General features: G+C 71.8%; 99 protein-coding genes, 1 rRNA gene and 3 pseudogenes. 30 read left to right on the top strand and 73 right to left on the bottom strand.

Annotated features, from left to right (window positions below):
- Positions 1-166 precede the first annotated feature (166 nt).
- Positions 167-1144, top strand: a complete 978-nt coding sequence (locus ABZ267_RS23120) for a DMT family transporter (RefSeq protein ID WP_356754712.1) — start codon at positions 167-169, stop codon at positions 1142-1144.
- Positions 1145-1201: 57 nt separating this feature from the next.
- On the opposite strand, the gene ABZ267_RS23115 is transcribed toward ABZ267_RS23120, so the two are convergent.
- The 7 genes and pseudogenes from ABZ267_RS23115 to ABZ267_RS23085 all read right to left on the bottom strand — a co-directional run bounded on the left by ABZ267_RS23115 (position 1202) and on the right by ABZ267_RS23085 (position 10721).
- Positions 1202-2281 carry a Zn-dependent alcohol dehydrogenase gene (locus ABZ267_RS23115; RefSeq protein ID WP_128849464.1) on the bottom strand — a complete coding sequence of 360 codons (1080 nt, stop codon included), beginning with the start codon at positions 2279-2281 and terminating at the stop codon, positions 1202-1204.
- 34 nt (positions 2282-2315) lie between these two features.
- Positions 2316-3710, bottom strand: coding sequence for an aldehyde dehydrogenase family protein (locus ABZ267_RS23110; RefSeq protein WP_356754710.1), 1395 nt, complete (start codon positions 3708-3710; stop codon positions 2316-2318).
- 186 nt (positions 3711-3896) lie between these two features.
- Positions 3897-4630 (bottom strand): annotated as a pseudogene (locus tag ABZ267_RS23105) (ATP-binding cassette domain-containing protein).
- A 148-nt stretch (positions 4631-4778) separates the two neighbouring features.
- Positions 4779-6116 carry an MFS transporter gene (locus ABZ267_RS23100; RefSeq protein WP_356754708.1) on the bottom strand — a complete coding sequence of 446 codons (1338 nt, stop codon included), beginning with the start codon at positions 6114-6116 and terminating at the stop codon, positions 4779-4781.
- Positions 6116-7546, bottom strand: a complete 1431-nt coding sequence (locus tag ABZ267_RS23095) for a citrate:proton symporter (RefSeq protein ID WP_356754707.1) — start codon at positions 7544-7546, stop codon at positions 6116-6118. The genes ABZ267_RS23100 and ABZ267_RS23095 overlap by 1 nt, the downstream gene beginning before the upstream one ends.
- A gap of 151 nt (positions 7547-7697) precedes the next feature.
- Positions 7698-9887, bottom strand: coding sequence for a molybdopterin-dependent oxidoreductase (locus ABZ267_RS23090; protein ID WP_356754705.1), 2190 nt, complete (start codon positions 9885-9887; stop codon positions 7698-7700).
- Between the two features lie 222 nt (positions 9888-10109).
- A complete protein-coding gene (locus tag ABZ267_RS23085) occupies positions 10110-10721 on the bottom strand; it encodes a TetR/AcrR family transcriptional regulator (protein ID WP_356754703.1) in 612 nt (203 codons plus the stop codon).
- 173 nt (positions 10722-10894) lie between these two features.
- Here ABZ267_RS23085 and hmgA point away from each other — a divergent pair, with 173 nt between their 5' ends.
- From hmgA to ABZ267_RS23065, 4 genes are all read left to right on the top strand, one after another.
- The gene (gene hmgA / locus ABZ267_RS23080; protein ID WP_356754701.1) at positions 10895-12214 is read left to right on the top strand and encodes a homogentisate 1,2-dioxygenase; all 1320 of its coding nucleotides are present in this window, start codon (positions 10895-10897) and stop codon (positions 12212-12214) included.
- A gap of 159 nt (positions 12215-12373) precedes the next feature.
- Positions 12374-13147, top strand: a complete 774-nt coding sequence (locus ABZ267_RS23075; protein ID WP_356754753.1) for a GntR family transcriptional regulator — start codon at positions 12374-12376, stop codon at positions 13145-13147.
- A gap of 84 nt (positions 13148-13231) precedes the next feature.
- Positions 13232-14533 carry a type ISP restriction/modification enzyme gene (locus ABZ267_RS23070; protein ID WP_356754699.1) on the top strand — a complete coding sequence of 434 codons (1302 nt, stop codon included), beginning with the start codon at positions 13232-13234 and terminating at the stop codon, positions 14531-14533.
- 57 nt (positions 14534-14590) lie between these two features.
- Positions 14591-15787, top strand: coding sequence for a CaiB/BaiF CoA-transferase family protein (locus tag ABZ267_RS23065; RefSeq protein WP_356754697.1), 1197 nt, complete (start codon positions 14591-14593; stop codon positions 15785-15787).
- A 79-nt stretch (positions 15788-15866) separates the two neighbouring features.
- Here the strand turns inward: ABZ267_RS23065 and ABZ267_RS23060 are convergent, their stop codons facing one another.
- Entirely contained in the window at positions 15867-16130 is a 264-nt protein-coding gene (locus ABZ267_RS23060) for a hypothetical protein (protein WP_026242095.1), read from the bottom strand.
- Positions 16131-16371: 241 nt separating this feature from the next.
- Positions 16372-17181 carry an SGNH/GDSL hydrolase family protein gene (locus ABZ267_RS23055; protein WP_356754694.1) on the bottom strand — a complete coding sequence of 270 codons (810 nt, stop codon included), beginning with the start codon at positions 17179-17181 and terminating at the stop codon, positions 16372-16374.
- A gap of 265 nt (positions 17182-17446) precedes the next feature.
- Here ABZ267_RS23055 and ABZ267_RS23050 point away from each other — a divergent pair, with 265 nt between their 5' ends.
- Positions 17447-18541 carry a DUF5925 domain-containing protein gene (locus ABZ267_RS23050; RefSeq protein ID WP_356754693.1) on the top strand — a complete coding sequence of 365 codons (1095 nt, stop codon included), beginning with the start codon at positions 17447-17449 and terminating at the stop codon, positions 18539-18541.
- Positions 18542-18627: 86 nt separating this feature from the next.
- Here the strand turns inward: ABZ267_RS23050 and ABZ267_RS23045 are convergent, their stop codons facing one another.
- Positions 18628-19002 (bottom strand): GntR family transcriptional regulator, encoded by a 375-nt coding sequence (locus ABZ267_RS23045; protein WP_356754691.1) that lies wholly within the window; start codon positions 19000-19002, stop codon positions 18628-18630.
- A gap of 83 nt (positions 19003-19085) precedes the next feature.
- Between ABZ267_RS23045 and ABZ267_RS23040 the strand changes: the two genes are divergently transcribed.
- Together ABZ267_RS23040 and ABZ267_RS23035 are read left to right on the top strand one after the other, a co-directional pair.
- Positions 19086-20006, top strand: a complete 921-nt coding sequence (locus tag ABZ267_RS23040; RefSeq protein ID WP_356754689.1) for a GNAT family N-acetyltransferase — start codon at positions 19086-19088, stop codon at positions 20004-20006.
- Entirely contained in the window at positions 19987-20499 is a 513-nt protein-coding gene (locus ABZ267_RS23035) for a DUF402 domain-containing protein (protein WP_356754687.1), read from the top strand. The genes ABZ267_RS23040 and ABZ267_RS23035 overlap by 20 nt, the downstream gene beginning before the upstream one ends.
- 50 nt (positions 20500-20549) lie before the next feature.
- Here ABZ267_RS23035 and ABZ267_RS23030 read toward each other — a convergent pair whose 3' ends face one another.
- From ABZ267_RS23030 to ABZ267_RS23015, 4 genes are read right to left on the bottom strand one after another with little or no spacing between them, the layout of a single operon-like run.
- Positions 20550-22043, bottom strand: a complete 1494-nt coding sequence (locus ABZ267_RS23030; RefSeq protein WP_356754685.1) for a trifunctional class I SAM-dependent methyltransferase/NUDIX hydrolase/VOC family protein — start codon at positions 22041-22043, stop codon at positions 20550-20552.
- Between the two features lie 13 nt (positions 22044-22056).
- Positions 22057-23589, bottom strand: coding sequence for a tripartite tricarboxylate transporter permease (locus ABZ267_RS23025; RefSeq protein ID WP_356754683.1), 1533 nt, complete (start codon positions 23587-23589; stop codon positions 22057-22059).
- Positions 23590-23592: 3 nt separating this feature from the next.
- Entirely contained in the window at positions 23593-24180 is a 588-nt protein-coding gene (locus tag ABZ267_RS23020; RefSeq protein WP_356363656.1) for a tripartite tricarboxylate transporter TctB family protein, read from the bottom strand.
- Entirely contained in the window at positions 24177-25160 is a 984-nt protein-coding gene (locus tag ABZ267_RS23015) for a tripartite tricarboxylate transporter substrate binding protein (protein ID WP_356754681.1), read from the bottom strand. The genes ABZ267_RS23020 and ABZ267_RS23015 overlap by 4 nt, the downstream gene beginning before the upstream one ends.
- Positions 25161-25308: 148 nt before the next feature.
- On the opposite strand from ABZ267_RS23015, the gene ABZ267_RS23010 reads away from it, so the two are divergent.
- Entirely contained in the window at positions 25309-25962 is a 654-nt protein-coding gene (locus tag ABZ267_RS23010; protein ID WP_356754751.1) for a response regulator, read from the top strand.
- A 63-nt stretch (positions 25963-26025) separates the two neighbouring features.
- Here the strand turns inward: ABZ267_RS23010 and ABZ267_RS23005 are convergent, their stop codons facing one another.
- The gene (locus tag ABZ267_RS23005) at positions 26026-26205 is read right to left on the bottom strand and encodes a hypothetical protein (protein WP_356754679.1); all 180 of its coding nucleotides are present in this window, start codon (positions 26203-26205) and stop codon (positions 26026-26028) included.
- 433 nt (positions 26206-26638) lie between these two features.
- Between ABZ267_RS23005 and ABZ267_RS23000 the strand changes: the two genes are divergently transcribed.
- The 4 genes from ABZ267_RS23000 to ABZ267_RS22985 all read left to right on the top strand — a co-directional run bounded on the left by ABZ267_RS23000 (position 26639) and on the right by ABZ267_RS22985 (position 31898).
- The gene (locus ABZ267_RS23000) at positions 26639-27904 is read left to right on the top strand and encodes a peptide synthetase (protein WP_356754677.1); all 1266 of its coding nucleotides are present in this window, start codon (positions 26639-26641) and stop codon (positions 27902-27904) included.
- Positions 27905-28007: 103 nt separating this feature from the next.
- The gene (locus ABZ267_RS22995) at positions 28008-29582 is read left to right on the top strand and encodes an alpha/beta hydrolase (RefSeq protein ID WP_356754675.1); all 1575 of its coding nucleotides are present in this window, start codon (positions 28008-28010) and stop codon (positions 29580-29582) included.
- 230 nt (positions 29583-29812) lie between these two features.
- The gene (locus ABZ267_RS22990) at positions 29813-30553 is read left to right on the top strand and encodes a MerR family transcriptional regulator (RefSeq protein WP_356754673.1); all 741 of its coding nucleotides are present in this window, start codon (positions 29813-29815) and stop codon (positions 30551-30553) included.
- 268 nt (positions 30554-30821) lie between these two features.
- A complete protein-coding gene (locus tag ABZ267_RS22985) occupies positions 30822-31898 on the top strand; it encodes a lytic polysaccharide monooxygenase (RefSeq protein ID WP_356754671.1) in 1077 nt (358 codons plus the stop codon).
- Between the two features lie 106 nt (positions 31899-32004).
- On the opposite strand, the gene ABZ267_RS22980 is transcribed toward ABZ267_RS22985, so the two are convergent.
- From ABZ267_RS22980 to dnaE, 3 genes are all read right to left on the bottom strand, one after another.
- On the bottom strand, positions 32005-32898 hold the full coding sequence (locus tag ABZ267_RS22980; RefSeq protein ID WP_356364139.1) for an alpha/beta fold hydrolase: 894 nt from the start codon (positions 32896-32898) through the stop codon (positions 32005-32007).
- Positions 32899-33108: 210 nt separating this feature from the next.
- A complete protein-coding gene (locus ABZ267_RS22975) occupies positions 33109-34149 on the bottom strand; it encodes a hypothetical protein (protein WP_356754668.1) in 1041 nt (346 codons plus the stop codon).
- Entirely contained in the window at positions 34146-37667 is a 3522-nt protein-coding gene (gene dnaE / locus ABZ267_RS22970; protein WP_356754666.1) for a DNA polymerase III subunit alpha, read from the bottom strand. The genes ABZ267_RS22975 and dnaE overlap by 4 nt, the downstream gene beginning before the upstream one ends.
- Before the next feature lie 182 nt (positions 37668-37849).
- Between dnaE and ABZ267_RS22965 the strand changes: the two genes are divergently transcribed.
- Together ABZ267_RS22965 and ABZ267_RS22960 are read left to right on the top strand one after the other, a co-directional pair.
- A complete protein-coding gene (locus tag ABZ267_RS22965; protein ID WP_356754664.1) occupies positions 37850-38908 on the top strand; it encodes a DUF3533 domain-containing protein in 1059 nt (352 codons plus the stop codon).
- A 187-nt stretch (positions 38909-39095) separates the two neighbouring features.
- The gene (locus ABZ267_RS22960; protein ID WP_356754662.1) at positions 39096-39587 is read left to right on the top strand and encodes a phospholipase; all 492 of its coding nucleotides are present in this window, start codon (positions 39096-39098) and stop codon (positions 39585-39587) included.
- A gap of 61 nt (positions 39588-39648) precedes the next feature.
- On the opposite strand, the gene ABZ267_RS22955 is transcribed toward ABZ267_RS22960, so the two are convergent.
- Positions 39649-40734, bottom strand: coding sequence for a S1 family peptidase (locus ABZ267_RS22955; RefSeq protein WP_356754661.1), 1086 nt, complete (start codon positions 40732-40734; stop codon positions 39649-39651).
- Positions 40735-41105: 371 nt separating this feature from the next.
- Between ABZ267_RS22955 and ABZ267_RS22950 the strand changes: the two genes are divergently transcribed.
- Positions 41106-42014 carry an alpha/beta hydrolase gene (locus ABZ267_RS22950; protein WP_356754659.1) on the top strand — a complete coding sequence of 303 codons (909 nt, stop codon included), beginning with the start codon at positions 41106-41108 and terminating at the stop codon, positions 42012-42014.
- Positions 42015-42041: 27 nt separating this feature from the next.
- Here the strand turns inward: ABZ267_RS22950 and fxsT are convergent, their stop codons facing one another.
- From fxsT to ABZ267_RS22930, 4 genes are all read right to left on the bottom strand, one after another.
- Positions 42042-45974 (bottom strand): FxSxx-COOH system tetratricopeptide repeat protein, encoded by a 3933-nt coding sequence (gene fxsT / locus ABZ267_RS22945; protein WP_356754657.1) that lies wholly within the window; start codon positions 45972-45974, stop codon positions 42042-42044.
- The gene (gene fsxC, locus ABZ267_RS22940) at positions 45971-47287 is read right to left on the bottom strand and encodes an FxsC protein (RefSeq protein ID WP_356754655.1); all 1317 of its coding nucleotides are present in this window, start codon (positions 47285-47287) and stop codon (positions 45971-45973) included. The genes fxsT and fsxC overlap by 4 nt, the downstream gene beginning before the upstream one ends.
- A 114-nt stretch (positions 47288-47401) precedes the next feature.
- Positions 47402-49720, bottom strand: coding sequence for a radical SAM/SPASM protein FxsB, inactivated metallohydrolase extension form (gene fxsB / locus ABZ267_RS22935; RefSeq protein WP_356754653.1), 2319 nt, complete (start codon positions 49718-49720; stop codon positions 47402-47404).
- Positions 49721-49791: 71 nt separating this feature from the next.
- Positions 49792-49908, bottom strand: a complete 117-nt coding sequence (locus ABZ267_RS22930; protein WP_356754749.1) for an FXSXX-COOH protein — start codon at positions 49906-49908, stop codon at positions 49792-49794.
- A 262-nt stretch (positions 49909-50170) separates the two neighbouring features.
- Here ABZ267_RS22930 and ABZ267_RS22925 point away from each other — a divergent pair, with 262 nt between their 5' ends.
- Positions 50171-51100: a DUF4231 domain-containing protein gene (locus ABZ267_RS22925; RefSeq protein WP_356754651.1), complete on the top strand. Its 930-nt coding sequence runs from the start codon at positions 50171-50173 to the stop codon at positions 51098-51100.
- Between the two features lie 7 nt (positions 51101-51107).
- Here the strand turns inward: ABZ267_RS22925 and ABZ267_RS22920 are convergent, their stop codons facing one another.
- The 10 genes from ABZ267_RS22920 to ABZ267_RS22875 form a co-directional block, all read right to left on the bottom strand.
- On the bottom strand, positions 51108-51587 hold the full coding sequence (locus ABZ267_RS22920; RefSeq protein ID WP_356754649.1) for a hypothetical protein: 480 nt from the start codon (positions 51585-51587) through the stop codon (positions 51108-51110).
- Positions 51588-51772: 185 nt separating this feature from the next.
- Positions 51773-52672 (bottom strand): S1 family peptidase, encoded by a 900-nt coding sequence (locus tag ABZ267_RS22915; protein WP_356754647.1) that lies wholly within the window; start codon positions 52670-52672, stop codon positions 51773-51775.
- Positions 52673-52923: 251 nt separating this feature from the next.
- Entirely contained in the window at positions 52924-53745 is an 822-nt protein-coding gene (locus ABZ267_RS22910) for a DUF1684 domain-containing protein (protein ID WP_356754645.1), read from the bottom strand.
- Between the two features lie 4 nt (positions 53746-53749).
- The gene (locus tag ABZ267_RS22905) at positions 53750-55042 is read right to left on the bottom strand and encodes an NtaA/DmoA family FMN-dependent monooxygenase (RefSeq protein ID WP_356754644.1); all 1293 of its coding nucleotides are present in this window, start codon (positions 55040-55042) and stop codon (positions 53750-53752) included.
- Positions 55043-55044: 2 nt separating this feature from the next.
- Positions 55045-56148 carry an LLM class flavin-dependent oxidoreductase gene (locus ABZ267_RS22900; RefSeq protein WP_356754642.1) on the bottom strand — a complete coding sequence of 368 codons (1104 nt, stop codon included), beginning with the start codon at positions 56146-56148 and terminating at the stop codon, positions 55045-55047.
- Positions 56149-56433: 285 nt separating this feature from the next.
- Positions 56434-57408 carry an ABC transporter substrate-binding protein gene (locus ABZ267_RS22895; protein WP_356754640.1) on the bottom strand — a complete coding sequence of 325 codons (975 nt, stop codon included), beginning with the start codon at positions 57406-57408 and terminating at the stop codon, positions 56434-56436.
- A 48-nt stretch (positions 57409-57456) separates the two neighbouring features.
- The gene (locus ABZ267_RS22890) at positions 57457-58209 is read right to left on the bottom strand and encodes an amino acid ABC transporter ATP-binding protein (protein WP_356754748.1); all 753 of its coding nucleotides are present in this window, start codon (positions 58207-58209) and stop codon (positions 57457-57459) included.
- A 17-nt stretch (positions 58210-58226) separates the two neighbouring features.
- Positions 58227-59144: an amino acid ABC transporter permease gene (locus ABZ267_RS22885; RefSeq protein WP_356754638.1), complete on the bottom strand. Its 918-nt coding sequence runs from the start codon at positions 59142-59144 to the stop codon at positions 58227-58229.
- A gap of 47 nt (positions 59145-59191) precedes the next feature.
- Complete coding sequence (locus tag ABZ267_RS22880) at positions 59192-61033, bottom strand: FAD/NAD(P)-binding protein (RefSeq protein ID WP_356754636.1); 1842 nt, start codon at positions 61031-61033, stop codon at positions 59192-59194.
- The gene (locus ABZ267_RS22875; protein ID WP_356754634.1) at positions 61030-61899 is read right to left on the bottom strand and encodes an amino acid ABC transporter permease; all 870 of its coding nucleotides are present in this window, start codon (positions 61897-61899) and stop codon (positions 61030-61032) included. Before ABZ267_RS22875 ends, ABZ267_RS22880 begins: the two co-directional genes overlap by 4 nt.
- Positions 61900-62412: 513 nt before the next feature.
- Here ABZ267_RS22875 and ABZ267_RS22870 point away from each other — a divergent pair.
- Positions 62413-63363, top strand: a complete 951-nt coding sequence (locus ABZ267_RS22870) for an ABC transporter substrate-binding protein (protein WP_356754632.1) — start codon at positions 62413-62415, stop codon at positions 63361-63363.
- A gap of 25 nt (positions 63364-63388) precedes the next feature.
- Here the strand turns inward: ABZ267_RS22870 and ABZ267_RS22865 are convergent, their stop codons facing one another.
- Positions 63389-64615 carry a DUF5685 family protein gene (locus ABZ267_RS22865; RefSeq protein ID WP_356754630.1) on the bottom strand — a complete coding sequence of 409 codons (1227 nt, stop codon included), beginning with the start codon at positions 64613-64615 and terminating at the stop codon, positions 63389-63391.
- 311 nt (positions 64616-64926) lie between these two features.
- On the opposite strand from ABZ267_RS22865, the gene sepF reads away from it, so the two are divergent.
- Complete coding sequence (gene sepF, locus ABZ267_RS22860) at positions 64927-65370, top strand: cell division protein SepF (RefSeq protein WP_356754628.1); 444 nt, start codon at positions 64927-64929, stop codon at positions 65368-65370.
- Between the two features lie 67 nt (positions 65371-65437).
- Here sepF and ABZ267_RS22855 read toward each other — a convergent pair whose 3' ends face one another.
- Both ABZ267_RS22855 and ABZ267_RS22850 read right to left on the bottom strand, forming a co-directional pair.
- Positions 65438-66658: an acyl-CoA dehydrogenase family protein gene (locus ABZ267_RS22855; RefSeq protein WP_356754626.1), complete on the bottom strand. Its 1221-nt coding sequence runs from the start codon at positions 66656-66658 to the stop codon at positions 65438-65440.
- 103 nt (positions 66659-66761) lie between these two features.
- Positions 66762-68492: an MFS transporter gene (locus ABZ267_RS22850; protein WP_356754624.1), complete on the bottom strand. Its 1731-nt coding sequence runs from the start codon at positions 68490-68492 to the stop codon at positions 66762-66764.
- A 452-nt stretch (positions 68493-68944) separates the two neighbouring features.
- Here ABZ267_RS22850 and ABZ267_RS22845 point away from each other — a divergent pair, with 452 nt between their 5' ends.
- Positions 68945-69955, top strand: a complete 1011-nt coding sequence (locus ABZ267_RS22845; protein ID WP_356754622.1) for a phosphatase PAP2 family protein — start codon at positions 68945-68947, stop codon at positions 69953-69955.
- Between the two features lie 74 nt (positions 69956-70029).
- On the opposite strand, the gene ABZ267_RS22840 is transcribed toward ABZ267_RS22845, so the two are convergent.
- The 4 genes from ABZ267_RS22840 to ABZ267_RS22825 all read right to left on the bottom strand — a co-directional run bounded on the left by ABZ267_RS22840 (position 70030) and on the right by ABZ267_RS22825 (position 73700).
- Complete coding sequence (locus tag ABZ267_RS22840; protein ID WP_356754620.1) at positions 70030-70245, bottom strand: I78 family peptidase inhibitor; 216 nt, start codon at positions 70243-70245, stop codon at positions 70030-70032.
- A 318-nt stretch (positions 70246-70563) separates the two neighbouring features.
- Positions 70564-71559 carry a YafY family protein gene (locus ABZ267_RS22835; RefSeq protein WP_356754618.1) on the bottom strand — a complete coding sequence of 332 codons (996 nt, stop codon included), beginning with the start codon at positions 71557-71559 and terminating at the stop codon, positions 70564-70566.
- A gap of 48 nt (positions 71560-71607) precedes the next feature.
- Positions 71608-72420 carry a transferase gene (locus tag ABZ267_RS22830; RefSeq protein ID WP_356754616.1) on the bottom strand — a complete coding sequence of 271 codons (813 nt, stop codon included), beginning with the start codon at positions 72418-72420 and terminating at the stop codon, positions 71608-71610.
- Positions 72417-73700 carry a glycosyltransferase family 4 protein gene (locus ABZ267_RS22825; protein ID WP_356754614.1) on the bottom strand — a complete coding sequence of 428 codons (1284 nt, stop codon included), beginning with the start codon at positions 73698-73700 and terminating at the stop codon, positions 72417-72419. Before ABZ267_RS22825 ends, ABZ267_RS22830 begins: the two co-directional genes overlap by 4 nt.
- 555 nt (positions 73701-74255) lie before the next feature.
- Here ABZ267_RS22825 and ABZ267_RS22820 point away from each other — a divergent pair.
- On the top strand, positions 74256-75038 hold the full coding sequence (locus tag ABZ267_RS22820) for a hypothetical protein (protein WP_026242105.1): 783 nt from the start codon (positions 74256-74258) through the stop codon (positions 75036-75038).
- Positions 75039-75175: 137 nt separating this feature from the next.
- The gene (locus ABZ267_RS22815) at positions 75176-75502 is read left to right on the top strand and encodes a hypothetical protein (protein ID WP_356754612.1); all 327 of its coding nucleotides are present in this window, start codon (positions 75176-75178) and stop codon (positions 75500-75502) included.
- Positions 75503-75574: 72 nt separating this feature from the next.
- On the opposite strand, the gene der is transcribed toward ABZ267_RS22815, so the two are convergent.
- The 7 genes from der to ABZ267_RS22780 all read right to left on the bottom strand — a co-directional run bounded on the left by der (position 75575) and on the right by ABZ267_RS22780 (position 81092).
- Positions 75575-77044, bottom strand: coding sequence for a ribosome biogenesis GTPase Der (gene der / locus ABZ267_RS22810; protein ID WP_356754610.1), 1470 nt, complete (start codon positions 77042-77044; stop codon positions 75575-75577).
- Positions 77045-77112: 68 nt separating this feature from the next.
- Positions 77113-77769: a lysophospholipid acyltransferase family protein gene (locus tag ABZ267_RS22805; RefSeq protein WP_356754608.1), complete on the bottom strand. Its 657-nt coding sequence runs from the start codon at positions 77767-77769 to the stop codon at positions 77113-77115.
- On the bottom strand, positions 77766-78461 hold the full coding sequence (gene cmk / locus ABZ267_RS22800) for a (d)CMP kinase (RefSeq protein ID WP_356754606.1): 696 nt from the start codon (positions 78459-78461) through the stop codon (positions 77766-77768). The genes ABZ267_RS22805 and cmk overlap by 4 nt, the downstream gene beginning before the upstream one ends.
- 145 nt (positions 78462-78606) lie before the next feature.
- On the bottom strand, positions 78607-79692 hold the full coding sequence (locus ABZ267_RS22795) for a prephenate dehydrogenase (RefSeq protein ID WP_356754604.1): 1086 nt from the start codon (positions 79690-79692) through the stop codon (positions 78607-78609).
- Positions 79689-80051 carry a chorismate mutase gene (aroH, locus tag ABZ267_RS22790; RefSeq protein WP_018515490.1) on the bottom strand — a complete coding sequence of 121 codons (363 nt, stop codon included), beginning with the start codon at positions 80049-80051 and terminating at the stop codon, positions 79689-79691. Before aroH ends, ABZ267_RS22795 begins: the two co-directional genes overlap by 4 nt.
- A 68-nt stretch (positions 80052-80119) precedes the next feature.
- Entirely contained in the window at positions 80120-80722 is a 603-nt protein-coding gene (locus tag ABZ267_RS22785; protein WP_356754602.1) for a TetR/AcrR family transcriptional regulator, read from the bottom strand.
- A 7-nt stretch (positions 80723-80729) separates the two neighbouring features.
- The gene (locus ABZ267_RS22780) at positions 80730-81092 is read right to left on the bottom strand and encodes a DUF1304 domain-containing protein (protein WP_356754600.1); all 363 of its coding nucleotides are present in this window, start codon (positions 81090-81092) and stop codon (positions 80730-80732) included.
- A 141-nt stretch (positions 81093-81233) separates the two neighbouring features.
- Between ABZ267_RS22780 and ABZ267_RS22775 the strand changes: the two genes are divergently transcribed.
- Complete coding sequence (locus ABZ267_RS22775) at positions 81234-81692, top strand: Rieske (2Fe-2S) protein (RefSeq protein WP_356754598.1); 459 nt, start codon at positions 81234-81236, stop codon at positions 81690-81692.
- Between the two features lie 58 nt (positions 81693-81750).
- A complete protein-coding gene (locus ABZ267_RS22770; protein ID WP_356754596.1) occupies positions 81751-82437 on the top strand; it encodes a nucleotidyltransferase domain-containing protein in 687 nt (228 codons plus the stop codon).
- A 7-nt stretch (positions 82438-82444) separates the two neighbouring features.
- Here ABZ267_RS22770 and ABZ267_RS22765 read toward each other — a convergent pair whose 3' ends face one another.
- The 13 genes from ABZ267_RS22765 to ABZ267_RS22705 form a co-directional block, all read right to left on the bottom strand.
- Entirely contained in the window at positions 82445-83470 is a 1026-nt protein-coding gene (locus tag ABZ267_RS22765) for an ADP-ribosylglycohydrolase family protein (protein WP_356754595.1), read from the bottom strand.
- On the bottom strand, positions 83467-84231 hold the full coding sequence (locus ABZ267_RS22760) for an NUDIX domain-containing protein (protein ID WP_356754593.1): 765 nt from the start codon (positions 84229-84231) through the stop codon (positions 83467-83469). Before ABZ267_RS22760 ends, ABZ267_RS22765 begins: the two co-directional genes overlap by 4 nt.
- Complete coding sequence (locus ABZ267_RS22755) at positions 84228-85307, bottom strand: AAA family ATPase (protein WP_356754591.1); 1080 nt, start codon at positions 85305-85307, stop codon at positions 84228-84230. The genes ABZ267_RS22760 and ABZ267_RS22755 overlap by 4 nt, the downstream gene beginning before the upstream one ends.
- On the bottom strand, positions 85304-85960 hold the full coding sequence (gene pnuC, locus ABZ267_RS22750; protein WP_356754589.1) for a nicotinamide riboside transporter PnuC: 657 nt from the start codon (positions 85958-85960) through the stop codon (positions 85304-85306). Before pnuC ends, ABZ267_RS22755 begins: the two co-directional genes overlap by 4 nt.
- Before the next feature lie 123 nt (positions 85961-86083).
- Complete coding sequence (locus ABZ267_RS22745; protein ID WP_356754587.1) at positions 86084-87418, bottom strand: pseudouridine synthase; 1335 nt, start codon at positions 87416-87418, stop codon at positions 86084-86086.
- Complete coding sequence (gene scpB / locus ABZ267_RS22740) at positions 87418-88074, bottom strand: SMC-Scp complex subunit ScpB (RefSeq protein ID WP_356754585.1); 657 nt, start codon at positions 88072-88074, stop codon at positions 87418-87420. The genes ABZ267_RS22745 and scpB overlap by 1 nt, the downstream gene beginning before the upstream one ends.
- Positions 88067-89113, bottom strand: a complete 1047-nt coding sequence (locus tag ABZ267_RS22735; RefSeq protein WP_356754584.1) for a segregation/condensation protein A — start codon at positions 89111-89113, stop codon at positions 88067-88069. Before ABZ267_RS22735 ends, scpB begins: the two co-directional genes overlap by 8 nt.
- Positions 89114-89196: 83 nt before the next feature.
- Complete coding sequence (locus ABZ267_RS22730) at positions 89197-89760, bottom strand: hypothetical protein (protein ID WP_356754746.1); 564 nt, start codon at positions 89758-89760, stop codon at positions 89197-89199.
- Positions 89757-90875 (bottom strand): ParA family protein, encoded by a 1119-nt coding sequence (locus tag ABZ267_RS22725; RefSeq protein WP_018488026.1) that lies wholly within the window; start codon positions 90873-90875, stop codon positions 89757-89759. Before ABZ267_RS22725 ends, ABZ267_RS22730 begins: the two co-directional genes overlap by 4 nt.
- A 368-nt stretch (positions 90876-91243) precedes the next feature.
- Positions 91244-92359, bottom strand: a complete 1116-nt coding sequence (gene ald, locus ABZ267_RS22720; protein WP_356754744.1) for an alanine dehydrogenase — start codon at positions 92357-92359, stop codon at positions 91244-91246.
- Positions 92360-92502: 143 nt separating this feature from the next.
- Positions 92503-94647 carry a tetratricopeptide repeat protein gene (locus tag ABZ267_RS22715; RefSeq protein WP_356754582.1) on the bottom strand — a complete coding sequence of 715 codons (2145 nt, stop codon included), beginning with the start codon at positions 94645-94647 and terminating at the stop codon, positions 92503-92505.
- A gap of 186 nt (positions 94648-94833) precedes the next feature.
- Complete coding sequence (locus ABZ267_RS22710) at positions 94834-95460, bottom strand: NUDIX hydrolase (protein ID WP_356754580.1); 627 nt, start codon at positions 95458-95460, stop codon at positions 94834-94836.
- A 90-nt stretch (positions 95461-95550) separates the two neighbouring features.
- Entirely contained in the window at positions 95551-97206 is a 1656-nt protein-coding gene (locus tag ABZ267_RS22705; RefSeq protein ID WP_356754578.1) for a CTP synthase, read from the bottom strand.
- Between the two features lie 435 nt (positions 97207-97641).
- Here ABZ267_RS22705 and ABZ267_RS22700 point away from each other — a divergent pair, with 435 nt between their 5' ends.
- Positions 97642-99444, top strand: coding sequence for a glycoside hydrolase family 15 protein (locus ABZ267_RS22700; RefSeq protein WP_356754742.1), 1803 nt, complete (start codon positions 97642-97644; stop codon positions 99442-99444).
- 62 nt (positions 99445-99506) lie between these two features.
- On the opposite strand, the gene ABZ267_RS22695 is transcribed toward ABZ267_RS22700, so the two are convergent.
- Positions 99507-100316: an aminotransferase class IV family protein gene (locus tag ABZ267_RS22695; RefSeq protein ID WP_356754576.1), complete on the bottom strand. Its 810-nt coding sequence runs from the start codon at positions 100314-100316 to the stop codon at positions 99507-99509.
- Between the two features lie 68 nt (positions 100317-100384).
- On the opposite strand from ABZ267_RS22695, the gene ABZ267_RS22690 reads away from it, so the two are divergent.
- A complete protein-coding gene (locus ABZ267_RS22690) occupies positions 100385-100732 on the top strand; it encodes a MerR family transcriptional regulator (protein ID WP_356754575.1) in 348 nt (115 codons plus the stop codon).
- A gap of 46 nt (positions 100733-100778) precedes the next feature.
- Here ABZ267_RS22690 and ABZ267_RS22685 read toward each other — a convergent pair.
- Positions 100779-101165, bottom strand: a pseudogene (locus ABZ267_RS22685) (arylsulfatase); the annotation flags it as partial.
- Positions 101166-101167: 2 nt separating this feature from the next.
- Between ABZ267_RS22685 and ABZ267_RS22680 the strand changes: the two are divergent.
- Positions 101168-101290: pseudogene (locus ABZ267_RS22680) on the top strand (TauD/TfdA family dioxygenase); the annotation flags it as partial.
- Positions 101291-101407: 117 nt separating this feature from the next.
- Positions 101408-103033, top strand: coding sequence for a PucR family transcriptional regulator (locus ABZ267_RS22675; protein ID WP_356754573.1), 1626 nt, complete (start codon positions 101408-101410; stop codon positions 103031-103033).
- Here ABZ267_RS22675 and ABZ267_RS22670 read toward each other — a convergent pair.
- The 6 genes from ABZ267_RS22670 to ABZ267_RS22645 all read right to left on the bottom strand — a co-directional run bounded on the left by ABZ267_RS22670 (position 103030) and on the right by ABZ267_RS22645 (position 109090).
- On the bottom strand, positions 103030-104121 hold the full coding sequence (locus tag ABZ267_RS22670) for a glycosyltransferase family 4 protein (RefSeq protein WP_356754571.1): 1092 nt from the start codon (positions 104119-104121) through the stop codon (positions 103030-103032). The two genes, ABZ267_RS22675 and ABZ267_RS22670, sit on opposite strands and share 4 nt — an antisense overlap.
- Positions 104122-104317: 196 nt before the next feature.
- Positions 104318-104965, bottom strand: a complete 648-nt coding sequence (locus ABZ267_RS22665; RefSeq protein ID WP_356754569.1) for a hypothetical protein — start codon at positions 104963-104965, stop codon at positions 104318-104320.
- 181 nt (positions 104966-105146) lie between these two features.
- Positions 105147-106892, bottom strand: coding sequence for a DNA repair protein RecN (gene recN, locus ABZ267_RS22660; protein WP_356754567.1), 1746 nt, complete (start codon positions 106890-106892; stop codon positions 105147-105149).
- A gap of 104 nt (positions 106893-106996) precedes the next feature.
- Positions 106997-107902 (bottom strand): NAD kinase, encoded by a 906-nt coding sequence (locus ABZ267_RS22655; RefSeq protein ID WP_356754565.1) that lies wholly within the window; start codon positions 107900-107902, stop codon positions 106997-106999.
- The gene (locus ABZ267_RS22650) at positions 107899-108714 is read right to left on the bottom strand and encodes a TlyA family RNA methyltransferase (protein ID WP_356754563.1); all 816 of its coding nucleotides are present in this window, start codon (positions 108712-108714) and stop codon (positions 107899-107901) included. Before ABZ267_RS22650 ends, ABZ267_RS22655 begins: the two co-directional genes overlap by 4 nt.
- A gap of 7 nt (positions 108715-108721) precedes the next feature.
- Positions 108722-109090, bottom strand: a complete 369-nt coding sequence (locus ABZ267_RS22645; protein ID WP_356754561.1) for a hypothetical protein — start codon at positions 109088-109090, stop codon at positions 108722-108724.
- Positions 109091-109132: 42 nt separating this feature from the next.
- Here ABZ267_RS22645 and ABZ267_RS22640 point away from each other — a divergent pair, with 42 nt between their 5' ends.
- A complete protein-coding gene (locus ABZ267_RS22640) occupies positions 109133-109480 on the top strand; it encodes an SCP2 sterol-binding domain-containing protein (RefSeq protein ID WP_356754559.1) in 348 nt (115 codons plus the stop codon).
- A gap of 66 nt (positions 109481-109546) precedes the next feature.
- On the opposite strand, the gene ABZ267_RS22635 is transcribed toward ABZ267_RS22640, so the two are convergent.
- Positions 109547-110347: an ABC transporter ATP-binding protein gene (locus ABZ267_RS22635; RefSeq protein WP_356754557.1), complete on the bottom strand. Its 801-nt coding sequence runs from the start codon at positions 110345-110347 to the stop codon at positions 109547-109549.
- Positions 110348-110471: 124 nt separating this feature from the next.
- On the bottom strand, positions 110472-111512 hold the full coding sequence (locus ABZ267_RS22630) for an HAD-IIA family hydrolase (RefSeq protein ID WP_356754555.1): 1041 nt from the start codon (positions 111510-111512) through the stop codon (positions 110472-110474).
- A gap of 71 nt (positions 111513-111583) precedes the next feature.
- On the opposite strand from ABZ267_RS22630, the gene ABZ267_RS22625 reads away from it, so the two are divergent.
- A complete protein-coding gene (locus ABZ267_RS22625; protein ID WP_356754553.1) occupies positions 111584-112861 on the top strand; it encodes a DUF1015 domain-containing protein in 1278 nt (425 codons plus the stop codon).
- A 73-nt stretch (positions 112862-112934) separates the two neighbouring features.
- On the opposite strand, the gene ABZ267_RS22620 is transcribed toward ABZ267_RS22625, so the two are convergent.
- From ABZ267_RS22620 to rrf, 3 genes are all read right to left on the bottom strand, one after another.
- Positions 112935-113681 carry a tetratricopeptide repeat protein gene (locus tag ABZ267_RS22620; protein ID WP_356754552.1) on the bottom strand — a complete coding sequence of 249 codons (747 nt, stop codon included), beginning with the start codon at positions 113679-113681 and terminating at the stop codon, positions 112935-112937.
- A complete protein-coding gene (locus ABZ267_RS22615) occupies positions 113678-114916 on the bottom strand; it encodes a hypothetical protein (RefSeq protein WP_356899723.1) in 1239 nt (412 codons plus the stop codon). Before ABZ267_RS22615 ends, ABZ267_RS22620 begins: the two co-directional genes overlap by 4 nt.
- Positions 114917-115251: 335 nt before the next feature.
- A 5S ribosomal RNA gene (rrf, locus tag ABZ267_RS22610) occupies positions 115252-115343 on the bottom strand; the annotation flags it as partial.

Here is a 115343-nt window from a genome sequence, read left to right as displayed (position 1 = left end):
CCGAGGCACCGGTTCCAACCTCAAACGCCGGATGGGCTTGGTGTGAGCGGGCGGGCCGGGTTGGTGCGGCCTCGTCGAAGGGACGAGCCAGAAGCGGCGGTCCGCCAATTGACGGGACCCCGCAATTCGGTGGGAGCCCAAGCGTTTCCGCTCTACGGTCGTGGCCATGACGACGACCCCCGCTCCCCCGGCCACCCCCGCTCCCGCCCGGTCCTGGCGGGCCACCGCCGCCGCCTGCACCACCGTGGTCCTGTGGGCCTCCGCCTTCGTCTCCATCCGCAGTGCGGGCGAGGCCTACTCACCCGGTGCGCTCGCCCTCGGACGGCTCCTCTCCGGCGTGCTGGTGCTCGGCGCGATCCTCCTCGTACGGCGGGAAGGGCTTCCGGGTCGCGGGGCCTGGCGCGGAATCGTCACGTCCGGGGTGCTGTGGTTCGGGCTGTACATGGTGGCGCTCAACTGGGGTGAGCAGGAGGTCGACGCCGGTACGGCCGCGATGCTCGTGAACATCGGGCCGATCCTGATGGCGCTGATGGGCGCCCGCATGCTCGGCGAGGGGCTGCCGCGCCGGCTGCTGCTGGGCATGGGCATCTCGTTCTCCGGCGCGGTCGTCGTCGGCCTGGCGATGTCCGGGCACGGCAGCTCGTCCGTACTGGGCGTGGCGCTCTGCCTGCTGGCGGCCGTGGTGTACGCGCTCGGCGTGGTGAGCCAGAAGCCGGCGCTCGCGTACGGTTCCTCGCTCCAGATCAACACCTTCGGCTGCCTGATCGGCGCCGTCGCCTGCCTGCCGTTCACCGGCGTGCTGATCTCCGAGGCGGCCGACGCGCCGATGTCCGCCACGCTGAACATGATCTACCTCGGCGTCTTCCCGACCGCGCTGGCCTTCACCACCTGGGGCTACGCACTGGCGCGGACCACGGCGGGCCGGATGGGCGCCACCACGTACGCGGTTCCGGCGATCGTGGTGCTCATGGCGTGGGTGCTGCTGGACGAGGTGCCGACGCCGCTCGGCGTTCTCGGCGGGCTGCTCTGTCTGGCCGGGGTGGCGGTCTCCCGGAGCCGTCAGCGGCCTGCTCCAGCGCATCCGGCCCCGCCGGTGGTGGAAGACCGTCCCGACGCGGAGCACCGGAGCGCGCGGCGACCGTGACGCCGCCTTCCCGGTGGCCCGGTGACCTCCACGTCGCCGGGCCACCGGGGCGAGCGTCTAGAACACCACCAGCGCCCGGCCGCCCTTGCCCGCGATCATGTTGTCGAACGCGGCCGGAATGGAGTCCAGCGCGATGCGTTCGGTGACCATCATCGACAGGTCGAAGCGGCCCGCGCGGATGTGGTCGGCCAGGGCCGGCAGATCGCGGGCCGGGTCGCTGTTGCCGTAGACGCAGCCCGTCAGGGACCGGCCCCAGTGGAAGATCTCCAGGGCGTTGAAGGTGACCTCCTGGTCCTTGCCGCCGATCCCGACGACCGTCGTACGGCCGCCGCGCCGGGTGGACTCCCAGGCGGCCCGGATGGTCGCGGGCCGGCCGACGCACTCCACGGCGACGTCCGTGCCCTGGCCGCCGGTGAGTTTGCGGATCTCGCGCGGGGTGGTGGCGGAAGCGATGACGTAGTCGGTGGCTCCGGCCTGCCGGGCTAGTTCCTCCTTGGCCGGTGAGACGTCGACCGCGATGATCCTGGAGGCGCCGGCGATCCGGGCCGCCTGGAGGACGGCGAGGCCGACGCCGCCGATGCCGAAGACCACCACGCTCTCGCCTTCGCGGACCCGCGCGCTGTGGTGGATGGCCCCGTAGCCGGTGAGAACCGCGCAGCCGAGGAGCGCCGCGTCGGTGAGCGGGATGCCGTCGGGGGCCGGGAGCACGCAGTTCGCGGCGACGACGGTCTCCTCCGCGAAGGCCGCCACGTTGAGTCCCGGGTGGAGGTCGGTGCCGTCCGCCGTACGGGCGTGGAGGTTGGCGGTCCCCTTCAACGCGTCGGCGCAGAGCCAGACCTCGCCGATCCCGCAGTGGAAGCAGGCACCGCAGGACGGCGCCCAGTTGAGGACCACGCCGTCGCCGGGCGCGACGTGCGTGACGCCTTCGCCGACCGCCAGGACCGTACCGGCTCCCTCGTGGCCGAGGACGGCCGGCACCGGGACCCGCATGGTGCCGTTGGACAGGGACAGGTCGGAGTGGCAGACGCCCGCCGCGGCGAGCGCGATGCGCACCTGGCCGGGACCGGGCTCGGGCAGGACGATGTCGGTGATCTCCAGCGGAGCTCCGACGGCGGGCAGTACGGCGGCGCGGACCACGAGCAGACTCCTTGACGGGAAAGGGTTACGGAGGTCAGAACTGGAGCGACTTGGTCTGGAGGTACTCCGCCAGACCGTGCGGACCCAGCTCGCGGCCGACCCCGGACTGCTTGTAACCGCCGAACGGGGCCAGCGGGTTGAACCGGCCGCCGTTGATGTCGACCTGTCCGGTGTCCATCCGGCGGGCGAAGGCCACCGCCTGCTCGTCGTCGGCCGCCCACACGGCTCCCGCGAGCCCGTACACCGTGTCGTTGGCGATACGGAGGGCGTCGTCCACGTCCTCGTAGCGGAGGATCGAGACCACCGGGCCGAAGATCTCCTCCTGGGCGATGGTCATGTCCGGGGTGACGTCGGCGAAGACGGTGGGGCTGACGTAGTAGCCGGTCGGCAGGGGCGCGGCGGGGCCTCCGGCGATCAGCCGGGCGCCCTCGTCCATCCCCTTCTGGATGTAACCGCTCACCCGCGCCTGCTGCTTGGCGTTGACCAGCGGGCCGACCCGCTCGCCGGGCGCGTACTTGAGTACGGCCTGCGCCGCGAGCTCCACGGCCTCGTCGTACCGCTCGGCGTCGACCAGCATCCGGGTCCAGGCGCTGCACGTCTGGCCGGAGTTGGTCATCACGTTGGCGATGCCCACGTTGACCGCCTTGGCGAGGTCGGCGCCGGGCAGGATCACGTTGGCGGACTTGCCGCCGAGTTCGAGGGCGACGCGCTTGATCGCGCCTCCGGCGGTGGCGCCGATCTGCCTGCCGACGGCGGTCGAGCCGGTGAAGGAGACCAGGTCGACGCCTTCGTGCTCGGCGAGCGCCTGTCCGGCGACCGGGCCGAGGCCGGTGACGAGGTTGAAGACCCCGGGCGGCAGACCGGCGGCCTCGGTGGCCTCGGCGAAGAGCTGGGCGGTGAGCGGAGTGTCCTCGGCCGGCTTGAGGACGACCGTGCAGCCGGCGGCGAGGGCCGGTGCGACCTTGGCGACGATCTGGTGGAGCGGGTAGTTCCACGGAGTGATCGCGCCGACGACTCCGACCGGCTCCATGAGGACGGTGGAGTTGCCGATCTTCTCCTCGAAGGAGTACGAGGCGGCGAGTTCGGCGTACGAGGCGGCGACCAGGACCGGCACGGCTGCGTGGACCATCTGCGAGAGCGGCAGCGGCGAGCCCAGCTCGGCGGTGATCGTCTCGGCCATGTCGTCCTTACGGGCCGCCAGCGCGTCGCTCAGCGCCGAGAGGCGGGCGGCACGCTCGGCGGGCGGAGTGGCGGCCCACGCGGGGAACGCGGCGCGCGCGGCCTTCACCGCCGCGTCCACGTCCTCGGCCGTGCCCGCCGGTACGCGGGCGATGAGCTGCTCGTCGGCCGGGTTCACGACCGCGATCGTGTCCTGGCCGGCGGCGGGCCGCCACGCGCCGCCGATGTACATCTGGTCATGGGCCTTCATGGCTGTTTCCTCCCGGTCGGGTTGTGCACGACGCCGACGTACTGTCGTCTGCCCCGACCGCCCAAACTAGCGCCGTTAGTTTTCCGGCGCCAGGGAGCTTCCGGAGACGCCCGTCACGCCCGGCACGCCCCCGTCGTGCCGGTCACGCCGGGAGCGTGCGCCTCCTCCGGCTCCGCGGCGGAAGCCTCAGCCGTCCAGCCCCGGCACATCTTGCGGCAGCGGGCAGATGCGGCGGCCGTAGTGGTCGAAGACGTACAGGTGGGCCAGGTCCACCAGCAGCGGCACCTGGCCGCCGGTCCGCAGGCGCATGTCGGGTCCGGTGCGCACCACCAGGTCGCCGGAGATGACGGAGGGCCGGTCCGGAGTGCGGACAGCCGCCGGGTCCGGCGCGGGTTCGTCGAGCGTGACGACCGGGCCGCTGATCCGTGTTGCGGCCCGGCCTTTGAGCCGGTCCAGAACGCCGAGTGCGCCTTGCGCGCTGCCTCCGGTACGGCCCACTGCGGCTCTCCGGCGGCGGGCCATGGGCCGGGGCTGGGCCGATTCCAGGTCCGGGACGACGGCGGGCCGCGAACCGGTGTCGAGGTGGACCAGCGCCTCGTGGCCCTGGTACTCGACGTGCTCCACGATCCCGCTGAGCGCCACCTCACCGGGACGCGCGTGACTCGGCGGTGCGACACCATCACCATTCCGCGCTCGCGCGGCGGGATGTGGTTGGCGAACTCGCCGTCCAGCAGCAGCTCGCCTTCGCCGATCTCCTCCAGGCCCGCGATCATGCGCAGCACGGTCGACTTGCCGCAGCCGGACGGGCCGAGCAGCACGACGAACTCGCCGGGTTCGATGGAGAGCGAGAACCGGTCGACGGCACGCCGGTCCCGTCCGTAGCTCTTGCTGACGTGGTGCAGGGAGATGGCGCGCGTCATGAGGTGTCCCCGGGATGAAGGCGTACGAGGTGTACGTCGCGGTGGGGAGCGGCTCTGGAGGGAAGCTAGCCCACCGGGCGGGGCGTGGGAATGACTCGCGCGAAGGTTGGGACGCGTGGGGCGTACGGGGTTGGGTGCGGCGGGTGTGTCAGGAGGGCTTGCGGTCGGCCACGGGCGCGCTGTCGTCCTGCTCCCGTTCGCGTACGGACACGGGCTCCGGCGGTCCTACGGAGGTCGGTTCCGGCGGTACGGACGTCGGTTCCGGTGGTACGGAGGTCCGGGCCGTTCGTCCGCTGCGCAGGCCCAGGCCCGCCGCGGCCAGCAGCAGGGCGCCGAGCAGCGCGAACGGGGCCGCCGCACCCGCCGTACCCGCGATCAGGCCGGCAGCGGCGGGAGCGGCGGCCTGGCCGAGCCGGTTGCCGGTGAGGCGCAGGGCCAAGGCGGTGGACCGGGCCTCGGCGGGCGCGGCCTGGACCACCGTGGTCATCGAGAGCGGCTGGCCGGCGCCGAGGCAGAAGCCGAGTGCGGCCAGCATGACGGCGAGCGCCGGTACGGGGACCGGGAGGACCATGCCCGCGCAGAGCAGGCCGGCCAGCAGGCAGCTGGTGGTCAGCAGGGCCGTCCGGCCGAGCAGCCGCAGCATCGGGGTCATCACCAGACGGCAGGCGATGGTGGCGGCGGCACGCAGGCTGAGCAGCAGCCCGACCGTGGCCGGCGCGATGCCCCGGTGTTCGCCGACGACCGGCAGGTAGGCGGTGAGGATGTCGGTGGCGGACAGGACGGCCATGCTGATGAAGATCCCGGCCGGCACGCCCCGCGCACCGAGGATCCTGGTGACCGGAACCTTATCCGCGGCCTTGTGCACACCAGGCCCGGCGCCCGGCGTACGCCGGTGCTCGATGCGCCACAGCGAGGTGAGCGCCACCGCGCAGACCCCTGCCGAGACGAGGAGCGCGAGTGCGCTCGTACGACCAAGAGCACCGCTCTCTCCGGAGATCAGCGCTCCCGCCGCGATCGGGCCGCCGAGCTGGCCGAGCGAGGCACCGATGGTGAAGTGGCCGAAGTCGCGGTCCTGTTCGGCTGGTGCGGACTGCCGCGCCACGATCGACTGCGCGCCGATCACGAAGCAGAGGTGGCCGAGGCCCATCACTCCGCTCCAGGCGGCCATCGCGGGCAGCGAGGAGACGACACCGCTGAGCGCGCAGCCGCCGGAGATCAGCACCACGCCGATCGGCAGCAGCGGCGCGCACCGGCCGTGGTCGGTGCGGCGGCCGAGCGGGACGGCGGCGAACAGCGGCAGCAGGGCGTAGACGCCGGCGATGACGCCGACCGCCGTCTCGTCCGCACCGAGCGCGAGGGCCCGGTAGGAGACGGCGGGCCGCGCCATCGACACCGCTCCCTGCGCGAAGGCGAAGGCGATGACGAGGCGCAGCAGCCAGCCTCTGCCGGATCCGGGACCGGCCCCGGGCCGTCGCGCGCGTGACATCAGATCGTGCCGAACAGAATGCCCGCCCCGAGCACCACCAGCGAGGTCAGCACCGCCCACTTCACGGTGAACCGGGTGTGGTCGCCGAACTCCACCTTCGCCATGCCGACCAGGACGTACACGGCCGGGACCAGCGGCGAGGACATGTGCAGGGCCTGGCCGGCCAGCGAGGCGCGGGCGATCTCCAGCGGAGAGACGCCGTGGGCCGCGCCTGCCTCGGCGAGGACCGGGACGACACCGAAGTAGAAGCCGTCGTTGGACATGAAGTAGGTGAGCGGCAGGCTGAGCAGCCCGGTGACGATGGCCATGTGCGGGCCCATCGCGTCCGGCACGGCACCGACGACCCAGTCGGCCATGTGCTCGACCATCCCGGTGCCGGTCAGGACGCCGGTGAAGACGGCGGCGGCGAAGACCATGCCGGAGACGTTGAGGACGTTGTCGGCGTGGGCGGCGATCCGGGCCCGCTGGTCGGGCATGTGCGGGAAGTTGACGGTGAGGGCGAGAGCGGCACCGAGGAGGAAGAGGACCGGGATCGGCATCAGTTCCATGATCATGGCCGTCAGCAGGGCGACGGTGAGACCGGCGTTGAACCAGTAGAGCTTGGGCCGCAGCGTGGAGCGGTTCGGGTCGAGGCCCTTGAACTCCTCGTCGTCGGCGTTCTCCTCGTCATCGTCACCGTCCTGCGTGAGGTCCGCCGATCCGGTGCCGCCGGAACCCTTGCGCAGACGGTCCTCGCCCGCACCGCCCGTACCGCCGGCGCCCGCCATCACGGTCTCCTGCTCCGGCTCCCGTACAAGCGCCTCGTCCAGCGTGAGGATGCCCAGGCGCTTGCGCTCGCGGAGCCCCAGCACGTACGAGAGCAGGAACACGGCGAGCAGTCCGACGGCCAGCGCCGGGATCATCGGGACGAAGATCTCCGAGGCGTCCAGCTTGAGCGCGGTGGCGGCGCGGGCGGTCGGGCCGCCCCACGGCAGGGTGTTCATGACGCCGTTCGCCGTGGCGGCCACACCGGTCATGACGACCAGGCTCATTTTCAGGCGTTTGTAGAGTGGATACATCGCCGAGACCGTGATCATGAACGTGGTGGAGCCGTCGCCGTCCAGCGAGACGATCGCGGCGAGCACCGCCGTACCGACGACGATCCGCATCGGGTCCGCCTTGCAGAACCGCAGGATGGCCCGGACGATCGGGTCGAAGAGGCCGACGTCGATCATCACGCCGAAGTAGACGATGGCGAACATCAGCATGGCGGCGGTCGGCGCCAGGTTGCCGACGCCGTCGATGACGTAGTCGCCGAGCTTCGCTCCCTGTCCGACGGCGACACAGAAGAGTGCGGGGATCAGTACGAGCGCCGCGATCGGCGACATCTTCTTCGTCATGATCAGGACCAGGAAGGTCGCGATCATGGCGAAGCCGAGGATTGTCAGCATGGGGGATACCTAACGTTCATCCTTGAACTCCCACCGGTCTCGGCGGTCGGTCCGGACGACGTTAGGTGCCTCCTCGAAGAGTTAACAAGACGTTGACGCGTGAGCAATACGAGCAAAACCCCAGGTCAACGCGGTGGTGTTACGGAGAGGGTCACGGGGACGGCGTCACCGTCACCGGAATGGCGTTCAGGACGGCGGTGCCGGAGAGCGGATCGAGCAGCGTGCCGTCGAGCAGCTGGTTCACGTTGGCCCCTGGATGGGCGGCGGCGACGGACATCCTGGTCCCGGGACGGCTGTGGCCCCATCCGTGCGGAAGGCTCACCACTCCGCTGCGTACGGTGTCCGTGATCTCGGCCGGAGCCTCGATCCCGCCGCCGGCCGACTCGATCCGTACGGTCGTCCCGTCCACGAGCCCGAGCCGGGCCGCGTCGTCGGGGTGGATCTGGAGCGTGCAGACGTTGGAACCGCCGCTGAGCGAGCCGACGTTGTGCATCCAGCTGTTGTTGGAGCGCAGATGGCGGCGGCCGACGAGGACGAGCGGTGCGGCCCGCTCGTCCAGCGCCCGGCGCAGGCGCGGCAGGTCGGCGGCGATCGGGTCCGGGAGCAGTTCGATGCGGCCGGAGCGGGTGCGCAGGATCTCCGGGACGCGGGGTTTCAGCGGGCCGAGGTCGATGCCGTGCGGATGGGCGAGGAGCTGGTCCAGCGTGAGGCCGTACGGGCCGAGGCGGAGCATGAGGTCCAGGCGGCGTTCGGGGCCGCTGTCGCCGGTGAGCTCGTCGGCCAGCTCCTTCGGTGCGCCGGCTTTGGTGAGCGCGGTGGTGATGGCCAGGTCGTCGACGGCTGAGGGCGGGGCACCGTGCATCCCGTTCACCGCGAGGATCAGCCGGGCGTGGATCTCGCTCTCGTCCCGCCGCCCGCCCTCCAGCGGGACGGGCGCGCGGGTGTAGCGGACCTGGTTGTGGACGGCGAAGGAGTTGAACGCGAAGTCGAAGTGGGCGCTCTGCGAGGGCGGCGGCGGAGGCAGGACGACGTCCGCGTGGCGCGAGGTCTCATTCAGGTACGGGTCGACGCTGACCATGAAGTCGAGGCGGCCGGCGAGCGCCGCGTCGAGCCGGTCGCCGTCCGGCGCGGAGAGGACGGGGTTGGCGGCGAGGACGACGAGAGCGCGGATGCGGCCCTCGCCCGGCGTCTCGATCTCCTCCGCGAGTGCGGCGATGGGCAGTTCGCCTTTGGCCTCGGGATGGCCGGAGACCCGGCTCGACCAGCGGCCCAGTGCGAAGCCCTTGCCAGGGGTGGCTTCGCGCGGTGCGCGGGCCGTCGCGGAGAGCGGGAACAGCGCGCCGCCGGGGCGGTCGAGGTTGCCGGTGAGGATGTTGAGGACGTCCACCAGCCAGCTGGCGAGGGTCCCGTGCTCGACGGTGCAGCTGCCAATCCGGCCGTAGACGGCGGCGGTCGGAGCGGCGGCCAGTTCGTGGGCGAGCGCGGTTATGGTGGCCGCGTCCACATCGCAGGCGTCGGCGACCGCGTCCGGCGTGAAGTCGGCGAGAGCGGCGGCGAGTTCGTCCGCTCCTTCCAGGTGCTCGGCGAGTACGCCGGGGTCGGCGAGCTTCTCCTGGAGCAGGACGTGGGCCATCGCGGCGAGCAGCAGCGCGTCGGCCCCCGGCCGGATCGCCACGTGCCGGTCGGCGAGGCGGGCGGTCCGGGTGCGGCGCGGATCGATGACGGTGAGCGTGCCACCGCGCCGGCGCAGCGCCTTGAGGCGGCCGGGGAAGTCGGGGGCCGTACAGAGGCTGCCGTTGGACTCCAGCGGGTTGGCGCCGATCAGGAGGAGGTGGTCGGTGCGGTCGAGATCCGGTACGGGGATGGCGTTGGCGTCACCGAAGAGGAGGCCGCTGGAGACGTGCTTCGGCATCTGGTCCAGGGTGCTCGCCGTGAAGACGTTGCGGGTGCGGAGGGCGGCGAGCAGGAGAGGCGGGTAGAGGGCGCCTGCCATGGTGTGGACGTTGGGGTTGCCGAGGACGACACCGACGGCCTGCGGGCCATGGGCTTCGACCAGAGCCGGTATGCGTGCGGCGATCCGGTCGAACGCCTCGGTCCAGGACGCCTCCCGCAGCTCCCCCATCCCGTCCTCGTCCCGTACGAGCGGGACGCGGAGCCGGTCCGGGTCGGCGTCCAGACCTCCGAAGGACGCGCCTTTGGGGCAGATGAAGCCCCGGCTGAAGATGTCGTCCCGGTCGCCGCGCGCACCGGTGACGGTCGTCCCCTCGATGGTGAGGGTGAGGCCGCAGGTGGCCTCGCAGAGGGGGCAGATACGCGGTGCTGTACGGGAGTCGTGGGACATGGGCCCTCCCCGGGGCGACGGCGGTGACGGCGGTGACGGCGGTGCCCGTAAGGACGGCGGTGGCGACGCTGACGGCACCGCGAGCATACCGACCGGTACGCATGGCGGGGAGGTGTCGGACGGCGGGCACTTCGACGGCAAGCCGACGAGCCCGCCACCTCTAGGGCCTTTCGTTGGGATCAGGCCGGGCTAGCGGGCCCGGCCTGATCCGAACGAAAGGCCCTAGTCCAGGATCTGCGCGAGGTACGCCCGGACCAGCGTCCGGGTCTCGGCGACGATCGCCGGATCGCCCGACGGGTCCGTACGGAAGGCGAGCTGGAGCAGCGCGTCGGCGGCCTCGACGCTCACCAGGATGGCCCGCAGCAGCTCGGGGCCGGGGTCGCGGCCGAGGTGTCCGGCGAGGAGTTCGGTGAGCCGGCCCGCGAGGCGCCGGTTGGCGTCGTCGCCCGCGTCCTGGTCCGGCGCCGGAGGCCCGAAGTCGACCAGCGCGAAGCCGGGCACGGACCGCTTCATCGCCAGGTACTCGTCCAGCACCGCGTCGATCGCGCCGCGCCAGTCGTCGGCGGGAAGCGCGTCGAGCCGGGCGGTGATGCGCTCGGCGTAGAGGTCCAGGTTGCGCAGCGCGAGGGCCTCGACCAGGGCGCGTTTGTTGGAGAAGAAGCGGTAGACGGAACCGATGGGCACATCGGCGCGCGACGCGACGTCACGGGTGGAGAGCTGTTCGTAGCCGGTCTCGTCGAGCAGCCCGGCACAGGCGTCGAGTATCCGGGCGAGCCGGTCGGCGCTGCGCTGCTGCACGGGGGCGCGGCGGAGGTTCGGGTTCGGGTGGGGCACGGACCCATGATGCCGTGGACCATCCGGCAGCCGTCCGCAAGCCCCTCGGACGCCGGACGACCCCCGAATGGCGTGATCCAAGCCGTTGACGCGCCCGCCTCCTATTCCTACGGTGTCCCATAGGATTCGTTGTCCGGCGGATTCAAGGGCTTCACGGTCACCGGGAGTGCGGGATGAGCGGCATCGAGCAGGCGCGGAAGACGGCGGAGGGACTGACGTACTCCTCCGGTTTCGGCAACGAACACAGCTCGGAGGCGGTTCCGGGCGCGCTGCCGCACGGCCGTAACTCTCCGCAGCGCGCACCTCTCGGCCTCTACGCGGAGCAGCTGAGCGGCTCCGCCTTCACCGAACCCCGCGCCGACAACCGCCGCTCCTGGCTCTACCGCATCCGCCCCTCCGCCGCACACCCGGCCTTCACCCGGACCGACAACGGCGGTCTGCGCACGGCGCCCTTCACCGACTCCGTGCCGGACCCGAACCGGCTCCGCTGGAACCCGCTGCCCGATCCCGCGCCCGGCACGGACTTCGTCGGCGGGCTGTGGACGCTCGGCGGCAACGGTGACGCGGCCCAGCGCACCGGTATGGCCGTGCACCTCTACCACGCCAACTCCTCGATGACGGACCGGGTGTTCAGCGACTCCGACGGCGAACTGCTGATCGTCCCGGAGCGCGGCGGCCTGCTGCTCCGTACCGAACTGGGCCTGCTGCGCGCCGAACCGGGCCATGTCGCGCTCATCCCGCGAGGCGTCCGCTTCCGGGTGGAGCTGCTGGAGGAGACCGCACGCGGGTACGTCTGCGAGAACTACGGCCGCCCGTTCGTGCTGCCGGACCTCGGGCCGATCGGCGCCAACGGCCTGGCGAACGCACGGGACTTCCTGGCTCCCGTCGCCGCGTACGAGGGCGAGGACCGGCCGGTGGAGGTGGTCAACAAGTTCTGCGGCAACCTCTGGTCGGCGACGTACGACCACTCGCCGCTCGACGTGGTCGCCTGGCACGGGAACCACACGCCGTACGTCTACGACCTGCACCGGTTCAACGTCATCGGCTCGATCAGCTACGACCACCCCGACCCCTCGATCTTCACGGTGCTCACCTCGCCGTCCGACACGCCGGGTCTGGCCGGTGTCGACTTCGTGGTCTTCGCGCCGCGCTGGCTGGTCGGCGAGGACACGTTCCGGCCGCCGTACTTCCACCGGAACGTGATGAGCGAGTACATGGGCCTGATCGACGGCGCGTACGACGCGAAGGCGGACGGCTTCGTCCCCGGTGGCGGCTCGCTGCACAACATGATGTCGGCGCACGGACCGGACCGCGAGACCTTCGACCGGGCGAGCGCGGCGGAGCTGAAGCCGCAGAAGATCGACGACGGACTGGCCTTCATGTTCGAGACCCGCTGGCCCATCATCGCGACCTCGCAGGCGGCCGGCGCCGACCATCTGCAGCGCGGTTACGACGATGTGTGGCAGGGTCTGAGCCGCGACTTCCGGCCGTAGAGAGCTGCTGCGGGGACGGGCCACAGGCGGCCGGAGGGGCCCGGAGCGCGGGACGGGGACGACGACGTGACAGAGAGCCATGAGACGACGGCTGCCGAGGCGGAGACCACCGAGGTGCGAGCCGCCGAGGTGGGGACGCCTGAGGACGCGGAGGCCCGGGTGAGCCCGGTGGACCGCGCGCACCCGCCCGCCTTCGCGCCCGACTCGCTCGTCCTCAACCGGAAGCTGCCGCTCTGGTACCAGGTCTCGCAGTCGCTGCGGGCCTCCATACTCGGCCGTCCGCAGGACGCCTCCCTCCGGCTGCCCACCGAGGAGCAGCTCGCCGGCCACTACGGGGTCAGCGTGCTCACGATGCGGCAGGCGCTGAAGGAGCTGGAGACGGAGGGGCTGATCAGCCGGCACCGGCGGCGCGGCACCTTCATCGAGCCGCGCGCCCGGCGGGTCTCGCCGGTCCGGCTGCTGGGTTCGGTCGACGCGATCGTCGCTCAGCAGTCCGGTGAGGCGACGACGGTTCTCGGCCATGGTCCGGTGCCGGTGCCGGGCGACCTCGCCGAGTTCTTCCCGGGCTGCGCCGAGGTGGTCAGCTACCGGCGGCTGCGCCGCGACGGCGAGAGCGACGAGCCGACCAACTGGGCGGAGAACGCGGTGCGCTCCGACATCGCCGCCCGCATCGACGTGGCCGACCTCGAACGCTGGCCGATGACCAAGGTGCTGCGCGATGTCGTCGGCGTCCGCATCTCCCGGATCACCGACACGGTGGAGGCCCGCCTCGCCGACCCGGTCACCGCCGAACTCCTCCAGGTCCCGCTGCTCAGCCCGATCCTGCACTACACGGGCGTGACGTACGACGAGGAGAGCCGCGTCGTGGATGTGGCCCGGATCCGCTACCGGGGCGACCGGTTCTCGTTCTCCGTGACGGTGGAGGCCCACTAGGGGGTGCCTGTCCTCGCCGTTACGATGCGAACGGGTCACGGCGGGCAGGGCCGGACGGGAGCAGCGGATACGGGAGGACGCTCGGTGGCAGCGCGCAGGACCGCGGCGGCGGGAGCGGCGACGGCGGCCGGATCGGGCGAGGACACGGCGTCCGTGGGGCTGGACGAGCTGATGCCGTGGTCGGTGCGGCCGCTGAGAACCGGCCGCACCTGGGTGAGCGGACCCGATCCCGCCGCGCTCCGGGCCCGTTGGGAGCGGCTCGCCGCCGCCGAGGGCGCCGAGCAGGAGCGGCTGTTCCGCCCGAGCCGCTCCCGTACGCCGCACACGCCGGTCGCCGCGCTGCCCGGCCGGTCCACCACCGGCACCGGCCGCTTCGCCCGTGAACCCGGCGCGTGCCCCGACCCCGTACGGATCGCGCACGGCCCGTTCGACGAGCAGTGGCTGCTCCCCGACCAGCGGCTGATCGACGCGGCCCGGCCGGAGCTGTGGCGGGTCGGCGACGACCGGCAGCTCTTCGCGGTCGAACACGGTCACGTGCCGCAGTCCGCCGCCGGACCCGCCCTCTCGGTGACCCACCTCCTCCCCGACGGCCACTCCCCCGCCGGCCGCCCGGGCCGGATCCGGCCGCTGTACCGGCGGCCCGGCGCCACCGACCCGAACCTGGCGCCGGGCCTGCTGGACGTCCTGCGTACGCGGCTGGGGCCGGAGGAGACCGACGCCGAATCCGTACTGGCCTGGATCCTCGCCGCCGCCCGGCCCTCGCCGTCCGGCTGCCGGGTCCCGCTGCCGGCCGACGCCGAGGTGTGGGCGGCCGGGGTGGAGCTCGGCCGGGAGCTGGTACGGCTGCACCTGCGCGGAGCCCGGGACGGCGAGCGGCCCCGGCTGCCGGGCGGGCGCAGGCCCTACGTCCGGGCGGCGCTGCCGGCCCGGCCCACCGGGATCGGGTACGACGCGGAGGCCGAGGCGCTGGTGGTCGGCGATGGCCGGATCTCGCCGGTGCCGGCGGGGGCCTGGGAGTTCACGGTGAGCGGGGTACGGGTGGTGGAGCTCTGGTTCGAGCGCCGGGCGGCGGCAGCGGTGGGCGCGGTGGCCGAGGGACCGTCCGGGGACGGGCTCGACGGTGGCGGGCTGGACGCGGTCGGAGCGCGCGGGTGGATCCCGGAGTGGACCTCGGAGCTGCTGGAGATCATCACCGTACTGGCCCTCCTCGACGGTCTGCGGCCCCGGCAGGCGGCGTTGCGGGCCCGGCTGGAGCGGGCGCCGCTGATCTCGCGGGACGAGCTGCGGGCGGCCGGTGTGCTGCCGGTCCCGGCCTCCGCACGGCGGCCCGCCTCGGTCCTCGGCCACCAGGAGGAGGGTCCGGAGGGGCAGTTCGCGCTGCTGTGAGCCTTCTGCGAGGGGCCGGTGTGGCAGATGCGCGATGCACAAGGTAAGCACGGGGCCATGAACACATCGCCACTCCCTCTCGACGGCATCACCGTGGTGGCCGTCGAACAGGCCGTCGCCGCTCCTTTCGCCACCCGTCAGCTCGCCGACCTCGGGGCCAGGGTCATCAAGGTGGAGCGCCCGGACGGCGGCGACTTCGCGCGCGGCTACGACACGGCGGCCCGCGGTCTCGCCTCGCACTTCGTCTGGTGCAACCGCGGCAAGGAGTCGCTCGCCGTCGACCTCAAGGACCCGCGCGGTCTGGCGGTGGTACGTGAACTCGTCGCCGGCGCCGATGTGTTCGTACAGAATCTGGCTCAGGGCGCGGCGGCCCGGCTCGGGCTGGACGCCGCCACGCTCTGCGCGGCGCACCCGCGGCTGGTGGCCGTGGACATCTCCGGTTACGGGGAGAGCGGACCGTACGCGCACAAGCGGGCCTACGACATGCTCGTGCAGTGCGAGGCGGGTCTGGTCTCGGTCACCGGGACGGCCGAGCAGCCGGTGAAGGCGGGTATTCCGGCGGCGGACATCGCGGCCGCCATGTACGCGTACTCCGGAGTGCTGGCGGCGCTGGTTCGGCGCGGCACGACCGGGCGCGGCGGGCCGGTGCAGGTCTCGATGCTGGACGCGCTGGCGGAGTGGATGGGCCATCCGCTGCACCAGGGGATGCACGGGTCCGCGACTCCGCCGCGTACCGGGCTCGCGCACTCGGTGATCGCGCCGTACGACGCGTACGGCACGGCCGACGGTGAGCAGGTGCTGCTCTCCGTGCAGAACGACCGGGAGTGGCGGCGGCTCGCCGAACAGGTGCTCGTAAGGCCGGAGTTGGCCGACCATCCGGACTTCGCGACGAACACCGCGCGCACCGCCAACCGGAAGCGGACCGACGAGGTGGTGACGCGGGCGCTGGCGCGGCTGACGGGTCAGCAGGCGCTGGACGCGCTGGAGGCGGCAGGAATCGCGTGTGCGCGGCTGAACACGGTGGCCGGTGTGGCGGCGCACCCGCAGTTGGCGGCGCGGGACCGGTGGCGGGAAGTGGAGTCACCGGTGGGGCCGTTGCGGGCGCTGCTGCCGCCGGTCGTGCTGCCGGGCGGCCCGGAACCTTCGATGGGTGCCGTACCGGCGCTGGGTGAGCACACCGACGCACTGCTGCGAGCCGTGGGGATGACGGACGAGCAGACATCGGCGCTGCGCCGGGACGGAGTGATCGCCTGAGCCACGCCGGGCGACGGGTGCCACGAGCGGTAGGGCCGCCCCGAGCGGTGGGCCGGCCCCGTGGTCGACGTGGCGTCGGTCAGTGGCGGCTGCCGAAGAGCGAACGCCGCAGTCGCCGCAGCGGCGCGAAGAGCGACACACGGGCGCTCCTGCTCCGGCGGGTGTGCGCGGCGTCACGCGAGGTCAGCTCACGCATCAGCAGCGTCGCTTCCGCCGACTCGCGCTGCGGGACGACAGGGCCGCCGAGCACCGCGAGATGGCGGTCGAGGCGCGTACTGGTCGCACCGCTTCCGCATGTGATGGCAGGCACTCGCGGCCTGCTCCGCACCGTTATCTGTTCCATGTCACTCCCCACCCGTACGAGGGCACCCGGTCCGGGCAGGTTAACCCTATCGCCCCACGGTGACACACGGGTATCCCGTCTGCGGGACCAGCACACCTATACGGAGGTTGACGACCAGTTACCGAATCCGCCCGATTCCAGGGCGACTTCGGACAGTTCGGATGGATTGTTCGACGGAGCGGGAGGCCCCGGCGGCCGGGACCTCCCGCTCAGGAGGATGGTTCGCCGTTCAACTCGCCTGTCAGGCGGCCGACTTGAAGACCGGCAGGTATCCGCCCGACTGTCCGGCGGCGGTGGGGTGGTAGGACTCGCCGATGTTGAGCCAGTTCACGCTGTGCAACCAGGAGTTGCCCGAGCAGATCTCGTGTCCGGTGAAGGTCGTCCTGACGTCACCGAAGGTGAAGCCGTGGTCGGCGGCGCGCTTGGCGGTGGCGGTGTTCAGGTGGTCGGAGGCGCCGTTGATGGCGGAGCGCTCCTTCTCGCTGAGACCGGCCAAGCAGGCGCCGCTGAGCTGGTAGAAGCGCGGGTAGCCGAGGACGACGACGCGGGCGGAGGGCGCCTTGGCCTTGATGGCGGAGTACACGGAGTCGAGCCGTGCGGGCAGGGTCGAGTCGACATAGGCGCGGGCGGTGGCGATGCGGCTGAGGCAGGTGGCCTCGGACTGCAGGACACAGGTCGTCATGACGTCGGCGAAGCCGGCGTCGTTGCCGCCGATGGAGATCGAGACGAGGTCGGTGGAGGCGTTGAGCGGTCCGAGCTGACCGCTCGTGACGTCGTTGGTCCTGGCACCGGAGCAGGCGGTGAAGGCGAAGCTGGACGGGGAGTTGGCGTTGGCCCAGAGCCGGGGGAAGGCGCGGGTGCTGCGTTTGCAGTCGCCGCTGGAGCTCTCGTAGCTGCCGGCGCCGACACCGGAGGAGTACGAGTCGCCGAGAGCGACGTAGTCGACGGCCTGGGCGGAGGAGTCGGCGTTCGCGATCCCCGCACCGGTCAGGGCGAGGGCGGCACCGAGCAGGAGCGAGGACGAGAACGCCACGAGTCTGGACATTTTCATGGGGGGACTCCTTGAGCAGGGGTAACTGCGTTACTCCGTAGTAGCAGCGCACTCGGCTCGCCGGAAGTGTTCATGCCAAAAATAAGTGGTGAGTGCTTCCGTCCGCCGTCCGGAGTTCAACGCGCGCGCCTTGACGCGCCGGTGTCGTGACGTCATCCGTTGCGCGCGTCCGGAGGCGGGCGGCCAGGCGCCGTCCGGAAGCGTGCCGGGTCGGGCCGGTGAAACCTGGGTGCGTGGGGTGGCGCCGTGCCGGATCATGGGCGCCATGTCTGCCAATCCCGAGTCCGCTCTGCCGATCCGGCTCACCGTCGACGACAGCGATTCACCGTCCGACGTCGTCGACGCGCTCTTCCTCGGCCGTTTCGCGACGGGCGAGCAGCCGTACTCCCACAGCTCCTCCCTCGACCGGGTCAAGGCCGGAGCGACCCTGCTGCCGCCGCACGCCTCGGTGCTGCGGTCCGCCCGCGACGACGACCGCAGCGCCACGCTGGCCGAGGGCGACGGCTGGACCCTGCTGATCTCGCGGTGGAGCCGGGGCGCGGACGTCACGGTCACCGCGACCACCGCCGAGCTGGCGGAGAAGGTCCTCGGGCAGGCGACGGACGGCGCGCGGGACGAGCCGGAGCCGCAGCCGGACAACGTGACCATGGGCTTCTGGTACGTCTCGCCGCGCCGCGGCCCGTACCGCACCACCCGGCAGATCGCCGCCGGGAGCTGGGACGAGGTCCGGCCCAACTACACCGCGCCGGTGGCCGATGCCATGGACCGGCTGATGAAGGTCACGCCGGACGACATCGCCGGCAGGCTGCTCCTGCTGCACGGGCCGCCCGGCACCGGCAAGACCTCCGCTCTGCGCACGCTGGCCCGGTCCTGGCGCGACTGGTGCCAGGTCGACTGCGTGCTCGACCCGGAACGGCTCTTCAACGACGTCGGCTATCTGATGGACATCGCGATCGGCGAGGACGACGGCACGGCGAAGGGCCGGTGGCGGCTGCTGCTCCTGGAGGACTGCGACGAGCTGATCCGCGGCGAGGCCAAGCACACCGCGGGCCAGGCGCTGTCCCGGCTGCTGAACCTGACGGACGGTCTGCTCGGCCAGGGCCGGAACGTGCTGGTGGGCGTCACCACCAACGAGGACCTGGAGCGGCTGCACCCGGCGGTCGTCCGGCCGGGCCGCTGCATGGCCCGGATCGAGGTGGGCCCGCTGACCCGCCAGGAGTCGGTGGCCTGGCTGGGCACGGAGGAGGGCGTGAACCGGGAGGGCAGCTCACTCGCCGAGCTGTACGCGCTGCGCCGGGGCTTCGGCCCCGCGTCGGTGCCGAAGCAGGACGCGGGGGCGGACGCGGGGCTGTACCTGTAGGTCGTGCGGGATCTGTAGGCGGTACGGGGATGGGCGCGAGAGCCGGTACGGGGCACGGCTGTCCGTAGCCGGTACGGGAGCGGGCTTCAGTCCCCGTACGCGGCCCGTACCGCGTCCTTGGCCAGCGCCAGGGCCTGTTGCCGGGTGAGGCCGAGTCGCTCGGCGGTCTCGGCGTACAGCTGCGCGGCGGCCGCCGCCTTCTGCTCGGCCGCTCCTCCGGCCGCCGCGACGAAGGTCCCGTTCCGGCCCCGGGTCTCGATCACGCCGTCGGCCTCCAGGGCGCGATAGGCCTTGGCCACGGTGTTGGCGGCGAGGCCCAGCTCCTCGGCGTAGCCGCGTACGGTCGGGAGGCGGTGGCCGACCGGGAGCACGCCGGAACGGGCCAGTTCGGAGAGCCGCGTGCGCAGTTGCTCGTACGGGGCGATGCCGGAGTCCGGGTCCAGGACGATCTTCTCAGTCACCCGCCGATTCTCCCTCACGGGCGCTCTCACGGTGGGAAAAAAGAGGAGGCGGTCGCGGCGCGGTCGCGCGTAACCTCCGCCGCATGACAGTCATCGTGCGCGACTTCCGGCCATCCGACGCAGAGGCGTGGACCCGCGTCCGGCGGGCGGCGGTCCCGTATCTGGTGTCCACACCCGAGCAGATCACCCACGATCTGGCCCACGCCCATCCGGGCCGGCACTACCGCCTGCTGGTGGCGGAGCGGGACGGCGAGATCATCGGCACCGCGCAGGCCGGCATCGCACACGACAGCACGGAGCCGGGCCGGAGCTCCTGCACCCCGCACGTCCTGCCGGACCACACCGGCCACGGCGCGGGATCGCTGCTGCTGAGCACGGCGGAGGAGCATCTGGCGCAGGCCGGGGCCACGGTCGTGCACGCCTGGGTGCTGGAGACGCCGGAGAGCCTGGAGTTCGCGCGCGGCCGGGGCTACCGTCCGGGCCGCTCCGCGCACTTCCAGCACCTGGACCTGGCGAACGGCGTCCTGCCTCCGCTCCAGGCGGTCCCGGCGGGCGTCGAGCTGAGGCCGGGTTCCGACTTCGCCGACGATCCCCGGCCGCTCTTCGACGCGGACGCCCAGGTGACGCTGGACGAGCCGAGCGACATCCCGGTCGAGCTGGACGACTACGAGGACTGGCTGACGACCATCTGGCGCCACCCGACCTTCGACGCCGCTCTGACCACGGTGGTCCTGGTGGACGGTCAGGTGGCGGCGTTCAGCGCGGCCGGCACCGACGGCCACCGGACGTACTCCAGCAACATGACCGGCACGCTGCGAGCCTTCCGGGGCCGTGGCCTGGCCAAGCTGGCGAAGAACGACTCGCTGCACCGGGCGCGGGCGGCCGGCTGTACGGACGCCTACACCGCCAACGACACGGGCAACGGCCCGATGCTCGCCATCAACAAGTGGTTCGGCTACACGGTCTGCGCCACGGAGGTCCGTCATGCCCGCACTCTCGGCTGAGCCACGCGCACCGCGCTCCAAGGGCCTGGTGGTCGCACTGACGAAGGCCGGCCGCACGAAGATCAGGTATCCGGCGGAGCTGGTCCGCGACGACGGCACCCGGGTCACGGTCCGGGCGCCGTGGGCCGCGCCGGGAGTCCGGGACTTCGGCTTCGTACGGTTCGAGCCGGGCGATGTCTTCACCGAGCACTACTGGCGGGACCGGTGGTTCGCGGTGAAGGAGGTCCGCACCGGTGACGGCGGACTGAAGGGCTGGTACTGCGACATCTCCCGGCCCGCCGTCCTGGCCGACGGCGTGCTGGCGGTCGAGGACCTGGACCTGGACCTGTGGGTCTCGGCGGACGGCTCCTGCGTACTCCGCCTGGACGAGGACGAGTTCGAGGCGAGCGGCCTGACCGAACGCGATCCTGAGGCGGCCGGATCGGCGGCCGCTGCCTTGGACGAGCTGGAGGAGCTGGCCCGGACGGAAGGGCTGGCACGCCTGCTTGCCTGACCGACGCCTCACCTCACCGGCAACGAGGCTCCAGGGGCGGGACTCGGGCTTCAGGGGCGCGGCTCCGACGTCACGACCAGCTCCACCTCGTATCCCGCCTCGTCCTCCAGATAGGCGGCGCAGTGCCTCCGGCCTCCGGCGTACGGATGGCGGTCGGCATGGAGCAGCCGCCAGCCGTACGACGGTGCCTCGGCCGTCAGGGTGTCCAGCGTGGCCCGGTCCGCGACGTGGAACGCCAGGTGGCTGAGGCCCGGGCGGCGGCGGTCGTGGTGGTCGGCGGAGAGATCGGGCGACTGCTCCACGACCACGTAACTCTCGCCGTGCCGCCAGCTGCGGCCGCTCGCCCAGCGCTGGTACGGGAGATGGCCGAGCCGCGTCAGCAGCCAGCCCCACCGGCGCTCCGCACCCGCGAGGTCGGGCACCCACAGCTCGATGTGGTGCACCCGGCCGGTCCGCTCGGCGGCGGGCTCCAGTGCCACGGCCCGGCGCGGGCCGTCCGGCCGGTGGGCGATCGGGTCGCCGTCCTCGTGCCAGTGGATCATGAAGTGCTCGCCCGACCGGTAACCGTCCAGGCCCGCACGGCAGTACGCGACCATGTCGTCCGGCAGGGCGTCGAGCGGGAACCAGTCCAGCTCGGAGCACTTCTCCGGCTCCGCGTTGTGCGGCGGGTGCTCCTCGTCGTACTCCGCGACGAAGAACCAGCCCATCCGCGCCCCGCCGCCGGGCCCTCGGTGCTGCATCACCAGAGCGACCCGCAGCGCGTCGGGGTCCAGCGCGACGCCGATCTCCTCGGCGGCCTCGCGGATCATCGCCTCGCGGACGTCCTCGCCGTCCTCCGCGTGGCCGGAGGGCATGTGCAGCAGGCCGTCCGCGTAACCGGTGTCGGCACGGCGGGCGAGCAGAACGTCCGGGCCGCGGCGCAGGATCAGGTGGACGTCGACGACCTCGGTGTGCCGGTGAGGCGGCTCGGCGCGGGCGACCAGCGCATACCGCTCGTCGTCCACCTCCTTGCCCCACAGCCGCGCGTCGCCGGCCAGGTCCTCGTGGTGGACGCGCTCGGTGTACGGAGCGAGCAGGGCGGTGATACGGGCGGCGGAGAGCCCGACACCGCCCCACACGCCTTCGATCAGGACCAGCCGACCGCCGGGCTTCAGCAGCCCGAACCAGTGGGCCAGGGCCGCCGCCGGATCGGGCAGCAGCCAGACGACGTGCCGGGCCACGATGACGTCGAAGACCCGCTCCCCCACCGGCGGCCGGCCCGCGTCGCCGACCAGGACCTCAGCGCCGGTCCCGGCGAGCTTGGCGCGGGCCAGCTCGGCCATCCTGGGCGACCGGTCCACGGCGGTGACCCGGTGGCCCTGGCCGGCCGCAAGCAGCGAGAGACTTCCCGTACCGCATCCGAGATCCAGCACGTCGCTGCGGACGGCGGGCAGCCAGCTCTCCAGCCGGCCGGCCCACGCGTCGCGCACGGCGGGGTCGAGGAGTCCGTGGTCGGGCTCCTCGTCGAAGGATCCGGCCGCCGCGTCCCAGTCGATCGTCGTCATGGCATCGATACTCTCAGCCACCACTGACAGTGCCGGTTCCGTCGTTCTCCTTCCGGCCGTTCCCCCGCCGCACGACGAGCAGCCGGTACACCAGCGGCCAGGCGAGGATCAGCGCCACGATCGCGTAGACGGTGACGGAGAACGGGGTGTTGACGAGTCCGGTCACGCTGCCGTCGCTGATCTGGAGCGCGCGCCGCAACTGCTGTTCGGCGGCCGGGCCGAGGATCACGCCGATGACGGCGGGCAGCACCGGCAGCCCGTACCGCCGCATGCCGAACCCGATCAGGCCGATGATCAGAAGGATCACCAGGTCCAGGGACTCACCGCCGACCGCGTACGCGCCGACGGCGGCGAAGAAGAGGATGCCCGCGTAGAGGTAGGGGCGCGGGATCCGCAGGAGCTTGGCCCAGACGGGAGCGAGCGGCAGGTTGAGCGCGAGCAGCAGCACCATCCCGACGAAGAGCGAGGCGATGAGGCCCCAGACCAGCTCGGGTTCGCGTTCGAACAGCAGGGGCCCGGGCTGGATCCCGTACTGCTGGAACGCGGCGAGCATCACGGCGGCGACGGCGGTGGTGGGCAGGCCGAGGGTGAGCATGGAGACGAGGGTTCCGGCGGCGGAGGCGGAGGCCGCCGACTCCGGTCCCGCGACGCCTTCGATGGCCCCTTTGCCGAACTGGCCGCGGTGCTTGGAGAGCCGCTTCTCGGTGACGTAACTGAGGAAGGTCGGGATCTCCGCGCCGCCCGCCGGTATCGCGCCGAACGGGAAGCCGATGAGCGGGCCGCGCAGCCAGGGCTTCCAGGTGCGGCGCAGGTCGTCCCGGCCGAGCCAGGGACGGCCGACGGGGATCGCCTCGCCGGTCGAGCGGCGCAGGTGGGCGGCGACCCAGAGGGCCTCGCCGATCGCGAAGAGGCCGACCGCCACGATCACCACGTCGACCCCGTCGGCCAGTTGGAGCGAGCCGAAGGTGAGGCGCTGCTGCCCGGTCATCTGGTCGAGGCCGACCAGTCCGATGGTCAGACCGATGAGCAGGGAGGCGAGACCGCGGATGCGCGAGGCGCCGAGGACGGAGGTGACGGCGATGAAGGCCAGCACCATGATCGCGAAGTAGTCGGGCGCTCCGATGCCGATGGCGAGCGAGGCGACGGTCGGCGCGAGGACGACCAGCAGGATCGTGCCGATCATGCCGCCGGCGAAGTGGCCGATCGCGGCGGCGGCCAGCGCCTGCGCTCCGCGTCCGGCCTTCGCCATCGGGTTGCCTTCGATCGCGGCGACCACGGCGGCGCTCTCGCCAGGGGTGTTGAGGAGGATCGAGGTGGTGGAGCCGCCGAACATCGCGCCGTAGTAGATCCCGGCGAACATGATGAACGCACCGGTCGGGTCGAGTCCGTACGTCACCGGGAGCAGCAGCGCCACGGCCATGGCGGGTCCGATGCCGGGCAGCACACCGATCGCGGTGCCGAGCAGGACGCCGAGCGCGGCCCAGAGCAGGTTGGTCGGCGTGAGCGCCGTACCGAAGCCGTCGAGGAGGGAGTTGAGGGAGTCCATCGGTCAGATCACTCCCATCAGCGGGCCGCCCGGAAGGGGGACACCGAGCAGGTTGTCGAAGAGGAAGTAGGTGGCGAGGGAGAGGACGGCGGCGATGAGCGGATCGCGGTCGAGGTGGCGGCTGCCGAGCGCGTAGGCGGAGCCCCAGAAGAGGAGTGCTCCGGCGATCGGGAAGCCGAGCGGGCCGATCAGGACGGCGGTGGCGAGGAAGACGCCGCTCAGGAGGAGGACGGTGCGCCAGTCGGCGGGTTCGTCGAGGTCGACGTCCTCGCCGCCTTCGGCTTCGCCGCGGCCGCCGCGCAGGACGTCGACGGCGAGGAGGACGGCGACCAGGAGGAGCGCCGAGCCGACGACGAAGGGGACGGTACGGGGGCCGATGGGGCCGCGCTGGGCTATGTCGACGCTCATGGTGAGGGCGTCGGTGAGGACGAGGATGCCGATGGCGAGGAGGAGGACGCAGACGCCGAGCTCGGAGTGGCCGCGCAGCCAGGAGCGGGCGGTGGTGTCAGGCTTCTCCGCGGCGGGCGCGGTGGGTCCGGTGGGTTCGGCGGGCCCGGTGGGTTCGGCGGGCCCGGTGGGTTCGGTGGTCACAGCCCCAGCTCCTTCAGCACGGTGGCGACGCGCCGGTCCTGCTCGGCGAGGAAGGCACCGAAGGGTTCACCGGTGAGGAAGGCGTCGTCCCAGCCGTTCTTCCTCATCGACTCCCTCCACTCCTTCGACGCGTGCAACTTGGTGACCAGGCCGATGAGCTTGGTGCGTTCGGCGTCGGAGAGGCCGGGCGGGGCGACGATGCCGCGCCAGTTGGTGAACTCGGTGTCGAGTCCGGCCTCGCGCAGGGTGGGCGCGTCCATGCCGGCGACCCGCTCCGGGCCGGTGACGGCGAGCAGCCGCAGCTCACCGGCCTCGATCTGGTCGCGGTACTCGCCGAGGCCGGAGACGCCGAAGCCGACCTTGTTGCCGAGGACGGAGGCCAGCAGCTCGCCACCGCCGTCGAACGGGACGTAGTTGACCGCCTTCGGCGCGATCCCGGCGGCCTGCGCCATGAGCATCGGAGCGAGGTGGTCGGGCCCGCCGGGCGACGATCCGCCGCCGACCGGCACGGCGGCCGGGTTCTTCTTCCAGGCGGCGAGGAGATCACCGATGGTGCGGTACGGGGAGTTCCTGGCGACGACGACGATGTCCGGCTCCTCGGTGAGCCGGGCGATGGGCGTGGTGTCGGCGAGGGTGCTCGGGGACTTGTTGGTGTGGACGGCGCCGACGACACCGAGGCCCATGGAGAGGGCGAGCTTGCCGTTGCCGTGCTCGCCGACGAGCCGGGTGAGGCCGACCGTGCCGCCGGCTCCGGGCAGGTTGAACACCTCGATGTTGTGGGTGAGTCCGGCGTCCTCGGCGTTCTTGGCCATGGTGCGGGCGGTGATGTCGTAGCCGCCGCCCGGGGTGTTGGGGACCATGAAGCGGAGCCCGGGAATCTGGGTGCCGGTGTCGGAGCCGTCGCCGGTGGCGAGCAGGGGCGGCCCCACCAGCACGAGCAGTGCGGCTCCGAGCAGGGCGATGGGAGTGCGTAGTCGCACGGGTTCCGCCTTTCGCTGTGAAGTGGCCCACATGTTGCCCGCGCGTTGACGACCTGTCTCTCTTCCGGAATCAACGGACGTTGTGGTCGTTGCGGTCGCGGCTTAGCGTGGCGGCGTGACGACGGTGCTGGTGGTGGACGACGACTTCATGGTCGCGAAATTGCACAGCCGCTATGTGTCCGCAATGGACGGTTTCACGGTGGCCGGTGCGGCACACAACGGCGCCGACGCCCTGCGGGCGGCCGAGCGGCTGCGCCCCGACCTGGTGCTGCTGGACATCTACCTGCCCGACATGGACGGGATCGACGTCCTGCGGGCCCTGCGTGCGGCGGAGGAGCAGGACACCTCACGGCCCAGCACGGACGCCCTGTTCATCACGGCGGCGAGGGACGCCGGAGTGATCCGGGCGGCGCTGCGGGCCGGTGCCCTGCACTACCTGATCAAGCCGTTCAACCGGTCCGCCCTCCAGGAGCAGCTGCGCCATGTGGCCGCGCTCCGCACGCGCCTGGATGAGCTGGGCGAGGCGCGCCAGGAGGACGTGGACCAGATCTTCGGCACCCGCCCGCCCGGCTCCCGCGAACTCCCCAAGGGCCTGGCGGCTCCCACGGCCGACCTGGTGGAACGTACTCTGCGGGGCCGCCCGAAGGGCCTGTCCGCCTCGGAGTGCGCGGAGGAGGGCGCCTTGTCCCGGGTGAGCGCGCGGCGCTACTTGGAGCACTTCGTGGGGACGGGGCGGGCCGAGGTGACGCTGCGCTATGGAGGGACGGGGCGGCCGGAGCGGCGGTACCGGTGGATCGGTTGAGCCCCGGCACCCGCGCTCACCGTTGACGCTGTGCCACCGGCGTACGCCCCCGTACACCCACCCTCAAGGAGTGCCGCCGGCACACCGCCGCTCCCAGGTGGACCGCACGGACTCATGGGCACGCAGGAAGCGATGATCCGGGTTCTCGGCGAGGTCGACGGGAGCCTGGAGCGTGCCGGCACGGCTGTCCTGGCGTATGAGCTGGATGAAGGTACGGGCGCTGCGCCGCCAACGGTTCGTCATCTCCCGGCCCCCTGGCTCCCGTCCCGCGCGCGGCGTTCTTCCCGTCCTCCCGAGGATCACGCACCGCACCGCACTGACCACGGACGCGGCGCGTGGCGGACGGCTTCCTTCCCGTATTCGCGTCCGGGCGCGTGGCCACTTTCTGCTTGCTGCCGATCCGTGTCCGGGAACTGTGCCGTAACGTCATGAGTTTCACCCGGAATGGCAGAGGTAGAAGCCCTTAGGGAGCCCATCGGCTGCCACTTCCAGGAACGGAAACGGCGAGGTGATCACCGGTCCGGATTCAGCGCGAACACACGCATGGAGCGGTTGATGGATTCTGCTACGACTCATGCCGCGGACGGTGCCGTTGAGGCCGACCACGCTTCTCGGAGGCGCCCGGACCGTCATCTGAGGCAGCACCGCGAAATAGACCTTCAGGAAAGGTGACACATTGGCGAACGACAGCATTCTGGGCGAGTCATTCCGGGGACTGGGCGCATTCGAGAGAACCATTGACCTCTATATGCACAGAAACCCCGTCCAGTTTTCACTGGTGGCCGAGATAGATCGCCGGATAGCGGCGGCGACCCTGGCCCGGGAACTGGCGCACCTCCAGGAACAGCACCCGCTGCTCAGGGCCGCGGTCGACCGAAGTGCACCGGAGACCCGGTACCGCCGAGCCGAAGGTCCGATCCCCGTCGGAACGGCCGCCGCCGGGACCCCGTGGCAAGCGGTCGTCGCCACCGAGCAGACCCGCCCCATTCCGCCGGGACCGGGCCCGCTCCTGCGTGCCGTCCTGATTCCCGGACATGGAGGCTGTTCCATCGTGCTGACCTTCGCTCACCAGATCACGGACGGGGTCGGAGGCTTGCAGGTGCTGCTGGAACTGGTGGCGGCCCTGGACGGTGAGGAACGCGGAACGCCACGCGGTGTCCCGCGGGCACAGGAAGACCTCCTCGCCGCTCTCGACGTACAGACAGACAGCGACGGTGCACCAGCTCCGGTGTTGTTGCCGGCGGAGGACGAACGAGTCAGTACGCCAGGAGAGCTTGTGCCGTTCTCCGGACGGCTGCCGCATGTCTCGGATCTCGCTCTGGACCGAGAACTGACCGCACGGCTCATGGGCCGCTGTCGTGCGGAGCGTATGTCGGTGCACGCGGCGCTCTGCGCGGCCGCCTCGACCGTGTTTCACCGCAGGGGCCGTGACTTCGTGAGGGTGTTGAGCCCGGTGGACCTGCGCCGCGCGGTCGGCTTGCCCAAGGACGTCGCCAACCGGTTCGCGGGCGCTCGGACTGCCAGTGAGGCGCCGGACGCGGACGACTTCTGGGCGCTCGCCCAGCGGCACCATCAAGCGCTCGGAGGACAGCGCACACCGCGCGCTCTCCAGGCCGGATCCGCAGCCCTCGCACAGGGCCCGCCGGTATCTGCGGAAGACGCCGAAGCCATGATGGCCGCTGTCACAGCAGCGGACATCCAGATCACGAACCTCGGGGCGGCGGAGACCTACCACTCCGGCCCGGCTTCGCTCACGGCCCTGTGGGGGCCCGCCCAGATCACTCAGCTCAAGGGAGAGCACGTTCTGGGTGTCGTCACCGTCGGCGGGTGCCTGCGGATGACGGAACTGACCCACGACCCCGTAGCCGCTCTCCTCCCCGAGATGGCGTCTGTCATCGCTCGGGCCTGCACCACCACGGGCCATGGCGCCGGCCTCGCATGACCGAAGGAGTGCCGCACCCCATGTGCGCGCCGGCCCTCCGCTCCCTGCCGAAGAGCCGATGACACGTGCACTTCACCTACTCCAGCCCTCATGAGGAGAGACGTTGCCTTCCCTGCCATCCTCCGTCCGCCCGGCGATGATTGCCGTCGCCCTGCCCTTGCTGCTCATGGCCGGGGCGTGCAGTCCGAGCAAGTCCGGCACCTCTCCGCAATCGGAGGCATCGACGAAACCACCCACGGAGCTGGACCGCTTTTACGGGCAGGATCTCGCATTCGCCTCGTGCAAGGGGTACGGCGCCACTCCGGTGGACGAAAAGCTCTTCGCTGATCCCCGCTTCCAGTGCGCCCGGCTGGACGTGCCGCTGGACTACGACGACTCCGAGGGCGAGACGGCACAGATCGCGGTGCTGCGTGTCCCTGCGCGAGGAAAGTCGCTGGGGCCTCTGCTCCTCAACCCGGGCGGTCCCGGCGGCGCCGGCCTGAACCTCGCGGCACAGACGCACCAGGCGCTGGCCAAGAGCCCTGTCACCGAGCGATTCGACCTGGTGGGGTTCGACCCTCGTGGTGTGGGCGCGTCCAAGCCCGCGATCAGCTGCTTCAGCAAGGAGGACTATCTCGCCGGTGATGTCCGTACCGAACTCGTGCTGACGGCGGGCCGGTTCTCCGGGGACCATACGAAGAAGCTCGTCGACAAGTGCGTGCGGCGCTCCGGTGGCGCGCAGAACCTGGCCGCCGTCGGCACCCGCGACACAGTTCGCGACATGGACATCCTGCGGTCCGCCCTCGGCGGGAAGAAGATGAACTTCCTGGGCCAGAGCTACGGCACCCGCATCGGAGCTCTGTACGCCGAGAAGTTCCCGCGCAAGGTTCGCAGCATGGTCCTCGACGGTGCCGTCGATCCCCGCCTCGGCAGCGAGCGACGGTTGTCCCAGTACAGCGGATTCCAACGTTCCTTCGACAAGATGGCCGCCGCCTGCGCCACCCGTGAGGGCTGCCCCCTGGGCACTGATCCGAAGCGAGCCACCGAGGAGTTCCACAAAATCGCCCGTCCGCTTCTCGACAAGCCGCTCCCCTACGGGCAGGGACTGCGGTTCACCTACAACAACCTCATCGACTCCGTCATCTCCGGGCTCTACTACCAGGCGGTCTGGCCGAAGATCACCAAGGGGCTCGCCGAAGTGCGGTCGGGCAAGCCCGAACAACTCCTCGCCATCTCCCAGGCTTTCAGCGGGCGCGCCCCGGACGGCAGCGGCAGCAACTTCGACGTGGCCAACTACGCCATCACCTGCATGGACGAGGCCCGCATGACCCCCGAGCAGGCCGTCGACATGCGGCAGAAGACCTACGAAGCAGCGCCGTTCGTCGATCCAGGTACCGGCTCCGCCGGGGCCCGGGATGTCTGCGAGTCCTGGCCCGTGGAGCCGAAAACCACCTACCCCTTCCCTGACCGGGTCGAAGGACTGCCCCCCACGCTGACGATCTCGATCACCGGCGACCCGAGCACTCCCTACCAAGCCGGCGTCAACTTGGCCGAGGCCCTCGACGGCAGCCTGCTCACCGTGAAGGGCGAACAGCACACCATCGCCACGTCGGGGGCCAGTGCCTGCGTCAACAAGGCCGTGGCCGACTATCTGATCCACCTGCGGACCCCGTCCGACGGAGCCGCCTGCACCCTCTGACGACCGCCCCGGCCCCGCCCGGTCCTTCAGGTCCCCCGCTGTTCGCAGCGGGGGACCTGAAGGAGAACACGTGCCTGCGCACAGCCGGATCACAACCTGACGCCCTCCACTGCGGCAAGGCGTGCCACGTCCGCGCCCACCCTGCTTGACCATGCCGCTACGGCATGGTTTCGACTGGACCTCTTCGGCGTGACCGCGCCGGCGTCACCCCTGTCGAGGGAGATACCCACATGGCGTGGAGCACCCGCGAGATCGCGGAGCTCGCCGGCACCAGCCTGAGGACGGTGCGGCACTACCATGAGGTCGGGCTGCTCAACGAGCCCGAGCGGCGTTCCAACGGCTACAAGCAGTACGGCGTAGCCCACCTCGTCCGGCTGTTGCGCATCAAGCGCCTCACCGGCCTGGGATTCTCCCTGACCCAGATCGCCGCCATGCGCGACGACGAGCACCCGCGAGATGCTCTGCGAGCTCTCGACGCCGAACTGGCCGCCACCATCGAACGGCTCCAACTCGCCCGGGCCGAAGTCGGAGCGCTCCTGCGCACGGCCCTGCCGCACGACCTGTCGCTCCCGTTCGCCCCGGCGGGCGCCTCCGCCGAGCTGCCCGACCCGGACCGCTCGTTCGTCACCGTCATGAGCAGCGTCCTCGGTCCGAGTGGGCTGCGTGCCTACACGGACATGCTGCACCAGGCTCCCGACGCATCGGTCGCCGTCGAGCTCGACAGGCTCCCTGCCGACGCCGACGAGCAGACCCGGCGGGATCTGGCCGATCGCCTCGTGCCCTTCGTCCGCGCGCTCCACGCGAAGCACCCAGGGCTGGGCGACCTCTCCTCGGACGCCCCACGCGGCCGGAACCACGCCGCGGAGACGATCGGCAAGGCCATCGATGACCTCTACAACCCCGCCCAGGTCGATGTGATGCGCCGCCTCCGAGTCCTTCTCTCGCAACCGGGGAAGACCGGCCCGGCCTGACCGGATCGTGGGCTGGCCCGGACCGGCTCTCCGCGCGGGAGGAGACCATCGGCGGAACACCGTCGGTCAGTGGGCCGGTCCCCGTGGGCCTGCCCTCGGCCCTCCTTCCTGAGCACTCACTTAGCCCCTCCTTAAAGCGACCATAAGGATCCCCTCCACCCCGTCCCAGCAGGCTTTTTGGCCCTTTCGAGCAGCTAGCTTGCTGATCGCCGGGACGGATTGAAGGCCTGGCGCCCCACCGTTGTGCCGCTTTGAAGGAGAACCCTCCATGACCGCTCGTCGCAAGGCCGCCGGGGTCGTCGCCCTCGGCTTCGCACCGTTCGCGCTGGCCGGAGTCACCGCCACTCCGGCGCTGGCCCACGGTTCGCTCACCGACCCGGTGAGCCGGGTGTCCGCGTGCTTCGCGGAGGGGCCTGAGAGTCCGGTGTCGGCGGCGTGCAAGGCGGCGGTCGCGGCCGGTGGAACGCAGGCGCTGTACGACTGGAACGGCGTGAACATCGCCAACGCGGCCGGTGAGCACCGTGAGTTGATCCCGGACGGCAAGCTGTGCAGCGCGTCCAACGACAAGTTCAAGGGGCTCGACCTGCCGCGCGCCGACTGGCCGGCCTCCCCCGTGAAGGCGGGCAAGCACACCTTCAAGTTCCGGGCCACGGCCCCGCACAAGGGCTCCTTCGAGCTGTACCTCACCAAGCCGGGCTACGACCCGACGAAGCCGCTGGCCTGGTCCGACCTGGAGGCGAAGCCCTTCGCCCAGGCCACCGACCCGGCGCTGGTGGACGGTTCGTACGTGTTCGACGGGACCATCCCGGACGCGGCGGGGCGGCAGCTGATCTACACGGTGTGGCAGCGCTCCGACTCCCCCGAGGCCTTCTACGCCTGCTCCGACGTGGTCTTCGGCGGCGGTTCGGCGGGTACGGGCGGTACGGGTGGCGGCGAGGCGCCGGAGGAGAAGCCCGCCGGTGAGGCGCCGAAGAACGAGGAAGCGGCTCCCGCGCCCGTACCCTCCGCTCCCTCCGCTCCCTCCGAGGACGCCATCACCGAAGGCGCCGAGAAGTCCTCCGTGGAGCACAACGGGCACGGTGACGACGACGCGAACACCGGAGCGAAGGTCAACGCCGCCGCTCCGGCCGCCAAGCCCGAGGCTGAGCCCAAGACCGCCGCCGAGGGCAACGCGCCGCAGGCCAACGCGGCCGGGCAGGAGGACGTGCTCGCCGAGACCGGTGGGTCGAGCAGCAGCACGTATCTCGCGATGGGCGGAGCCGCCGTACTCGCCGTCGGCGCTGCCGTGCTGTTCTCCTCGCAGCGTCGCCGGGCCACCGCCTCCACCGGTCGCCACAGCCGCTGACCCACGCGTATCAGGCCATGAACACGGGCCGAGGCCACTGTCCGCCCCCACCGGACAGTGGCCTCGGCCCGTCGTGCTTCATACGTCGTGCTCTTTACGTTGTACGTCAGCCGATCACGCTGGAGCAGGTCGTCGGGGTCGCGCGCGCCGGGTCAAGGGCGTTCGCCACCTCGTGGAAGGCGATCCGGTCGATGGTCCCGATCGCCACGTGCTCGGACAGGTCCAGCGGGCACAGGTCCTGGAGCAGGACGTTGCGTACGTTCGGTCCGTCCAGGTACTGCGTGCGGTACGGGGTCACCACCTGGTCGTACTTGGTGGCGATGACGGTGTAGCGGACGCCGGGTACGGTGTCGCCGCCCGCCGTGAGCTTGGTGATGAAAGGGGATCCGGCGACCTGGTCGGCGAGGCCGGGGGTCTTGTCGCTGATGAACTTCTCGACGCCGGGAAAGTACGGCAGCAGCTTGGTGAGGCCGAGCAGCGTGGTGCCGTGGTTGTCCGGAGCGAGGCCGATGAGGGCGTTGACCTTGGGGGCGCCGCCCAGGAACTTCAGGTAGTAGTTCGGCATCATGCCGCCCTGGGAGTGGCCGACGAGGTCGGCCTTCGGCGCTCCGGTGGAGGCGAGCACCTTGTCGACGAACACGTCGAGCTGTTCGGCGGACTTGTCGATGGGGCCGAGGCCGTGGAAGAGCGGCACGCCGGGGAGCTGGCCGTAGTCGAGGGAGAAGACGCAGTAGCCCCGGTTGACCAGGTAAGGGGCGAGGACCAGCCAGTTGTCGATCGAGTTCCCGAAGGTTCCGTGGACCAGGACGACGGGACGGGGATGAGCGGCGGAGGGCTTGCAGGAGTAGTCGTTCCAGCCACGGGAGGTGGCCGCCGCGGCGGAGGAGGTGGCCGCGGTCGCGGTCGCCGTGGGGGCGACGAGCAGGGTGACGGCCAGGAGGAGGGCGGCGAAGACGCTGCGCGTGCGGGGGACGCGCGCAGCACGGAACCAGGGCAGCATCGTGTGGTCTCCTTGCGGCTCAAGGGGGGTGCGATGGCGGTGCGCCCTGTGGCCCGGACCACAAGCTTTATGTGCTCATGCCAAATTACGCATGAGTAAGGTTCGGTGGGAAGTTACGCGTCGGTAAAAAGTGGCGCGGACTCGCCATAGGCCGAGCAGAGGGTGCCCGGCGGAGCGGAGCCGGACACCCTCGGACGTCAACTCCGCCGTTCAGGCCGCGAGTCCCGCCGGCTTCACCGCACCCGGTCCGAACCTCTCCCGCAGCCGGTCCGCCACCTCCTCGATCCGGCGCGACCGCTCGTCCGCCGGATCGAAGGTGAGCTGACGGGAGGCGCGGTCCGCGTCGGCCAGCCCCTCCGCGCGCAGCGCGATCCCCCGCACCCGGGCCCGCTGGAGCCCGAAGGACGCGTGGATCCGGTAGGCGAGCGCGGTGAGCGCCGCCGAGTGCGCGGTCGGCTCTCCCAGCGTCCGGCTCCGGGTCAGCGTGGCGTAGCCGGTCCGGTCCGCGTACCGCACCGAGACCGCCAGCGACCGGCACACCTGCCCCTCGCCCCGCAGCCGCGCCCCCAGCTCCTCGGTGAGCGAGAGAAGGGCGCGGCGGTGCTGCTCGGGAGACAACTCGTCGCGCGGGAAGGAGCGTTCGGCGGCGAGCGAGCGAGCGGCGGCGTTCGGGACGACCCGGGTACGGTCGATGCCGCGCGCCCGCTCCCACAGCTCGCGCCCGGTCCGTACGCCGGTGATGCGCTGGAGCGTGGCCAGAGGCGCGGCGGCGATCCGGCCGACGGAGTCGAGCCCGTAACCGCACAAGGTGCGCGCCGTGGCGGTCCCGACACCGTCCAGGGCGGCGGCCGGGAGCGGCGCGAGGAAGGCCGCCTCCTCGCCCCGGTCGACCACGAAGGTGGTGCCGGGCGCGGCCCGCCGGGCGGCCATCCTGGCCACCATGGGGTTGGCCGCTGCCCCGATCGCGCAGTCCACGCCGTGCAGAGCGAGCGCCCGGACCCGGATCACCGAGGCCAGGCCCTGCGCGTCCCGGCCGAAGTAGCGCAGCGCGCCGCCCACATCGGCGAGCGCCCCGTCGGGCGGTGCGGCCTCGACGAGCGGGGTGAAGGCGCCGAGCAGAGCGAGCAGGCCGGTGTAGCCGGCGCTGTCGGGCGGTCCGCCGGCGGTCCTGCGGAACCGCAGGTAGAGGACGCCTGCCGGATCCTCCGCCACCACGCACTCCCTCAGAACTCCTCCCGGATCCTCCGTCATCCCGCGCTCCCCTGCGACTGGTGCCACAACTTCCGTCCCGTGGGCGTCCCTTCGCCGGACGGCTGGAGGTCGGCCCAGGGGTTCATCTCGTAACCGGTCTCCATCCGTATACGACGTCCGGTCCCGGGCTCCGCCTCCTCGCCGTCCACCTCCGGTGCCTCCTCCGCCAGCCGGGCCGCCACCGCGTCGAGCCCTCCGGTGCGGCGCAGTTCGGCCAGTTCGGCGAGGTTCCAGGCGGCCGCGCCCACTACGCTCAGGCTGCGCGCGCCGCGCCGCTGCACCACTCCGCGTACCAGCAGCAGCCAGGAGTGGAAGACGGTGTGCGCGCAGGCGGCGTGACTGTCCTCGAAGAACGCCAGGTCGGCCAGGCCGCTACCGTCATCCAGAGTGGTGAAGATGACCCGGCGGCCGGAGCGGATCGGTGGCGTCTGGGTGGCCACCTTGGCCCCGGCGACCAGCACGGTCTCACCGTGCCGGGCCTCGCGCAGCCGCTTGGCGGAGACCACGCCCAGCTCCTCCAGGAAGGCCTGGTGATCTCCCATCAGATGGCGGGAGACGTCCATGCTCAGCACCCCGAGCTCGGCGCTCAGCCGCTCCGCCTCGTTGAGGTCGGGCAGCCCGACGGAGCCCGTACGGTGTCCGTCGCCGAGCGGGAGCTGAGCGCCCGAGCCGCCGGAACCGGAGCTCCGGTGGGCGCGGTGGAGCTCGGAGAGGTGCAGCAGCAGGTCGCGGCGGTTGGCGCCGAAGGCGTCCAACGCACCGACCTGCGCGAGCCGTTCGGCGACCGGGCGGCCCGGTCGGGCCCGCTGCCAGAAGTCCAGCAACGAGGTGTACGGCTGCCCCTCCTCGATCCGCGCGGCCTCGGCCTCGCTGATGCCGTGGACATCGGAGAGCGCGAGCCGCAGTCCCCAGGCCTCCTCACTCCCCTCCTCATCAGACACCAGTTCGATTCGATGAGTGACGGCCGACCGGTTCACGTCCAGCGGCAGCACCGGCACGCCGCGCCGCCGGGCGTCCGCGAGCAGCAGCCGCTTCGGGTACATCCCGGGATCGTGTGTGAGCAGACCGGCGTAGAAGGCGGCCGGATGGTGCGCCTTGAGCCAGGCCGACTGGTACGTCGGTACGGCGAACGCGACGGCGTGCGCCTTGCAGAAGCCGTAGCTGCCGAATGCCTCGATGATCTTCCAGGTGCGGGCGATCACCTCGACGCCGTACCCACGGGCCGCCGCGTGCCGCGCGAACCAGACCCTGATCCGGCCCTGCGACTCGGAATGGGAGAGCCCTCGCCGCACCCGGTCGGCCTCGTCGCGGCCGCAGCCGGTCATGATGTTGACGATCTCGATGATCTGCTCGTGGAAGACGACCACGCCGTAGGTGCCGCGCAGCGGTTCTTCCAGGTCGCGGTGGGGATAGCGGACCGGCGCGCGGCCGTGCCGGGCCTCGATGAACGGCCGCACCATGTCGGCGGCGACCGGCCCGGGCCGGAACAGCGAGATGTCGACGACCAGGTCGTGGAAGGTGGCGGGCTGGAGCCTGCCGACCAGGTCGCGCTGGCCCGGCGACTCGATCTGGAAGCAGCCCAGCGTCTCGGCGGTGCGGATCAGCCGGTACGTCTCCGGGTCGCCCGGCGGTACGGCGTCCAGGTCCACCTCCGCGCCCGAGGCGCGTTTCACCTCGGCGACGGCGTGCGCCATCGCCGACTGCATCCGTACGCCGAGCACATCGAGTTTGAGCAGCCCGAGGTCCTCCACGTCCTCCTTGTCGAACTGGGACATCGGGAAGCCCTCGCCGCTGGTGGGCATGGTCGGCGTACGGTGCAGCAGCCCGGCGTCCGAGAGCAGCACCCCGCACGGGTGCATGGCGATCCCGCGCGGCAGCGCGTCCAGCCCCTCCACCAGCTCCCAGAGCCTGCCGTACCGGTCCTGGTTCCGCGCGACCTCCTTCAGCTCGGGCAGCTCCTCCATCGCGGCGCGCGCGTCGCGGGCCCGGATGTGCGGGAACGCCTTGGCGAGCCGGTCGGTCTCGGCCGGGTCCATGGAGAGCGCGGCGCCGACGTCCCGGATGGCGTGGCGCACCCGGTAGGTCTCGGGCATGGCGACGGTGGCGACGCGTTCGGGTCCGAAGCGTTCGATGATCCGGCGGTAGACGTCGAGCCGGCGGGCCGATTCGACGTCGATGTCGATGTCGGGCAGGACGAAGCGGCGCTTGGACAGGAAGCGCTCCATGAGCAGTCCGTGCTCCACCGGGTCGGCGTGGGCGATGCCGAGGAGGTGGTTGACCAGCGAGCCCGCACCGGAGCCGCGCGCGGTGACCCGGATGCCCATCTCCCGTACGTCGTCCACGACCTGAGCCACCGTCAGGAAATACGAGGCGAAGCCGCGGTGCGCGATGATGTCCAGTTCCTCATGCATCCGGTCCCAGTACGCGCGGTCGCGGTCGTGGCCGAGCCGCACCATTCCGGCGGCGGCCCGGGAGGTGAGCACCCGGTGCGCGGTACGGCGGCCGGCGCCGACCAGGTGCGACTCGGGGAAGTGGATGCCGCCCATCCCGATGTCGGCGGCGGGGTCGACGCGGCAGGCGTCGGCGGTGTCCCGGGTCTCCGCCAGCAGCCGGGCGGCGGCGCCCCGGCCGAGACCGGCGGCCGAGGCGATCCGCTCGGCGGCCTCCCGCATCGCGTCCTCGTCCTTGAGCCAGCGCTCACCGCTGTCCAGGGGCGAGCGGCGCGGGTCGACGGGGACGAGCCGGCGGGCGGAGTCGAGCACGTCGGCGATGGGGCCCTGGCCCGGGTCGGCGTACCGGACGGCGTTGGTCAGCACGGCCCGTACGCCTTGGTCGGCGGCGAAGCCGAGCGTACGGGCGGCCAGCCGCAGCGATCCGGCCCCGGCGCCCGGGCGGCCGTGGTCGACGGCTTCGAGGCGCAGGTCGTCGCCGTACATCTCCCGCCAGGGCGCGAGCAGTGCGGCGGCCCGGTCGGGCCGGCCCGCGGCGAGCGCCCGGCCCACCTCGGAGGCGGGCCCGAGCAGCACGGTCAGCCCGTCGGCGGGCAGCGCTTCCCGGCCGACCAGGGGCGGTCCGGTGACGTCGAGCGGCCCGGACCCGTCGAGCGGATCGACGGCACCCCGCGCATGGGCGGCGGTGACGAGCCGGCACAGCTCGGCCCAGCCGCGTGCGCCGTCCCGGGCCAGGAAGGTGACGCGAGGCGCGGATTCATCGACAAAGGCACCACCTCGCGCGGGAGTGCGCGGGCGCACAGCGCGCCGGCCGGTCCCCTCCCCGTACGAGCCGTACGAGCCGTACGAGGCCACCGCGAGGTCCACCCCGAAGACCGGCCGCACCTCGCGGTCTCCCGCCCGGCACGCCTTGGCGAACCGGACCGCTCCCGCGAGGGTGTCGCGGTCGGTCAGCGCGAGAGCGCCCATCCCTCGCTCGGCGGCCCGCTCGGCGAGCCGCTCGGGGTGCGAGGCCCCGTACCGCAGGGAGAACCCCGAGACGGTATGGAGATGCGTGAAACCGGACATGCGCACCTCCTGAACCGCTCGGACCGTTCTGTCACTCACCACCCCCTGCTCTCCACCATAGACCAGCTTCGAACATTCGTACGATATCCGGTGCGCGGAGCACCGCGCCGCCCCCGTCCGCCTCTGAGCCATTCGGCCCCGTCCCGCCTGCGCGAACGCCGTCCCGCCCGGACGGTGGGGGCATGACTTTCGTCGATGAGGTGAAGAACGCCGTCACTCCGCGGGCCGCCCTGCTCGTCATCGGCGTACTCGGGTTGCAGCTGCTGTTCATCGCGTCCTACGTCGGCGCGCTGCACAAGCCGAAGCCGACGGATGTGGCCTTCGGAGTGGCGGCCCCGCCGCAGGTGTCCCAGCAGCTCATCACCCAGCTCGACGGGCTGCCCGGCGGGCCGCTGGACCCACGGGCGGTGAGCAGCGAGGCCGAGGCACGTGAGCAGATCATGGACCGGGAGATCGACGGCGCCCTGATCGTCTCGCCCCAGGGCCGCACCGACACCCTGCTGGTCGCCTCCGGCGGCGGGACCGTGCTGTCCAGCGCTCTGGAGCGGATCCTCACCCAGGTCGAGGCGGGCCAGCAGCGGACCGTACGGACCGTGGACGTGGCGCCGGCCTCCGCCGACGACTTCGACGGGCTCTCGTCCTTCTACCTGGTGGTCGGCTGGTGCGTCGGCGGCTACCTCTGCGCGTCGATCCTGGCGATCAGCGCCGGCACCAAGCCCGCCAACCGGCAGCGCGCGCTGATCCGGACCGCGGTGATGGCGGTGTACGCGATCGCCGGCGGCATCGGCGGCGCGATCATCATCGGTCCGATCCTCGGCGCTTTGCCGGGCAGCGTCTGGGGTCTGGCCGGCCTCGGCGCCCTGGTCGTCTTCTCGGTGGGCATGATCACGCTCGCGCTGGAGGCCCTCACCGGCATCGTCGGCATCGGCCTGGCCGTCCTGATCATCGTCATCGCGGGCAACCCGAGCGCGGGCGGCGCCTTCCCGCTGCCGATGCTCCCGGACTTCTGGCGCGCGATCGGCCCGGCCCTGCCACCGGGCGCGGGCACCTGGGTGGCCCGCTCGATCGCCTACTTCCGGGGCAACGCGGTCACCGGGCCGTTGCTGGTGCTCTCCGCGTGGGCGGTCGTGGGCACGGCGCTGACCCTGCTGCTGTCGATGCGGCGGCGGGACGGGCGCGATGACGGGAGTGTGGAGGCGGCGTCGTCACCGTCGCCGTCCGGTGGGTCGACGGCGGTCTGAAAGCTCCGCCGTCCGTTCACGGGGCCGCCATCCCGGCGGCCCCGTCCGACGTTCCGCCCAATTCCTGATGTCAGGTCGGTTCAACGGCTATGCATGACAGGTGCATGGCGACATTCTGGAGCGGCCTCGTTCACCCGACGAGGAGCACGGCCAGGACCACTCCTTCCCACCCCCACGGAGACCGCTCATGCGTCGTCGATTCACCGCTCCGCTCGCCGCCGTCGCCCTGTCGCTCCCGCTCACCCTGCTCAGTGCCGCCCCCTCCTCCGCCGCCCCCGCCGACAAGCCCCAGGTGCTCAGCTCCTGGACCCAGACGAGCGCCTCCAGCCACAACGCCTGGAACGCCGCCCGTAACAACCAGGGCGCCTGGTCCGCGTACGGCTTCGACTGGTCCACGGACTACTGCAGCAGCTCCCCCGACAACCCCTTCGGCTTCCCCTTCCAGACCGCCTGCGCCCGCCACGACTTCGGCTACCGGAACTACAAGGCCGCCGGTACGTTCTCCGCCAACAAGGCCCGTATCGACTCCGCCTTCTACGAGGACCTCAAGCGCGTGTGCGCCGCCTACTCCGGCGCGAAGCGGACCTCCTGCAACAGCACCGCCTGGACCTACTACCAGGCCGTACGCGCCTTCGGCATCGCGCCGGCCAAGGCGGACTCCACCGGCCTGGCCGCCTGAGCCCAGGCACGGGAGAGGCCCCCGGCTCGCGCCAGGGGCCTCTCCTTGATGCCGTGTCACGTCAGCCGATCCCGGCCCCGTAGGCGGCGAGCGCCTCAGGGACCGGCTGGAAGAACGTCGTACCGCCCGAGGAGCAGTCGCCGCTGCCGCCCGAGGTCAGGCCGAGCGCGGTGTCGCCCGCGAAGAGCGCGCCGCCGCTGTCGCCCGGTTCGGCGCAGACCGTCGTCTGGATGAGGCCGTTGACGATGTCGCCGTTGCCGTAGTTGACCGTGGCGTCCAGCGCGGTGACCTCACCGTCGTGCAGCTGGGTGGTGGACCCGCTGCGGGTGACCTGCTGGCCGACCGTCGCGTCGCCCGCCTGGCTGATCGCCTGGGTGGAGCCGTTGTAGAGGTTGACCTCGCTCGGGTGCGCGATGTCCGAGGTGTACTTGACCAGGCCGTAGTCGTTCTCCGGGAAGCTGGAACCCTCGTTCGTCCCGATCTCCGAGCCGCCCTGGGTGTCCGACCAGCTGGTGACCGACTCGGTGCAGTGGCCGGCGGTCAGGAAGTACGGCTCGCCGTCCTTGACCACGTTGAAGCCGAGCGAGCAGCGGGAGCCGGAGCCCCAGATCGCGTCGCCGCCCGCGATCAGCGGCTTGAACTCGCCCGCCGCCTTGTTCAGTTCGGCCTTGCCGCCGAGACCCTCGACCACGGCCGAGAGCTTCTGCCAGGCCGCGCCGTCGACCGTGCTGTCGGCGGTGACGAGGACCTTGTTGGTCACCGGGTCGACGGCCCAGGAGGTGCCCGGGATCGTCGCCTTGTCGGTGAGGGTCTGCCGGGCCGACCTCAGCTCGGCGAGGGAGTTCTCCACGACTCGGGCCTTGCCGCCCGCCTGGCGGACCTGCTCGGCGGCGCTCTCGTCGACGACGTTCACGACGAGGGCCTTCGTCTTCGCGTCGTAGTACGAGCCGGCCGCGTCCGCGCCCAGGTCCCGGTCGAGCGTGGTGGACAGCTTTCCGGCCGCGTCCGCGCTGAGCGTCTTGACCGTGAACTGCGGTACCTCATCGCTGGCGTTCGCAGTCTGGAACGTGAAACCCGCTACGACCAGGGCGACGACGGCCGACCCGGCCACCGTCGCACGCTTCCTGGATATGCGTCGATGCTTCAACTTCGACCTCCTGTGGGGCCGTGCACGGAGCAAGTGGGGTGCTCGTACACGGAGGATGGGGCGCCCACTATTCCGAGGGGCCCGGTAGCGCACAAGGCCGACTTCCAGACGTGCACACGACACCGACGCTTCACCCGCGCCATGTTCACTTACCCCGGGTCATGTTCACTTACCCCGGGTCATGCCATGTCGGTTCCGTTCGCGAACACCCGGTGCAACCGGTGGCAGCCCCTGGGTGAGGACTAGTCCTGTCCGGTTTCCGCCCCTACAGCGGGCCGACCGGACGTCGACGAGGAGTGCCGGTTGTTGTCCTGATGGGTCATCATCGAAAAGCCGGCGGACGCCGGAGGAACCGAGCTGAGGAGGCGCGGGTGCGCGATCGGGTGCGCGCGGCGGACGGGCGGCATCTGATGGTGGAGCGGCTGGGCGACCCCCGGGGCAGACCGGTGTTCCTGCTCCACGGGACGCCGGGCAGCCGGCTCGGGCCCGCTCCTCGCGGCATGGTCCTCTATCAGCGCCGTACGCAACTGATCACGTACGACCGGCCGGGATACGGCGGCAGCGACCGGCAGGAGGGCCGCCGGGTCAGCGATGTCGTCGAGGACGTCCGGGCGATCGCCGACTCGCTGGGGCTGGAGCGGTTCGCCGTCGTGGGCCGTTCCGGCGGGGCCCCGCACGCGCTGGCCTGTGCGGCGCTGCTGCCCGAGCGGGTGACCCGTACCGCCGCTCTGGTCACGCTGGCGCCGTGGGGTGCGGCCGGTCTCGACTGGTTCGACGGGATGGCCGCGTCCAACGTGCTCGCGTACTCCACAGCCGCCGCCGATCCGGACTCCCTCGCGGAGTCCTTCATCATCCGCTCGGCGCAGATCCGGCAGGACCCGGTGCGGCTCCTGGACGATCTGCGCCGGGAGCTGACCGACTCCGACCGGATGGTGGTCAACGACGCCGGGATCCGGTCCATGCTGCTGCGCAACTACAGCGAAGGGCTGCGGACTTCGGCGTACGGCTGGATCGACGACGCGATCGCGTTCTGCAGCCCCTGGGGGTTCGAGCCGGCCCACATCACCGGCCGGGTGCTGCTCTGGCACGGCGTGAAGGACGTGTTCTCGCCGGTGGGCCACTCGCGCTGGCTGGCCGGCCGGATCCCGGGCGCCACCGCCGTACTGGAACCGGCGGCGGCGCACTTCGACGCGCTCTCCGTCCTCCCGCGCGTCCTCAACTGGCTGCTGGACGAACGGGAGGACCCGGGCGAGCCGCTGACCGCCACGGCGACGGGCTGACCGGACGCGCTGCCGAAAGGACCGGCCTCACACCGCCAGCGGCTCCAGCTCCCGCCGGAAGCGGCGCTCGTCCCGGGCGATCTGGGTCAGCGGGTGCTCGTCGCCGAGCTGCCGGGACAGCTCACCCAGCAGCTCGCCCCGCACCTGCGCCGCCTCCTCCTCGCGCCCCAGCGCGTCCAGCGTGACCGCCATGTTGGAGATCATCGCCAGCGTCTCCGGATGGTGGGCTCCGAGCGCCACCGTCAGCTGCGTCGCCAGCCGCTGCTCCGTCTCCAGCACCAGCGGAAGGTCGCCGCGGTCCGCCGTGGCGTTGGCCAGGTTCATGACGCAGAAGAGCGTGTTCGGGTGCTCCCGGCCGAACCGCTCCCGCATCGAGGCCACCACGAGCTTCAGGATCTGCTCCGAACGCTCCGCCTCACCGGTCCCCGAGAGGTAGACGCCCAGGTTGTTCTGGGCGGCCAGCGTGTACGGGTGCTTCTCCCCCGGCACCTTCATGTATTGGTCCACCACCTCCTGCGCGGTGTCCCGGGCCTGGACCGCGTCACCGGCGGCGAACAGGTCCGCCGCCAGGTTGAGGTCGCAGGCCAGCGAGTCGGGGTTGGCGGAGGTGTACTTGGCCCGGTACCGGGCGCGGGTGGCGACCGTCAGCCGGTGCGCGTCCTCGAACCGGCCGGCCCGCCGCAGCGACACCGCCAGGCTCTTGGCCGCGCTCAGCGTCGTCGGATAGGTGCGGCCGAGCGACTCCTTGAAGCTCTCGTAGGTGCGGCTGAGGAGGCCGACGGAGTCCTCGTACCGGCCGACCTCGCGCAGGTCGCGGGCCAGGTTCATGGCGGAGGAGAGGGAGTACGGGTGCTTCGCGCCGAGCACCTCGGTGCGCCGGTCGTAGACGTCCTGGTCGATCTCGCGGGCCCGCGCGTACTGGCCGATGCTCCGCAGGTTCAGCGCCAGGTTGTTGGCGGCCGCCAGGGTCCTGGGGTGCGCGTCGTGGAAGATCTGGCTGAAGCCCTCGTGGGCCTCGGTGGCCAGCTCGATCGCCCGCCCGTAGTCGCCGAGCAGTCCCAGGTCGATCGCCAGGCTGCTGGTGGTCATGTACGTGTGCGGGTGCTCGGCGCCGAGCACCTCCCGCTGCCGGAGCAGCGTGAACTCGTCGAGCTCCTTGGCCTCCACGTAACGCCCGCGCGTGCGCAGGATGTTGGAGAGGTGGAAGCAGAGGTAGAGGTACTGCAGGTCCCGCTCGCCCAGCGTCTCCTGCCAGACCTGCCGCAGCTCCTCCCCGAGCGACCCCGCGGTCCTGATGTCACCGCGCTTCCACAGGTAGCGGACCCGGTCGATCAGGAGCCTGCGGGTCTCCGGCTCCTTGCAGTTGCGGGCGTCGGAGGGGCCGAGGTGCGGCCAGATCGCGGCGAAGCGCGGCCAGGTCTCCGGGTTGTCGATCGGCTCGTCGTCGTCGGGCCGGGCGCCGGCCAGGATGCGGTGGACGACATGGCGCGCCTCGCGCTGCTCCTCCTCGTTGAGCTGGGCCTTGATCACGGCCTGGACGAGGCGGTGGACCTGGATGGAGTTGGAGACCTGGTCGACCTTGGCGAGCGCGAACCGGCCGATCTCGCGGATGACCCGGCCGAGCACCAGCTTCTCCTGGAGCGAGGAGTCGTACGGCTTCAGCGCCTCGATCATCTCCTTGCTGTAGAGGAGGTTGGCGGAGATCGGCTCGGGAGCGAAGAAGGCGCAGAGCTGGAGGAGGCGGACCGCTGCGGGCGAGCGGTCCTTGAGCCGGGCGATGGAGATGTTCCAGGTCGCGGCGACCGGTTCCGGATAGCCGGCGGGCTGGTTGAGGGCGAGCACCTGCGGCGCCTGGCTGGCGAGCTGTTCGAGATAGGTGTCGATGGGCGTGGCGGTCTCCGCGATCCAGGCCGCCGCCTGCTCGACGGCGAGCGGCAGGTCACCGACGGCGATGGCCACCTGGTCGGCGTCCTCGTCGCTCAGTCCCGGGGCCCGGCGCTGGAGGTGCTCGACCGACTCCTCCCGCAGGAAGACGTCGACGGGCAGCGCGTCCCCGTGCTGGGACCAGCTCTGGTTGCGGGAGGTGACCAGGATGTGGCCGGAGCCGCCTTGCGGGAAGTAGCGGCGCAGCGTCTCGGGGTCGTCGGCGTTGTCGAAGACCAGCAGCCAGCGCTCCGACGGCACTCCGCGCCGCAGCAGGTCGACGGCCTCCTGCGAGGCGGCCGCCATGTCCTCGCCGCCCTGCGCGCCGAGCCGGACGGCGAGTTCGGCCAGCGAGGCGACCACGTCGTCGCCCTGCTCGGACGATATCCACCAGACCAGGTCGTAGTCGGCCATGAAGCGGTGCACGTACTCCAGCGCGACCTGCGTCTTGCCGACGCCGCCGAGTCCGTACAGCGCCTGCGGCTGCGGCAGGACCACGGCCATCCCGCCGCCGAGCTGGTCGCGCATCCGCTCCAGGACGAGGGAGCGGCCGGTGAAGCCGGGGTTGCGGGGCGGTACGTTCCAGATCCTGGGGACGGTGCCGGGGAAGCGCGGTCCGGGTGAGACGCCGTCGGCCGGCTGCACCGGACGGTCCAGGGCGCGCATCAGGGCGGCGGTGGCGTGCACCTCGTCCAGCCGGAAGAGGTCGACCGGGTTGCGGTCGATGTACGGAGCGGAGAGCCGTACGTCCCCGACGCGCAGCGGCAGCAGCTGGCGCCGGCCGCCGCCCGGGTCCTCGGCGACGGCCCGCTCCCAGAGGTCGACCGCGCGCTGCGACTTGAGGTAGGCGCTGGAGAGCACCACCACCGTGCGGGCGGCGTTCTCGGCGGTCGGCGCCGGACGCGGCGCGACCGGTTCGGCGGAGACGTCGCGCGGGAGGACCCGGAAGCCGGCCCGGGTGAGGACCGATTCGATCCAGTCGGCCCACATCCGGTTCTCCGCCACATAGCTGAGGAAGAGGTCGGCGGGCAGGGCGGGGCGGCGGCGGGTGAAGGCGTCGCGGATCCGCAGGCGTACCTCTTCGCCGACCGGCGGCATCGAGGTGATCTCGCGGTCGGTGATGACGGCGGTGAGCCGTTCGAAGGCGGAGAGGAGGGAGTTGGTGAGCCCGGCCTCGTCGCCGAAGGTGGCCAGCGTCTCCTCGTACGCGTAGTACGGACGGTACGGGATCTCCACCGCGCCCCAGTAGGCGGTGAGTTCGTCGCCGGACAGGTCGCGCGGCAGCCGGTCGAACTTGAGCCGGGCCAGCGCCCGTCCGGCGTCCGCCTTCTCCTTCTCGCCCTCGTCGATGCGCATCGGGACCGGGAAGATGGCGATGGGGCGGCCGGTGTAGCGCTCGGCGATCTGGCGGGCGACGGAGGCGGCGCCGTCGATGGACTGGTCGCTGAGGGTGAAGCAGTCGACGAGGGCGTCCGGGAGGTGGACGGTGCAGATGTCGGCGATGTCGCTGAGGCCGGTCCGGCTGTCGATGAGGACGTAGTCGTAGTTGGCCTTCATGTCCTCGCGCAGCGCGTCGAAGAAGTGGCCGCCACCGAGCCGGTCGTAGAAGTTGTCCCAGTCGAAGGTGGAGACGGTGGCGCTGTACTCGCGGTTCTGCCGTCCGGCGGAGACGAAGTCCAGCGTGCCGCCCTGCGGGAACTCCCAGCCGAGCGCCTCCGGGGTCAGCGAGACGGCGTGCGGCTGGATGCGGGCGTAGTCGCGGTGCCAGTCCTCGGCGCGCTGGGCGGGGCTGGTCGCGGCCCAGGCGTACTCGGTGATCAGGTCGATCACACCGGTGGTGGCGCCGAGGGTGGCGGGGTCGAGGAAGGGGTGGAAGAACCGGTGGAGTCCGGGCGCCTCCAGGTCCCAGTCGACGGCCAGCACCCGCTTGCCGTTGGCGGCGAGGATCCAGGCGGTGTTGGCCAGGGCCATCGTGCGCCCGGTGCCGCCCTTGTACGAGTAGAAAGTGACGATGCGCCCGTCACGACCGGCACTCATAGGTCCTCCGCTTCCGTCGCAGGGTCGTGCGGGTCGGGTGTGTAGCTGGTGTTGCCCATGGGGCCCGTGAGCCGGGTCCGTTCGCCGTGGCCTCCGCCGGTGACCGGCGGATAGGCCTTCGCGTGCTTCAGGTACTGCTGGGCGGCGACCTCGACGACCTGCGGCAGGATCTGGCCGAACGCCTCCATCGTCGGCACGCCGCGGGCCGCGGCGCGGCAGAAGGCCCGTCCGTGGCGCATCTTGGCCGGCATGGTCGCTTCGAGCTTCTCGGTGAGTTCGGCCTCCGCGGCCCGGCTCTGGTGGTCCTCACGGCTCCACGGCACGACCATGGTCACCCAGGGCCGGTCCTCCGCGTCGAAGGCGGCGAGCCTGCGGCAGCGGTCCTCGTCCTGGAGCGCCCAGCGGTCGACGAGAAGGATCTCGGGAGTGGTGGGCGGCGACTTTCCCTCGGGCCGGCCCGACTCCTCGTCGAACGAGGTGATCTGCGCCTGGTAGTTGAGCGAGCGCACCAGTTCCTCGGCGACATAGGCCAGCGGTCGGGCCGCTGCCGGGTGGTAGGGGTTCCAGTCCTGCGGATGGTCGCCGTAGTAGTCGCCGATGCGCCCGTCGGGCAGGTCGTGGCGGGTGGGTGCGGCGATGGTGATCCGCATCGGCCGAGGAGCGCCGACCCCGCTGCTCGGGGAGCCGAAGGCGCTGGGCGCGAGGCGGTAGTCGACGGGTCTGCCGGTGTCGATGCGGACGGTGTCGGCGACCCGGACGATGCGCTTGGCCAGTTCGTAGACGGCCCGTTCGTACTCCTGGGCGAAGAGTCTGAGCTTGATGAGGCCGTAGAGGCCGTCGGTGACGTACCGGTCGCCGAAGTCGCGGTGGTTGAACTGTAACCGCTCGGCAGATCCAGGCAGTTGGCTCGGCGGCACCGGTACCCACAGGGCCGGGACGATCGCTTCGGCGGGCTGGTTGCGGCGGGCCCGGTGGTGGATGGCCCGCTGCTCGAAGGCGTGCCACTCCTTGCCGCACATCTCGCTGGCGAAGTAGCGCGGCGAGAACAGCGGGACGAAGACCCGGCAGGTGGCGAGCACTTCGCCGAGCCGCTCCGACCAGCCCTCGCCGGAGCGTATCTCGCGGTCCATGAAGCCGGGGGACGCGCCGGCGGGCAGATCCGTCATGGCCAGCACATGGCCGCAGAGATCACGGAAAAGGCGCTCGACCCACATATCGGGGTCCGTTCCGCTGCCGTGGCCCGGCGTGTGGGCGTAACTCAGAAAGAAGTACGGCCGATGGTCCGCCGCTCGCTGCTGCGTCGATGCGTGCACACGACCCCCGTCCTGTGTGAGCACTCGCACCCGAGGAGTAGGAAAGGAATGCGAGCGAATTCATCATTCCGGAGCGGACTCCGCTCCACCCCCCTGCCGTTCGGTCATTGAACGCTACTTTTCAGTCAACCGTTCCCGTGTTCGCCGCACTGCGGCAGACTCCGTATCGGTCTTGCAACCGTTCCTCACGGATGTCCCGTGTGTACCGTTGATCTCTTTGCGCATCGCGGCGAGCAATTGTTTTCCGTCGACGGTCGTTTCGGCCGCCTCTTCGATCAGGTCGAGCGCTTGCGGGACGCCGGCGAGGAACTGAGGTGCGAAGAGACCGAGCCCGATCCGTTCGTACGTTTCCGACAGCAGCCGGGAGAACGGAACGGGTTCTTCCCACTCCTCCTGCCAGGGCATCCGATGATCCCAGGAACCGTCCGAGGCGTACAGGTCCGCGACCTCGGCCAGCGCCCGCAGTTTCGCCCGCCGGAACCCGCGCAGCAGCGCGAGCGCCAGAGCGTCGGCATCACCGCCGGCCGCGATGCCGACCGCTCCGTACCCGTGGCGCCCGGCCTGGACCGGCGCGCCTTCGGCGAGCGGCGTGAACGTGGTGAGGACGGCCGCCGCCTCGGCCGCCTGCTCCGGGACGGCCTCCGCCAGCAGCTGCCAGACCTCGGCGAGCGAGGCGGACCAGGCGTCGGCGGCCTGCGGGGAGAGCCGGTCGGCGGCGGGCGTGTCGAAGCAGGTGCGGTACGGATCGAGATCGTCCAGTACGTGTACGCGTACGGGTCCGGCCGCCGCGAGACGGCGCACCGGCGACCAGTGCGGGCCCTCCCCGGCTCCGCGCGCGATGTGCAGCACCGCGCCACCTTCGGCACGGACGGCGAACCCCTCGCCCTCGGCCCGCACCACCGCCGTGCCCGTCTCCTCCGTCCCGCCGACCCGGACCTCACCGAGCGTCGGCAGGAAGAGGCGGCCGTCGCGGTGGACCACCGGGACGGCCAGGTCGAGACCGGCGCGCACGGCCGCGGCGGCCACCGTGGCGGCGAGCCGCTCCGCCGGAGGGCCGTGCACCGGCCGGCCGGCCCGTACCGCCTCCAGCGCGTCGAGCAGCCAGGTGCGGGTGTAAGGGTGGGCGAGGACCAGGTCCAGGCCCTCCTGCCCGGCCGGGTCCGCCTCCAGCTCGACGGCGAGCGCCCACGCCGACTCCCAGGCCTCCCCGCCGCTGCCGCCGAGACCGTCGTGGAGGACGGCGAGCAGGGTGCGGGTCAGATCCTGCTGCGCGGCGAGCAGTTCGTACGGGTCGCGGACGGCGGGCGACTCGGTGGCGGCGGCCGTGCGGTCCTCGATGCCACGGATCAGCGCGGCCAGGTCGGCGCAGTAGACGGACGGGTTGTCGAAGCCGTTCGCCGGGCGGTAGCGGTGGGTGTAGAGGCCGCCGCCGCACGAGCGTACGACGGGGCAGCGGCGGCAGGTCTCGCTGACCCCGGCCAGGCCGAGCTGGCGGGCCCGGACGCCGGGGTGCGCCGCGACCTCGTCGAAGCTGTGGGTGAAGACGTCGAACCCGGTGGCCGCGGCACCTTCGTAGGCGCTCTTGAGGGAGTCCACCTGCTCCAGCTGGCCGTCGGTCTCGACGACGACCAGGTCCGTGGGCGCGAGGCCGAGGGACTCGGTGAGGCTGGGGCCGCCGCTCAGGGTGGAGAGCACCGAGGAGAAGAGGCGGACCGGCACCGGCCGGCCCTGTTCCTGCCAGCGGTCGAAGACGGTGAGGAGCCACTCGGCGTACGCGGTGGGAGATCCGTCCGGGCGCGGCGGGGGCTCGTCCCAGGTGGCGTGCGGGAGGAGGAAGTCGATGAGCGGCGGTTCGAGTCCGGTGAGCGCGTCGAGGACCGCGACCGGATCGTTGGCGATGTCGACCGTGCAGAGGAGGCCGAGGTCGAGGTGGCGGTAGCGCTCCTGCCGGAGCAGTTCCACGGCCTTGAGGACCAGCGGGTGGCTGCTGCGTCCGTCGGCGTAGCGGCGGTGGCGGTCGTTGGCGGCGCGGTCGCCGTCGAGCGAGATGCCCACCTTGACGTCGAACTCGTCGAAGAGGTCGAGGTAACGGGGGCTCAGCTGGAGGCCGTTGGTGTGGATCCGCAGATCCAGCGCGGCGATGTCCGTGAGGGCCGAGGTGAACTCCTCGCAGACGCGGCGCAGTCGGGCCGGTCCGGCGAGCAAGGGCTCCCCTCCGTGCAGGATCACTGTCACGGAGGGCAGGGCGTGGGTCCTGGCGTGTTCGGCCAGGCGTTGAGCCGTCCGGGAAACGACATGGTCAGAGATTGCCTTGGGGCGGGTTCGCCAGCTCTGATCAGCATGTTCGTAGACATAACAATGGTCACAGGCCAGATCGCATCTGCTGTGAACCTTCAGAACGATTTCGCGGAACGGGACCGCGGGTCCTGTCATTCCCTCAGTCTAGTCGAGTGTTCCGTACCGAAATCCGACGGTGCGCGAGGCTGTCCGGCGGTGCGGAAGCGCTAGAGAGCCGAGTTGAAGGTGGAAATCCGGGAGGTGCGGCCGTCGGCCGTGGGGATCACTCGCGCAAGTTTCCGAGCGGCGGAGCCACCGGAAATGTCGATCTTGGCGAGCGGCACACGGCTCTTCTTCGCAACAGCGAAGAGAGGGGATGGTTCGTAGGTCTTCACGGCCGTCCTAGGGGGGCTCGTTCCGGTCAGGGGGACAACGCCGGCAGGTGCACCATTGCAGTGCCTGGCGGCACGACTTTACTCTCATGACCTAGGTGCGCAACTCGTGTCGCACCCTCGTAAGCCGAGTGACATACGGGACTGCTCCAAATGGTTCGGAATCTTTCATTCCGACAACGGAGCCCCGACTACATGGGATACGGGAGTGAACATGACGGCGATTCCCGGACCTCTTCAGAGCATGGTCTTCAGGAACGCCGACCTGCCCGCACTCTTCCACCGTACGGACGCCGTCGCCGTGTCCCGGCAGCGCGAGGCCGTGAACACCACGCGCGTCCAGCTGGCCCTGCTCGTGGCGGGCTCGGTGCCCGCGGCGCTGCCGTGGCACGCCGACGACGGTCTCGCCGTCCAACTTCTCTACGGAGCGGCGGTGTTGGCGTATCTGGGTGTCCTGTTCACGACCTATCTCGGCTCCCGGCGCAAAGCAAAGTCGCACTGGCAACTCAACCGCTCCGCAGCGGAGTTCATCAAGTCCCTCTGCTGGCGATACGCGGTCCACGGCTCGCCTTTCGAGAGCTCGACCCACCACCCCGAAGCGCTCTTCGCCAACCGGCTGGAGGAAGGGCTCCAGGAGCTGCGGAAGGTGGGCTGGGCCGATCCGCGCGAGGAGATGGCGGACGCGGACGGCGCGGTCATCACGGAATCCATGCGGGAGTTACGGGACAAGGCCTTCACCGTACGCAAGGAGACGTATGTACGGGACCGGCTGATCGAGCAGCGGCGGTGGTACCGCAGACGGCGGCTGGTCTCCCGGCGCGGCGCGCTCGTCTGGTCCGGCGCGATCGTGGCGCTGACGCTGCCGGCGCTGGCGCTGAGCGTGGCGCAGACCTTCGGCGTGGGGCGCTCGCTCGGGCTGACCGGGGTGCTCTCGGCGGCGGGCGCGGCCTGTCTCGCCTGGAACGAGCTGCGCCGCCACCATCCGCTGATCTCCGCGCACTCCTTGGTGGAGGACGACCTGGAGTCGATGCAGGCGGCGATGGAGACCACGCTCACCGAGCGGCAGTGGCCGGTGGCGGTCTTCGAGACCGAGCGGATCGTCTCGCCGGAGCACACGGACTGGCTGGTGCGGCACCGCACCTGAGCGGCTGTCAGGCGCGCTCCACGCCGTCCCGCCAGATGACGGTGACCGGGCGGCCCAGCGTACGGGCGTAGTCGACGATGTCGCCGGTGCCGCCGAGGCCGCGGGCCGGGCGGCCGTCCCAGACGGCGAGCAGCAGGTCGCAGTGATCGGCGATGTAGGCGCCGGCCGCGTAGTACGCCTCGTCGGTGGAGTGCGGGAAGTCGAGCCGGACCTCCTGCGCGGCGCGGGACTTGAGGAGGCGGTAGCGGTCCAGGTCGGCGGTGGACTCGAAGCAGGCCTCGTAGTCGCCGCTGGGGATGACCACCGTCAGCTTGGCGCCGCAGTCGAGAGCGAGGTCGGCGAAGAGCTGGTCCGCGCCGACCGCCAGGCTGGAGAGTGCCTCGGTGGCGCCGTCGAGGCCGCACAGCGCGGCCCGCAGACCGGCGAGCACATGGGCCCGGGCGCCGGCGGGGATGGAGCGGTGACCGGTGATTCCGATGCGATTCACGAAGGCTGGAACCCCCTGGTGTCGGCGCTGCCCGTGCGACCGGTCGTGGCGCCATCCTCTCAAGAGCCAGGGGGCGCGCGGGAGCCCCCGTCCGGAATTCCGGACGGGGGCTCGTATGTACGGACAGCGCCGGGCGTGACCGGTACGTCGGCAGGGGGACCTGGTGCGCCGGTTGGGTGGGCCGGTCAGTAGACGCTGACGCCGTACGCGTTCAGGGCCTCGACGACCGGCTGGAAGAAGGTCGTACCGCCGGAGGAGCAGTTGCCGCTGCCGCCGGAGGTGAGACCGATCGCGCGGGTGCCGGAGTAGAGCGGGCCGCCGGAGTCGCCGGGCTCGGCGCAGACGTTGGTGCGGATCATGCCGTACACGACGTCGCCGCCGCCGTAGTTGACCGTGGCGTTGAGGCCGGTGACCGATCCGCTGCGGGTGCCGGTGGTGGAGCCGCGGCGGGTGACGGCCATCCCGACGGTGGCGTTGGCGGCGCTGGTGATGTCCTGGCCGCCGACCGTGCCGTCCTTGGGGATGGTGGTGTTCGTGTAGCGCACGATGCCGTAGTCGTTGTTCGGGAAGCTGGAGCCTGAGGCGTTGCCGAGCACGGTGGTGCGGGCGGAGTTGGCGTACCAGGTGCCCGTACCGTTGGTGCAGTGTCCGGCGGTCAGGAAGTAGTAGGTGGAGCCGCTGCGGACGTTGAAGCCCAGCGAGCAGCGTCCGGTGTTGGAGTAGATCGCGTCGCCGCCGGAGATCAGCTTGTTGAACGTGCCGGGCGTGCGCTCGATCGTGAGGGCCGGGGCGTTGGCGCCGGCGGCCTTCTTGATCTGCGCGATCTCCGCCTGCGTGACCGTGCTGTCCACGGTGACCAGGAGGCGGTTGGTCTTCGGGTCGATGTTCCAGGCGGTGCCCGCGATGTCGGCGCCGAGCACGGCGTCGCTCGCGGAGGACAGCTGGGTGGCGCTGAACGTACCGGTGGGTTCGGCACTGGCGGTGGGAACGGTGAACGCCGCGACGGCGGCGAGTCCGGCGAGGACGGCCGTGGTACGGACGCGTCTCGCGTGGGTGCGGCGGGGGTTGGTGCGCTTGATCCTCACTTCGGGTTCCTCCGAGGGGAATCGGGGGCCCTCCTGTGGGGTGGCGGGCCCGTGAGGCGCAGTCGGGGGGCTGTCCGGATTCCGGAGTTGCCGTGCCCCTGACAATCGCTGACGGGAGTATCGAGGCGTCCGGCCAGGAGGCGCAAGCATGCCTTTCGGCCACCCACGCCCCATACGCCTCCCGGCCTCCGGCAGCGCTCGGGCTGCCGGAGGCCGGGAGGGTCGCACGGGAATGCGGAGGACCGTGCGGCTCAGGCGTCGAGGCGGTTCCGCTCCCCCGCCGGGACCGGAACGGTGAGGGTGTTGCCCGGGGGCGGGAAGGGGCAGATGAAGTGATCGGCGAAGGCGCACGGCGGCAGCAGCGCGCGGTTGAGGTCGACGTGCACACTGCCGTCCTCGGCCGGTGCGCCGGGCCGCAGGAAGCGGAAGCGGTAGCTGCCGTTCTGGCTGGTGGCGTCGGCGAAGACGGCCCACAGCGACCCGTCCGGCTCGACCGCCACCTGGAGCGTGTGCTCGTCCCCGGCCACCGTGAAGGCGATCTCTCCGCCGAGCCCGAGACCGCGCTCGACCCCGTCGGCGTTGGGCACCCGTACGGCCCGCTCCTCGCCGTACGGACGGAAGGTCCCCGGCAGCGACCAGTCCGGGTCGTACGGGGTCGCGTCGATGGTCGAGAAGGCGTGCCGCGCGGGTGAGGCCGGGTCGAAATCCCGTACCGCCCAGAGTCCTTCGCGGCGGAGCACCACCAGCCGCCGGTCACCCTGCGCCACCCGGGAGTCGTCGATGGGTCCCCGGTCGGCGGAGAGGCGGACCTCGCCGGTCAGCGGCGTGCCGTCGACAACGATGCCATCCTCGACGGTGGCGGTCAGCACCACCTCGTCGCCGTCCTCGCGCCACTGGCCCGGGACGGCCGGAATTCGACCGTCCGGGTGGTCGGAGAACCAGTGGGTTCCGGTCAGGGAGAGAGGGCCGTAGGGGGCGGCGACCGCGAGGACGCGCTCCTCGTGCCACCGCTGCCACTCCTGTGCGGCGTCCGGGTCTCCGGCCTGCTGGTGCTGCTGTGCGTCCGTGCTCATGCGATCAACCTTTCCACACCGGCTCCGCCAGGCCGAGGTGCGACCGCAGCGTGGAGCCGGAGTATTCGGAGCGGAATGCTCCGCTCTCCTGGAGGAGCGGGACGACCCGGTCGACGAAGTCGTCCAGGCCGCCGGGCGTGAGGTGCGGTACGAGGATGAAGCCGTCGGCCGCCCGCTCGTCGACGAAGGCGGTCAGCTCCGCCGCGACCGTCCGCGGCGAGCCGATGAACGACTGCCGGGTGGTCGTCTCGATGACCGTCTGGCGCAAGGAGAGCCCCTTGGCCTCGGAGATCGCACGCCACCGGGCCACGACGCCGACCGGGTCACCGTGCAGGACCCGGCCCTTGACCAGGCCCGAGTCGAGGACCGGGTCGGCCTCCGGGAGCGGGCCGTCGGGATCGTACGCGGAGAGGTCGCGGCCCCAGAGCTGCTCGGCGGCGAGGATCGCGTTCTGCGGCGAGACCTGCTGGCGCCGGATCTCGTACGCGCGCTCCTGCGCCTCGGCGTCGGTGTCGCCGATCACCACGGTGACGCCGGGCATGATCTTGAGGTCGTCGGGCTCGCGTCCGTACGCGGCGAGCCGGGCCTTGACGTCGGCGTAGAAGTCGCGGCCCGCCTCCAGCGTGCCGTGCCGGGTGAAGATGATGTCGGCGGCGGAGGCGGCGAACTCGCGGCCCTCGCTGGAGTCGCCGGCCTGGATGACCACCGGATGGCCCTGCGGAGAGCGGGGTACGGTGAACTCGCCGGAGATCGTGAACTGTTCGCCCTCGTGCGCGAAGGGCCGCGACTCGCCGCCCGGCGTCCAGGAGTCCCACAGCTCGCGGGCGGTGGCGACGAACTCGGCGGCCCGGTGGTATCGGTCGGTCCGGTCCAGGTAGCCGCCGCGGCGGAAGTTCTCTCCGGTGAAGGCGTCGGAGGAGGTCACCACGTTCCAGGCGGCACGGCCCGCGCTGAGGTGGTCGAGGGTGGCGAGGCGGCGGGCCAGCTCGTAGGGCTCGTTGAAGGTGGCGTTCACGGTGGCGGCGAGGCCGAGCCGCTCCGTGACGGCGGCCAGCGCGTTGAGCACGGTCAGCGACTCCGGCCGGCCGACCACGTCGAGGTCGTGGATGCGGCCGTTGTGCTCGCGCAGCCGCAGCCCTTCGGCGAGGAAGAAGAAGTCGAACTTGGCGCGCTCCGCCGTCCTGGCCAGATGCACGAAGGACGAGAAGTCGATCTGGCTGCGGGAGCGCGGGTCGGCCCACACGGTGGTGGCGTTGACGCCCGGGAAGTGCGCGGCCAGATGCATGGTGCGAGGCATGGTCAGGCCTCCTTCGACGAGACCGACGAGGCCGAGGCCGCCGACGCGGCTTCGGCGCGCGCGTAGCGGCCGGCGGGCCGGGCGAGCCCCAGGTGTTCGCGCAGGGTTCCGCCGGGATGGAAGGTGCGGAAGAGGCTGCGGTGCTGGAGGAGGGCCACGGTGCCGTTGACGATCCTTTCGAGGTCGCGCTCGGGCGTGATGGGCGTGAGGTGGAAGCCGTCGGCCGCGCCGGAGCGGTGCCACTGGGCCACCAGGTCGGCGAGGTCGACCGGGCCGCCGCGGAAGTAGGTGCCGCGCGCGGCGAGTTGAGGGCCGCTCTCCAGTCCGGGTTCGGGAGCGCTCTCGACGTCTTGGAGGTCGACGGTGAGCGCGACGAGGATCCGCAGTGTGTCGGGGTCGCGCCCGTGGGCGGCCGCCTTGGCACGCAGCCCGTCCCGGAGCGCCGCGGCCTGCTCGGGGGTGGTGGCGCGGATGTGGACGACGTCCGCGTGCCGGGCGGCGGCGTCCTCGGAGGGTGCGCCGACGGCGTCGATGACGGTGACGGGACGGCCCTGCGGCGGGCGCGGCACGATGGCCGGGCCCTTCACGGAGAAGGTGGCGCCCGTGAAGTCGACGTAGTGCAGCTTGTCCCGGTCGATGAAGCGTCCGGTCGCGGTGTCCCGGATCTCCGCGTCGTCCTCCCAGCTGTCCCAGAGCCGGCCGGAGACGTCGGCCACCTCTCCGGCCTCCTGCCAGAGCGCGGCGGGCGGGGCGGCGGAGCGGCGGCCGAAGAGCCGGGCCTCCGCCTCGGTGGTGGACACCTCCACATGCCAGCCGGCCCGCCCGTTGCTGACCCAGTCCAGGGAGGCGACGGCCGAGGAGACGTGGAAGGGCTCGGTGTGGGTGGTGGTGACGGTCGGGACGAGGCCGATGCGGTCGGTGGCGGGCGCGACGCGGGCGAGGACGGCGAGTGCGTCGAGGCCGGGTCGGGCGAAGGAGTCGCCGAGGGTGACGTAGTCGAGGGCGCCGTCCTCGGCGAGCGTGGCGAGGCGGAGGTAGTGGCCGGCGTCGTAGTGCGGCGGGCCGCCGATCTCGGCGGCCAGGTGGAGGGGTGTACGGGCGGACATTGCGGGACCTCTCGGGTCGACGGGTGGGGCGGGGGCCTCGCGCGGAAGGTGTCCTGCCGGTACGGGCCGGGGCAGCGGGCCCGTACCGGCAGGAGACCTCTGGTGGTCATCGGCGGTGCGAGACCCGGAGCGGGAGACCGGCCGGGCCTCGCGGGACCGGCCGGACGGTGCCGGTTCCCGCGAGGCCTGGCGGGCGCCTTGCCGGTCAGGGCCGGGTCCACGGCGCCGACCGGCAACGCGTCCTAGGTGTGTCCGGCGGATCAGGGCCGGACACGCCGGAGGCGGTCAGCTCTTGGTCTTGGGCAGGCCGGGCGGGTTGATCTCGGACTTCTCCACGGCCTCGCCGGTCAGGCCCCAGCGCTCCAGGACCTTGCCGTACGAGCCGTCCTCGATGATGTGGTCGATCGCGGCGGCGTACGCCTTGACCAGGTCATTGTCCTTCTTGGTGGTCGCGGCGATCTTGCCCTGGAGGCCACCGCCGGCGCCGGAGATCTGTCCGGCGATCTCGCTCTGGCCGGCCGTCGCCACGTGGAAGGCGGCGGACGGGCTCGGGCCGAGGTGGGCGTCGATACGGCCCGACTGGAGCGGCAGGTAGTAGTCGTTCTCCTTCTGGAAGTACTTGATCTCCACCGGCTTGCGCCCGGCCTTGACGTTCTCCTCGCTCCACTCGACGAGGATCTTCTCCTGGTTGGTGCCGGAGGAGACCGAGATCGTCTTGCCGGCGACGTCGGCCGGACCGTTCACCTTCCAGCCGGAGCCCTTCTTCGACTCGAAGGCGAGGTTGTCGAGCCGGTAGGTGGCGAAGTCGTACTTCTCCTTGCGCTCCTCGGTCACGGTGACGTTGGAGAGGACCGCGTCGAACTTGGAGCTGTCCAGGCCGACGAAGAGGTTCTCCCAGGAGACCTGCTCGAACTCCGGCTTCAGGCCGAGGGTGTCGACGACCAGGGTGGCGATGTCGATCTCGGAGCCGATCCGGGTCTTGTCGTCGGTGGCGTAGAAGCCGAGCGGCGGCACGGCGTCCGCGCTGGCCCCGACCTTCAGCGTGCCGCGCTTGCGGATCTCCTCGGGGACGAGGTCGGCGATGGCGTCGACCTTCTTGCCTCTGAGGCGGTCCTGGTCGGGACTGGTGTTGATCCCGGTGTCCTTCTTGTCCTTGGACGCGGCCACGTCGGTGGAGGCGTCCGAGTTGCCGCAGGCGGTGAGCAGTCCGGTGGCGGTGAGCGTGGCGATGGCGAGGGTGATGCTGCGGCGGACGGACACGTACGTACTCCTTGTGGATGGTGCGGATGAAAGGGACATGAAGGCGGTTCAGAGAACCTTCGAGAGGAACGCCCGGGTGCGTTCCTGGGTGGGATGGTCCAGAACGTCGGACGGCGGGCCCTGTTCGACGATCCGGCCCTCGTCCATGAAGACGACGGTGTCGGCGACCTCACGGGCGAAGCCGATCTCATGGGTGACGACGATCATCGTGGTGCCGCCGTGCGCCAAGCCCTTGATGACGTCCAGGACTTCACCGACGAGCTCCGGGTCCAGCGCGGACGTCGGCTCGTCGAAGAGGAGCAGCCTCGGCTCCAGCGCCAGAGCGCGGGCGATGGCGACGCGCTGCTGCTGACCGCCGGAGAGCTGCGCCGGATAGGCGGAGGCCTTGTCGGCGAGGCCGACCCGGGCGAGCAGCTTCTCCGCCGCCGCGACGGCCTCCTTGCGGGGCCGGCGCAGTGCGGAGACGGGCGCCTCGATGATGTTCTCCACCACGGTGAGGTGAGGGAAGAGGTTGAAGTTCTGGAAGACGAACCCGATCTTGGTGCGCTGGCGCAGCACCTCGCGTTCGCGGAGTTCGTAGAGCTTGTTGCCGTCCCTGCGGTAGCCGACGAGCGTGCCGTCGACGCTGATCCAGCCCTGGTCGACCTTCTCCAGGTGGTTGATGGTGCGCAGGAGCGTGGACTTGCCGGAGCCGGAGGGGCCGAGGATCACGGTGACCTCGCCGGGCCGCACCGACAGGTCGACGCCGCGCAGCACCTCCAGCGAACCGAAGTTCTTGTGTACGGAGCGGATCTCGACCATGGCTTCGCCGGGCGCGCTCATCGCACGGCCCCCTTCGCGTAGTGACGTTCGACGTAGTACTGGATGACCGAGAGGGCGGTGGTCAGGAGGATGTACCAGGCGGTGGCGACCATCAGCAGCGGGACGACCCGGCCGCTGCGGCCGTAGACGACCTGGACCTGGTAGAAGAGCTCGCCAATGGCCATGACGGAGACGATCGACGTGCCCTTGAAGAGCGAGATGATCTCGTTGGCCGCGTTGGGCAGGATCGAGCGCATCGCCTGCGGCAGCACGATCCGGCGCAGCTGCCGGATTTTGGGTATGCCGAGAGCGGCCGCCGCCTCCAACTGGCCGCCGCCGACGGCCAGTACGCCACCGCGTACGATCTCCGCCGCGTAGGCCGCCTGGTGCAGCGCGAGGCCGAGGACGGCCGCGCTGACCGCGCCGACCAGGTTCATCGTGTCGAAGGTGAAGAAGCCCGGCCCGAACGGGATACCGAACTGCAGCTCCTTGTACAGGTAGGCCAGGTTGAACCAGAACAGCAGCTGCACGATGAGCGGGATCGAGCGGAACGCCCAGATGTAGCCGTACGCGACCGTCCGCAGGAACGGACTCGCCGACAGCCGCATGAACGCCAGCACGATGCCGAGCGCGAAGCCGAGGACCGTTCCGTAGAAGGTCAGTTGGAGCGTGAGCCAGACGGCCTTGAGGATGACCGGCGCGGTGAAGAACTGAGCGAAGACGTCCCATTCCCAACCGGGGTTGGTGACCAGCCCGTTGATGAACTGGGCGACCAGGATCGCGGTCACGGCGACCGCGACCCAGCGCCAGGGATGGCGGGCCGGGACGACGGTCAGCTCTCCGTAGTCGGCGCCGGGGTCGGCGGCCTTCCCGGCAGCTGGACCGTCGGGCGTTCCGGCGGATGGATCGATGGGTGGATCGCTGGTCAGCGACATGGCGGGGTTCCTTGGGAGCGGGGTTGCGGGAAGGAGCTGCGGCGGTTTCAGGAGGCGAGGCGGCCGTGACAGGAGAGGTCGCGCAGGAAGGTGAGGGCGGCGCGTGCGGTGGCGTCGTTCTGCCGGAAGGCGGGTCCGCCGGTACGGGGCCGGGTGAAGGCGCCGCTGTTGCGGGCCGTGGTGAACGGGCCGAGCGCGAAGCGGCGCGGGTGCGGGCGGCCCTCGCGGTCGACGATGCGGCTGTCGCCCGGGTCCACGGAGAGCAGCCCGGTGTCGGTGACGGCGGCCCCGCCCTCGTACAGGGTCCGCAGCAGCGGGCTGGCGGTGTGGCGGAGCGAGGGGTCCGGCAGGCGGGCCTCGACCAGTGCGCGGGCTTCGGTCCGCTCGCCGGGCACGGTGGCGGAGGAGGCCCGGAAGACGCCGCGCTCCTCGTCGGCCTCCACGGCGATGGAGGCGCCGAGGAAGCGCACCACACCGGCCCGGGAGAGCGCGAGGAGCTGCTCCAGGCGGGGTCCTGGCGGGCCGGAGGCGAGGTAGCTGAAGAAGCCGTGCCACCAGTTGCCGATGTCGCCGAGCCGGATGAGCTGCGCGTAGGCGGAGAGCAGCCCGAGGAAGACCGCGAGATCCGTGCTGTGATCCGGGTCATGACGGCGCGTCAGGTCGGCCGTGATGTAGTCGCGCAGCCCGTCCTGGAGCGCCTCGCCGCTCTCGTACGTCACGCCGTCCAGCGGCCGGTCGAGCGCGTCCAGGTCGAGCCGGTCGGCGGAATCGGGTACGGCGCCGGCGACGAGGTCGGCCAGCTCGGCGCTGCCGGGGTCGGCGGCGGCGTACTTCGCGTCGAAGACCTCAAGGTCCAGCGTGGTGCGCTCGGGGTGGGCGGTGAACAGCCGGTGGTAGTGGGCGTGGCCGAGCTCCTTGGCGACCAGCGGCCACACATCGCGCCGGAAGTCGAGCGGACCGGTCCGGCTCAGCAGCTCATCGGCCCAGGCGGGCGTCAAGTAGCGTGGCAGCGAAGGACGTTCACCGGTCCAGGTGTAGCCGATCTTGGAGTGGTACGGGACGCCACGCCGCGATCCGACGTACAGCACGGGCTCGCGTCCCGAAGGCACGTAGACGCCGTTCTCGTGGCGGCCGCCGCGGCCCTCCGTGAGCAGGACCATCAGGTCGATGAAGGCGAGGCCGAAGCCGCGGACGATGACCGGTTCGCCGGCGGGCAGCGCGGTGAGGTCGGTGTCGGCGGTGAAGTCGGGTGGCAGGTGGAGCAGTCCGTGCCGCGCCGCGAAGTCGCTCAACTCAGCCTGTTCCGGTTTCTGTTGTGCGTCCAGGTGACCGACGGTCAGGACGACGAGGTCGGCGAGGAGCGGTTCGGTGCGGTCCTTCAGCCGGACGCGCTGGCGGGAGCCGCGCGGGCCGGTCACGGCGATGGCGGTGGTGCGGTGCTCGTGGACGGTGACGGAAGGCGGCAGAGCGGCCAGTGCGCGCTGGTAGGTCCAGCGGAGGTAGGCGCTCTGGAGCCGCCGGCTGGGGAAGTCCTGGCCGGTGAGGCCGTGGATCTCCGCCAGGACGGCGGGCTCGGCGTCCGGCGTGACGCGGCCGGCGCGGACATCCTCGGCCCAGGCGTGCAGGGCCGGTCCCGCGACGACCGGTCCGGCCAGCTCGACCGTCTCGTCGGTGAACATGGTGACGTCCTCGGCCATGGAGTTCATCCAGAGCAGCGGCGACTGGTCCGGCCGCCAGATCCGTCCGCCGCCGGCCGGATAGGGGTCGACGAGGTGGATGTCCAGGCGCAAGTCCCCGTACAGCTCACGGGCGTTGGCGGCGATGCGCTCGATGACGCCGGTGCCGCGCGGGCCGCCGCCTATCACCACGAGCGTGGGCGCGGTGCTCATCGGGCACCTGCCGTACCGCGCGCGTAGTAGCGCTCCACATAGCGCTGGCCGATGCTCAGCAGCGAGGTGACGAGCGCGTACCAGAGGGTGGCGACGAGGAGCAGCGGGATGACCTGGTAGGTGCGGTGGTAGACGAGCTGGACGGAGTAGAGCAGGTCCTGCACGGCGATGATGCTGACGATCGAGGTGCCTTTGAGCGTGCCGATCAGCATGTTTCCGGCCGGCGGGACGATGGAGCGCATCGCCTGCGGCAGCACGATCCGCCGGAAGCGCCGCCAGGGACCGAGGCCGAGGGACTGCGCGGCCTCGATCTGGCCGCGTTCGACGGAGAGGATGCCGCCGCGGACGACCTCGGCGGCGTACGCGGCCTCGTGCAGGGTCAGTCCGACGACGGCGACGGTGACCGGGCCGAGGAGCGTGACGGTGGAGACGCCGAGGATCTGCGGGTACAGGGCGCCGATGTTGAACCAGAACAGCAGCTGGACCAGGATCGGCGTGGACCGGAACAGCCAGACGTATCCCCAACTGACCGTCTGGAGAACCGGGTTGCCGGAGAGGCGGAGCACAGCGAGGAGCGCTCCGAGCGCGAAGCCGAGCACCATGACGACGGCGGTGAGCCAGAGGGTGAGCCAGAGCCCGCGCAGGACGGAGGCGGTGGCGAAGTAGGAGACGACGACGTCCCACTCGAAGGCCTCGTTGCGGATGACCGAGTTCAGCGCCAGCGCGAGAAGGACGAGCACGGCAACAGCCGCTGCCCAGCGGCCCGTTCGGCGTACGGGGACGATGCGGGGGACCGCACTGTCGCCGCCGTATCTGACGGGTGGCGCGGAGGACGAGGGAGGCAGGAGGTCGGTCTGCGGGGGCATGCGAGGGCTCCGTGGATGCTGAGATCGAACACGGGGCGTACCTTCACACCACGAACCACACACGGACCGGGCCCCTCAGCGCCGGTCCGCCTCCGAGATAAGCGGTGAACACGGCGCATTGTCAAGCCTGTCCACACTCTGAGCGGCTTGTCTCATCCTGGTTGACGCGCACCCGGATGCCTGTTCCACTGGCTCCATGTATTCGCAGCAGTGGCTGGTCACCCGCTCCCACATCGACTTCGGTCGCGTGTGGTCCTCTTCCTGTTGAGCTGACCGCCTGCTGTCCGGTTTTTCCTGCTCACGCCTGCTCTGAAGGCGTTCGAGCACCGTTCCTCGCGTGACTTCACCTCCACACACCGCGTCACCCTCCCCTCGCTCCGCCGCACCTTCCCGCGCTCACGCACCACTGCACGTACGCGCTCACGCACCACCGAACCTGTCGTCGCCGCTCCGCGCCCTGCCGGGCCCGGGGCCGGTCGGCATACCTTGACGAACCCGGAGAAAAACAGAGCCATGCCCAGATCACGCCATAGCGCCCTTTTCGCTCTGATCACCGCCGCCGCGCTCACGCTCACCGGCTGCGCGGACCCGGCGGAGCCCGGCGCGAGCACCACCGAGGGCGAGGCCACGGGGAAGACACCGACCAAGGACGTGGTGTCCGCGGTGAAGAAGGCCGACGCCGTGGCGGAGCTGCTGCCGGAGGAGGTCCAAAAGGCCGGCACCCTGCGGATCGCGGCCGCCACCGGCTCGCCGCCCGGAGCCTTCTACGAGGAGGACGGCACCACGCTCTCCGGCGCGGACGTCGACTTCGCGGACGCGGTGGCCAAGGTGCTCGGCGTGGAGCTGAAGCGCGAGGTCGCCTCCTTCGAGGCGATCCTGCCGGCGCTCGGCAGCGGGAAGTACGACCTGGGCACAGGAAACTTCGGCGTGACCGACGAACGCCGCAAGACCATCGACTTCGTGACGTACATCAACGACGGCCAGGGCTTCGCCGTCCGCGAGGACAGCAAGCTGAAGGAGATCACCGACCTCACCGACCTGTGCGGCCTGAACGTCTCCACCGGCGCGGGCACCACCTTCGAGGTCGCGCTCCAGGAGAACCTGCCCCGGTGCGCGGAGAAGGGCAAGAAGCCCTACGAGGTGAAGACCTACGCCGACCCGGCGGCGGTCTGGCTCTCCCTCAAGCAGAAGCGCACCGACGTGAACATGTCCACCATCAACGGACTGCGCTACGCCGTGACCCAGCAGGAGGGACTGCGCTTCCTCAACGAGTACAAGCGGCTCGACGTCGGCTTCGCCTTCAAGAAGGGCAGCCCGCTGACCCCGGCCTTCCAGGCGGCGGTCAACCAGCTCAAGAAGGACGGGACCTACGACCGGATCCTGAAGAAGTGGGGCACCACCGAGTCCGCGATCGAGGAGTCCCAGATCTCGCCGCCGGAGCTGAAGGGCCCCGAGCCGAAGTAGCCCGGGGCCGGTGGCTCCTGCGGGCTCAGCAGTCGCACCCGCAGGAGTCACCGCAACAGCAGCACCCCTCGCCGCACTGGCCGCAGCAGTCGCACCCCTCGCAGCAGTCGCCGCAGTCCTGGCACGGCGCCTCCCGCCGCTCCCGGCTCCACGGGTCCTCGTAGCTCCCGCAGCACAGCTGGCAGGTGCAGGCGAGCCCGGCCCACACCAGGCACCCGGCGATCAGCCCGCGCCTCTCGCGCGGCGGCCGGGGCGGCGGCGGAGCGGCGGGACCGCCAGGGGTGGGACCGTACGGATTGCCGGGAGTCGGCCCGTACGGGTTCCCGGGCGGCGGCCCGAAGGAGGCGTCGGGCGACAGCATGCCCTCCGGCAGCTCAAGCCCCGTGTGCGAGCAGGACGACGTGCCGAACGCCCGGTCGACCGAGCGCCGCAGCTCATGGGCGAGCAGGACGTGCACGAGCTTGCCGTCGGTGAACTCCACCTCGCGCAGCGCGAGCCGGACGCCGTGCAGCGCGTCGTCGCAGAGCCGGCGCGCCTCGGTCAGCGGCGTACCGGTCACCGTGAGCGGGTTCCAGGCACCCGACGCGGCGTCAGCTTCCCGGTCCTCCACGGCGTCCAGCAGATGCGCGAGCCGTCCGAAGAGCCGTCCGGCCTCCGCGAGCGGCGCCGCGTTCTGCGGCTTCCCGGCGAGGACCGCCGTGTGCGCGAAGGCGGCCGCGGTGGCCGTCTCGGTGGGTTCGGTGACCGTCAGCAGCGGCGTACCGGGCCCGGCGAGCGTCTCGATGCCGGTCTGCCGGTCGACCGCGTCCACCAGGAGCGCGGTGTCGAAGCCGAGCGCCGCTCCCGTACGCGCTCCGGCCCCCTCCCAGCCTGCCGCCACCCGCCGCGCGGCCGCCGCGACCGGCCGGCGGGCCAACAGCCCGTCCCGGTCGGCCACGTGGTCGCGGACCTTGGCCGAGGCGAGGACGAGCGAGACGGCGGCGGCGAGCCTGGCTCCCTCACCCTGGGCGACCGGAGCGGTCCGCATGGCGCGCAGCGGACACGGCCCGGCGGTGCGCCGCCCGGCGGGCGTGGTGCCGGTCTGAGCCTCCGTCAGAACCGAGACGATCAGACCGTCATAGTTCGTGACGATCCGGGCAAACTGCCCGTGATCCGCCCTCAGGGCCAGGCAGAGACCGCAGAGATGGGCCATCCACTCGGTCCGCAGACCTTCGGAGAGCCGGTGCGTACAGGGCCTCACGATTCCGAACATGCCGATCCCCCGCGAGCCGTTCCAGCCGGTGCGCGCCACTCGCGCACCTGAGCGCCGTGCATCGTATCGAGTGATCCGTTCACCCGTACGTCCCCCATGTCACCCGTACGGACCGGCGCATCATATTTTCCTCACGGGGCAGGCCTTGTGCAGGAAGAACCTTGACGAACCGCCACATGTTCTGCACCAGTACCGTCACGAATCACCTGTGCGGCGACTATCCACTTGGCGCGGTATCCGCATCATGGACGACCATAGGGATACGAAAGAGATGCGGAACACCAAGGAACCGCGGTTGAGAGGAGGCGTCCATGGGATCGGTGCGCAAGGCGAGTGCGTGGCTGGGCCTCGTAGAGGACAACGACGAGCGGTACTACGACGACGAGTACGCCGAGGGTGCGGAGACGGGCACGGGCAACCAGGCCTGGGTCACCGACCCGCGGGTGCAGGTGGCCGCCGAGACGGCGCAGGAGCAGGACCGCCGGATCGCGACGGTGACCCCGGACAGCTTCCGGGACGCACGGGCCATCGGTGAGCTGTTCCGGGACGGTGTCCCGGTGATCGTCAACCTCACGGCCATGGACGCCGCCGACGCCAAGCGTGTGGTGGACTTCGCCGCCGGCCTGATCTTCGGCCTGCGCGGTTCGATCGACCGGGTGGCCACCCGGGTCTTCCTGCTCTCCCCGGCCGACACGCAGGTGGTCGCCGGAGAGGCCGCCGGCCGCAAGGCCGACGGATTCTTCAACCAGAGCTGAGCAGGGCGCTCGCCGGAAAGTTCCGGTCAGCGCCTCCGGTCGGCGCGCCTCTTCGGACGCGTCGTGGTCACCGGAAGGCGTCGAGACCGGTGAGCGCCTTGCCCAGCACCAGCTGGTGCATCTCCACGGTGCCCTCGTACGTGAGCACCGACTCCAGGTTCGTCGCGTGCCGCATCACCGGGTACTCCAGCGAGATCCCGTTGGCACCGAGGATCGTGCGCGAGGTACGGCAGATCTCGATCGCCTCCCGCACGTTGTTGAGCTTGCCGAAGCTGACCTGCTCGGGGCGGAGCCGTCCCGCGTCCATGCGGCGGCCCAGATGGTGGGCGAGCAGGATGCCCTTGTGCAGCTCCACGGCCATGTCCGCGAGCTTGGCCTGGGTGAGCTGGAAGCCGCCGATGGGACGGCCGAACTGTTCCCGGGTCCTCGCGTAGTCGAGGGCCGACTCGAAGCTGGCCCGCGCCGCGCCCATGGCGCCCCAGACGATCCCGTACCGCGCATGGCTCAGACAGCTGAGCGGACCGCGCAGACCCGTCGCGTCCGGCAGCACCGCGTCGGCCGGAAGCCGTACGCCGTCCATGACCAGCTCGCTGGTGACCGAGGCGCGCAGCGACCACTTGTGGCGGATCTCCGGCGCCGAGAAGCCGGGTGAATCGGTCGGTACGACGAAGCCGCGGATGCCCCGCCCCTCGTCGCCGTCGTCGGTCTGCGCCCAGACGATCGCGACGCCGGCGACCGAGCCGTTGGTGATCCACATCTTGCGGCCGGTGAGGATCCAGTCCTCGCCGTCGCGCTTGGCGTACGTCCGCATCCCGGCCGGGTCCGAGCCGTGGTCCGGCTCGGTCAGCCCGAAGCAGCCGATGATCTCACCGGCCGCCATGCCGGGCAACCACCGCCGCCTCTGCTCCTCGGAGCCGAAGCGGTGGATCGCGTACATGGCGAGCGATCCCTGTACGGAGACGAGCGAACGGATCCCGGAGTCGGCGGCCTCCAGCTCCAGGCAGGCCAGCCCGTACTGGACGGCGCTCGCTCCGGCGCAGCCGTACCCGTCGAGCGACATGCCGAGCGCGCCGAGCGAGCCAAGCTCCCGGGCCAGCTCCCGGATGCCGGGCAGCTCGCCTTTCTCGTACCACTCGGCGATGTGCGGCAGGACCCGGTCGGTGGCCCAGGTGCGGACGGTGTCGCGGATCGCGAGGTCGTCCGCGCCGAGCAGATCGTCGATGCCGAGAGGATCGGTGGCGTCGAACGGCGGGAGCTTCGACGGCTTCGCGGACTCGGTGCTGGTCATGAGGGTGCCTCCGGCGGCTCGCACGGGGTGCGGAGGGACGGTGGTCGGCCGCCGCCTCCGAAAACTAGCAGTGGTAGTCGAAACGTCGTGGAGACGTTACGGCTCAGCGTGCCGCTCGTCCAGAGCCGGTGGCCTCGACCGGTTCGCGCCGCGCGGGAAGCGGCAGGCGGGCGGCCTTGTGCTCGGGAGCGGGAGCCGGGGCGGCGGCATGGGACTCGGGCGCGGAGGCCGTGCTGTCAGGAGCTCCGGGTGCGGTGGCCGGGCGGTCGGTCAGGAGGCAGGCGTCCTTCGGCGGACAGTCCATGGCCCGCGGCAGCCGCAGTGCGGCGAGCGCGCCGAGCAGCAGCAGGCCCGCGCTGACGAAGAGCGTGACGTGCAGCCCGCCGACGAAGGCGTGCCGGGCCGTGGAGCGCAGCAGCTCACCGGTCGGCCCGCCGAGCTGCGCGGCCACCTGGTAGGCCTCGCCGAGCGAGTGTGAGGCCTCGGCACCGGCGCGGGCCGGCACGCCTTGGTCGCGCAAGGAGGCGAGTCCCGGGGCGTACGCGGCGTTCATGACGCTGCCGAGGAGCGCGATGCCGAGGCCCGCGCCGAGCTGGTAGGAGGTCTCCCCTATCGCCGCCGCCCCGCCCGCCCGCTCGGCCGGTGCGTCGCTGAGCATCGACTCGTACGCACCGAACAGCGTCGTCTGGAGTCCGAAGCCGAGCAGGACGAAGGCGCAGGTCAGCAGGGCGGGCCGGTCGTGGTGGCCCATCGAGGTGAGCAGCAGCACGGAGGAGGCCGTCAGGACGAAGCCCCAGCCGACCATCTTGCGGGGTCCGACGCGGCGCAGGGTGTACGAGCCGGTGGCACCCGCGGCCATCGCGGCGAAGGTCAGCGGAAGCAGCCGCAGGCCGGTCTCCAACGGGCTGAGGCCGAGCACCAGCTGGAGGTACTGGACGGCGATCAGCTGGAGGCCGACCAGGGCCAGCATGGCGAGCACGATGCAGCCGACGGCGGTGGAGAAGGCCGGTCGGGCGAACATGGTGATGTCGATGAGCGGGTGTGTACGGCGCCTCTGACGGCGTACGAAGAGGATCAGGAGCGCCGGCCCGAGGGCCGACGGGCCCAGCGCGACCGGGTCCAGGAGGTCCGCGCCGCCGCCGAGCCGCTTGACGCCGAGGACGACCCCGAGCACTCCGGCCGCGGCGGTCAGCGCGCCCAGCACGTCCCACGGGCCGTCGTCGGCGCCGCGCGACTCCGGCAGCAGCCAGCGGCCGAGCGGCAGGATGACCGCCATCAGCGGGATGTTGATCAGGAAGACCGAACCCCACCAGAAGTGCTCGACCAGGAAGCCGCCGACGACCGGTCCGGTGGCGGCGCCGACCGCGGCGACCGCGGTCCACACGCCGATGGCCATCGCCCGCTCCCGCCGGTCCGGGAAGACCTGGCGCAGGATCGAGAGGGTGGCGGGCATGATCATCGCGCCGCCGACGCCGAGCAGGGCGCGGGCCGCTATGAGGACGGCCGGCGTGTCGGCGGTCGCGGCGAGCAGCGAGGCGGCGCCGAAGAGCGCGTAGCCGAAAAGCAGCACCCGCCGTCGGCCGATCCGGTCACCCAGCGTGCCGAAGAGGATGAGCAGCGAGGCGCAGACGAGAGGGTAGGCGTCGACGATCCAGAGGAGTCCGGTGGCGCTCGGGCGCAGGTCCTCGGTGACCGAGGGGACCGCGACGTGGAGCACGGTCGCGTCGAGCGCGACCACCAGCAGGCTGAGACAGAGGACGACGAGGACGACCCAGCGGTTGGCGCCGTCGGCGGCTCGGCGCAGCCTGGCTCCGGCCGTGGTCGTCCCGGACATCTCCGTACCTCCCGATGAGTCCCTCGCGCTCGGTGGACCGGCGGGGACCTCATGTATCGCGTCTCCCGGGGCCCGGCATCGACCGGCGAGTGCGCCGTCAGCGTACGCGAGTTCGGCCTGGTGACACGTGGCCCACCTCATACACCGGTCCGCCGCACAGTGTGTCGTACGCCACGGAAGTCCCGCTCGTGGGCCTGGCTGCGGCGGTCCGGAGCGGTGTGCGCCTCCCCCGAATGGCCGGATCAATTCCTCTGGATTCCCGTGTACGAAATTGCCCGGAAGATCAAACACGCTTCCGAACAGAACCCTGAGGAAAAGGGACGCAAGATCACGGAAATTCTTCTCCCGGCCCGGAAAAAGTCATCGTTCTGAGACGGAGTCCACATCACATCGTCATCACAAAGCGGCCGGATTGGCCTGCACACACACTCACTCGCTGTAACGTCGATTGGGTGCGTACCGACATCTTTGCCCGCCTGGACCGGGAGCCGGAACCGCCGAAGATAGTGGCACCGCGGATGAGCCGCCACCGTGCCGCCCTCTTCGGCGGGACGTTGGCGTTCTATCTCGCCATCGTCTTCGCCGTGCTCGTGACGTCCTGGCTGGTGGCCCTGGACTGGAAGGTCATGCTGTTCCGGCCCTACCAGCAGTGGCCCGAACTGCACGCCTTCCTCGACTACTACGTCGTGCTCGGCCAGCGCGGCCCGACGGCGGTGATGGTGGCCTGCTGGCTGGGCTGGCGCTCCTGGCGTCAGCACACGCTGCGGCCGCTGCTGGTCCTCGGCACCTCGCTGCTGCTGCTCAATGTGACGGTGGGCGCGGTCAAGCTGGGCCTCGGACGGCTCGGACCGCACTACGCGACGCAGATCGGCTCGGCCGAGATGTTCGCGGGCGGCGATATATTCCCTTCCGGCCACACCGCCAACGCCGTCGTGACCTGGGGAATCCTCGCCTATCTGGCCACCACGCCCCGGGCCAGGCGCTATCTGTCGGCGGTCTCGGCCACGGTCTCGCTGGGCGTCGGCCTCACCACCGTCTACATCGGCACGCACTGGCTCAGCGATGTGGTGCTGGGCTGGGCGGCGGGTCTGCTGATCCTGCTGGCGCTGCCCTGGTTCGAGCCGCTGATCGCGCGGGCGGAGAGCTGGGTCTTCGGCGTGCGCGAGCAGTGGCGCGCGCGGCGCCGGACGGGCCGTCCGGTACGGCTGCCCGAAGGCGGTCCTCAGCCGGTGCTGCTCCCGCAGTCCATCGCCGCCGAGGGCGCGACCCTCACGGCCGGCGGGAGCGCCCCTACCGCGCACCTGGCCACCGGCGCCCGGGCGCGGGCGCACCACGCGCCCACGGTCTGTCCGGAGCGGCCGCAGGCGGCGCCGGCGGGCACCCGCCGCCCGCCGGCGCACCCGGAACACGGCTCCCGGACCGCCACGAGCCCGGCCCAGGCCGGTCCGGTGACGGGCGGCTAGGACACATCCACGGACAACGGCGAGGGCCCCGACCGCATGGTCGGGGCCCTCGCCGTATCAACGCGGTACGGGTGTCAGCCCACCCAGCAGCGGGTCACCGTGGCGTCCTCTACCTGGAAGTTGATACGTCCGGAGCGGAACTCCATCGTCAGGAACGTGCCCGGCGGGACCGCCCGGACGGTGTCCCAGCCACGGCTTCTCGCCTGCTGTTCGGCGGCGTCGGCACCGAGGCCGACGTACGAGTCGGGGGCGTCGTCCGGCTGTGCGGGAGGGGTCGGTTCAGAGGCCATACCCTTAACCGTAGGCGGCCGCGGACGCGGACGGAAGGCCGGGCCGCGCGTCCGGCCCTCGCATCCCGGCGTACCGCTGCGGTCACGCTTGTGTCACGGAATCCCCACACCCGTATATCCCGCCTTATTCACCCGAACGGCCCGTCCGGAAGCGGTGTCGCGAATTGGCCGGCCACCTCGGACGGCCGCGCGGCGAGACCCGTCTCCATGCTCCGGAAACACCTGCGATGACCTGCCGCTTTTACCGTCCATGGGCCGGTCGACCGAATGGCCGCGACACCTGAATTTCATGCTCCCTTATACCTGTCGTACATTTCCTCACGATTCCGCCACCGGGCAGGAGTCCGGTCGGGATCCGGCGAGCGCCCGGTCGAGCCGGTCCCGCGCCCGGACCATCACCTCGGTGAGCTCGGGCGGCTCGACCACCTCGAAGTCGATCCCCATGAGCAGGATGTGGATCACCAGGACGTCCAGGTCGGGCGCGCCCGCCGTCAGCCGGCAGGTCTCCGCGTCGACGGGCTCCAGCACTCCGGCGGACGGCGAGATGCGGCGGGCGGCCTCCGCCACCGGAGCCTTCAGCAGGACCACCGCCCGCGCCGCGTAGGCGGAGACCGAGACACCCCGGGAGACATAGGCGGCCAGGTCCTCGGCGGGCGGAGGCCGAGGTGTGAAACGGGGGCCGTGCGGAGGTGTCGGGGTGATCCGGTCGACCCGGAAGGTCCGCCAGTCCGCCCGCTCCAGGTCCCAGGCGACCAGGTACCAGCGATGCTCGGTGCAGACGAGCCGGTGCGGTTCCACGGTCCGGCGGGTGTCCGAGCCGTCGTGGGCGCGGTAGGAGAAGCGGAGCCGCTCACTGTCCCGGCAGGCCGCGGCGAGCTCGGTGAGGAGGGCCGGGTCGACGGTGGCGGTGTCCGCGCCGCGCAGCATCGGCACGGTGAAGGCGCCGAGCGCGCTCACCCGGCGCCGCAGCCGGTTCGGCAGCACCTGCTCCAGCTTGGCCAGCGCGCGTACGGAGGTCTCGCCGATGCCCTCGATGCCGTGGCCGGCCGCCGTGCGCAGCCCCACGGCGACCGCGACGGCCTCCTCGTCGTCGAGCAGGAGCGGCGGCAGCTCGGCCCCGGCGCCGAGCTGGTAGCCGCCGCCGGTGCCGGGGCTGGCGTTCACCGGGTAGCCGAGCTCGCGCAGCTTGTCGACGTCCCGGCGCACGGTGCGCGGGGTGACGCCGAGCCGTTCGGCGAGGTCGGCGCCGGACCAGTCCCGGTGGGCCTGGAGCAGCGAGAGCAGACGCAGCAGTCGTGCCGAGGTCTCCAACATGAGGACGAGTCTGCCAGGACCTGCGGACAGGTCTTGTCCGCAAGCCGCTCAGGCGGGCGCGGGGTCCAGACGGACGCCGAGGTCGTTCGCGGTGGTGTAGCACGCCGTGGCGAGGACACCGCCGGCCACCGTGCGGCTCGGATAGACGTAGGTCTTGTCGCGGCACCAGATGTCGTCGAGGATCCGGGAGATCCTGACCGCCTTCGCGCCGGCCGACGGGATCAGCCACAGCCGCCAGAGCTGCTCCTCGGTGACGGGCTCGGTGGCGAGCGGCCCGTACGGCAAGGTGAAGGCGAAGCCGCCCGCCTCTCCGGCGGCGGTGAGCGGCACCCGGTGGACCCGCGCCGGCTTCCCCGGCAGCCGCGCCTCCACCACGGCACCCTCGCCGACCTCCACCCCGTACAGCACGCCCTCGGCACTCATGCCGGTCGGGCCGACGCGGAGCGTGCCGGCCTCGGCGTGCGGCGCGCGATGCCAGCTGCGCAGCGCGAGGCGGCCGTCGACGGTGGGGTACGGGACCCGGGAGCTGATCGCGGCGGTGCCGGATTCCGGGGTGCGGTCGACGAGGGTGCGCAGGTCCCGCAGGCCCGGGAGGACGGTCAGCGTACGGTCGGAGCCGGGCTCCTCGACGTACGCGTCCCAGCGTCCTTCCGGCAGTGCGGTGGTCGTCGGCAGGACCGCGCGCAGCCGGCCGGACGCGGTGGGGCTCAGCGGGAGCCGGACCGTGGTAGCGGTCGCTCCGCGGTGGCGCAGGAGCAGTACGGCCTGGGGACCGGGCGCGGCGGTGGGGGCCAGGTCGAAGGTGAGCGCTCCGGCCGGATCGGCGGCGCAGTCGGCGCGGACGGTGGTGGCGGTGGTCATGCTGCCTTTCCCTTGCGGAGTACGCCGGCGGCCTTGTAGCTGAGGGCGTACGCGCCGTCGAGCACGCTGCCCCGGGTGCGGTGGAGCGCGGTGCGCAGCGGACCGTGGCCGCGGGCGCGGGCGCCTCGGGCGAGGAGTTCGGTGTAGAGGCGCTCGTGGCGTTCCGCGATCCGCTCCGGCGCGAAGCGCTCCGAGGCGGCGAGCGCGGCGCCGCCCATCCGGTGGCGCAGGTCGTCGTCCTGGATCAGCTGGAGCAGCGCGGCGGCGATCGCGTCGGTGTCGCCGGCCGGTACGAGACGGCCGTCGACGCCGTCCTCGATGATCTCGGCCGGTCCGTGCGGGCAGTCCGTGGCCACGACGGGCACTCCGCCGCGCATCGCCTCGACGATGGTCATGCCGAAGGACTCGCGGTCCGAGGCGACGGCGGCGATCGATCCCTTGGGCCACTCGGCCTCCATGGGGTTGACCGAGCCCATGAGGAACACATGGTTGTGCAGGTCCAGTTGGTCGACGAGCGCGCGCAGCGTGGCCCGTTCGTCGCCGGAGGCGTCCGCGCCGCCGTAGATCCGCAGCCGCCAGTCCGGCCGGATGGCGGCGACCTGGGCGAAGGCCCGTACCAGCAGGTCGTACCGTTTGACCGGGTGCAGCCGGCCCGCCGCGACGACCCACTTGAGGTCGCCGCCGGCGGGCGGACAGGCGGGCTCGGGAACGGCGTTGGGGATGGCCGCGATCCGCAGGCCCGGCAGCTTCATCCGGCGGCGGTAGTCCGCGGCGTCGGCGCGGGTGACGGTGGTGAGCGCGTCGAGCAGCGTGTAGCGGTGGGCGATCTCGCGCCGCAGCCGGTAGCCGTGGCTGTCGAGCGTGAGGTGCTCCTGCCCGACGCGCACCGGGCCTCGGCGGGTCTGCCGGCTGATGTGCACGTTCAGCCCGGGACGGGTGCCGACGACGACATCGGCCTCAAGTCCTCGGAGGTGGGCGGCGATCCGGGCGTCGGTGAGCCTGCTGTACTGCTTGTGCCGGCTGTCGCCGCGTGGGAACACCGTGGCGGGCCGGGCGTGTTCGGCGTCGTCACCGTCGTACGCCGGACTCTTCTTGCGCGTATCGACGAGGTGGCGCAGAGTCACACCGTCGGGTACGCCGAACGTCGGAGCCTCGCGGTGCCGGAAGACGGAGACGATCTCCACATCGTGCTGCTCGGCGAGGGAGCGGGCGAGGGTGAAGGTCGAGCGGATCGTCCCTCCGATGCCGTACGCATTGTGCAGAAGAAATGAAATATGCATGGCGCTCGCCGTTTCCCCCTGGTCTGGCCGGTCTGTCGTGACTGTACGTCCCGGCGGTTCGCCACCCGGAATACGTCCGGAATGCGGCTGGATTCCGCCGCGGAATGCATCGCTCCTGCCGAGGCCCTCGTCGCACCGCCGGAACCGCGCCTGACCAGCACATTCCCGGAAGCCGCGCGTCCGGTTCCCCGGCCGTCGTCCGGTGGCCGGAGCATGCTTTGAGGGCGACCGGTTCAGCGTCCGGCCGCCTGCCCGCCACCCGTTCCGGCGACGCTTTCCTCCGTGCTTGACGTGAGGAAAAGCGAAGAGGTTGCCTGCGTCCGGGAAAAACTTCCGGACAATATCCGCCGGCGCCCGCCCACAGGCTTCCGGAGCGCGGCGGCCGACTCCTCGGCGTACTCCCGGAACACAGAGGTCGACTCATCGATGTAGCGATCTGTCGACTCCGTCTCCACTTCGGTTCCCGCCGGTGCGTGACCCCGGCCACGAATCCCGCGTTGTCTCTTCATGAGCCGGGAACCCCCCGGCGCACGCACCGAGTTCGAGGAGCCACCCGTGCCGCGCATGCTCGACGTCAGCCAGGACGTACGCGCCGAGATCGGCGACGACGAAGCCGACCGGCTGCTCGTCGGCGACGACACCCCCGGCAGCTACGACTGCACCTCCTGCCGCACCCCCGGCGACTCCGACCAGGAACGCACCAGCACCGTGCTGTTCATCGGTGACGAGACCGCCGTGCTCGCGTTCGCCCACGCGACGTGCATCCCCTCGCAGGTCGTCAAGGTCGCGGAGGACCAGCTCCAGGGCGCGGTGCGCAGCATCACCGGCAGCGAGCAGAAGAATACGGAGGGGCGCATGCCCGAACAGGCCGTCCTCGGCATCACCAGCGGTCTCGTTCTCATCGAGGACGATGTCCGCCCGGCCCTGGTCGTCGAACCGACCGGGCCGGTCGCCCGGCCCGGCACCGACGGCAGCGGGGGCGACGAGTTCCTCCAGCTGCTGCTGGAGCAGGGCTTCCACCCGGCGCCCGACCTGACGGCGCTGCCGGCTCCGCTGCCCGGCTGGTCGGTGCTGCTCGCCGTGGGCCAGCTGCACGCCGTGCTGCAGCCGGGCTCCGGCGGCGGAAACCCGGTCGCCTGGTGGCAGGCCCACCAGCCGCTCCAGGTGACCGACGGCTGGCGGGCCGCGGTCAACAAGTCGCAGACGGTCCTGGTCTTCGCCGCGCCGGCCGGAACCATCGGCCAGCAGCCGCGCGAGGACCTGCTCCGGGACGCTTTGGAGAAGGCCGCGGTCAACGGCGTTCTGGTCGCCGCCTCCATGCCGCTGGCCGGGACCTGATCATGTCCGGCCCGCTCGGGCAGCCCCGCCGAACAGCGATTTCTCCGGCGGGGCCGCATCCGACGGGCGGTGAGGTCGTTGGCACCTACGTGCACTCATACGACCCCTCCCGTCAGCACCAGAGCCAGATTCCTGCCATGCGCCCCTCGCAGGATCCATCGGCGGGCACCTCCGCCACCCCGATCTACGACGCGCTGTACTCCGAGTACCGGCGCTCGTTCCGGGCGTTGCCGGGTGACCGGAGCGGTGAGGAGAACCTCCGCTTCCCGGCCTTCAGCGCCGGGCTCTTCGCCTCCCGGACCCCGCTGGGCGGCCACCCGTCGCCGGCCGGTCAGAGCCGCCACAGCGGGACCGGCAGCGTCCAGAACCAGCACACCGGCACCCTCGGCTCCTGGCAGCGGGTGGGCCGGCACGCCGGACGGCCCCGGCCCGCGGCACTGCCGCCAGGATCTCGGGAGTCCTGAGAAGCGGATACGTCCTGAGAGCGGATACGCGAGAGCCCCGGCACGGACCGTGCCGGGGCTCCGTCGTGCGTGCTACTTGTTGCGGCCGCGCTTCTCGCGGACCCGGACCGAGATGTGGATCGGCGTGCCTTCGAAGCCGAACTCCTCGCGCAGGCGGCGCTCGACGAAGCGGCGGTAGCCGTGCTCCAGGAAGCCGGAGGCGAAGAGCACGAACCGCGGCGGCTTGGTGCCCGCCTGGGTGCCGAAGAGGATGCGCGGCTGCTTGCCGCCGCGGATCGGGTGCGGGTGCGAGGCGACGATCTCACCGAGGAAGGCGTTCAGCCGGCCGGTGGGGACGCGGGTCTCCCAGCCTTCGATCGCGGTCTCGATCGCCGGGACCAGCTTCTCCATGTGCCGGCCGGTGACGGCCGAGACGTTGACGCGCGGGGCCCAGGAGATCTGCGCGAGCTCCGTCTCGATCTCGCGCTCCAGGTAGTAGCGGCGCTCCTCGTCCAGCGTGTCCCACTTGTTGAAGGCGACGACGATGGCCCGCCCGGCCTCCACGGCCATGGTGATGATGCGCTGGTCCTGGACGCTGATGGACTCGCTGGAGTCGATCAGGACGACGGCGACCTCGGCCTTCTCCACGGCGGCGGCCGTACGGAGCGAGGCGTAGTAGTCCGCACCTTCCTGGAGGTGGACGCGGCGGCGGATACCGGCCGTGTCGATGAACTTCCAGGTGATGCCGCCGAGGTTGATCAGCTCGTCGACCGGGTCGCGGGTGGTGCCGGCCAGCTCGTTGACGACGACCCGGTCCTCGCCCGCGACCTTGTTCAGCAGCGAGGACTTGCCGACGTTCGGACGGCCGATCAGCGCGATGCGGCGCGGTCCGCCGAGCGCGGTGCCGAACTTCTGGGCCGGGGCGTCCGGGAGAGCCTCCAGGACCGCGTCCAGCATGTCGCCGGTGCCTCGGCCGTGCAGCGAGGAGACCGGGTAGGGCTCGCCGAGGCCGAGCGACCAGAGAGCGGTGGCGTCGGCCTCGCCGCTCTGGCCGTCGACCTTGTTGGCGCAGAGCACGACGGGCTTGCCGGCGCGGCGCAGCAGCTTGACGACGGCCTCGTCGGTGTCGGTGGCGCCGACGGTGGAGTCGACCACGAAGACGACCGCGTCGGCCGTCTCGATGGCGTACTCCGCCTGCGCGGCGACGGAGGCGTCCAGGCCCAGCACGTCCTGCTCCCAGCCGCCGGTGTCGACGACCTTGAAGCGGCGGCCCGCCCACTCCGCCTCGTAGCTGACGCGGTCGCGGGTGACACCGGGCTTGTCCTGCACGACGGCCTCACGGCGGCCGATGATGCGGTTCACCAGGGTCGACTTGCCGACATTGGGGCGGCCGACGACGGCGAGCACGGGGAGCGGGCCGTGACCGGCCTCGCCGAGAGCGCCTTCGACCTCTTCGGGATCGAAGCCCTCCTGCGCGGCGAGCTCCATGAACTCCGCGTACTCGGCATCGCCAAGTTCTCCGTGCTCGTGGTCCGAGCCGCCGGAGTGAATCTGGTCGTTCATGAAGTCCGTTCCTCTTTACATCATCATCGATGGACCACGGTCAGCGCGGTCCACTACTCAAGTCTCGCCTATCGCCCGGTGAGGCGCTTGGCGCTCTCCAGGTGGGCGCTGAGCTTCGCCTGGATCCGCAGGGTCGCCTCGTCCAGCGCCTTGCGCGTACGCCGCCCGTCGCCGGCGCTCGCGTCGAACGCGTCACCGAAGACGACGTCGACGCGGCTGCGCAGCGGGGGCAGCCCTCGTATCAACCGTCCACGGCGTTCCGTACTTCCCAGGACGGCGACGGGAACGATCGGCGCACCGCCGCGTACCGCGAAGTACGCGAGTCCGGCCCGCAGCGAGGCGAAGTCGCCTTCGCCCCGCGTGCCCTCCGGGAAGATCCCGAGCGCTCCGCCGTCCCCCAGCACACCGAGCGCGTGGCTGATGGCGGTGCGGTCGACGGTCGTACGGTCCACCTCGATCTGGCCGATCCCGTGCAGGAACGGGTCGAGCGGGCCGACGAACGCCTCCTTCTTGATCAGGAAGTGCACCGGCCGCGGTGCGGTGCCCATCAGCATCGGTCCGTCGATGTTGTGGGAGTGGTTCACCGCGAGTATGACGGGTCCGGCGGCGGGCACGCGCCACGCGCCGAGCACGCGCGGCTTCCACAGCCCGTGCATCAGGCCGATCCCGATCCTCCGCCCGACAGCCGCTCCGCGCAGCGTCGGCGCCCCCGTGGCGTCGCTCACGCGGCGGTCCGCTTCTCCTCGACGAGGGTGACGACGCACTCGATGACCTGCTGGAGGGTCAGCTCGGTGGTGTCCACCTCGACGGCGTCGTCCGCCTTGGCGAGCGGCGAGGTCTTCCGGCCGGAGTCGGCGGCGTCCCGCAGAATCAGGGCCTCGCGGGTGGCGGTCAGGTCGGAGCCCTTGACCTCGCCGCTGCGGCGGGCGGCGCGGGCCTCCGGCGAGGCGGTGAGGAAGATCTTGATGTCGGCGTCGGGCAGCACGGTGGTGCCGATGTCGCGGCCCTCGACGACGATGCCGCCCACGGCAGCCGCGGCGATGGACCGCTGGAGCTCGGTGATGATCGTGCGCACCTCGGGGACCGCGCTGACGGCGGAGACCTTGGAGGTGACCTCCTGGGTGCGGATCGGTCCGGAGGCGTCCTCGCCGTCGACGGTGATCGTCGGGCCGGTCGGGTCGGTGCCGGAGACGATCACGGGCTTGGCGGCGGCGGTCGCGATCTCGAAGGGGTTGTTCACGTCGATGCCGTTGTTCAGCATCCACCAGGTGATGGCCCGGTACTGCGCGCCCGTGTCCAGGTAGCTCAGGCCGAGCTTGGCGGCGACGGCCTTGGAGGTGCTCGACTTGCCGGTGCCGGAGGGCCCGTCGATGGCGACGGTCACGGCGGAGCTTGCGGTTTCCACGGCGGTGGACACCTTCCTGGTACACGGGGTGGGGACGGGCGGGCCAGGGGACGGCCTCGTACCAGGTTACCGAGTGCCGGACGCGCCCTTGTACCCCGTACGGCGGAGGCGCCGGACACCAGCGGCGCCTCCGCCACCGACCTCGGCTCCACCGGCCTCAGCTCCGGATCGACCAGCCGCGCTCGGTGAGAGCGGCGCTCAGCACCGGGGCCGCGCTCGGTTCGACCATGATCTGGACCAGGCCCGCCTGCTGCCCGGTGGCGTGCTCGATGCGGACGTCCTCGATGTTGACCCCGGCCCGGCCCGTGTCGGCGAAGATCGCGGCCAGCTCGCCCGGCTTGTCGCCGATGAGCACGGCCACGGTCTCGTACGCGGCCGGAGCGGCGCCGTGCTTGCCGGGGACCCGGACGCGGCCGGCGTTGCCGCGGCGCAGGACGTCCTCGATGGCGTCGGTGCCCGCGCGCCGCTTCTCCTCGTCGGCGGAGTGCAGCCCGCGCAGCGCCCGTACCGTCTCCTCCAGGTCGGCGGCGACCCCGGCCAGCACGTCGGCGACCGGCCCGGGATTGGCCGAGAGGATCTCCACCCACATCCGCGGGTCCGAGGCGGCGATCCGGGTCACATCGCGGATGCCCTGGCCACAGAGGCGTACGGCACTCTCGTCGGCCTCCTCCAGACGCGCGGCGACCATGGAGGAGATCAGCTGCGGCGTGTGCGAGACGAGCGCGACGGCCCGGTCGTGGGCGTCGGCGTCCATCACCACCGGGACGGCCCGGCAGAGCGCGACCAGCTCCAGCGCGAGGTTCAGGACCTCGGTGTCGGTGTCCCGGGTCGGCGTGAGGACCCAGGGGCGGCCCTCGAAGAGGTCGGCGGTGGCGGCGAGCGGCCCCGAGCGCTCCTTGCCCGCCATCGGATGCGTACCGATGTACGGCGTGAGGTCGAGGCCGAGCGCCTCCAGCTCGCGGCGCGGGCCGCCCTTGACGCTGGCCACGTCCAGGTAGCCGCGGGCCACACCGTCACGCATGGCGGTGGCCAGGACGGTGGCGGTGTGCGCGGGCGGTACGGCGATGACGGCCAGGTCGACGCGGCCGGCCGGCGGCTCGTCCGTACCGGCGCCGAGCGCGGCGGCGGTGCGGGCCGATTCGGGGTCGTGGTCGACGAGGTGGACGTGGACGGAGCGGCCGGAGAGCGCGAGGGCGGCGGAGGTGCCGACGAGCCCGGTTCCGATGACGAGGGCGGTTCTCACTGGGCGATGTCCTTGCGCAGGGCGGCGGTGGCGCCGAGGTAGACGTGGCTGATCTCCGCGCGCGAGAGGTAGGTCTCGACGTGGGCGAGGAGGCGGACGACGCGCGGCATGGCGCCTTCGATGTCCAGCTCCTGGGCGCAGATCAGGGGTACGTCGACGATGCCGAGGCCGCGTGCGGCGGCGGCCGGGAAGTCGCTGTGCAGGTCCGGGGTGGCGGTGAACCAGATGCTGATCAGGTCGTCGGCGACCAGCTCGTTGCGTTCCAGGACGGCCGTGAGCAGCTCACCGACCCGCTCGTCCATGTGTCCGGCCTCGTCCCGCTCCAGCTGGACGGCGCCTCGGACCGCTCGTACCGCCACGTCGTACTCCTCGCTCGTTCACTTCCGCACTGCTCCTGATCACCCTAGAGGGACGGCGCCGGGCCGGGTCACCGCGTTCTCCGGTTGAGACGGGCGGTGGCGTGGACCGCGAGGAGCGTGCGCCAGATCCGGCCGGCGAGCTGTTCGGGCGTCGCGGCGACGCGCCCGTGGACCCAGTCGGCGAGCATCCCGGTGAAGAGTCCGGCGACCGCGCTCGCGGTGAGGTCGTGTCCGGTCTCCGCCGGGCGGCGGGCGGAGAGCTCGTCGAGGCTGCGCTGCCGCAGCTCCCGGTGGAGCAGCTCGCCGAGCGGTCCGCCGCCGCCTTCGCGCAGGAGGCCGCGGTAGACGGGCGCCCGGGTGTGGACGGACGCGAGGAGCGCGGCGAGCGGCGCCGGTGGCGCGTTCGGTCCTGGCGGCGCGCCGTCCCAGGCGTGCAGGGCGTCGACCGCTTCGGTGACGGCCTCGGCGCAGGCGTCCACCGCGAGCGCGTGCAGGTCGTCGTAGTGGAGGTAGAAGGTGGCGCGCCCGACGCCGGCCCCGCGGACCACCTGCGCGACGCTGACCTGTTCGAGTGGCCGGTGCTCGCAGGCGGCGAGCAGCGCGGTGCGGAGCTTGGCGCGGGTGCGCGCGGTACGCGGATCGGCGCTGCCGTCGGTGACTGCGGGAGCCATCGCGACCTCAGCCGGCGAGCAGGACGGCGCCGAGGGCGAGTGCGGACGGCACGGCCTGGACGTGGAGGATCTTCCGGCTCACGGTGGCGGCGCCGTAGATCCCGGCGACGATCAGACAGGTCAGGAAGAAGACCTGCGCCTGGAAGGCGACCGGGTCGGCGGCGATGAGGCCCCAGACCAGGCCTGCGGCCATGAACCCGTTGTAGAGGCCCTGGTTGGCGGCGAGCGTGGCGCTCTCGCGGGAGAAGGCGGCGGTCGTGCCGAAGGCCCTGCGGCCGCGGTCGGTGTCCCAGAGGAACATCTCCAGGACCAGGAAGTAGGCGTGGATCAGCGCGACGAGCGCGACCAGGACCTGAGCGGCGATGTGCATGGCGGCCGGCCTCCCGGTGACGATTTCCTGGACGACTGTACAGGAAGTGAATCGGGCCCGCCCGGTTGCTTCACCTGCGCGCTCCCCGGCACCACCATGGCCACCAGAGACCGCCCCTCACGCCCGACAACTGGAGAGCCCATGAACGCGAACGCACGGCGACGGACTGTTCTGACCGCGGGAGCGGCGGGCGCCGCCGCCTTGGTGACCGGCTGCGGATCGTCCGGCGACGAGGGCGGTGGAGGGGACGCGAGCGGTACGCCGACGGGCACGGCGTCGGATGCCGCGTCGCCCGGCGCCTCTCCCGGCGGCGGTCAGCAGCTCGCCGCGACGAGTGACATCCCGGTCGGCGGCGGCACGGTCTTCAAGGAGCGGAAGGTGGTGGTGACGCAGCCGGAGGAGGGCGAGTTCAAGGCGTTCTCCGCCGTCTGCACGCACGCGCAGTGCCTCGTCTCGACGGTCAGCGACGGCACCATCAACTGCCCGTGCCACGGCTCCAAGTTCTCCATCACGGACGCGGCGGTCGAGGCCGGCCCCGCGACCCGCCCGCTGCCGGCCGAGCAGATCACCGTCTCGGGCGGAGAGATCCGGCTGGGCTGAGACGGCGGGCCCCGAATCTCCGAGGCGCCGCGGCCTCCTCCCCCGTACGCTCGCCGCCATGATCACTCCGGCCGACGAGGCTCTCGTACGCGATCACACGGTCTACGCGTGTGTGATGGGCTCACGCGCGTTCGGTCTGGCGACGGAGGACAGCGACACCGACCGGCGAGGCGTGTTCGTGGCTCCCACGCCGCTGTTCTGGCACCTCACCAAGCCTCCGACGCACATCGAGGGCCCTGGTCCGGAGCAGTTCTCGTGGGAGCTGGAGCGCTTCTGCGAGCTGGCGCTGCGGGCCAACCCGAACGTGCTGGAGTGCCTGCACTCCCCGCTGGTGGAGTACGTGGACGACACCGGCCGCGAACTGCTGGAGCTGCGCGGCGCGTTCGTCTCCCGCCTGGCCCACGCCACGTTCGTCCGCTACGCGCTGGGCCAGCGGAAGAAGCTGGAGGCGGACGTGCGGCAGTACGGAGAGCCGCGCTGGAAGCACGCGATGCACCTGCTGCGGCTGCTGGCGAGCTGCCGGGAGCTGCTGCGCACCGGCGAGCTGCACATCGACGTCGGCGAGGCGCGCGATGAGCTGCTGGCGGTGAAGCGCGGCGAGGTGTCCTGGCCGGAGGTGGAGCGCCGGATGAACCGCCTGGCCGAGGAGAACGACGAGACGGCCAGGACCTCACCGCTGCCGCCCGGGCCGGACCGGGCGGCGGTGGAGGACTTTCTCGTACGGGTCCGGCGGGCGTCGGCGTAGAGGTCGCTCAAGCGTCCCAGAGCGCCGCCAAGGAGAGCAGGTCGCTCCGGTACTCGATGCGCTCCGACCACTCCTGAGGCCAGGCCCCCGCGCCCAGGTGGGCCCCGGCGAAGGCGCCCGCCAGGCAGGCGATCGAGTCGGAGTCGCCGCGGGTGCAGGCGGCCCGGCGCAGAGCGGTGAGCGGGTCCTCCGGGAAGAGCAGGAAGCAGTGCAGGGCGGTGGCGAGGGCCTCCTCGGCGATCCAGCCGTCGCCGGTCCGCTCGCACGGGTCCGTCTCCGGTGACGGGTCGCGCAGGGCCTCCTGGAGGGCGGCCAGCGCGCTCTGGCACTCGTCCCAGCCGCGGCTGATGAACGCCTCGGGCGAGGCGTCACCGGCGTACCGCCACAGGTCGCCGAGCCAGCGGGTGTGGTAGCGGCCGGTGTTGTCGTAGGCGTAGCTGCGCAACTGGCCTACCAGGCCGAGCGGTTCGGCGCCTTGGGCCAGGAGGTGGATCGCGCGGGCGGTCAGGTCGGAGGCGGCCAGCGCGGTGGGGTGGCCGTGGGTGAGCGCGGCCTGGAGCTGGGCGGCGCCGGCGCGCTGTTCGTCGCTGAGTCCGGGGACGAGGCCGATCGGCGCGACCCGCATGTTGGCGCCGCAGCCCTTGGAGCGCGTCTGGCTCGCTTCCTGCCAGACGCGGGTGGTTTCGAGCATGCGGCACGCGGTGAGGCAGGTGTTGCCGGGGGCCCGGTTGTTCTCCGGCGAGTGGTACCAGGCGATGAACTCCCTGCGTACCGGGTCCACCAGGCGCTCCGGCGTGAGCAGTCCGCTGTCCATGGCGGTGCGGATGCCTCGGCCCAGCGCGATCGTCATCTGGGTGTCGTCGGTGACGATCGCGGGGGTCGGGAGGCCCATGTGCCGCCAGGGGCCGCACTTGGCGAAGATCGAGGGCACGTCGTTGAACTCGGTCGGGAAGCCCAGCGCGTCACCGAGCGCGAGCCCGGTCAGCGAGCCGGTGGCCGCCTGCTTGGTCAGTCTTCTGGTGGCGATGGTCATGGCGTTCGTCCTTCCGGGCGCGAGAGGGGTGGTTCGGTGGGTGGCGGGCGCAGCAGCGGCGGGTGCAGGGTCGTGGCGCCGCCCGCCCGGTACAGCGCGGCCGGTTTGCCTCGGCCGCCGGTGCGGCGCGGCGGGCCGTCCACCGGCTGGACGAAGCCCGGCGCGTTGAGGACCTTGCGCCGGAAGTTGGGCCGGTCAAGCTCGACGTCCCACACCGTCTCGTACACCTGCTGGAGCTCGCCGAGCGTGAACTCGGCGGGACAGAACTCCGTGGCCAGGCAGGTGTATTCGAGCTTGGCGCCGATCCGGTCGCGGGCGTCGGTGAGGATGCGGCCGTGGTCGAAGGCGAGCGGTCCGGTGGAGCCCGTGGCCCACCACCGCGCGCTCGCCGCGTCGCCGCCGCCGCGCGGTTCGGGCAGATCCGGCAGGAGTGCGGCGTACGCGACGGAGACGACCCGCATCCTCGGGTCGCGGTCCGGGTCGGTGTAGGTGCGCAGCTGCTCCAGGTGGAGGGCGCCGACGGCGTCCGGGCCGAGGCCGGTCTCCTCGGCCAGCTCGCGGCGGGCGGCCTCGTCGGCGGACTCGCGCGGCAGGACGAAGCCGCCCGGCAGCGCCCAGCGGCCCCGGAACGGCTCCTGGCCGCGCTCCACCAGCAGCACATGGAGCGCCGCGTCCCGGACGGTGAAGACGGCCAGGTCGACGGTGACCGCGAACGGCGGGAAGGCGTGCGGGTCGTAGCCCTCCGGTACGCTGGTGCTCATCGTTTCTCCGGGAGCGGTGCGGCGAAGTCCCAGCCGGTGGCGAGGAGTTCGTCCACGGCGGCGACGGCCTGCGCGAGGCGGACCTCGGGCGGGCCGGTGATCTCGATGAACCGCCTTCCGGTACGGGTGAGTTCGGCGCGGAACCGGTCGGTCATCCACGGCCGCAGCTCCTCGCCGTCGCGCAGCCCGTCGTCCTCGAAGGCGACGCCTTCGTGGTCGGTGAGCAGCCAGAGGTGGTGCGCTGTCCGGTCCGCGATCTCCTCGACGAGCGGGTTGCGGCCGCCGACGTACCGCTCGTGCCAGACGGTGGTGGCGAAGGAGTCCGTGTCGCAGAAGAGGACCGGTGAGCCGGTGCGGGCGGCGGTCTCCTCGCGCTCGTTCTGGGCCTCGGCGATGACGGGGAAGTCGTCGGTGGTGAAGGTGACGTCCTCCCAGGCGGCTCCGGGCCACCGTTCGCGCAGAGCCGCGAGCTTGCGTTCGCTGTACTCGCGCCCGTACTCCGCGACGTACTCCGTCCGCGCCCAGACCCCGCCGCGTGCCCGGTAGTGGCCGGTGAGGGCCCGCGCGAGCGTGGTGGTGCCGGTGGACTCGGCGCCGAGGACGACGACGCGGCGGGCGAGAGCGGCCCGGACCGGCGCGCGGAGGAAGTCCCAGGAGCCGACCGGGTCCTCGCGCACGGCGGTGCCGGAGACCGGGAAGAGCGTGCGGTCGGGATCGACGAGCACGGACGCGGCGCCGAAGCGGCGGCCGAGCTCCTCTCCGTACGCCTCCGAGGTGAAGACGGCGTCGACCCGCTCGGGCACGGCGGCGGTGAAGACCGCCATGTGCGCGTCCCAGACCGCCGGGTCGTCGACGTCCATGTGCGTGTCGTCCACCGCGCCCACCACCGTGACGTCCGGGTGGACTTCACGCATCCAGGCGACCCGGTCCGCGAGCGGAACGGACTCCACGGAGGCGGCGCAGACCAGCACGGTCAGCCGTTCGCAGTGGTCCTGAGCCGTCCGGACGAGGTGGTGGTGGCCGGCGTGCGGCGGATAGAACTTGCCGAGGACCAGGCCGTGTCCGTACGTCTTCATGCCGTGACCGCCTCCAGCGGACGGGAGTTACGGGCCGTAAGGTCGCGGCGCCAGCTGCGCAGGCCGACGATGCAGAGCGCGAGGAATCCGGCGTACAGCAGCGAGGTCGGATACAGCCCCTTGTGCGCGTAGAGCGGGATGTAGACCACGTCCGCCGCGATCCAGAGCCACCAGGACTCCAGCCGCTTCCGGCACTGCCCGTACGTCGCCATCAGCGACAGCGAGGTCGTAGCCGCGTCCCAGAACGGGACGGTGGAGTCGGTGGCCCTGGCCAGCAGCAGCGTGATCCCCGCGGTCCCCGCCACCCCCGCCGCGAGCAGCCAGGTCCATTCGGTGCGCGTCGTCCTGCGCACCGGAAGGACGGAGGATCCTGGTCCACCCCCGTGGGTCCAGGTCCACCAGCCGTACGCGGCGAGGGTGATGAAGACGATCTGGAGGCCGGCGTCGGCGTACAGGCCGGCCTGCGCGAACAGCAGGATGAAGAAGACGTTGTTGGCGATGCCGATCGGCCAGTTGGCGATGTGCTGGCGGGCCACGAGCCAGACGCAGAGCGCCCCGCTGCCGAATCCCAGCACCTCGGTCCAGCTGACCGGGGTGTCCAGGACGGTCACCAGGGGCTGTTGCAGAGGACCGAGTATGTCCGCGAGGCTCACGGGCCCGCCTCCTTCTTTATAGTCACTCTGACTATAAAGGGTGGACGCGGACAGCGAAAGGCCCGCGGCCGGTTCTGTTCGAACTTCCGAACAGCTACCGGCCGCGGGCCTTGTGAGGAGCCCTTAGAGGCCGACCTCACGCATCAGCATGCCGACCTCGGTGTTGGTGAGGCGGCGCAGCCAGCCGGACTTCTGGTCGCCGAGCGGGATCGGCCCGAAGGACGTCCGCACCAGGCGCTCGACCGGGAAGCCGGCCTCGGCCAGCATCCGGCGGACGATGTGCTTGCGGCCCTCGTGGAGGGTCACCTCGACCAGGTAGTTCTTGCCGGTGTTCTCGACGACGCGGAAGTGGTCGGCGCGGGCGTAGCCGTCCTCCAGCTGGATGCCGTCCTTGAGCCGCTTGCCGAGGTCGCGCGGCAGCGGGCCCTGGACGGCGGCCAGGTAGGTCTTCTTCACGCCGTACTTCGGGTGCGTGAGGCGGTGGGCCAGCTCACCGTGGTTGGTGAGCATGATGATGCCCTCCGTCTCGGTGTCGAGCCGGCCGACGTGGAACAGCCGCGTCTCGCGGTTGGTCACGTAGTCGCCGAGGCACTGACGGCCGTCCGGGTCCTCCATCGAGGAGACGACACCGGCGGGCTTGTTCAGCGCGAAGAAGAGGTAGGACTGCGCGGCGACGGTCAGGCCGTCGACCTTGATCTCGTCCTGGTGGACGTCGACGCGCATGCCCTGCTCGACGACGATCTCGCCGTTGACCTCGACCCGGGACTGCTCGATCAGCTCCTCGCACGCGCGGCGCGAGCCCATGCCGGCCCGGGCGAGGACCTTCTGCAGCCGCTCGCCCTCCTGCTCGGCGCCCGGGTGGGTCTTGGGCAGGTTGATCTCGGGCTTGTTCGCGTACCGGTCGCGGTTGCGCTGCTCGATCTTGGCGTCCAGCTCGCGCGGGCGCGAAGGAGCGGCACGGCGGAAACCGCCGGTGCGGCCGGAGCCGCCCTGTGCGGCCTTCGGGCCGCCCTTGGCGCCGCCGCGCGCCGCCGCACCGCGGCCCTTGCGCGGGCCGTCCTGCTCGGAGCGGGCGCCGGGAGCGTCGTTGCCGACGTCGTAACGGCGCTCCTCGGGGCGGGGACGGCGGGGACGCTGGTCCTCGTCACGGCCGCCGCCCTGGTAGCTGGGACGCCCGTCCTGGGAACGCCCGCCCTGGCCGCCGGGACGACCGCCCTGGCTGCCGCCGCGTCCGCCCTGACCGCCGGCGGGACGACCTCCCTGACCGCCGGGACGACCGCCCGAGGCTCCGGGCCGCCCGCCCTGGCCGCTGCCACCGCGTCCGCCGCCGCCCTGGCCGCCGCCGCCCTGGCCCTGGCGGAAGGAGCCGCCGCCGCTGCGGCCGCCACCGCCCGCGCCGCCGCCGCTCCGGCCGCTGCCGCCGCTGCCGCTTCCGCTGTTCCTGCCACTGCTTCGCATCAAAATTCCGTCTTGTCGTCTGCGTGAGTATCCGGGGTGTCCGGTGCGTCCGGATCGAACGACGGCACACCCTCTAGCGTCTCAGCCTCGATCGCGTCCGCCTCGGGGAGGAAGGGCGCGAGTTCCGGGAGCTCGTCCAGGCCGCGCAGGCCCATTCGCTCCAGAAAGTAGTTCGTCGTCCTGTACAGGATCGCACCTGTTTCAGGTTCCGCGCCCGCCTCGGCCACCAGGCCCCTCTGGAGGAGGGTCCGCATGACGCCGTCGCAGTTGACTCCGCGCACCGCCGAGACCCTTGAGCGGCTCACCGGCTGCCGGTAGGCGACCACCGCCAGCGTCTCCAGCGCGGCCTGGGTCAGCCGGGCGTGCTGGCCGTCCAGGACGAAGCCCTCGACGGCCGCCGCGTACTCGGGCCGCGTGTAGAACCGCCAGCCGCCCGCCACCATCCGCAGGTCGAAGCCACGGCGCTGCACGGTGTACTCGTCGGCCAGCTCGCGCAGCGCGTCCGCCACGGCTCTGCGGGGCCGCTGGAGCACCTTGGCCAGCTGGTCGACGGTGGCGGGCTCGTCGACGACCATGAGGACCGCTTCGAGGGCGGGCTTGAGGTCGAGCGAGGCGACCGCGCCCGTGTCGTCCGCCTGGACCGGCTGCTCACTCATCCCGTACGTCCTCCTCGTCACTGCCACCGCCCGGCTCCTGGTCGAACTCGTCCGTCACCACCGGCTCCGCGTCCGCACCGCCGGACCAGGTCACCAGCAGGTCGCCGAGCGCCTCCTCCTGGTCCAGGGTGACGGCCGTCTCCCGGTACAGCTCCAGCAGGGCCAGGAAGCGGGCCACCACGGTCAGGGTGTCCGGGGCGTCCTCGGTGAGCGTGCGGAAGCTCACCGGCGTCCCGGCCGCGCGCAGCCGCTCCACCACGATGCCCGCCTGCTCCCGCACGCTGACCAGCGGGGCGTGGATGTGGTCGACGTACACCTGCGGCTTCGGCTTCGGCTGCATCGCCTTGACGGCCAGCTTCGCGAACCCTTCCGGCCCGATGCTGATGACGACCTCGGGCAGCAGCTCGGCGTGGTGGTCCTCCAGGCCGACGGTACGAGGGTGGCGGCGGGCCTCGGACTCCAGGCGGCCGCTGAAGATGTCGGCGATCTGCTTGTACGCCCGGTACTGGAGCAGCCGCGCGAAGAGCAGGTCCCGCGCCTCCAGGAGCGCCAGGTCCGCCTCGTCCTCCACCTCGGCGGCGGGCAGCAGCCGGGCCGCCTTGAGGTCGAGCAGGGTGGCGGCGACGACGAGGAACTCGGTGGTCTGGTCGAGGTCCCAGTCCGGCCCCATGGCACGGATGTACGCCATGAACTCGTCGGTGACCTTCGAGAGCGCGACCTCGGTCACGTCCAGCTTGTGCCGGGAGATCAGCTGGAGGAGGAGGTCGAAGGGGCCCTCGAAGTTCACCAGCCGGACGGTGAAGCGCTTGTCGTCGGGCGCTTCCGGAGTTTCCGGCGCCTCCGCAGGCTCAGGCTCGGCCTGTACGGCCTCCGGAGCGGTTTCCGGCACTTCCGGTACGAAGGCGGCTTCCGGCTCCCGTACGGGCTCCGCAGGCGCCTCCACGGCCGCCGGAGCAGCCTCCGGCTCGGCCGCCACCGGCCCCGGACCCTGGCCCAGGACGCGGCGGCGCGGGGCGGCGGGGTCGTGGGGCGGGGGCATGGTGGTCCTGGGGTGGTGCGGGAGCGCGGACGGGCCCCGCCGGTCGGCGGGTCCCATCCGGCAGGCTACCGGCGCGGCGCCGGTCAGCGGCCGCGCAGCCGCCGTACGAGGATGCTCGCGTCGCCCCGGGACTCCAGGTCGGCGAGGACCACCGCCACCGCCTCGCGGACGATGCGGCCGCGGTCGACGGCGAGGCCGTGCTCGCCGCGCAGGACGAGCCGGGCGTGTTCCAGGTCCATCAGCTCCTCGGCGGAGACGTAGACCGTGATCTTCTCGTCGTGGCGCTCGCGGCCGCTGGGCCGCCGGTTGGCGCCGCGTCCGCCGCCGCGCCTGCGCTGCTGCTGGACGGCCGGGGACTGCTCCGCCGAGGCGGAGGCGGCGGCGGACCGGTCGCCGGACGGCGGGGCCGGGGCAGCGGCGGCTCGGCGGTCGCCTTCGCCGCCTCGGCCGCGCGCGTCGTCACTGTCGGCGGAGGCGTGCTCCTCACCGGCCTCGGCGGCCCGGCCCGCGGGATCGCTCTCGCCCGCCGGCGCCGGCACCCGCGGCTCGCCGTTCGCCTTGCGTCGCCGGTCCGCCGGGGACGATGCCTGGAGGCCCATCCCTCCCCCGGTCGTACGGAACAGTTCGTCGGCCCCCGGCAGACTCACTCGGCGTGACACCGGGCGAGCACCTCCCTGGCGAGCTGGCGATAGGCGGCGGCACCGACCGAGTTGGAGGCGTACGTGGTGATGGGCTCACCGGCGACCGTGGTCTCCGGGAAGCGGACCGTGCGCCCGATGACCGTGTGGTAGACGTGCTCGTCGAAGGCCTCGACGACGCGCGCCAGGACCTCGCGGCTGTGCACCGTACGGGAGTCGTACATGGTGGCGAGGATGCCGTCGAGCTCCAGCTCCGGGTTGAGCCGCTCCTGGACCTTCTCGATGGTCTCGGTGAGCAGCGCGACGCCGCGCAGCGCGAAGAACTCGCACTCCAGCGGCACTATGACCTTGTGAGCGGCCGTCAGCGCGTTCACGGTGAGCAGGCCGAGCGAGGGCTGACAGTCGATCACGATGTAGTCGTAGTCGGCCATCAGCGGCTTCAGGGCGCGCTGGAGCGTGGACTCGCGGGCCACCTCGCTGACGAGCTGCACCTCGGCGGCCGAGAGGTCGATGTTGCTCGGCAGCAGGTCCATGTTGGGCACGGCGGTCTTCAGCAGGACCTCGTCGGCCGCCATGCCCCGCTCCATGAGCAGGTTGTAGACGGTCAGGTCGAGCTCCATCGGGTTGACCCCGAGGCCGACGGAGAGAGCACCCTGCGGGTCGAAGTCGACGAGCAGGACACGGCGTCCGTACTCGGCGAGCGCGGCACCCAGGTTGATGGTCGACGTGGTCTTGCCGACGCCGCCCTTCTGGTTGCACATCGCGATAATCTTCGCGGGGCCGTGGTCGGTCAGAGGGCCCGGGATCGGGAAGTACGGCAAAGGCCGTCCGGTCGGGCCGATGCGCTCGCGACGCTGGCGCGCGGCGTCGGGCGCGAGCGTGGCCGCGTACTCCGGATCGGGCTCGTACTCGGCGTCGGGGTCGTAGAAGTGCCCCTCGGGCACCTCGGCGAAGTCGGCGAAGCGGTCGGTGTTCCGGCCACTCTCGTTGCCGGCCGTGGCGTTCACGTGTAGGCCGTCCATCATCTGGGGGGCTGTCGTCATGTGCTGTTGGGTGGCGAAGGTGCGGACAGCGACGGAGCCGACAGCTTCGAGCCCGATCGGGCTCAGACCCCGTGCAGGCATCCCTGGTTGACCACCCCCGGGAGTAATTGTCGACTCATTCACAAGTCGTCTTACCTCCTTGGACGTGACCAGGAAACTTATCGATAGGTCAGCGTGGCACCATGCCGACGATTGGCGACTCTATGGCGTGCCACCCGTCCGCAGCAACACAATCCGCCGGACCCGGCCCGATGTGTCGGCAATCGAACGCCTCGCTGTCAAGGGTGCACAGCGACCAAGCCGCACATTTCGCCGCAGCACGAAACGGGTAAAGGGTTACGTTCGAGGCGAGTTGCGCAAGGGCCTCAGAGGCCCCGATACGCGTCCGACCGGACCTTGCTCGGCAAGGTCCGGCCGGAGTTGCGATGTTGACGGGAGGTGTTGACCCGTCAGCCGAGGAGGGTGCTCAGCTCGACGTGCGGGAGACCGTGCGCCTCGGCCACCTCGCGGTAAACCACCTGGCCCTCATGGGTGTTGAGGCCCTTGGCCAGGGCGGCGTCACGGCGCAGGGCGTCGGCCCAGCCACGGTTGGCCAGCTCCACGATGTACGGGAGCGTGGCGTTGGTGAGCGCGTAGGTGGAGGTGTTCGGGACCGCGCCGGGCATGTTGGCGACGCAGTAGAAGACCGATCCGTGGACCTGGAAGGTCGGCTCGGCGTGCGTGGTCGGGTGCGAGTCCTCGAAGCAGCCGCCCTGGTCGATCGCAATGTCGACAAGAACACTTCCGGGCTTCATCTTGGCGACGAGCTCGTTGGTGACCAGTTTCGGCGCCTTGGCTCCGGGGATCAGGACGGCGCCGATGACGAGGTCGGCCTCGACGACGGCCTTCTCCAGCTCGAAGGCGTTGGAGACGACGGTCTGCACCTTGGTGCCGAAGATCTTGTCGGCCTCGCGCAGCTTGTTGATGTCGCGGTCGAGCAGCGTGACGTGGAAGCCGAGGCCCACGGCGATCTGCGTGGCGTTCCAGCCGGAGACACCGCCGCCGATGACGACGGCACGGCCGGCGTGGGTGCCGGGGACGCCGCCGGGGAGCACGCCGCGGCCGCCGACCGAGCGCATCAGGTGGTACGCGCCGACCTGCGGGGCGAGGCGGCCCGCGACCTCGGACATCGGCGCGAGCAGCGGCAGCGCGCGGCCCGCGGTCTCGACCGTCTCGTAGGCGATGGCGGTGGTGCCGGAGGCCAGCAGCGCGTCGGTGCACTCGCGGGAGGCGGCGAGGTGCAGGTAGGTGAAGAGGGTCTGGTCCTTGCGGAGGCGGTGGTACTCCTCGGCGACCGGCTCCTTGACCTTGAGCAGCAGGTCGGCGGTGGCCCAGACCTCGTCGGCGGTGTCCAGGATCCGCGCGCCGGCGGCGACGTACTCCTGGTCCGGGATGGACGAGCCGACGCCGGCGTTCCGCTCGATGACGACCTGGTGGCCGTGGCGGACGAGCTCATGCACTCCGGCGGGGGTGATCGCCACCCGGAACTCGTTGTTCTTGACTTCGCGGGGGATGCCGACCTTCACGTCGATCACGGTCCTTGGCTCGGAGGGTAATCCGGGCACGACAGAACAGACCCGGACATACACAGCATAAATGGAGACGCCACGAACGAGCGCGGCAGAGCCAGTCTAATGAAGGACTTCGCGCTGTCTAGCCTTACAAAGCATTAACTTTCTGTCGAAGCACTGCGGATTTCGTAGGCAGGACCCTCCTCACCCAGCAATCTGTCGGCGGCGGCCCGGTGCAGCCGGGCCGCCGCCGGATCGCCGAGCCGGTCCAGGGTGTCGGCCAGCCGGAGCTGGAGCGCCGCCTGAAGCCGCACGTCATCGGCGCGACGGGCCAGCTCGGCCGCCTCCCGGCAGGTGTGCAGCGCCTCCTGCGGCCGCCCGGCGTACTCCTGCACCCGCGCCGCCTCGCTGAGCGCCCGCGCCTGGGCCGCCAGGTCGCCGAGCCTGCGATGGCCGGCCGCGGCGGCCCGCCAGTTCCGCAGCGCCTCGCCGTACCGCCCGGCGTAGCTGTGGACCGCGCCGAGCCGTCCGTAGAGCCGCGCCTCGTCGGCCCGCTCGCCTTGCGTGAGGCGCTGGGCGAGCGCGCGGCCGTACCAGTCCGAGGCCCGGTGGTAGTCGCCGAGCTCGGCGTACGTACCGCCTACGGATTCCATCGCGCGGCCCGTCGCGTACAGGTCACCGGCGGCCCGTCCGGCGTCCAGCGCGGCCCGGTAGCGGGTCAGGGCGTCGCGGGTGCGGCCGGTGCGGGCGTCCAGGTCCGCCAGGTTCAGCAGGGCCGCCGCCTGCTCGCGGGGCAGGTCGCGACGTTCGGCCACGTCCAGGACCAGGCCGTGCAGCCCGTACAGCTCAGGGGCGGCGGCCTCGGTGCCCCGGTGCGCGGCCAGCGCCCGCACCAGGGAGGCGACCAGGCGGCGGGCCAGCGTGTCCAGCTCGCCGTCGGCCACGGCGAGCCGGGCGGAGGCGAGCAGCGCGGGCTGGCGCAGCCGGAGCCAGACGCCCGCCTCCTCGGCGTTCGGGAAGCGCAGGGAGCGCGGCAGCCCGGCGAGCTTGCGGTGGGCGGTGGAGCCCTCCGGTTCGGTGACCGCGCGGCAGGCCTGGAGCCGGCGTACGGTCCGCTCCAGCATCCGGGCGCGGGCCAGCTGGATCTCGGCGGGCCGGTCGAGCTCCTCCAGGAGGGCCCGCAGCATCGGCGCGAGGCAGCCGGGGATGCCGTACTGCGGGTGGGCGGCGCCGTCCGTCCGCACCAGGCCGAGCTTCACGAAGTCGTCCAGGGTCTGCTCGGCGGCCGAGACCGAGCAGCCGGCCAGCGCGGAGGCGGTGTGCGCGTCGGCCAGTCCGGCGGGAGCGAGGGCGAGGAGGCGCAATGTCCGGGCGGCGGCCTGCGGCAGCGAGTCGTGGACGAGGCGGAAGGCGCGGGCCAGCGGACGAGCACCGGTGGGCTGCTGGTCGCCGGAGTCGGGGAAGTCGTGGAGCTGCTTGGTGACGTCGGCGACGGAGGCCATCGGGCGGGTGGCGAGCCAGCCGCCGATCAGGGTGAGCGCGGCGGGCTGTCCTCCGCACTCCTCGGCCAGGCTCTCGGCGGTGCGCGGGTCGACGGTGATGCGGACCTGGCCGATGGCGCGGGCCAGCAGTTGCACGGCCGCGCCCGCCTCCAGGCCGCCGAGGGTGCAGGGCCGGACGTCCGGGATGCCGGTGAGCGGGCCGGTGGCGACGGCGACGACCAGGCAGTCCGGGTTCTCCGGGAGGAGCGGGTCGACCTGTTCGGCGTCGGCCGCGTCGTCCAGGATCAGGACGAGACGGCGTACGGCGAGGGCTTCGCGGACCATTTCGGAGAGCTCGTCCTGATCCGCGCCGGGTGGCACGGCGAGCCCGAGGAGGCCGAGGATCTCGCCGGCCGTGCGCTCGGTGGGGACGGGTTCGCCGCCGGGCTCGGTGAGGCCGACCCGGAGCACGCCGTCCGGGTAGTCGCCGGAGCCCGTACCGCCGACGGCCCACGGCAGCGCGCCCGTCCCGGTCTCCGGTCCCGAGGCGTCGGCCGCGGCGGTGCCCGTACCGGTGAGGACGCCCGCGAGTTCGGCGGCCAGCGCGCTGCGGCCGGAGCCGGGACGGCCGGCGATGAGCAGGACCCTCGCGCGCGGGGTCTTGCGGCCGGCCAGGGTGTCGAGTCCGGCGCGTTCGATGTCGGCCCGCAGGGCCTTCAACTCGCGTTCCCGGCCGAAGAATCGGGGCGGGGCGGCGCCGGACGGCTCCTCGGTCCCCGCGGTCTCGGCCGGGCCGCTGGTGTCCACCGCCTGATCGGTCACGAGCCACGCTCCACTTCGCTGCACGCGGTGCCCGCCGGAACTCCGGTCGGGTGCCTTTCGAGCCTAGTTCAGCGGTGGTGTGGATCACTGCGGAGCCGGGCGGAGCCCGGGAGAACATCCCCCGATCGGATCAGCATTTCTTACGATCGTCCGACCGGAGGAGGAGCCGAAGGAGCGAACGGTCCGTCAGGCGTCGAACGGGCGGGCCGGCCACGGCGCCTCGGCCGGGCGGAGCGAGTCGACGCCGTCGCCCGCGAGGACGGCGGTGAGCGCGAGCGCCCCGACCACCAGGCAGTTGTTGTGCAGGTCTCCGGCGATCACCGAACGCACCAGCTCGGGCAGCGGGATACGGGCCTGCTCCATGTCGGCCTCCTCCTCGGAGACCGCGAACCGCTCGCCCTCCACGTCGGAGAGGCCGCGCGCGAGGAAGATCCGTACGGCCTCGTCGCAGCCGCCGGGCGTGGTGTAGACGTCGGTCAGCACCCGCCAGTCCTCGGCCTTGACGTGCGCCTCCTCGTACAGCTCGCGCTGGGCGGCGTGCAGCGGGTTCTCGCCGGGCACGTCGAGCAGTCCGGCCGGGATCTCCCAGAGCCGCCGGCGGACCGGGTGGCGGTACTGGCGTACGACGAGCACCTGGCCGTCCTCGTCGACCGCGAGGATCGCGACGGAGCCGGGGTGGACCTGGTAGTCACGGCCGTGGACGGAACCGTCGGGCATGACGACCTGGTCGGTGCGGACGCTGGTCTTGTTGCCGGTGAAGGGGGTGACGGTCGCGGTGACCTGCCACTCCTCGGGCGTGTCCTGGATACCCACTGCGTCCTCCCACGTACCACGTACAAAACGAGAAACCGGGGCACGCATCCGTCAAGGATCCGTACCCCGGCCAACCGTAATGCCTCGGGACTACTCGCCGGCGCCGACCTTGCGCGCGACGGCCGCCTTCACCAGGCCCGCGAAGAGCGGGTGCGGACGGGTCGGGCGGGAGCGGAGCTCCGGGTGGGCCTGGGTGGCGACGAGGTAGGGGTGGACCTCGCGCGGGTACTCGACGTACTCGACGAGCTTGTTGTCCGGGGAGGTGCCGGAGAAGACCAGTCCGGCCTTCTTCTCCAGCTCACCGCGGTAGGCGTTGTTGACCTCGTAGCGGTGGCGGTGGCGCTCCTCGACGTACGGCTCACCGGCGTACGCCTCGCGTACGACGGAGCCCTCGGCGAGCTTGGCCGGGTAGAGGCCGAGCCGCATGGTGCCGCCGAGGTCGCCGGCGCCCTCGACGTAGGCGAGCTGCTCCTCCATGGTCGAGATGACCGGGTGGGAGGTGGCGGCGTCGAACTCGGTGGAGTTGGCGTCGGGGATCTCGGCCAGCGAGCGGGCCGCCTCGATCACGATGCACTGCAGGCCCAGGCAGAGGCCGAGCAGCGGGACCTTGTTCTCGCGGGCGTGGCGGATGGCGCCGACCTTGCCGTCGACACCGCGCTCGCCGAAGCCGCCGGGGATGCAGATCGCGTCGACGTCACCCAGCTGCTCGGCGGCACCGGCGGCGGTGCGGCAGTCGTCGGAGGTGACCCACTTGACCGTGACCCGGGCCTTGTTGGCGAAGCCGCCGGCGCGGATGGCCTCGATGACCGAGAGGTAGGCGTCGGGCAGGTCGATGTACTTGCCGACCAGGGCGACGGTGACCTCGTGGTCGGGGTTGTGGACGCGGTCCAGGAGGTCGTCCCAGGTGGTCCAGTCGACGTCGCGGAAGGGCAGGTCCAGCTTGCGGACGACATAGGCGTCCAGGCCCTCGGTGTGCAGCACCTTGGGAATGTCGTAGATCGACTTGGCGTCGATCGCGGCGACGACGGCGGCCTCGTCGACGTCGCACATCAGCGAGATCTTGCGCTTGATGGACGTCGGGACCTCACGGTCGGCGCGCAGCACGATGGCGTCCGGCTGGATACCGATGTTGCGCAGCGCGGCCACCGAGTGCTGGGTCGGCTTGGTCTTCAGCTCGCCGGAGGGGCCGATGTAGGGCAGCAGCGAGATGTGCACGACGAAGACGTTGTCGCGGCCGACCTCGTGGCGGACCTGGCGGACGGTCTCCAGGAACGGCAGCGACTCGATGTCGCCGACCGTGCCGCCGACCTCGGTGATGACGACGTCCACGTCGTCGGTGGCCATGCGGCGGATGCGGTGCTTGATCTCGTTGGTGATGTGCGGGATCACCTGGACGGTGTCGCCGAGGTACTCGCCGCGCCGCTCCTTGGCGATGACCTGCGAGTACACCTGGCCGGTCGTCACGTTGGCGGAGCCGTCGAGGTCCACGTCTAGGAAGCGCTCGTAGTGGCCGATGTCCAGGTCGGTCTCGGCGCCGTCGTTGGTGACGAACACCTCACCGTGCTGGAACGGGTTCATCGTCCCCGGGTCGACGTTGAGATACGGGTCCAGCTTCTGCATCGTGACCCGGAGGCCACGCGCCTTGAGCAGGGCACCCAGGCTGGAGGCAGTCAGACCCTTGCCGAGGGAGGAGGCGACACCCCCGGTGACGAAGATGTGCTTGGTCGTCGTGGATGAGGGCTGCATAGCCAAAGGGGGCTCCCGTGGTCGCGGTTGTGAGGTGCGTACCGGCCGCCGAACCGGGGATTCCGGGGTGCCGTCGCTGCGGTTCGGGGGCCTCGTCCGCTGTCGGATACGACCACCGGTCCACGGGCTACCAGGGTAACAGCGACGAGGGGAGGCTGCTTCCGGCCACACCCTGCACAGGGGCGTCACACCATCACCGCCATCGTTTCACTCCCCACCCGATCAGCTCAGAGATGTTGCGGGGACCGTCGCGCGGATCTTCGTACCGCGTCGTATCCTGCTCGGACACTCGCTGCCGAGACGGCCGGACGGCGGCACCTGAGGCCCGCTCAACCGGTACGGGACTCGTCGGTTCCACTACGACCCCCCTGAAACCCTCCCTCCCCCAGTAAGCGCCCCGGACGGGGCGACATGGCCGTTCGACTGGAGACGCACGTGGCCGGGCGCATCGAGGATTACGCACTCATCGGAGACATGCAGACCGCTGCCCTGGTCTGCCGGGACGGCACGGCCGACTGGCTGTGCCTGCCCCGCTTCGATTCGCACGCCGTCTTCGCGGGACTGCTGGGCACCGAGGAGCACGGCTTCTGGCGTCTGAGTCCGGCGAGGCCGGAAGGGACCGAGCCGCTGTCGGCGGACCGGCGCCGCTACCGCGGTGACTCCCTCATCCTGGAATCGGAGTGGGACACGCCACGCGGCACCGTACGCGTGACCGATTTCATGCCTCCGCGTGACGGGGCGCCGCAGCTCATCCGGATCGTGGAGGGCGTCAGCGGCCGGGTGCCGATGCGCTCCGAGCTGCGGATGCGGTTCAGCTACGGCCGGGTGACGCCGTGGGTGCACAAGGTGGACGGCCGTACGGTCGCCGTCGCCGGGCCGGACTCCGTCTGGCTGGACACCCAGGTCGACACCTACGGCGAGAACCTCACCACCTACTCCGACTTCACCGTCGGCCCCGGCGACCGGGTGGCGTTCACGATCAGCTGGCAGCCCTCGCACCGCGAGCCGCCCGCGCTTCCCGACCCGGAAGGGTCGCTGGAGGCGACGGAGCTGTTCTGGCGCGAATGGGTCGATCAGTGTACGTACCACGGGCCTTACCGGGAGGCGGTCGTCCGCTCTCTCATCACGCTCAAGGCCCTGACGTACGCGCCGACCGGCGGCATCGTCGCCGCGCCGACCACCTCGCTGCCCGAGGAGATCGGAGGCGTACGGAACTGGGACTACCGCTACACCTGGCTGCGCGACGCCGCGATCACCCTCTCCTCGCTGCTGCGCACCGGCTACCGCGAGGAGGCCCGCGCCTGGCGCGAGTGGCTGCTGCGGGCGGTGGCCGGCGACCCGGAGAACCTGCAGATCATGTATGGCATCGCCGGCGAGCGCGAGCTCGGCGAGGCGGAGCTGGACTGGCTGCCGGGCTACGAGAACTCCGGCCCGGTCCGCGTCGGCAACGGCGCCGCCAACCAGCTCCAGCTGGACGTCTACGGCGAGGTCACCGAGGCGCTCCACCTGGCGCACATGACCGGCCTGACCCGCAACGACTACGCGATGGGCCTCCAGCTCAAGCTGATCGAGTACCTGGAGAAGCACTGGGAGGAGCCGGACGAGGGCATCTGGGAGGTGCGCGGTCCGCGCCGCCACTTCGTGCACTCCAAGGTGATGGCGTGGGTCGCGGTCGACCGGACGATCAAGCTGGTCGAGTCCGGCGACGTCGACGGGCCGCTGGAGCGGTGGTACGAGCTCCGCGACGACATCCACCGGGACGTCTGCGAGCGCGGTTACGACAAGGAGCGCAACACCTTCACGCAGTCCTACGGCTCGAAGGAGCTGGACGCCTCGCTGCTGCTCATCCCGCAGATGGGCTTCCTGCCGCCGGACGACAAGCGGGTCATCGGCACGATCGAGGCGATCCAGCGGGAGCTGTCCACGGAGGACGGCTTCATCCTGCGCTACCCGACCGAGGGCGACGACGCGGGCGTCGACGGTCTCGAAGGCGACGAGGGCGCGTTCCTGGCCTGCTCGTTCTGGATGGCCGACGACCTCGCGATGATCGGCCGGGTCGACGAGGCCCGCCAGCTCTTCGAGAAGCTGCTGGCGCTCCGCAACGACCTGGGCCTGCTGGCCGAGGAGTGGGACTCCAACCTCCAGCGCCAGGTCGGCAACTTCCCGCAGGCGTTCAGCCACGTGCCGCTGATCGACACGGCGCTGCGGCTGACGGCGAGCGGGGCGTACGTGGGCTGAGGCCCGCTCCGTCCTGACGGTGGCCGCCCCGGTTTCCTCCGGGGCGGCCACCGTGCGTTTCCTCAGGGTGCGGTGAGGGGTTCGGCCTCGTACGCCCGGTGCAACGCCTCCAGGAACCGGGGTGCGGCGGGCAGTTCGGCGGGGCCGATGCGGTGGACGGGGATGCCCGGCGACCAGGAGTTCATGACGGCCGCGCCGGCGAGGGCCGGCAGGTCGGCGGGGGTGACCGGGGCGACGCGCTGGCCGATGCCGAGCGCGTCCAGCCGCCGGCGGACGATGCCCAGCGTCGTACCGGTCAGGATCCGGGCCTCGGGCCAGACCACCGAATCGCCGTCCCAGAACACCAGGTTCCAGATCGTCGCCTCGCTGAACCGGCCCTCGTGGTCCAGGAAGGCGGCATCGTCGAACCCCTCGGCGGCGGCCTGCCGGAGCAGGTGCGTCTTGGCCACCTCACCGACGTGCTTGACGTGCGGCAGGAACCGCTCGTGTTCGACGGCCGCCAGGGCGAGCGGGCCATCGGGGCCGGAGGACGGCGGTCCGGTCCGTATCAGCAGGGTCAGGTCGCCGTCGGCGGCGGTGAACTCGCCGGCCGTGGCGGAGACCGTGGCCGTCAGCGAGAGGTCGGCGGCCGGTGCGGCGGCGAGAGCGGTACGGAGGTGGGCGCGGACCACGTCCTCGGGCAGGGCCCGGCCGAACAGCTCCACCGACGCGGACCGCAGCCGCGCCAGGTGGAGGTCCAGGCCGCGGACCCGGCCGTCGCGGATCTGCGTCGCGGTGAAGTGGGCGTGGCCCGCGAAGGCGAGAGGCGTGAGGTCGTCGGTGGTCGCCGGGCGGCCGTCGATGTGCACGAGGTGCGGGGAATCTTCGCTCATGGGTGGGACGTTAGGGCTTGACACCGGTGACAAGGTCAAGCGCCGACGGGCGCGGAGAGCGGGGGCGTGTGCTGATCGGGGAGCTGTCACGGCGGACGGGCGTCAGCGCGCGGTCGTTGCGGTACTACGAGGCGCAGGGACTGCTGGAGGCGCGGCGCGGGACGAACGGCTACCGCGCCTACGACGAGGGCGCGGTCGCCTCCGTAGGTAAGATCCGTGCGCTGCTGCGGGCCGGGCTCTCCACCGAGGTGATCCGTCAGGTGCTGCCGTGCGCCCGGGGCGAGCAGCCGGGGTTCGACTGGTGTGCGGAGCTGCGGGCGATCCTGGACGGGGAGCTGGCGGACCTGGACGAGCAGATCGAGGCGTTGCGGCGGAGCCGGGGTGCGCTGGTGGGGTTGCTGAAGGTTCGGGGATGAGCCGTACGGCCCCGGGAGCGGGTGCCCCGGGGCCGTACGGGTCGGTCTATTCGAAGGCCGCTGCCGCCTGTTCGAGTGCGGTGGCGACCGCCCCCGGTGAGTCGGGGCCGGGTGCGCCGGGGGTGTAGGTGACCGAGCGCAGGATGCCGCCGTAGCGGAAGGAGCGGTGGCGTTCGAACAGGGGCCGGGAGACCGGTGACTTGCGGTCGATGAGCTGGTGGACGCTGGGCGGCGTGGTCCGTGCCTCGCCGTCGACGTTGACCGTGAACGACCAGCGCAGGCCCTTCTCCGCCTCGGCGGTGAGAGCGATGACATGTTCGCCGGGCGCGAGCGGGCCCGCGTCGGTCTCGTGGAGGACGCCGTACTCGTTGTACGCGAGGTGGAGCCGGCCGTCCTCGACGTAGAGGCTGTAGCCGCCGCCTTGGTCGCCGTGGCCGCGTCAACATCGACGGCGACGTGCCGGTGGGCGTGGACGGCCGCTCCTCCACGCTGATCTCGCCCAAGGAGGTGCCGGACCCGTCCTTCGGCATCGCGTCCGGAGCCTCCACCGCCGCCTGACCCCGCGGTCTCCACGCCTCCCCTGCCATGCGCACCCCGCGCCCCGGGCGGTAGCGTCCTGAACAGGACGACCGCCCGGGGTACGGGCGCGGAACAAGGCGAAAGCAGGCCGGGTACGTGGAGAGCCACAGCGGAATCACCGTGCAGCGGGCGCTGGAGCTGCCGGGGCTGCGTGCGGGCCTCCCGGAGGTGGTGGCAGGCGCGGACCGGCTGAGCCGTACGGTGCGCTGGGTGCACGCGGGCGAGGTCCCGAACATCGCCTCGCTCCTCAAGGGCGGCGAACTGCTCCTCACCACCGGCCTCGGCCTCGGCACCCGGCCCGCCGAGCAGCGCGCGTTCGTCCGCCGCCTCGCCGACCGTGGCATCGCCGCGCTGGTGGTGGAGCTCGGCCCGCGCTTCAGCCGGCTGCCCGCCTCCATCGTGGACGCGGCCCGCGCGGCCGGGCTGCCGCTGGTGCAGCTCCACCGCGAGGTGCCGTTCGTCGCGGTGACCGAGGAGGTGCACACCGAGATCGTCAACGGCCACTACGCGCTGCTCCAGCAGGCGGAGGAGGTGCACCGGCGCGCCACCCGGGCGCTGCTGGACGGTGGCGGCGTGCCGCAGGTGCTCGGCATCCTCGCCGACTTCACCGCCAATCCGGTCTTCCTGGAGACGCCGGACGGCCAGCTCCTGTACGCGGCGTCCACGGGCACGGGTCCGGTGGGCGCGGACCCGCTCCAGGTCTGGGAGGGGATGCGCGGCGACCGGGCGGCCCGGGAGTCGCCGCCGACCGGCGCGCTGCTGGTGGATGTGCCGGGCGGCGGTCCGGACACCGGCGCGGTACGGGCCCGGCTGGTGCTGCTCGCCGTCGCGGGCCCGCTGGCGACCGTGCACCGGATGGCGGCGGAGCGGGCGGCGGGCCTCCTCGCGGTGGTCCTGATGCAGGCCCGGCAGGAGGAGGAGCTGGCGGCCCGGGGCCGGGGCGACTTCCTCACCGATCTCGCGGAGGGCCGGATCACTCCGGAGGACGCTCCGGCCCAGGCCCGGGTGCTCGGCTTCCGGCCCGGCGACACGCCACTCCTCCCGGTCGTGATGCGCCTGGCACCCGAGCTGTCCCCGTCGGGCAACTGGGCGCTGCTGGCCCGCGCGGTGCTGGAGGAGCTGGCCTCGGTAGGCGTGCCGGTGCTGCTGGGCGTACGGCCGGTGGAGGGGCGGGTTCCGCTGCTGCTCGGGCTGCGGTCGGAGGGCGAGCGGACGGCGGTCGCGGACCGGGTGGCGGCGGCGCTGCGGGCGGGCGTGGCGCGGGCCGGCCTCGACCGGGCCGGGTCGCAGCCGCCGGTGGTCGTGGCCGGCGTCGCCGGAAGCTGGGCCGGAGCGGGCGCGGGGCTGCGGCACGCCTCGGAGACGGCGACGGCGGCGCAGGGTCTTGACGACCGGCCGTGGTACGACGCGCGGCGGCTCGACATCGACCTGCTGCTGTGGCGACTGCGGGACCACCCGGACCTCGCGGCGTTCGTGAACCGGGCGATCGGTCCGCTGCGCGAGCACGACCGTACCTCGCGCCCGCCGCTGCTGCCGACGCTCCAGGCGTATCTGGCGCACGCGGGCCGGAAGGCGGAGACCGCGCGCGAGCTGCACCTGAACCGCCAGACGCTCTACAACCGGCTGGCCCGGATCGGCGAGCTGCTCGGCACGGACCTGGACGACCCGCAGACGGTCCTGGCCCTCAGCCTGGCGCTCCGGGCCCGCCGCCACACCAGCTAGGAACGTGAAGCGGGCGGCTGCGCCAACTCGTCGTACACTCTGAGCACATGGGCGATGGTGTCGTCCTCGGTGGGCCAGCCCGCCGCCTGCGCCCGCCCGGCCTCGGCCAGCCGCGCGCACCGCTCCGGATCACCCAACAGCCGTACGACCGCCTCCGCCAGCGCCTCCGCATTGCCGAACGGCACCAACTCAGCCGCTTCACCGACCAGTTCGAGTACACCACCGACCTCGGTCGCCACCAGCGGCACGCCCAGCCGCAACGCCTCCTGCGCCAGCAGCGAGCGGCCCTCCCAGCGGCTGGGCAGCACGGCCAGATCGGCGGCGGCGATCAACTCACCGACATCCTCCCGGCACCCGAGCAGCCGTACCGGCAACTCCTCGTCCCGGATCCGCTGTTGCAAGGCCTCCCGCTCGCGCCCCTCCCCCGCGATGACGAGCAGAGGTACGGGGTCGAGTCCGCGCCAGATGCGGGCCGCGTACAGCAAGGTGCCGAAGCCGTGGTGCGGGACGAGGCTGCCGGCGGCCATCAGCAACGGCCGCTCGACCGCGCCGAGTTCGGCCCGCGCCTTGCCGTCGTGCAGGCCGCTCGCCCGTCGCGGGACCGGCGCGGCGACCGGGGCGAGCCGCGCGTCCCGGGCGCCTCGGACCCGCGCCAGGTCCACCAGGCCGGACGAAGGAGCGAGGACAACGGCCGCCGCCCGTACGGCTCTTCGCTCCAGCAGGTGCAGGATCTGGCGGCGGGCACCTTCGGCGTACCGGCGGGTGTGCCAGGTCAGCACCAAGGGCACGGTCCGGCCGCTCAGCGCGAAGGCGGTGCGGGAGGCGGCGTGCAGCCCATGGGCGTGGACCACGTCGGCGCCGGTGCAGGCGGCGCGGAGTGCGGCGACGGCGGCCGGGTCGCTGCGGCGGGGCACCGGCAGGAAGCGGGCTCCGGTCGCCGTGAAGTCGTAGGCGCGGTCCACGGCGGACGGGGCGCAGACCGTGACCTGCACTCCGCGCGCCACCAGCCCCGCGGCGAGCGAACTGACGTGCGCGCTGCTGCCCGCACTGCCGCCGCCCAGGACTTGGACCGTACGCAGCTGTGACACGTTGATTGGCTCCCGGGGTCCCGGAGTCGGCGGTAGGTACAGCGCCAAGGATGCCAGTCCGTACGCGCGTTCCGGGACCGCCGGAACGTTGCTGCTGGCCACGCGGCGACAACCGGCCACACGGCACCACTCCCACGAGTGCATACAGAGGCGCGAGGTTGCCACCATCGACACCCTCGAGCCGCCGCCGTACGCGCTACCTGGCCCCCGCAGCGCGCCTCAGCACCACCGAGGCGCGGCGAGCGAGCCCGCTGATCCGCTCCCCGTTCGCCACGGCCGCCACCAGCCCGGCGGCCAGGACGACCCGCCCCGTACGACCTCCGTGACGTCCACCGGGCCCGGCCAAGGCCAGCCCCAGCGCCGCCCCGAGCCCATGGGCCCCGGTGTCTCCGAGCATGGTGCGTTCTCCCAGGTCGGCCGGGGCGAGCACGGTCGCGGCAGCAGCTCCCGGCATCCCGGCCACCGCTCCCACCACCGCCACGGAAGCGACCGCCGCTCCCGGCCCCACATCCACCAGGTTCACCAGATGAGCGGTGCCGGCGATCACCACACCGCTCAGCACCCCGTCCACCGCCCGCTCCTCGATCAGCAGCCCGGCCAGCACCCCCGCCGCCCCGATCCCGAAGAGCTTCACGGCCCCGCTGGTCACCTCACCGCCGCGCAGCGCTCCCAGATGCGCCCGGAACCCCCGCCGCGGGTCACCGGCCCCCACCAGGTCGTCGTACGCACCGCAGCCCCCGGCAACCAGCACCGCCAGCACTCCGGCCGCCCGCTCCCGGACCGGCCCCGGAGCGGCGGCGATCCCGGCGGCTCCACCGAGGACGGCCGCCGGCCCGGCGTACAAGGTGACGGCCCGGCCCGCGTGGTCGGTCCGCGACCAGGCGGCGTCCGTACGACGGCGTACCCGCCCGCACCGACGAGACCTGCGACAACGACGGCCCTGCTCACGTTCGTACCCATGCAGGCAGCGTAGATACGCGGACGGGGCCGGACAGGGACACCCCTGTCCGGCCCCGTACCCGTCGTCACCCGTCCTTGCGCGCCGTCGCCAGCAGCTCCTCGGCATGGGCGCGTGCCGTCTCGGAGTCCTCCTGGCCCGCCAGCATCCGGGACAGCTCCCGGACCCGGTCCTCGCCTTCCAGGACCGTGACCCCGCTCCGGGTCACCGAACCGTCCACGGTCTTCTCCACCAGCAGCTGCCGGTCGGCGAAGGCCGCGACCTGCGGAAGGTGGGTCACGACGACCACCTGCGCGGACCGGGCGAGCTTGGCCAGGCGGCGCCCGACCTCGACCGCCGCCTTGCCGCCGACGCCCGCGTCGACCTCGTCGAAGAGGTACGTGGGCACCGGGTCGGAGCCCGCGAAGACGACCTCCACCGCGAGCATCACCCGGGACAGCTCACCGCCCGACGCGCCCTTGGCGATCGGCCGGGGCTGGGCGCCGGGGTGCGGGGCGAGCAGCAGTTCGACCTCGTCCGCGCCCGAAGGGCCGTAGACGACGCTCCGTCCGCCGATGTCGATGCCGGACGCCTCGTCCGCCGCCTCGGTCTGCCGGATGGCGAAGGAGACCCGGGCGTGCGGCATGGCGAGCGAGGCCAGCTCCTCGGTCACCGCCTCCGCGAACCGGGCGGCCGCCTCCGTACGCGCATCGGTCAACGCCTGTCCCAGCACGGACAGTTCGGCCCGCAGTGCGTCACGCTCCGCCGCCAGCTCGCCGATCCGCTCGTCGTCGCCCTCCAGCTCGGTGAGCCGGCCCGCGCCTTCCTGCGCCCAGGCGAGCACGGCCGCGATGTCCTCACCGTACTTACGGGTCAGCGTGGTCAGCGCGGCCCGGCGCTCCTCCACGGCGGCCAGCCGCAGCGGATCGGCCTCCAGCTGGTCGGCGTACCCGGCCAGCTCGCCGGAGACGTCCGCGATCAGGATGGAGATCTCACCGATCCGGTCCGCCAGCGCGGCCAGCGCCGGATCGTGGGCCCGGACCGCGTCCAGGGACTGCCCGGCGGCGGCGACCACCGTCGTGGCGTCGACGCCCTCCGGATCCTCGGGGTTCCCCGCCAGCGCGGTGTGCGCGAGCGAGGCGGCGGAGGCGAGCGCCTCCGCGTGTCCGAGCCGCTCCGCCTCGGCGGCCAGCTCGACGTCCTCACCGGGCAACGGCTCGACGGCGGCGACCTCGTTCAACCCGAACCGCAGCAGATCCGCCTCCTGGGCCCGCTCCCGGGCCCGGGTGGTCAGCTCCTCGAGCCCGGCGGCGACGGCGCGCAGCCGACGGTAGGCCGCCGCGTACTTCGCGTGCGGGACCTCCACGCCGTCCCCGGCGTACCGGTCCAGCGCACCGCGCTGCCGTGCGGGCTTGAGCAGGCCCTGCTGGTCGGTCTGGCCGTGCACGGCGACCAGCTCGTCCGCCAGCTCGGTGAGGACCCCGACCGGCACGGATCTGCCGCCGAGATGAGCCCGTGAGCGTCCTTCCGCCGAAACGGTACGGCTGATGAGCAGCGCACCGTCGTCGAGTTCCGCACCTGCCTCCTCGGCCCGCAGCGCCGCCGCGTCGCCGTCGGACACCGTGATCCTGCCCTCGACGACCGCGGCCTTGGCCCCGACCCGCACGAGAGCGGGGTCAGCGCGTCCGCCGAGCAGCAGCCCGAGGCTCGTGACGACCATGGTCTTGCCCGCGCCGGTCTCACCCGTCACCGCGGTGAAACCGGGTGACAGCTCCACCACCGCGTCGTCGATGACTCCGAGCGACCGTATCCGCATCTCCTCCAGCACGGACACGACCTTACGAGGTTCCGAGGCGGACGCGCGACGGCCCCCGCTCCCGGATTCACTCTCCCGAGCGTTCCCAGGGTCGCGGAGGCCGTCGAAGACCGCCGGGCCGGTCAGTGCGGCACGCCCCGCCACCCCGACACCGGCAGCGCGAACTTCGCCACCAGCCGGTCGGTGAACGAGGCCTGGTGCAGCCGCGCCAGCCGTACGGGCACGGCACCGCGCCGCACCTCGACCCGCGCGCCGGCCGGCAGCTCCACGGTCCGCCGCCCGTCGCACCACAGCACGCCGTGCGGCGTGTGCGGCTGGACCTCGACGGCGAGCACCGAGGTCGGCGAGGTCACCAGCGGCTTGGCGAACAGCGCGTGGGCGCTGATCGGGACCATCAGCAGCGCCTCCACCTCCGGCCAGACCACCGGCCCGCCCGCCGAGAAGGCGTACGCCGTCGAACCGGTCGGCGTCGCACAGACGATCCCGTCGCAGCCGAACCCGGTGACGGGCCGCCCGTCGATCTCCAGGACCACTTCGAGCATCCGCTCCGGCGACACCTTCTGCACGGCCGCCTCGTTGAGCGCCCAGTCGGTGTGGACGATGTCACCGTTCGCGTGCACGAGGACATCGATCGTCATGCGCTCCTCGACCTCGTAGTCACGGGTGACGACCCGCGAGACCACCTTGTCGAGGTCGTCGCGCTCGGCCTCGGCGAGGAAGCCGACGCGCCCGAGGTTGACGCCGAGCATCGGTACGCCGGAGGCGCGGGAGAACTCCGCGCCGCGCAGCAGCGTCCCGTCACCGCCGAGGACGATCAGCAGCTCGCAGCCGTCCACGGCCGCAGGTGAGGTGTCGGTGACCGTCTCCACGGCCTCCGGGAGCGGCAGATCGGCCGCCTCGGTCGCCAGGACCCGCACGCCGAGCCCGTTGCGCAGCAGCCCTTGGACGACGAGCTCCGCGCTGCGGATCGCGGCCGGGCGGCCGGTGTGCGCCAAAAGAAAGACTGTTCGTGCCGCATTCGTCGTCAACGAGGCCCCTCCGCCACTGCACGGTCGACATCCGCGGGATCCAGCTCAGGTGCACCGGCCCGCAGCCACAGAAAGTACTCGACGTTCCCGGAAGGCCCCGGCAACGGACTGGCCGTCACCCCGCGCACACCGAGCCCGAGCGCCCAGGCCCGGCGCGCCACTTCCCGTACGGCTTCGGCGCGCAGCTCCTCACTCCGCACCACGCCACCGCTGCCGAGCCGCTCCTTGCCGACCTCGAACTGCGGCTTGACCATGAGGACCAGGTCCGCGTCGGGCGCGGCGCAGCGGGCGAGGGCGGGCAGGACGAGGCCGAGCGGAATGAAGGACAGATCCCCGACCACCAGGTCGACCGCCTCCCCGTCGATGGCGTCCAACGTCAACTCCCGTACGTTGGTACGGTCCTTGACGACGACCCGTTCATCGGACTGCAGCGACCAGGCGAGCTGCCCGTACCCGACGTCCACGGCGACGACCTGCCGGGCTCCGGCGCGCAGCAGCACATCGGTGAACCCGCCGGTCGACGCACCCGCGTCCAGCGCCCGCCGCCCTTCGACGGCCAGCCCGAGCGGCACGAAGGCGGCGAGCGCGCCGGCCAGCTTGTGGCCGCCGCGCGAGACGTACTCGGGGTCGTCCTCGTCCTTGGTCACGACGATCGCGGCGGCGGTCTCGACCTGGGTGGCGGGTTTGGTCGCGGTGGTCCGTCCGACGGTGACCCGCCCAGCGGCGATCAGCTGGCTCGCGTGCTCGCGCGAGCGGGCGAGCTTGCGGCGTACCAGCTCGGCGTCGAGGCGGCGACGTGCCACTCCTGCCACGTTCGGTTCAGCTCCTGTGGTCGTGCGTGTTGACGTACGCGGGTGTGGGTCCGGGCCTGGGCGGCCCGGGTGCGGGGGCCGGACGCGGGTCCCCGGCCGGACGGGCGTCCAGCGAGGTCAGCGCGTCCTTGAGCCCGCGGTGTACATCCTCGTACACCTCGGTGTGCCCGTCCGCCGGGAGGTGGTCCGCGTCCGCCAGACGCTCCAGGAGGGCGTCGACCTCGGCCCGGCCGGTGGCGGTGCGCGTCACGCCCAGGGGCGCGGGCTCGGCGGGCTCGAAGGAGGGCGCACCGCCCGTCGGCCCCTGCTCCGGTGTCTCCGGCTCCTCGGGCGCGCCCACGGGCGGCGCCTCCGCGTCCGGCATCCAGTCGCTCATGCCGAAACGCTACCGCGACGGGCCGGTGTACCGTCGAGCACGATGGCGACCATGGCGGAGTGCCGCAGCGCACTGAGAAAACTTTCCGACAACCTGGCGGCGGCCGACGGCGACGTACGCGGCGCGGCCGCGCTCGACCGCTCGCTGAGCTGTCACATCAAGGACCTCGACAGCACGTTCACCGGCCGGCTGGCCGATGGCCGGATCCAGGTCCAGGACACGGTCGAGGGCCCGCCACGCGAGAAGGCGGAGATCCGGCTCGCGATGACGAGCGACGACCTGGTCGCGCTGGTCGACGGCGACCTGAACTTCGCGAAAGCCTGGGCCTCGGGCCGCGTACGCCTGGAGGCCGGCTTCAGGGACCTGCTGAAGCTGCGATCACTGCTGTAGGCGGCACATTCGAGCCCGTCCGGCGACTGAGGACAAAGCGCCCGCCCAGGGCGCCCCGCACTCTCCTCAGGCAGCCATCTTCCGCGCCTTCCGAGCCGCCGGCACAACGAGCGGCGTCCCGGTCTCCGGATCATCGATCACCTGACACCGCATCCCGAACACCCGCTCCACCAAAGCCGCGTCCACCACATCGGACGGCGCCCCCTCCGCGACGATCTCCCCGTTCCGCATCGCGATCAGGTGCGTGGCATACCGCGCGGCATGGTTCAGATCGTGCAGGACGGCGACCAGCGTCCGGCCCCGCGTCTCGTGCAGCTCCGCACACAGGTCGAGCACATCGATCTGGTGCTGGATGTCCAGGTACGTCGTCGGCTCGTCCAGCAGCAGCAAAGGCGTCTGCTGGGCCAGGGCCATGGCGATCCAGACCCGCTGCCGCTGACCGCCGGAGAGCTCGTCGACGTACCGCTCGGCAAGTTCGGCCACTCCGGTCGACTCCATGGACTCCTGGACGACTCGCTCGTCCTCCGGCGACCACTGCCGCAGCAGCCCCTGGTGAGGGTAGCGGCCACGGGCCACGAGGTCGGCGACGGTGATGCCGTCCGGGGCGATGGAGGACTGCGGCAGCAGCCCCAGCGTGCGGGCGACCTTCTTCGCGGGCAGCTGGTGGATGACCTGCCCGTCCAGCAGCACCTGCCCGCGGCTCGGCTTCAGCATCCGCGCGAGCGAGCGCAACAGGGTCGATTTGCCGCAGGCGTTGGGCCCGACGATCACCGTGAAGGAGTTGTCGGGTATCTCCACCGAGAGATCCTCGGCGATGACCCGCTGGTCGTAGCCGAGGGTCACCGATTCTGCGGTGAGGCGCTGCATGGTCGTACTCCCGGAGTCGGAGGGTGTCCGGTGGATCGGAGCCGGACGGACCTCCGACCAGCACGAAGTTAGGTTAACCTACCTTCGCACTGCCGCTCCGGGGCCAGGCGGCCCGGCCACAGCGCTACAGCCCGAGCGCCGAGACGGCCTTCCCGGTGTCCAGCCCGAACGACCCGCTCCCCGCGAACGTCCACGCCGCACCGCAGAGCGTCCGCAGCCCGTCCAGCGGATCCCCTTCACCGTCCAGGACCAGCTCCTTCCCGTCCCGTACGACCGCGCTCCACCCGCCGCACCGGAACACCTCGCCCTCCACCGTCACCTCGGGCTGCCCGGCCGGCAGCCCCCGCAGGTCCCGGTCCACGTACGTCGGCCGGTGCCGGGGCTCCGCGGCGAGGAGCTGCGCCGCGTCCGTCACGCCGGTCAGCACCAGCAGCGAGTCCACACCTCCGTTGAACGCGCCCTCGATGTCCGTGTCCAGCCGGTCCCCGACGACCAGCGGCCGCTTCGCCCCGGTCCGCAGCACGGTCTCGCGGTGCATCGGCGGCAACGGCTTGCCGGCCACCTGCGGTTCGGCGCCGGTGGCGATCCGTACGACCTCCACGGCGGCGCCGTTGCCGGGCGCGATGCCACGGGCGCCGGGAATGGTCAGGTCGGTGTTGGACGCGTACCACGGCAGCCCGCGCGCCACGGCGTAACTCGCCTCCGCGAACCGTCCCCACGCCAGATCCGGCCCGCCGTACCCCTGTACCACGGCCACCGGCTCGTCGTCCGCCGACTCCACCGGTACCAGCCCGCGCTCCCGCAGCGCGACCCGCAGCCCATCGCCGCCGACTACCAGCACCCGGGATCCGGCGGGCAGCTGGTCGGCCATCAGCCGGGCCACCGCCTGGGCCGAGGTGATCACATCGGCGGCCTCGGCGGGCACGCCCAGCTCGGTCAGGTGCTCCGCCACCGCGTCCGGCGTGCGCAGGGCGTTGTTGGTGACGTACGCGAGGTGCATCCCGCCGTCCCGCGCGGTACGCAGCGACTCGACGGCGTGGACGATCGCCTCGCCGCCCGCGTACACCACGCCGTCCAGGTCGAGGAGAGCCGTGTCGTACGCCTCGCTCAGCGCCGTACTGCTCCCGGCGGGCCGATCCCTGTCGTGCTGCTGGCTCTGGCTCATATGGCTCTGCTCCTCTTTCCCATCTCTCCCCCGATCATCGCGTATGCCTCGTGCACACATACGATGCTCAAATGAACACTTCAGGCCCGGACGAGCAGGGGCTGCGACTGATCCCGTTCCGCGGACTGCGATACGTCCCCGAGCAGGTCGGCAGCCTGGCCGCGGTGACCTCGCCGCCGTACGACGTGGTCGTCCGGCCCGACGGTCTGCATCACCTGGAATCGGCGGACCCGCACAACATCGTGCGCCTCATCCTCCCTCAGGCCGACACCGCCGAGGACCGGCACCGGCAGGCGGCGGAGACACTGGAGCGGTGGCTGGCCGACGGCGTGATCGCGCCGGACCCGGAGCCCGCGCTGTACGTCTACGAGCAGCGCAACGACGCGATCCTCCAGCGCGGCCTGATCGGCGCCCTGGCGCTCTCGCCGGCCGCCGACGGGATCGTGCTGCCGCACGAGGACGTCATGGACGACATCGTCGCGGACCGCGCCGAGTTGATGCGCACGATGCAGGCCCACCTGGAGCCGCTGTTGCTGACCTACCGCAGCGACGGGGCCCGGAAAGGCGCCGCGGCGGCCATCGAGCGCACGGCCGAGCGGCCACCACTGCTGGCCACCACGACGGAGGACGGGTTCCACCACCGCCTCTGGGCCGTCACGGATCCGGCCGAGCGCACCGAGATCGAGACGGATCTCGCCCGCCACCAGGCGCTGATCGCCGACGGCCACCACCGCTGGGCCACCTACCTCCGGCTCCAGCGGGAACAGACCGCGCCGGGCCCCTGGGACTTCGGCCTCGTCCTCCTCGTCGACACGGCCCACCACCCGCTCCAGGTCCGCGCGATCCACCGCCTCCTGCGCGGCCTGCCGGTGTCCCGGGCGCTCGAAGGACTCTCGGGCCTCTTCCGAGTCCGTACGGTGGAGGGCCCGCTGCCTCGCGCGCTCGACGCTCTGGCCGGCGCGGCGGCGGAGGGCAACGCGTTCCTGCTCACCGGCGACGGCGGCTTCCACCTCGTGGACCGCCCGGACCCGGCCCTGTTGGTCCGCACGATCCGGACGGACCGGCCAGAGGCGTGGCGCACACTGGACGCCACGGTCCTCCACTCGGCGCTGCTCGACGAGGTCTGGCGGATCCCCGACGCTCCGGAGCACATCGGCTACATCCACGACACCGAGGCCGCCGTCGAACAGGCCGAACGCCTGGGCGCCACGGCGGTGCTCATGCATCCGGTACGCGAAGAGGTCGTCCGGGACCTGGCCAGGCAGGGCGTCACCATGCCCCGTAAGTCGACATCCTTCGGCCCGAAGCCGGCGACGGGCCTGGTCATGCGCAGCCTGACCATCGACTGAGAAGGCGGCCGGACATGCGAAAGGGGCGGGATCCTGAGGGATCCCGCCCCTTTCCTGTGCCGCCTGTCAGCGACTAGACGTTGTCGGCCCCGTCGCCACGGCGGTCCGCGCCGGCGTCCCGCTCATCGGCCTCATCGGCATCCTCGTCCGCGTCGTCCGCGTCGTCCTCGGCGGACCGCACGACCTCGACGACGTCGTGGTCACCGAGGGCGTCGACGAACTCCACTCCGTCCAGCTCGGCCAGCCGGTCCGACGCGTCGGTCGAACCGTCCTTGTCGGCCTCCAGGGCCTTGCCGAACCACTCGCGGGCCTCGTCCTCGCGCCCGGCCTCCAGCAGTGCGTCCGCGTAGGCGTAACGCAGCCGCGGCGTCCACGGCTGGATGGAGTTGGAGGCGAGCTCGGGGCTCTGGAGCGTGACGATGGCGGCATCGATCTGCCCCATGTCCCGACGGGCCCCGGCGGCCACCAGGCGCATCTCGACCTGGCCGGCCTTGTCCAGCTTCTGCACCTCGGGCTCACCGGCCATGGCCATCGCCCGCTCGGGCCGGCCGAGACCCCGCTCGCAGTCCGCCATGACGGGCCACAGCTCCACGGACCCGGTCATCCGCCGGGCCGCCCGGAACTCGGCGAGCGCCTCCGCGTACTTCTGCGTCGCGTAGGCCGCGAATCCGGCCGCCTCCCGCACGGCAGCGACACGCGAGGCCAGCCGCAGGGCGATACGGGCGTACGCGTACGCCTCCTCCGGGTCCTCATCGATCAGCCGGGCCACCATGACGAGGTTGCGTGCGACATCCTCGGCCAGGGTCTTCGGCAGGCTCATGAGCTCCTGGCGTACGTCCTTGTCGATCTCGTCACCGGTGACGTCGTCGGGGATGGGCAGCCGCTTGATCGGCTCACGGTCCCTGTCCCGGTCGCGGTCGTCACGCCCACGGAATCCGCCACGGTCGTCACGCTGCCCGCCGCGGTAACCACCACGGTCCCCGCCACGGTCGCGGTCGTCCCGACGGAAGCCACCGCCGGAGCCACCGCCACGGTTGTCGTCACGCCGGAAGCCACCACCACTGGGCCGGTCGTCGTCGCGACGGGGCCCACGCGGCCGGTCATCACGTCGCTCGAACCCACCACCGCTGGGACGACCACCACGGCTGTCATCGCGCTGCTGACCACCGCGGTAACCACCACGGTCGTCATCACGACGAGGTCCACGGTCACGGTCACGGTCCCGGTCGTCACGGCGGAAGCCACCACCAGGGCCACCGCCACGGTTGTCGTCACGCCGGAAGCCACCACCAGAGCCACCGCCACGGTTGTCGTCACGCCGGAAGCCACCACCAGAGCCACCGCCACGGTTGTCGTCACGCCGGAAGCCACCGCCGCTGGGGCGGTCGTCGTCGCGACGGGGCCCACGCGGCCGGTCATCACGTCGCTCGAACCCACCACCGCTGGGACGACCACCACGGTCATCGTCCCGACGGAAGCCGCCACTACGGTTGTCATCCCGGCGGAAGCCACCACCGGAGCCTCCGCCACGGTTGTCATCGCGGCGGAAGTTACCGCCGGAGCCACCGCCACGGTTGTCGTCACGCCGGAAGCCACCGCCGCTGGGGCGGTCGTCGTCGCGACGGGGCCCACGCGGCCGGTCATCACGTCGCTCGAACCCACCACCGCTGGGACGACCACCACGGTCATCGTCCCGACGGAAGCCGCCACTACGGTTGTCATCCCGGCGGAAGCCACCACCGGCCTTTCCGCCACGGTCGTCACGGGGGAAGCCGCCGCCGCTGGGGCGGTCGTCGTCGCGACGGGGCCCACGCGGCCGATCGTCACGTCGCTCGAACCCACCACCGCTGGGACGACCACCACGGTCATCGTCCCGACGGAACCCGCCACCGGAACCGCCTCCGCGGTTGTCATCGCGACGGAATCCGCCGCCGGAGCCGCCGCTACGGTTGTCATCCCGGCGGAACCCGCCGCCTGATCCACCGCCACGGTTGTCGTCACGCCGGAATCCGCCACCGGAGCCACCGCCACGGTTGTCATCACGGCGCGGTCCACGATCGCGGTCGCGGTCCCGGTCGTCACGGCCACGGAAGCCGCCACCGGTCGGCCGGCTGTCGTCGCGGCGCGGGCCGCGGTCGTTGTCACGGCGAGGCGCTGCGGAACCGGACCGGTCGTCACGACCACCGCGGAAACCGCCCCGGTCACCACCGTCCCGGCGACGCGGCTCGCGCTCCGGACGATCGTCGGGAGAGTTGGTGGACATGGGTGTGACTCCTGTCTTCGGGTACCACAGACATTCTCGCGCAGCCGACCGTCCGACGCGCTTCGACAAAAACAAAAGGACCCCTGGTCCCAGCGTGAACGCTGGGACCAGGGGTCCTTGAAAGATTGTTCGGCGGCGTCCTACTCTCCCACAGGGTCCCCCCTGCAGTACCATCGGCGCTGAAAGGCTTAGCTTCCGGGTTCGGAATGTAACCGGGCG

Source organism: Streptomyces sp. NPDC006174 (assembly GCF_040614075.1).
GTDB lineage: Bacteria > Actinomycetota > Actinomycetes > Streptomycetales > Streptomycetaceae > Streptomyces.
Note: the sequence above shows the minus strand (reverse complement) of the source record. Positions and strands in the feature narration are given on the sequence as shown.

Bases quoted from the DNA above. Each gene is read 5' to 3' on its own strand.
- ABZ267_RS22850 (WP_356754624.1), bottom strand. From the start codon at position 68,492: ATGTCCGGGACGACCACGGCCGGAGCCAGGCTGCGCCGAGCCGCCGAC.
- ABZ267_RS22880 (WP_356754636.1), bottom strand. From the start codon at position 61,033: ATGAGCACCGCGCCCACGCTCGTGGTGATAGGCGGCGGCCCGCGCGGC.
- ABZ267_RS22765 (WP_356754595.1), bottom strand. From the start codon at position 83,470: ATGACCATCGCCACCAGAAGACTGACCAAGCAGGCGGCCACCGGCTCG.
- ABZ267_RS22925 (WP_356754651.1), top strand. From the start codon at position 50,171: ATGACGGCGATTCCCGGACCTCTTCAGAGCATGGTCTTCAGGAACGCC.
- ABZ267_RS22735 (WP_356754584.1), bottom strand. From the start codon at position 89,113: ATGCCCCCGCCCCACGACCCCGCCGCCCCGCGCCGCCGCGTCCTGGGC.
- ABZ267_RS23035 (WP_356754687.1), top strand. From the start codon at position 19,987: ATGCCCGCACTCTCGGCTGAGCCACGCGCACCGCGCTCCAAGGGCCTG.
- ABZ267_RS23055 (WP_356754694.1), bottom strand. From the start codon at position 17,181: ATGAAAATGTCCAGACTCGTGGCGTTCTCGTCCTCGCTCCTGCTCGGT.
- ABZ267_RS22785 (WP_356754602.1), bottom strand. From the start codon at position 80,722: ATGGCTCCCGCAGTCACCGACGGCAGCGCCGATCCGCGTACCGCGCGC.
- ABZ267_RS22725 (WP_018488026.1), bottom strand. From the start codon at position 90,875: ATGCCTGCACGGGGTCTGAGCCCGATCGGGCTCGAAGCTGTCGGCTCC.
- ABZ267_RS22840 (WP_356754620.1), bottom strand. From the start codon at position 70,245: ATGGCCTCTGAACCGACCCCTCCCGCACAGCCGGACGACGCCCCCGAC.
- fxsT (WP_356754657.1), bottom strand. From the start codon at position 45,974: ATGAGTGCCGGTCGTGACGGGCGCATCGTCACTTTCTACTCGTACAAG.
- sepF (WP_356754628.1), top strand. From the start codon at position 64,927: ATGGGATCGGTGCGCAAGGCGAGTGCGTGGCTGGGCCTCGTAGAGGAC.
- scpB (WP_356754585.1), bottom strand. From the start codon at position 88,074: ATGAGTGAGCAGCCGGTCCAGGCGGACGACACGGGCGCGGTCGCCTCG.
- ABZ267_RS22980 (WP_356364139.1), bottom strand. From the start codon at position 32,898: ATGCTGCCCTGGTTCCGTGCTGCGCGCGTCCCCCGCACGCGCAGCGTC.
- ABZ267_RS22745 (WP_356754587.1), bottom strand. From the start codon at position 87,418: ATGCGAAGCAGTGGCAGGAACAGCGGAAGCGGCAGCGGCGGCAGCGGC.
- ABZ267_RS22985 (WP_356754671.1), top strand. From the start codon at position 30,822: ATGACCGCTCGTCGCAAGGCCGCCGGGGTCGTCGCCCTCGGCTTCGCA.
- ABZ267_RS23005 (WP_356754679.1), bottom strand. From the start codon at position 26,205: ATGACGAACCGTTGGCGGCGCAGCGCCCGTACCTTCATCCAGCTCATA.
- ABZ267_RS22990 (WP_356754673.1), top strand. From the start codon at position 29,813: ATGGCGTGGAGCACCCGCGAGATCGCGGAGCTCGCCGGCACCAGCCTG.
- ABZ267_RS22965 (WP_356754664.1), top strand. From the start codon at position 37,850: ATGACTTTCGTCGATGAGGTGAAGAACGCCGTCACTCCGCGGGCCGCC.
- ABZ267_RS23040 (WP_356754689.1), top strand. From the start codon at position 19,086: ATGACAGTCATCGTGCGCGACTTCCGGCCATCCGACGCAGAGGCGTGG.
- ABZ267_RS23090 (WP_356754705.1), bottom strand. From the start codon at position 9,887: ATGTCCCACGACTCCCGTACAGCACCGCGTATCTGCCCCCTCTGCGAG.
- ABZ267_RS22630 (WP_356754555.1), bottom strand. From the start codon at position 111,512: ATGAGCCAGAGCCAGCAGCACGACAGGGATCGGCCCGCCGGGAGCAGT.
- ABZ267_RS23030 (WP_356754685.1), bottom strand. From the start codon at position 22,043: ATGACGACGATCGACTGGGACGCGGCGGCCGGATCCTTCGACGAGGAG.
- ABZ267_RS22905 (WP_356754644.1), bottom strand. From the start codon at position 55,042: ATGCCTCGCACCATGCATCTGGCCGCGCACTTCCCGGGCGTCAACGCC.
- ABZ267_RS22635 (WP_356754557.1), bottom strand. From the start codon at position 110,347: ATGCAGCGCCTCACCGCAGAATCGGTGACCCTCGGCTACGACCAGCGG.
- ABZ267_RS22830 (WP_356754616.1), bottom strand. From the start codon at position 72,420: ATGACCACCGCCACCACCGTCCGCGCCGACTGCGCCGCCGATCCGGCC.
- ABZ267_RS23100 (WP_356754708.1), bottom strand. From the start codon at position 6,116: ATGTCACGCGCGCGACGGCCCGGGGCCGGTCCCGGATCCGGCAGAGGC.
- ABZ267_RS22695 (WP_356754576.1), bottom strand. From the start codon at position 100,316: ATGAGCGAAGATTCCCCGCACCTCGTGCACATCGACGGCCGCCCGGCG.
- ABZ267_RS22825 (WP_356754614.1), bottom strand. From the start codon at position 73,700: ATGCATATTTCATTTCTTCTGCACAATGCGTACGGCATCGGAGGGACG.
- ABZ267_RS22770 (WP_356754596.1), top strand. From the start codon at position 81,751: ATGATCACTCCGGCCGACGAGGCTCTCGTACGCGATCACACGGTCTAC.
- ABZ267_RS23065 (WP_356754697.1), top strand. From the start codon at position 14,591: ATGAACACATCGCCACTCCCTCTCGACGGCATCACCGTGGTGGCCGTC.
- ABZ267_RS22645 (WP_356754561.1), bottom strand. From the start codon at position 109,090: ATGAGCGACTGGATGCCGGACGCGGAGGCGCCGCCCGTGGGCGCGCCC.
- ABZ267_RS22900 (WP_356754642.1), bottom strand. From the start codon at position 56,148: ATGTCCGCCCGTACACCCCTCCACCTGGCCGCCGAGATCGGCGGCCCG.
- ABZ267_RS23120 (WP_356754712.1), top strand. From the start codon at position 167: ATGACGACGACCCCCGCTCCCCCGGCCACCCCCGCTCCCGCCCGGTCC.
- ABZ267_RS22890 (WP_356754748.1), bottom strand. From the start codon at position 58,209: ATGGTCGAGATCCGCTCCGTACACAAGAACTTCGGTTCGCTGGAGGTG.
- ABZ267_RS22855 (WP_356754626.1), bottom strand. From the start codon at position 66,658: ATGACCAGCACCGAGTCCGCGAAGCCGTCGAAGCTCCCGCCGTTCGAC.
- ABZ267_RS23110 (WP_356754710.1), bottom strand. From the start codon at position 3,710: ATGAAGGCCCATGACCAGATGTACATCGGCGGCGCGTGGCGGCCCGCC.
- dnaE (WP_356754666.1), bottom strand. From the start codon at position 37,667: ATGTCCGGTTTCACGCATCTCCATACCGTCTCGGGGTTCTCCCTGCGG.
- ABZ267_RS22775 (WP_356754598.1), top strand. From the start codon at position 81,234: ATGAACGCGAACGCACGGCGACGGACTGTTCTGACCGCGGGAGCGGCG.
- ABZ267_RS22865 (WP_356754630.1), bottom strand. From the start codon at position 64,615: ATGTTCGGAATCGTGAGGCCCTGTACGCACCGGCTCTCCGAAGGTCTG.
- ABZ267_RS23050 (WP_356754693.1), top strand. From the start codon at position 17,447: ATGTCTGCCAATCCCGAGTCCGCTCTGCCGATCCGGCTCACCGTCGAC.
- ABZ267_RS22870 (WP_356754632.1), top strand. From the start codon at position 62,413: ATGCCCAGATCACGCCATAGCGCCCTTTTCGCTCTGATCACCGCCGCC.
- ABZ267_RS22835 (WP_356754618.1), bottom strand. From the start codon at position 71,559: ATGTTGGAGACCTCGGCACGACTGCTGCGTCTGCTCTCGCTGCTCCAG.
- ABZ267_RS22910 (WP_356754645.1), bottom strand. From the start codon at position 53,745: ATGAGCACGGACGCACAGCAGCACCAGCAGGCCGGAGACCCGGACGCC.
- ABZ267_RS22875 (WP_356754634.1), bottom strand. From the start codon at position 61,899: ATGCCCCCGCAGACCGACCTCCTGCCTCCCTCGTCCTCCGCGCCACCC.
- ABZ267_RS23095 (WP_356754707.1), bottom strand. From the start codon at position 7,546: ATGCTGACAATCCTCGGCTTCGCCATGATCGCGACCTTCCTGGTCCTG.
- ABZ267_RS23025 (WP_356754683.1), bottom strand. From the start codon at position 23,589: ATGGACTCCCTCAACTCCCTCCTCGACGGCTTCGGTACGGCGCTCACG.
- ABZ267_RS22960 (WP_356754662.1), top strand. From the start codon at position 39,096: ATGCGTCGTCGATTCACCGCTCCGCTCGCCGCCGTCGCCCTGTCGCTC.
- ABZ267_RS22755 (WP_356754591.1), bottom strand. From the start codon at position 85,307: ATGAAGACGTACGGACACGGCCTGGTCCTCGGCAAGTTCTATCCGCCG.
- ABZ267_RS22640 (WP_356754559.1), top strand. From the start codon at position 109,133: ATGGCGACCATGGCGGAGTGCCGCAGCGCACTGAGAAAACTTTCCGAC.
- ABZ267_RS22975 (WP_356754668.1), bottom strand. From the start codon at position 34,149: ATGACGGAGGATCCGGGAGGAGTTCTGAGGGAGTGCGTGGTGGCGGAG.
- ABZ267_RS22620 (WP_356754552.1), bottom strand. From the start codon at position 113,681: ATGAGCCTGCCGAAGACCCTGGCCGAGGATGTCGCACGCAACCTCGTC.
- ABZ267_RS22760 (WP_356754593.1), bottom strand. From the start codon at position 84,231: ATGAGCACCAGCGTACCGGAGGGCTACGACCCGCACGCCTTCCCGCCG.
- hmgA (WP_356754701.1), top strand. From the start codon at position 10,895: ATGAGCGGCATCGAGCAGGCGCGGAAGACGGCGGAGGGACTGACGTAC.
- ABZ267_RS23060 (WP_026242095.1), bottom strand. From the start codon at position 16,130: ATGGAACAGATAACGGTGCGGAGCAGGCCGCGAGTGCCTGCCATCACA.
- ABZ267_RS22705 (WP_356754578.1), bottom strand. From the start codon at position 97,206: ATGCAGCCCTCATCCACGACGACCAAGCACATCTTCGTCACCGGGGGT.
- ABZ267_RS22625 (WP_356754553.1), top strand. From the start codon at position 111,584: ATGAACACTTCAGGCCCGGACGAGCAGGGGCTGCGACTGATCCCGTTC.
- ABZ267_RS22780 (WP_356754600.1), bottom strand. From the start codon at position 81,092: ATGCACATCGCCGCTCAGGTCCTGGTCGCGCTCGTCGCGCTGATCCAC.
- ABZ267_RS22885 (WP_356754638.1), bottom strand. From the start codon at position 59,144: ATGTCGCTGACCAGCGATCCACCCATCGATCCATCCGCCGGAACGCCC.
- der (WP_356754610.1), bottom strand. From the start codon at position 77,044: ATGAACGACCAGATTCACTCCGGCGGCTCGGACCACGAGCACGGAGAA.
- ABZ267_RS23010 (WP_356754751.1), top strand. From the start codon at position 25,309: ATGGTCGCGAAATTGCACAGCCGCTATGTGTCCGCAATGGACGGTTTC.
- fxsB (WP_356754653.1), bottom strand. From the start codon at position 49,720: ATGACAGGACCCGCGGTCCCGTTCCGCGAAATCGTTCTGAAGGTTCAC.
- ABZ267_RS22815 (WP_356754612.1), top strand. From the start codon at position 75,176: ATGCGCCCCTCGCAGGATCCATCGGCGGGCACCTCCGCCACCCCGATC.